This is a genomic window from Streptomyces sp. NBC_00503, from assembly GCF_036346895.1.
GTDB lineage: Bacteria > Actinomycetota > Actinomycetes > Streptomycetales > Streptomycetaceae > Streptomyces.
The window spans coordinates 4,075,368-4,188,199 of sequence record NZ_CP107855.1 but is presented as its reverse complement, the minus strand read 5'-3'; the positions used below and the strand labels follow the sequence as shown (position 1 = coordinate 4,188,199).

At 72.8% G+C, this 112,832-nt stretch carries 105 protein-coding genes and 1 pseudogene (2 of these 106 cut by a window edge); 59 read left to right on the top strand and 47 right to left on the bottom strand.

Annotated features, from left to right (window positions below; translation table 11 throughout):
* From OG490_RS19570 to OG490_RS19560, 3 genes are all read left to right on the top strand, one after another.
* Positions 1-2,204: the 3' portion of a TOMM precursor leader peptide-binding protein gene (locus tag OG490_RS19570; RefSeq protein ID WP_330297593.1), read on the top strand. Its footprint begins 79 nt before the window's first position; the window shows 2,204 of its 2,283 coding nt (coding positions 80-2,283); its start codon lies beyond the left edge, outside the window; its stop codon occupies positions 2,202-2,204.
* A 135-nt stretch (positions 2,205-2,339) separates the two neighbouring features.
* The gene (locus tag OG490_RS19565; RefSeq protein ID WP_330297592.1) at positions 2,340-3,569 is read left to right on the top strand and encodes a sensor histidine kinase; all 1,230 of its coding nucleotides are present in this window, start codon (positions 2,340-2,342) and stop codon (positions 3,567-3,569) included.
* The gene (locus OG490_RS19560) at positions 3,569-4,219 is read left to right on the top strand and encodes a response regulator transcription factor (RefSeq protein ID WP_330297591.1); all 651 of its coding nucleotides are present in this window, start codon (positions 3,569-3,571) and stop codon (positions 4,217-4,219) included. The genes OG490_RS19565 and OG490_RS19560 overlap by 1 nt, the downstream gene beginning before the upstream one ends.
* A 14-nt stretch (positions 4,220-4,233) precedes the next feature.
* Here OG490_RS19560 and OG490_RS19555 read toward each other — a convergent pair whose 3' ends face one another.
* The 4 genes from OG490_RS19555 to OG490_RS19540 all read right to left on the bottom strand — a co-directional run bounded on the left by OG490_RS19555 (position 4,234) and on the right by OG490_RS19540 (position 7,359).
* Positions 4,234-4,839, bottom strand: a complete 606-nt coding sequence (locus tag OG490_RS19555) for a response regulator transcription factor (protein ID WP_330297590.1) — start codon at positions 4,837-4,839, stop codon at positions 4,234-4,236.
* A complete protein-coding gene (locus OG490_RS19550) occupies positions 4,836-5,573 on the bottom strand; it encodes a sensor histidine kinase (protein ID WP_330297589.1) in 738 nt (245 codons plus the stop codon). The genes OG490_RS19555 and OG490_RS19550 overlap by 4 nt, the downstream gene beginning before the upstream one ends.
* Positions 5,574-5,575: 2 nt before the next feature.
* On the bottom strand, positions 5,576-6,313 hold the full coding sequence (locus tag OG490_RS19545; protein WP_330297588.1) for an ABC transporter permease: 738 nt from the start codon (positions 6,311-6,313) through the stop codon (positions 5,576-5,578).
* Between the two features lie 104 nt (positions 6,314-6,417).
* A complete protein-coding gene (locus tag OG490_RS19540; protein WP_330297587.1) occupies positions 6,418-7,359 on the bottom strand; it encodes an ABC transporter ATP-binding protein in 942 nt (313 codons plus the stop codon).
* Positions 7,360-7,779: 420 nt separating this feature from the next.
* On the opposite strand from OG490_RS19540, the gene OG490_RS19535 reads away from it, so the two are divergent.
* From OG490_RS19535 to OG490_RS19490, 10 genes are all read left to right on the top strand, one after another.
* Positions 7,780-7,956, top strand: coding sequence for a thiazolylpeptide-type bacteriocin (locus OG490_RS19535; RefSeq protein WP_330297586.1), 177 nt, complete (start codon positions 7,780-7,782; stop codon positions 7,954-7,956).
* A gap of 109 nt (positions 7,957-8,065) precedes the next feature.
* Complete coding sequence (locus OG490_RS19530) at positions 8,066-10,744, top strand: lantibiotic dehydratase (RefSeq protein ID WP_330297585.1); 2,679 nt, start codon at positions 8,066-8,068, stop codon at positions 10,742-10,744.
* A complete protein-coding gene (locus tag OG490_RS19525; protein WP_330297584.1) occupies positions 10,741-11,919 on the top strand; it encodes a hypothetical protein in 1,179 nt (392 codons plus the stop codon). The genes OG490_RS19530 and OG490_RS19525 overlap by 4 nt, the downstream gene beginning before the upstream one ends.
* On the top strand, positions 11,916-13,619 hold the full coding sequence (locus OG490_RS19520; RefSeq protein WP_330297583.1) for a hypothetical protein: 1,704 nt from the start codon (positions 11,916-11,918) through the stop codon (positions 13,617-13,619). The genes OG490_RS19525 and OG490_RS19520 overlap by 4 nt, the downstream gene beginning before the upstream one ends.
* Positions 13,616-15,634 (top strand): TOMM precursor leader peptide-binding protein, encoded by a 2,019-nt coding sequence (locus tag OG490_RS19515; RefSeq protein WP_330297582.1) that lies wholly within the window; start codon positions 13,616-13,618, stop codon positions 15,632-15,634. The genes OG490_RS19520 and OG490_RS19515 overlap by 4 nt, the downstream gene beginning before the upstream one ends.
* 27 nt (positions 15,635-15,661) lie before the next feature.
* Positions 15,662-17,461 carry a thiopeptide-type bacteriocin biosynthesis protein gene (locus OG490_RS19510; protein WP_330297581.1) on the top strand — a complete coding sequence of 600 codons (1,800 nt, stop codon included), beginning with the start codon at positions 15,662-15,664 and terminating at the stop codon, positions 17,459-17,461.
* Positions 17,458-17,907: a hypothetical protein gene (locus OG490_RS19505; RefSeq protein ID WP_330297580.1), complete on the top strand. Its 450-nt coding sequence runs from the start codon at positions 17,458-17,460 to the stop codon at positions 17,905-17,907. Before OG490_RS19510 ends, OG490_RS19505 begins: the two co-directional genes overlap by 4 nt.
* A complete protein-coding gene (locus OG490_RS19500; protein ID WP_330297579.1) occupies positions 17,888-20,122 on the top strand; it encodes a hypothetical protein in 2,235 nt (744 codons plus the stop codon). Before OG490_RS19505 ends, OG490_RS19500 begins: the two co-directional genes overlap by 20 nt.
* Positions 20,115-20,957, top strand: coding sequence for a hypothetical protein (locus OG490_RS19495; RefSeq protein ID WP_330297578.1), 843 nt, complete (start codon positions 20,115-20,117; stop codon positions 20,955-20,957). Before OG490_RS19500 ends, OG490_RS19495 begins: the two co-directional genes overlap by 8 nt.
* A gap of 263 nt (positions 20,958-21,220) precedes the next feature.
* Entirely contained in the window at positions 21,221-22,444 is a 1,224-nt protein-coding gene (locus OG490_RS19490; RefSeq protein ID WP_330297577.1) for a hypothetical protein, read from the top strand.
* A gap of 122 nt (positions 22,445-22,566) precedes the next feature.
* On the opposite strand, the gene OG490_RS19485 is transcribed toward OG490_RS19490, so the two are convergent.
* Positions 22,567-23,685, bottom strand: coding sequence for a Glu/Leu/Phe/Val dehydrogenase family protein (locus tag OG490_RS19485; protein ID WP_330297576.1), 1,119 nt, complete (start codon positions 23,683-23,685; stop codon positions 22,567-22,569).
* Positions 23,686-23,763: 78 nt separating this feature from the next.
* Between OG490_RS19485 and OG490_RS19480 the strand changes: the two genes are divergently transcribed.
* On the top strand, positions 23,764-24,222 hold the full coding sequence (locus OG490_RS19480; protein WP_330297575.1) for an Lrp/AsnC family transcriptional regulator: 459 nt from the start codon (positions 23,764-23,766) through the stop codon (positions 24,220-24,222).
* On the opposite strand, the gene OG490_RS19475 is transcribed toward OG490_RS19480, so the two are convergent.
* From OG490_RS19475 to OG490_RS19465, 3 genes are all read right to left on the bottom strand, one after another.
* Entirely contained in the window at positions 24,212-25,582 is a 1,371-nt protein-coding gene (locus tag OG490_RS19475) for an MFS transporter (RefSeq protein WP_330297574.1), read from the bottom strand. The genes OG490_RS19480 and OG490_RS19475 overlap by 11 nt on opposite strands.
* A gap of 105 nt (positions 25,583-25,687) precedes the next feature.
* Positions 25,688-26,038, bottom strand: a complete 351-nt coding sequence (locus OG490_RS19470; RefSeq protein WP_330297573.1) for an ArsR/SmtB family transcription factor — start codon at positions 26,036-26,038, stop codon at positions 25,688-25,690.
* 70 nt (positions 26,039-26,108) lie between these two features.
* Positions 26,109-27,479 (bottom strand): FAD-binding oxidoreductase, encoded by a 1,371-nt coding sequence (locus OG490_RS19465; protein WP_330297572.1) that lies wholly within the window; start codon positions 27,477-27,479, stop codon positions 26,109-26,111.
* A gap of 116 nt (positions 27,480-27,595) precedes the next feature.
* Between OG490_RS19465 and OG490_RS39215 the strand changes: the two are divergent.
* Together OG490_RS39215 and OG490_RS19460 are read left to right on the top strand one after the other, a co-directional pair.
* Positions 27,596-27,865: pseudogene (locus OG490_RS39215) on the top strand (pyridoxamine 5'-phosphate oxidase family protein); the annotation flags it as partial.
* Between the two features lie 79 nt (positions 27,866-27,944).
* Positions 27,945-28,202 (top strand): hypothetical protein, encoded by a 258-nt coding sequence (locus OG490_RS19460; protein ID WP_330297571.1) that lies wholly within the window; start codon positions 27,945-27,947, stop codon positions 28,200-28,202.
* Here the strand turns inward: OG490_RS19460 and OG490_RS19455 are convergent.
* Complete coding sequence (locus OG490_RS19455; RefSeq protein ID WP_330297570.1) at positions 28,178-28,651, bottom strand: carboxymuconolactone decarboxylase family protein; 474 nt, start codon at positions 28,649-28,651, stop codon at positions 28,178-28,180. The two genes, OG490_RS19460 and OG490_RS19455, sit on opposite strands and share 25 nt — an antisense overlap.
* A 205-nt stretch (positions 28,652-28,856) precedes the next feature.
* On the opposite strand from OG490_RS19455, the gene sigJ reads away from it, so the two are divergent.
* The 3 genes from sigJ to OG490_RS19440 all read left to right on the top strand — a co-directional run bounded on the left by sigJ (position 28,857) and on the right by OG490_RS19440 (position 31,538).
* Positions 28,857-29,777, top strand: coding sequence for an RNA polymerase sigma factor SigJ (sigJ, locus tag OG490_RS19450; protein WP_330300982.1), 921 nt, complete (start codon positions 28,857-28,859; stop codon positions 29,775-29,777).
* Positions 29,774-30,862 (top strand): sensor histidine kinase, encoded by a 1,089-nt coding sequence (locus OG490_RS19445; RefSeq protein WP_330297569.1) that lies wholly within the window; start codon positions 29,774-29,776, stop codon positions 30,860-30,862. The genes sigJ and OG490_RS19445 overlap by 4 nt, the downstream gene beginning before the upstream one ends.
* A gap of 67 nt (positions 30,863-30,929) precedes the next feature.
* Positions 30,930-31,538 carry a response regulator gene (locus OG490_RS19440; protein ID WP_443065962.1) on the top strand — a complete coding sequence of 203 codons (609 nt, stop codon included), beginning with the start codon at positions 30,930-30,932 and terminating at the stop codon, positions 31,536-31,538.
* Positions 31,539-31,555: 17 nt separating this feature from the next.
* On the opposite strand, the gene OG490_RS19435 is transcribed toward OG490_RS19440, so the two are convergent.
* Positions 31,556-32,509: an alpha/beta fold hydrolase gene (locus OG490_RS19435; RefSeq protein WP_330297567.1), complete on the bottom strand. Its 954-nt coding sequence runs from the start codon at positions 32,507-32,509 to the stop codon at positions 31,556-31,558.
* Positions 32,510-32,642: 133 nt separating this feature from the next.
* On the opposite strand from OG490_RS19435, the gene OG490_RS19430 reads away from it, so the two are divergent.
* The gene (locus OG490_RS19430; RefSeq protein ID WP_330297566.1) at positions 32,643-33,287 is read left to right on the top strand and encodes a TetR/AcrR family transcriptional regulator; all 645 of its coding nucleotides are present in this window, start codon (positions 32,643-32,645) and stop codon (positions 33,285-33,287) included.
* Between the two features lie 70 nt (positions 33,288-33,357).
* On the opposite strand, the gene OG490_RS19425 is transcribed toward OG490_RS19430, so the two are convergent.
* From OG490_RS19425 to OG490_RS19410, 4 genes are all read right to left on the bottom strand, one after another.
* Positions 33,358-34,878 (bottom strand): alpha/beta hydrolase, encoded by a 1,521-nt coding sequence (locus OG490_RS19425; protein WP_330297565.1) that lies wholly within the window; start codon positions 34,876-34,878, stop codon positions 33,358-33,360.
* Between the two features lie 105 nt (positions 34,879-34,983).
* Positions 34,984-35,274 carry a hypothetical protein gene (locus tag OG490_RS19420; protein ID WP_330297564.1) on the bottom strand — a complete coding sequence of 97 codons (291 nt, stop codon included), beginning with the start codon at positions 35,272-35,274 and terminating at the stop codon, positions 34,984-34,986.
* A 39-nt stretch (positions 35,275-35,313) separates the two neighbouring features.
* Positions 35,314-36,063: a CbtA family protein gene (locus OG490_RS19415; protein WP_330297563.1), complete on the bottom strand. Its 750-nt coding sequence runs from the start codon at positions 36,061-36,063 to the stop codon at positions 35,314-35,316.
* A 22-nt stretch (positions 36,064-36,085) separates the two neighbouring features.
* Entirely contained in the window at positions 36,086-36,304 is a 219-nt protein-coding gene (locus OG490_RS19410) for a CbtB domain-containing protein (protein ID WP_330297562.1), read from the bottom strand.
* 223 nt (positions 36,305-36,527) lie between these two features.
* Here OG490_RS19410 and OG490_RS19405 point away from each other — a divergent pair, with 223 nt between their 5' ends.
* On the top strand, positions 36,528-36,938 hold the full coding sequence (locus OG490_RS19405) for a histidine phosphatase family protein (RefSeq protein WP_330297561.1): 411 nt from the start codon (positions 36,528-36,530) through the stop codon (positions 36,936-36,938).
* A gap of 87 nt (positions 36,939-37,025) precedes the next feature.
* Here the strand turns inward: OG490_RS19405 and pucL are convergent, their stop codons facing one another.
* The 3 genes from pucL to OG490_RS19390 form a co-directional block, all read right to left on the bottom strand.
* Positions 37,026-37,943 (bottom strand): factor-independent urate hydroxylase, encoded by a 918-nt coding sequence (pucL, locus tag OG490_RS19400; RefSeq protein WP_330297560.1) that lies wholly within the window; start codon positions 37,941-37,943, stop codon positions 37,026-37,028.
* 266 nt (positions 37,944-38,209) lie between these two features.
* Entirely contained in the window at positions 38,210-39,571 is a 1,362-nt protein-coding gene (locus OG490_RS19395; protein ID WP_330297559.1) for an aspartate aminotransferase family protein, read from the bottom strand.
* Positions 39,572-39,715: 144 nt separating this feature from the next.
* Positions 39,716-40,522: an SDR family NAD(P)-dependent oxidoreductase gene (locus tag OG490_RS19390; protein WP_330297558.1), complete on the bottom strand. Its 807-nt coding sequence runs from the start codon at positions 40,520-40,522 to the stop codon at positions 39,716-39,718.
* Positions 40,523-40,804: 282 nt separating this feature from the next.
* Between OG490_RS19390 and OG490_RS19385 the strand changes: the two genes are divergently transcribed.
* From OG490_RS19385 to OG490_RS19350, 8 genes are all read left to right on the top strand, one after another.
* Complete coding sequence (locus OG490_RS19385; protein WP_330297557.1) at positions 40,805-40,948, top strand: hypothetical protein; 144 nt, start codon at positions 40,805-40,807, stop codon at positions 40,946-40,948.
* Positions 40,945-41,034: a K(+)-transporting ATPase subunit F gene (kdpF, locus tag OG490_RS19380; RefSeq protein ID WP_330297556.1), complete on the top strand. Its 90-nt coding sequence runs from the start codon at positions 40,945-40,947 to the stop codon at positions 41,032-41,034. The genes OG490_RS19385 and kdpF overlap by 4 nt, the downstream gene beginning before the upstream one ends.
* Positions 41,035-41,040: 6 nt before the next feature.
* Entirely contained in the window at positions 41,041-42,705 is a 1,665-nt protein-coding gene (gene kdpA / locus OG490_RS19375; RefSeq protein ID WP_330297555.1) for a potassium-transporting ATPase subunit KdpA, read from the top strand.
* The gene (kdpB, locus tag OG490_RS19370) at positions 42,702-44,801 is read left to right on the top strand and encodes a potassium-transporting ATPase subunit KdpB (protein ID WP_330297554.1); all 2,100 of its coding nucleotides are present in this window, start codon (positions 42,702-42,704) and stop codon (positions 44,799-44,801) included. The genes kdpA and kdpB overlap by 4 nt, the downstream gene beginning before the upstream one ends.
* A gap of 4 nt (positions 44,802-44,805) precedes the next feature.
* Positions 44,806-45,441 (top strand): potassium-transporting ATPase subunit KdpC, encoded by a 636-nt coding sequence (kdpC, locus tag OG490_RS19365; RefSeq protein WP_330297553.1) that lies wholly within the window; start codon positions 44,806-44,808, stop codon positions 45,439-45,441.
* A gap of 153 nt (positions 45,442-45,594) precedes the next feature.
* Positions 45,595-46,833, top strand: coding sequence for an MFS transporter (locus OG490_RS19360; RefSeq protein WP_330297552.1), 1,239 nt, complete (start codon positions 45,595-45,597; stop codon positions 46,831-46,833).
* 101 nt (positions 46,834-46,934) lie between these two features.
* The gene (locus OG490_RS19355; protein ID WP_330297551.1) at positions 46,935-47,471 is read left to right on the top strand and encodes a DUF6584 family protein; all 537 of its coding nucleotides are present in this window, start codon (positions 46,935-46,937) and stop codon (positions 47,469-47,471) included.
* 148 nt (positions 47,472-47,619) lie between these two features.
* Entirely contained in the window at positions 47,620-48,744 is a 1,125-nt protein-coding gene (locus tag OG490_RS19350; protein ID WP_443065840.1) for a PucR family transcriptional regulator, read from the top strand.
* 46 nt (positions 48,745-48,790) lie between these two features.
* Here OG490_RS19350 and OG490_RS19345 read toward each other — a convergent pair whose 3' ends face one another.
* Entirely contained in the window at positions 48,791-50,485 is a 1,695-nt protein-coding gene (locus OG490_RS19345) for a hypothetical protein (RefSeq protein ID WP_330297549.1), read from the bottom strand.
* A 116-nt stretch (positions 50,486-50,601) separates the two neighbouring features.
* Between OG490_RS19345 and OG490_RS19340 the strand changes: the two genes are divergently transcribed.
* The 6 genes from OG490_RS19340 to OG490_RS19315 all read left to right on the top strand — a co-directional run bounded on the left by OG490_RS19340 (position 50,602) and on the right by OG490_RS19315 (position 54,705).
* Positions 50,602-51,846, top strand: a complete 1,245-nt coding sequence (locus OG490_RS19340; RefSeq protein ID WP_330297548.1) for a 3-oxoacyl-[acyl-carrier-protein] synthase III C-terminal domain-containing protein — start codon at positions 50,602-50,604, stop codon at positions 51,844-51,846.
* 37 nt (positions 51,847-51,883) lie between these two features.
* The gene (locus tag OG490_RS19335) at positions 51,884-52,756 is read left to right on the top strand and encodes a hypothetical protein (protein WP_330297547.1); all 873 of its coding nucleotides are present in this window, start codon (positions 51,884-51,886) and stop codon (positions 52,754-52,756) included.
* Positions 52,753-52,929 (top strand): hypothetical protein, encoded by a 177-nt coding sequence (locus OG490_RS19330; RefSeq protein WP_330297546.1) that lies wholly within the window; start codon positions 52,753-52,755, stop codon positions 52,927-52,929. The genes OG490_RS19335 and OG490_RS19330 overlap by 4 nt, the downstream gene beginning before the upstream one ends.
* Before the next feature lie 375 nt (positions 52,930-53,304).
* A complete protein-coding gene (locus tag OG490_RS19325; protein ID WP_330297545.1) occupies positions 53,305-53,922 on the top strand; it encodes a class F sortase in 618 nt (205 codons plus the stop codon).
* Positions 53,923-54,118: 196 nt separating this feature from the next.
* Positions 54,119-54,469, top strand: a complete 351-nt coding sequence (locus OG490_RS19320; protein WP_330297544.1) for a hypothetical protein — start codon at positions 54,119-54,121, stop codon at positions 54,467-54,469.
* 62 nt (positions 54,470-54,531) lie between these two features.
* Positions 54,532-54,705: a hypothetical protein gene (locus OG490_RS19315; RefSeq protein ID WP_330297543.1), complete on the top strand. Its 174-nt coding sequence runs from the start codon at positions 54,532-54,534 to the stop codon at positions 54,703-54,705.
* Between the two features lie 221 nt (positions 54,706-54,926).
* Here OG490_RS19315 and OG490_RS19310 read toward each other — a convergent pair whose 3' ends face one another.
* A complete protein-coding gene (locus OG490_RS19310; protein WP_330297542.1) occupies positions 54,927-55,337 on the bottom strand; it encodes a hypothetical protein in 411 nt (136 codons plus the stop codon).
* Between the two features lie 160 nt (positions 55,338-55,497).
* On the opposite strand from OG490_RS19310, the gene OG490_RS19305 reads away from it, so the two are divergent.
* The 5 genes from OG490_RS19305 to OG490_RS19285 all read left to right on the top strand — a co-directional run bounded on the left by OG490_RS19305 (position 55,498) and on the right by OG490_RS19285 (position 62,448).
* Entirely contained in the window at positions 55,498-56,325 is an 828-nt protein-coding gene (locus OG490_RS19305) for a hypothetical protein (RefSeq protein ID WP_330297541.1), read from the top strand.
* 83 nt (positions 56,326-56,408) lie between these two features.
* Entirely contained in the window at positions 56,409-58,436 is a 2,028-nt protein-coding gene (locus OG490_RS19300; RefSeq protein WP_330297540.1) for an FUSC family protein, read from the top strand.
* Positions 58,437-58,646: 210 nt separating this feature from the next.
* Complete coding sequence (locus OG490_RS19295; RefSeq protein ID WP_330297539.1) at positions 58,647-59,354, top strand: hypothetical protein; 708 nt, start codon at positions 58,647-58,649, stop codon at positions 59,352-59,354.
* 23 nt (positions 59,355-59,377) lie between these two features.
* Complete coding sequence (locus tag OG490_RS19290; RefSeq protein ID WP_330297538.1) at positions 59,378-60,637, top strand: sensor histidine kinase; 1,260 nt, start codon at positions 59,378-59,380, stop codon at positions 60,635-60,637.
* 332 nt (positions 60,638-60,969) lie between these two features.
* A complete protein-coding gene (locus tag OG490_RS19285) occupies positions 60,970-62,448 on the top strand; it encodes a VWA domain-containing protein (RefSeq protein ID WP_330297537.1) in 1,479 nt (492 codons plus the stop codon).
* Positions 62,449-62,547: 99 nt separating this feature from the next.
* Here the strand turns inward: OG490_RS19285 and aspS are convergent, their stop codons facing one another.
* On the bottom strand, positions 62,548-64,353 hold the full coding sequence (gene aspS / locus OG490_RS19280; protein WP_330297536.1) for an aspartate--tRNA ligase: 1,806 nt from the start codon (positions 64,351-64,353) through the stop codon (positions 62,548-62,550).
* Between the two features lie 148 nt (positions 64,354-64,501).
* Here aspS and OG490_RS19275 point away from each other — a divergent pair, with 148 nt between their 5' ends.
* Both OG490_RS19275 and OG490_RS19270 read left to right on the top strand, forming a co-directional pair.
* On the top strand, positions 64,502-66,673 hold the full coding sequence (locus OG490_RS19275; protein WP_330297535.1) for a SpoIIE family protein phosphatase: 2,172 nt from the start codon (positions 64,502-64,504) through the stop codon (positions 66,671-66,673).
* Positions 66,674-66,758: 85 nt separating this feature from the next.
* Complete coding sequence (locus OG490_RS19270; protein WP_330297534.1) at positions 66,759-67,832, top strand: AI-2E family transporter; 1,074 nt, start codon at positions 66,759-66,761, stop codon at positions 67,830-67,832.
* Positions 67,833-67,853: 21 nt separating this feature from the next.
* On the opposite strand, the gene OG490_RS19265 is transcribed toward OG490_RS19270, so the two are convergent.
* From OG490_RS19265 to OG490_RS19245, 5 genes are all read right to left on the bottom strand, one after another.
* Complete coding sequence (locus OG490_RS19265; protein WP_330297533.1) at positions 67,854-68,819, bottom strand: pirin family protein; 966 nt, start codon at positions 68,817-68,819, stop codon at positions 67,854-67,856.
* A gap of 122 nt (positions 68,820-68,941) precedes the next feature.
* Positions 68,942-69,106 carry a hypothetical protein gene (locus OG490_RS19260; protein ID WP_330297532.1) on the bottom strand — a complete coding sequence of 55 codons (165 nt, stop codon included), beginning with the start codon at positions 69,104-69,106 and terminating at the stop codon, positions 68,942-68,944.
* A 55-nt stretch (positions 69,107-69,161) separates the two neighbouring features.
* The gene (locus OG490_RS19255) at positions 69,162-69,527 is read right to left on the bottom strand and encodes a hypothetical protein (RefSeq protein WP_330297531.1); all 366 of its coding nucleotides are present in this window, start codon (positions 69,525-69,527) and stop codon (positions 69,162-69,164) included.
* Positions 69,528-69,631: 104 nt separating this feature from the next.
* A complete protein-coding gene (locus tag OG490_RS19250) occupies positions 69,632-70,591 on the bottom strand; it encodes an ArsR/SmtB family transcription factor (protein WP_330297530.1) in 960 nt (319 codons plus the stop codon).
* Positions 70,592-70,614: 23 nt separating this feature from the next.
* Entirely contained in the window at positions 70,615-71,073 is a 459-nt protein-coding gene (locus OG490_RS19245) for an SseB family protein (protein WP_330297529.1), read from the bottom strand.
* Positions 71,074-71,336: 263 nt separating this feature from the next.
* Here OG490_RS19245 and OG490_RS19240 point away from each other — a divergent pair, with 263 nt between their 5' ends.
* The gene (locus tag OG490_RS19240; protein WP_330297528.1) at positions 71,337-73,163 is read left to right on the top strand and encodes an acyl-CoA dehydrogenase; all 1,827 of its coding nucleotides are present in this window, start codon (positions 71,337-71,339) and stop codon (positions 73,161-73,163) included.
* A 177-nt stretch (positions 73,164-73,340) separates the two neighbouring features.
* Positions 73,341-74,081 carry a hypothetical protein gene (locus OG490_RS19235; RefSeq protein ID WP_330297527.1) on the top strand — a complete coding sequence of 247 codons (741 nt, stop codon included), beginning with the start codon at positions 73,341-73,343 and terminating at the stop codon, positions 74,079-74,081.
* 129 nt (positions 74,082-74,210) lie between these two features.
* Here the strand turns inward: OG490_RS19235 and OG490_RS19230 are convergent, their stop codons facing one another.
* Positions 74,211-75,428 carry an RNA-guided endonuclease InsQ/TnpB family protein gene (locus tag OG490_RS19230; protein ID WP_330297526.1) on the bottom strand — a complete coding sequence of 406 codons (1,218 nt, stop codon included), beginning with the start codon at positions 75,426-75,428 and terminating at the stop codon, positions 74,211-74,213.
* A gap of 143 nt (positions 75,429-75,571) precedes the next feature.
* Here OG490_RS19230 and OG490_RS19225 point away from each other — a divergent pair, with 143 nt between their 5' ends.
* Entirely contained in the window at positions 75,572-76,867 is a 1,296-nt protein-coding gene (locus OG490_RS19225) for a M18 family aminopeptidase (protein ID WP_330297525.1), read from the top strand.
* An 81-nt stretch (positions 76,868-76,948) separates the two neighbouring features.
* Here the strand turns inward: OG490_RS19225 and OG490_RS19220 are convergent, their stop codons facing one another.
* Positions 76,949-78,799 carry an NHL domain-containing thioredoxin family protein gene (locus OG490_RS19220; protein ID WP_330297524.1) on the bottom strand — a complete coding sequence of 617 codons (1,851 nt, stop codon included), beginning with the start codon at positions 78,797-78,799 and terminating at the stop codon, positions 76,949-76,951.
* Positions 78,800-78,932: 133 nt separating this feature from the next.
* Here OG490_RS19220 and OG490_RS19215 point away from each other — a divergent pair, with 133 nt between their 5' ends.
* Positions 78,933-80,495 carry a hypothetical protein gene (locus OG490_RS19215; RefSeq protein WP_330297523.1) on the top strand — a complete coding sequence of 521 codons (1,563 nt, stop codon included), beginning with the start codon at positions 78,933-78,935 and terminating at the stop codon, positions 80,493-80,495.
* A gap of 31 nt (positions 80,496-80,526) precedes the next feature.
* Here OG490_RS19215 and OG490_RS19210 read toward each other — a convergent pair whose 3' ends face one another.
* Positions 80,527-81,333: a hypothetical protein gene (locus OG490_RS19210; RefSeq protein ID WP_330297522.1), complete on the bottom strand. Its 807-nt coding sequence runs from the start codon at positions 81,331-81,333 to the stop codon at positions 80,527-80,529.
* 32 nt (positions 81,334-81,365) lie between these two features.
* Here OG490_RS19210 and OG490_RS19205 point away from each other — a divergent pair, with 32 nt between their 5' ends.
* A complete protein-coding gene (locus OG490_RS19205) occupies positions 81,366-81,875 on the top strand; it encodes an LURP-one-related/scramblase family protein (protein ID WP_330297521.1) in 510 nt (169 codons plus the stop codon).
* Between the two features lie 13 nt (positions 81,876-81,888).
* Here the strand turns inward: OG490_RS19205 and OG490_RS19200 are convergent, their stop codons facing one another.
* Positions 81,889-82,668 (bottom strand): carbon-nitrogen family hydrolase, encoded by a 780-nt coding sequence (locus OG490_RS19200; protein WP_330297520.1) that lies wholly within the window; start codon positions 82,666-82,668, stop codon positions 81,889-81,891.
* A 155-nt stretch (positions 82,669-82,823) separates the two neighbouring features.
* Here OG490_RS19200 and OG490_RS19195 point away from each other — a divergent pair, with 155 nt between their 5' ends.
* The gene (locus OG490_RS19195) at positions 82,824-83,654 is read left to right on the top strand and encodes a maleylpyruvate isomerase family mycothiol-dependent enzyme (RefSeq protein WP_330297519.1); all 831 of its coding nucleotides are present in this window, start codon (positions 82,824-82,826) and stop codon (positions 83,652-83,654) included.
* 23 nt (positions 83,655-83,677) lie between these two features.
* Here the strand turns inward: OG490_RS19195 and OG490_RS19190 are convergent, their stop codons facing one another.
* The 6 genes from OG490_RS19190 to OG490_RS19165 all read right to left on the bottom strand — a co-directional run bounded on the left by OG490_RS19190 (position 83,678) and on the right by OG490_RS19165 (position 91,083).
* Positions 83,678-85,051: an MFS transporter gene (locus OG490_RS19190; protein ID WP_330297518.1), complete on the bottom strand. Its 1,374-nt coding sequence runs from the start codon at positions 85,049-85,051 to the stop codon at positions 83,678-83,680.
* The gene (locus OG490_RS19185; protein WP_330297517.1) at positions 85,048-85,740 is read right to left on the bottom strand and encodes a GntR family transcriptional regulator; all 693 of its coding nucleotides are present in this window, start codon (positions 85,738-85,740) and stop codon (positions 85,048-85,050) included. The genes OG490_RS19190 and OG490_RS19185 overlap by 4 nt, the downstream gene beginning before the upstream one ends.
* Positions 85,741-85,810: 70 nt before the next feature.
* Positions 85,811-86,122 (bottom strand): protease inhibitor I42 family protein, encoded by a 312-nt coding sequence (locus OG490_RS19180; protein ID WP_330297516.1) that lies wholly within the window; start codon positions 86,120-86,122, stop codon positions 85,811-85,813.
* 71 nt (positions 86,123-86,193) lie between these two features.
* A complete protein-coding gene (locus tag OG490_RS19175; protein ID WP_330297515.1) occupies positions 86,194-88,209 on the bottom strand; it encodes a C1 family peptidase in 2,016 nt (671 codons plus the stop codon).
* Between the two features lie 357 nt (positions 88,210-88,566).
* Positions 88,567-89,460, bottom strand: a complete 894-nt coding sequence (locus OG490_RS19170; RefSeq protein WP_330297514.1) for a hypothetical protein — start codon at positions 89,458-89,460, stop codon at positions 88,567-88,569.
* Positions 89,461-89,871: 411 nt separating this feature from the next.
* A complete protein-coding gene (locus tag OG490_RS19165; RefSeq protein WP_330297513.1) occupies positions 89,872-91,083 on the bottom strand; it encodes a monooxygenase in 1,212 nt (403 codons plus the stop codon).
* Positions 91,084-91,207: 124 nt separating this feature from the next.
* Here OG490_RS19165 and lepB point away from each other — a divergent pair, with 124 nt between their 5' ends.
* Positions 91,208-91,900: a signal peptidase I gene (gene lepB / locus OG490_RS19160; protein WP_330297512.1), complete on the top strand. Its 693-nt coding sequence runs from the start codon at positions 91,208-91,210 to the stop codon at positions 91,898-91,900.
* Here lepB and OG490_RS19155 read toward each other — a convergent pair.
* Genes OG490_RS19155 through OG490_RS19135 form a run of 5 tightly spaced genes read right to left on the bottom strand, consistent with a single transcriptional unit; the run spans position 91,875 to position 94,238 of the window.
* A complete protein-coding gene (locus OG490_RS19155) occupies positions 91,875-92,360 on the bottom strand; it encodes a GNAT family N-acetyltransferase (protein ID WP_330297511.1) in 486 nt (161 codons plus the stop codon). The genes lepB and OG490_RS19155 overlap by 26 nt on opposite strands.
* 26 nt (positions 92,361-92,386) lie before the next feature.
* Positions 92,387-92,929 carry a sugar O-acetyltransferase gene (locus OG490_RS19150; RefSeq protein ID WP_330297510.1) on the bottom strand — a complete coding sequence of 181 codons (543 nt, stop codon included), beginning with the start codon at positions 92,927-92,929 and terminating at the stop codon, positions 92,387-92,389.
* Positions 92,930-92,958: 29 nt separating this feature from the next.
* Positions 92,959-93,204, bottom strand: a complete 246-nt coding sequence (locus OG490_RS19145; RefSeq protein WP_330300981.1) for a glutaredoxin domain-containing protein — start codon at positions 93,202-93,204, stop codon at positions 92,959-92,961.
* The gene (locus tag OG490_RS19140) at positions 93,201-93,377 is read right to left on the bottom strand and encodes a DUF397 domain-containing protein (RefSeq protein ID WP_330297509.1); all 177 of its coding nucleotides are present in this window, start codon (positions 93,375-93,377) and stop codon (positions 93,201-93,203) included. The genes OG490_RS19145 and OG490_RS19140 overlap by 4 nt, the downstream gene beginning before the upstream one ends.
* 3 nt (positions 93,378-93,380) lie before the next feature.
* Positions 93,381-94,238, bottom strand: coding sequence for a helix-turn-helix domain-containing protein (locus OG490_RS19135; RefSeq protein ID WP_330300980.1), 858 nt, complete (start codon positions 94,236-94,238; stop codon positions 93,381-93,383).
* A 167-nt stretch (positions 94,239-94,405) separates the two neighbouring features.
* On the opposite strand from OG490_RS19135, the gene OG490_RS19130 reads away from it, so the two are divergent.
* From OG490_RS19130 to OG490_RS19120, 3 genes are read left to right on the top strand one after another with little or no spacing between them, the layout of a single operon-like run.
* Positions 94,406-94,810 carry an ATP-binding protein gene (locus OG490_RS19130; protein ID WP_330297508.1) on the top strand — a complete coding sequence of 135 codons (405 nt, stop codon included), beginning with the start codon at positions 94,406-94,408 and terminating at the stop codon, positions 94,808-94,810.
* 10 nt (positions 94,811-94,820) lie between these two features.
* The gene (locus OG490_RS19125) at positions 94,821-96,032 is read left to right on the top strand and encodes a DUF1266 domain-containing protein (RefSeq protein ID WP_330297507.1); all 1,212 of its coding nucleotides are present in this window, start codon (positions 94,821-94,823) and stop codon (positions 96,030-96,032) included.
* Between the two features lie 52 nt (positions 96,033-96,084).
* Complete coding sequence (locus OG490_RS19120) at positions 96,085-96,501, top strand: PPOX class F420-dependent oxidoreductase (RefSeq protein WP_330297506.1); 417 nt, start codon at positions 96,085-96,087, stop codon at positions 96,499-96,501.
* Positions 96,502-96,514: 13 nt separating this feature from the next.
* Here the strand turns inward: OG490_RS19120 and OG490_RS19115 are convergent, their stop codons facing one another.
* The 6 genes from OG490_RS19115 to pdhA all read right to left on the bottom strand — a co-directional run bounded on the left by OG490_RS19115 (position 96,515) and on the right by pdhA (position 102,451).
* Complete coding sequence (locus OG490_RS19115; protein ID WP_330297505.1) at positions 96,515-97,279, bottom strand: hypothetical protein; 765 nt, start codon at positions 97,277-97,279, stop codon at positions 96,515-96,517.
* A gap of 87 nt (positions 97,280-97,366) precedes the next feature.
* Positions 97,367-98,305, bottom strand: a complete 939-nt coding sequence (locus tag OG490_RS19110; protein ID WP_330297504.1) for a GNAT family N-acetyltransferase — start codon at positions 98,303-98,305, stop codon at positions 97,367-97,369.
* A gap of 72 nt (positions 98,306-98,377) precedes the next feature.
* Positions 98,378-98,758, bottom strand: coding sequence for a hypothetical protein (locus OG490_RS19105; RefSeq protein ID WP_330297503.1), 381 nt, complete (start codon positions 98,756-98,758; stop codon positions 98,378-98,380).
* 54 nt (positions 98,759-98,812) lie between these two features.
* On the bottom strand, positions 98,813-100,222 hold the full coding sequence (locus OG490_RS19100; protein WP_330300979.1) for a dihydrolipoamide acetyltransferase family protein: 1,410 nt from the start codon (positions 100,220-100,222) through the stop codon (positions 98,813-98,815).
* A 31-nt stretch (positions 100,223-100,253) separates the two neighbouring features.
* Positions 100,254-101,234 (bottom strand): alpha-ketoacid dehydrogenase subunit beta, encoded by a 981-nt coding sequence (locus tag OG490_RS19095; protein ID WP_330297502.1) that lies wholly within the window; start codon positions 101,232-101,234, stop codon positions 100,254-100,256.
* Between the two features lie 5 nt (positions 101,235-101,239).
* A complete protein-coding gene (pdhA, locus tag OG490_RS19090; RefSeq protein WP_330297501.1) occupies positions 101,240-102,451 on the bottom strand; it encodes a pyruvate dehydrogenase (acetyl-transferring) E1 component subunit alpha in 1,212 nt (403 codons plus the stop codon).
* A gap of 571 nt (positions 102,452-103,022) precedes the next feature.
* On the opposite strand from pdhA, the gene OG490_RS19085 reads away from it, so the two are divergent.
* Together OG490_RS19085 and OG490_RS19080 are read left to right on the top strand one after the other, a co-directional pair.
* Positions 103,023-103,694: a response regulator transcription factor gene (locus OG490_RS19085; protein ID WP_330297500.1), complete on the top strand. Its 672-nt coding sequence runs from the start codon at positions 103,023-103,025 to the stop codon at positions 103,692-103,694.
* Positions 103,695-103,881: 187 nt separating this feature from the next.
* Positions 103,882-104,298, top strand: coding sequence for a pyridoxamine 5'-phosphate oxidase family protein (locus OG490_RS19080; protein ID WP_330297499.1), 417 nt, complete (start codon positions 103,882-103,884; stop codon positions 104,296-104,298).
* A 115-nt stretch (positions 104,299-104,413) separates the two neighbouring features.
* Here the strand turns inward: OG490_RS19080 and OG490_RS19075 are convergent, their stop codons facing one another.
* Entirely contained in the window at positions 104,414-105,988 is a 1,575-nt protein-coding gene (locus tag OG490_RS19075) for a protein kinase domain-containing protein (RefSeq protein ID WP_330297498.1), read from the bottom strand.
* Positions 105,989-106,216: 228 nt separating this feature from the next.
* Between OG490_RS19075 and OG490_RS19070 the strand changes: the two genes are divergently transcribed.
* From OG490_RS19070 to OG490_RS19050, 5 genes are all read left to right on the top strand, one after another.
* Positions 106,217-107,893: a protein kinase domain-containing protein gene (locus tag OG490_RS19070; RefSeq protein ID WP_330297497.1), complete on the top strand. Its 1,677-nt coding sequence runs from the start codon at positions 106,217-106,219 to the stop codon at positions 107,891-107,893.
* A 114-nt stretch (positions 107,894-108,007) separates the two neighbouring features.
* Complete coding sequence (locus tag OG490_RS19065) at positions 108,008-108,586, top strand: hypothetical protein (RefSeq protein ID WP_330297496.1); 579 nt, start codon at positions 108,008-108,010, stop codon at positions 108,584-108,586.
* Positions 108,587-108,681: 95 nt separating this feature from the next.
* Positions 108,682-109,398, top strand: coding sequence for a PadR family transcriptional regulator (locus OG490_RS19060; protein WP_330297495.1), 717 nt, complete (start codon positions 108,682-108,684; stop codon positions 109,396-109,398).
* Positions 109,399-109,428: 30 nt separating this feature from the next.
* Positions 109,429-110,160, top strand: a complete 732-nt coding sequence (locus OG490_RS19055; protein ID WP_330297494.1) for an ABC transporter ATP-binding protein — start codon at positions 109,429-109,431, stop codon at positions 110,158-110,160.
* Positions 110,157-112,832, top strand: the 5' portion of a protein-coding gene (locus OG490_RS19050) for an ABC transporter permease (RefSeq protein WP_330297493.1). Its footprint extends 171 nt past the window's final position; 2,676 of the gene's 2,847 nt are visible here — the first part of the coding sequence; its start codon is at positions 110,157-110,159; the stop codon falls past the right edge of the window. Before OG490_RS19055 ends, OG490_RS19050 begins: the two co-directional genes overlap by 4 nt.

The window sequence follows — 112,832 nt, the reverse complement described above, 5'->3', positions numbered from 1 at the left end:
CGGCCTACCTGGTCTCGCCCCGGGCGGTGACCGCCCTGCGCGGCAGGCCGGCCGAGGTACTGGCCCCGCTGCTCGACGGGGACCGGACCTGCGCGCAGATCCTCGCCGAAGCGGCGGCGGAACTGCCCGCCGAGCAGGCGGTGGCGGCCCTGCGCAGCCTCGTAGCGGGGGGTCTCGTACGCCCCTTCGCCGCTTCACCGACCGCTGATCCGGCCGCCGAGGCGTACTGGGACCTCGCCGGACTCGACGGCGGCGCGGCGGGCGAGGAGCTGGCCAACGGCCGCGTGCGGGTGGTCGCCCTGGCCGGAACGGACGCCGCGGACGCCGAAGAGGCCTGCCGCCGCTCGGGGATCGAGGTGGCGGGCGACGGCGAGACGGCGGCGCTCACGCTGGTCCTGTGCGCCGACTACCTCGACCCGGAACTCGCCGAGGTGGACGCCCGGCACCGGGCGGCCGGCCGGCCCTGGCTGCTGGCCCGGCCGGTCGGCGCCGAACCGTGGACGGGGCCGGTCTTCCGGCCGGGGCAGGGGGCCTGCTGGCACTGCCTGCGTACCCGGCTGCGCGGGCACCGGCGTTCCGAGCTGCCGTTGCAGCAGGCGCTCGGGGTGACGGGACCGCTCGCCCGCGCCGAGGCCTCGCTGGACGCCGGACGCGCCATCGGCCTGCACACCGCCGTCCTGGAGGCCGCCAAATGGCTGGCCGGCCTGCGGCACGAGGGACAGGACGCCGTCCACACCCTGGACACGCTCACCCTGCGCGGCGGCCTGCACCCGGTGACGCGCAGGCCGCAGTGCCCGGAGTGCGGTGACGGAGGGCTGGTGGCGACCCGGGTGCGCCGCCCGGTCGAACTGTCCTCGCAGCCGAAGAACCCGGCGGCGGGCAACGGTCACCGGGTGCTGACCCCGGACCAGATGCTCGCCCGGTACGGGCACCTGATCGACCCGGTGACGGGCATCGTCAAGGACGTACGCCGTGACCCGCGCGGCCCCGCGTTCGTGCACAGCTACGTGTCGGGGCACAACCTGGCGCTCGCCCCCGAAACCCTCGGCGGTCTGCGGGCTGGGCTGCGCGCCCTGTCGGGCGGCAAGGGCCTGACCGCCGAGGAGGCGCGGGTCGGCGCCCTGTGCGAGGCCGTGGAGCGGTACTCCGGTTCCTGGCAGGGCGACGAGCCCTCGCTGCGCGCCCGCTACCGCGAGCTGGGCCCCGTAGCCGTGCACCCCTCCGAGATCCAGCTGTACGACGAACGGCAGTACCGGGACCGGGAGGTGTGGAACTCCGCGCACTCCGCCTTCCACCACGTCCCGGCCAGGTTCGACGAGGACGAGCTGGTGGACTGGACCCCCGTCTGGTCCCTGACCGCGGGCCGCCAGCGCCTGGTGCCGACCTCCCTGCTGTACTTCTCGGCCGGCGCGGGCCTGCCGGGGGCGCCACGGGCCGACTCGAACGGCAACGCGGCGGGCGGCACCCTGGAGGACGCGGTCCTCCAGGGGTTCCTGGAACTGGTGGAACGCGACGCGGTCGCGCTCTGGTGGTACAACCGCACCCGGCAGCCCGCCGTCGACCTGGACGCCTTCGGCGCACACGAGCCCTGGCTGGGCCCGCTGCGCGAGGAGTACCGCTCCATCGGGCGCGAGGTCTGGGTCCTGGACCTCACGGCCGACCTGGGCATCCCCGTGATGGCGGCGCTGTCGCGACGGACCGACAAGCCGGCCGAGGACGTGCTCTTCGGGTTCGGCGCGCACCTGGACCCGGCCGTGGCCCTGCGCAGGGCGATGACGGAGATGGGCCAGCTGCTGCCCGCCGTCGCGGACGCCGCGGCGGACGGCAGCGGGTACGCCCTCAAGGACGAGGAGCCGTACACCTGGTGGACCACCGAGACCGTGGCCCGCCAGCCGTACCTGCTGCCGGACGGGGCGCAGCCCGCCCGGGGACCCGGCAGCTGGGAGTACCTGCCGCGGACGGACCTCGCGGAGGACCTCGACGCCATGGTCGAACTGACCCGTCGCCACGGCCTGGAGATGCTGGTCCTCGACCAGACGCGGCCCGACATCGGCTTGCCTGTGGCCAAGGTGATCGTGCCGGGCCTGCGGCACTTCTGGGCCCGGTTCGGCCCCGGGCGGCTGTACGAGGTGCCGGTGGCGCTGGGGCGGCTGGAGAAGCCGACCGGCTTCGCGGACCTGAATCCGATTCCGCTGTTCGTCTAGTCCGGTTCCTCGAGGAGCCGCTGGTCAGATCGGGTGGACCACGGTCTGACAGCTGCGTTCCGTTTCTTTCCGCGGACGGTACTCATATCGTATGCTCCGGTCCGGAATGCGGACATGGGAGCCAGGGGGGCCGGAATGAACGACGACCACAGCGCCGCCCGGACACCGCAGAGGCTGGCCGACGCCGCCGAGAGCATGGCGCCCAGACTCGCCCGCGCCATGCTCTACGCGATCCTCGCGTCCTACCTGCTGATCACCCTGCTCAACATCCTCAGCGAGAGCCTCAGCCTCCTCGCCGTGCTCGCCAGCATGGCCGGGGTGCTCGGAGTCTTCGCCCTCCAACTCCTGCACTCCTCACCGGACACCCGCCGCGCCCCGCTGCGCCGCAGGATCGTTCCGCTCGCCGTACAGGCAGCCCTGACCTTCCTGCCGCTCATGGTCCTGCACTGGCAGTGGGGCAGCATGGGCGGCTTCTTCGCGGCCTCCTGCCTGCTGCTGCTCCCCCGGCGGACCGGCTGGGCGTTGTACGGCCTGACCGGCGTGCTGATGATGCTCTACGCCGGCTTCGCCGGACTGCCGGTCGCCGACATCTTCTACATGGGCCAGTCCACCTGGCTCACCGGCATCGTCGTGTACGGCATCTCCCGGCTGACCGAGCTCGTCGTCGTGGTCCACGAGACCCGCAGCGAACTGGCCCGGCTCGCCGTCACCAACGAACGGCTGCGCTTCGCCCGCGACCTGCACGACCTCCTCGGATACAGCCTCTCCGCGATCTCGCTGCGCAGCGAACTGATCCGCCGCCTGCTCCCGGCCAGCCCGGAGCGCGCCCGCGAGGAGGTCTCCGAGGTGCTCGACATCTCCCGTCAGGCGCTGGCCGACGTCCGGCTGGTGGCGAGCGGCTACCGCGACATGTCCCTGGTCCAGGAGTGCGCATCCGCCCGGGAGGTGCTGCGGGCCGCCGAGGTCGACGCCGGCCTCAGCGTCTGCGTCGGCGAGCTGTCGCCCGCGGTGGACACCGTACTGGCCACCGTGCTGCGGGAGGGGATGACCAACCTGCTCCGGCACAGCCGGGTCCGCAGCTGCGTCATCGAGGCGGTCCAGGAGGACGGCTCCGTCCGACTGTCGGTGGTCAACGACGGCGTCGAGGCCGGCGTCCGCGAGGTCGATCCGCACGGCGGCAGCGGGCTGGGCAACCTGGGACAGCGGGTCCGCGCGATGGGGGGCGAGCTCACCTTCGGCCTGCGCCCCGACGGCCGCTTCCAGCTGACCGCCACCGTGCCCTCCGAGTCGGCCCCGGCCTCCCCCGGGCCGGAACTCCAGCCCCTGAAGGTGCTGCGCAGACTGTCGCGAAGAATGGCCGCCTGATGTCCGCACCCGCCGCAACCGCCACGCCCCCCGAGACACCCGTGGTGCGGATCCTGCTCGCCGAGGACGTGCACATCGTCCGCGGCGCACTGGTCGCGCTGCTCGGACTGGAACCCGACTTCGAGGTGGTCGCGGACGTCGCCCGGGGCGATGCGATCCTGCCCGCCGCCCTGCTGCACAAGCCCGACGTGGCCCTGCTCGACGTCGACCTGCCCGGCATCGACGGACTGGCCGCCGCCGCACAGCTCGCCGTACAGCTGCCGTCCTGCCGGACCCTGATGCTCACCAGTCTCGGGCAGCCCGGCACCCTGCGCCGGGCACTGGACGCCCAGGTCGCGGGCTACATGCTCAAGGACGCCCGGCCGGAGCAACTGGCCGCCGCAGTCCGGTCGGTGGCGGCCGGGCAGCGGGTGATCGACCCGCAGCTGGCGATGTCGGTCTGGGAGAGCCTGGAGTGCCCGCTCACCGCGCGCGAGACCGAGGTGCTGCAACTGGCCTCGCCGGGCGCACGGGTCACCGAGATCGCGCGGGCCCTGCACCTGTCGGAGGGCACCGTGCGCAACTACCTCACGTCGATCGTGGTCAAGGTCGGCGGCCGCAACCGCATAGACGCCATCCGGATCTCGCGCGAGGCGGGCTGGATCTCCTGAGGCGGTACGCGGTACTAGAGCCAGCCGCGCTCGCGGGCCGCTCTGGCGGCCTGGACGCGGGTCCGGCTGCCGGTCTTCGCGATCGCCGCGGAGAGGTGGTTGCGGACCGTGCCGTGCGCCACGTGGAGCCGGGCGGCGACCTCGGAGAGCGGGGCACCCGACTCGGCGGCCTCCAGCACCTCCCGTTCGCGGGGAGTCAGCGGGTTGGGTACGGCGGTCAGGGCCGTCAGGGCCACCGTGGCATCGATGACCCGCTGTCCGGCCGCCACCTGGCGGATGGTCTTCACGATCTCCTGGACCTCGGTGTCCTTGGCCAGGAATCCGTCGGCCTGGACGGCCAGGGCGCGGGTGAGGTACCCGGGCTGTCCGAAGGAGGTCAGGAGGATCACCCGGCACTGCGGGAGGTTCTGCTTGACCCAAGCGGTCACCGCGAGGCCGTCCTGGCCCGGCATGTCGATGTCCAGCAGGGCCACATCGGGCCGGTGCCGCTGGATGGCGGCGACCGCCTTGTCCCCGTCGCGGGCCAGGGCCAGGACGGATATGTCCTCCTCCTGGTCGAGCAGCTGGCCGAGGGCATCGGCGATGACCCGCTGATCGTCAGCGAGCACGACGGTGATCACCGAATGTCTTCCTCTCGTCGGGGCGTCCCGGAGACCGGGACGAAGCCGGAAGCCGGGGCGGAGCCGGTGGTTCCGCGGCCGGTGGGCCCGGAGCCGGTGGGCGCCTCGGCGACGACCTCGAAGTCCGTGCCGGAGCACTCGGTCCGGAGCGTCCCGCCCAGCACCGACACCTGGGCCAGCATACTGGGCAGTCCGCTGCCGGGGCCGTGGCCGACCGGTGCCTCCGGGCGGGCCCGCGGAGCCCCGTTGTTGGCGATCGCCAGCCGGACGGCGCCGGGGGTGAGGCCCACCGCGATCCGCACCCGGTCGGCCGTGCTGTGCCGCAGGATGTTGGCGGTGCACTCGCGCAGCACCCACCCCAGCGCGTCGGACACGCGGGGCGCCAGGGCGTCCAGGAGGACCCGTACGGCCACCCCGTCGGCCGACTCCGGCTCCGGCTCCGGCTCCGGCTCCCTGTGGACGTCGACCTCGATCCCCACCGCGCGCAGGGTGGCGACGGTGCGGTCGAGCTCCGCCCCGAGGCGGACCCGGCGGTAGCCGGGGGCCTCGAAGCGGACCTCGTGCAGGATCAGCCGCAACTCCCGCTCCAGCCCCGCTAACTCCGCGCCGCGGTCCGGGTCCGCGGCGGACCGCTCCCGGGCGGGTCCGAGTCGGCCCGCCAGGGCGGCGAGCCGGTCCCCCACCGGGTCGGCCGCCGGGACGGGCCGGCGGCGCCACGGGGCGTACCAGGACACCGTTACCGCTTCCGGGCGGCCCGGCGGAACGCTGCCAGCGCGAGTGCCCCGAACGCCGCGGTCCAGGCGGCGAAGACGATCGGGGTCTGCCAGCCGGGCATTCCGCCGGCGATCAGGGTCCGCCCCGAGTCGGCGATCTGGAAGGAGGGCGTGAGCGTGGTCAGCTTCGCGACCCAGGCGGGCAGGATCTCCGTGGGCAGCCACAGGCCGCCGAGCAGGGCGAAGAACATCAGCGCGATCATGCTGGCCGCGTACGAGGTCTCACCGCTGGTCAGCAGTCCGATCACCACGCCCAGGGCGCTGAAGGCGAAGGACCCGACGGCCACGACGGCGAGCGCCAGCGCCCAGCGGGCCGGCGGCAGGTCCACTCCGTTGACCAGTGCGCTGGTCACGAACACCGCGATGACGGCCGGGACGCCGACCGAGACCGCCGAGAGCAGCTTGCCGAGCACCACTTGCGCGGAGGTCAGCGGGGTGAGCGTCAGCTGCTGGAACCAGCCGCTGCCGCGCTCCTGGGAGAGCCGGTGGCCGGCGGTCGAGAGGCAGGCGGAGACGGTCGCGAAGGCCGCCATGTTCATCATGTAGTTCGAGGCGAACTCGGCGGCCGACCCGTCGCCGATCCGGCCCTTGTTGAGCTGGACGAAGACGATGTTCATCATGACCGGCATCAGCAGGGTCATCACGAGGAACCGGGGGTTGCGCAGGGTGCGGCGCACCTCGAAGAGCAGGTAGGAAACCATGGGGGCTGAGCCTCCGTGAGGGGTGGGGACCGGGGGACCGGGGAACGGCGGGGCCGGAAAGTCGGTGTGGGGGGAGGGGGGAAGGGCGGTCGGCGGGCGGGCGGTCAGAGACCGGCCGAGGCCACCACCGACAGGTAGGCCTCCTCCAGGTCCACCGCCTGGACCTGGAGATCGGAGGCGTCCGGCACCTGGGCCACCAGGGCGCGGACCGTCGCGTCGGGATCGACGGTGGTCAGCTTCAGGGCGTCGGCCTCCTCGCTGCACCCGGTCACGCCGGGCAGGGCGAGCAGTTCGGCGGTCGGGACCGGGCGGGCGGAGCGGAACCGGACGGTCGATCCGCCGGAGCGGCGGCGCAGTTCCTGCGGGGTCTCGTCGGCGATCGTGCGGCCACCGGCGATGACGACGACGCGGTCCGCCGCCTGTTCCACCTCGGTCATGTGGTGGGTGGAGAAGAGGACGGAGCGGCCGTCCGCGGCCGCGGCCCGTACCTGCGCCCAGAACGACTGCCGGGACGCCACGTCCATCTCGTTGGTGGGCTCGTCCAGGATCAGCAGCTGCGGCCGGCCGACCAGGGTCAGCCCGAACCGCACCCGCTGGCGCTGGCCACCGGACAGCTTCTCCACCCGGCGGCCCGCGATGTCCTCGAGCGAAGCGGCCGCGAGCACCTGCTCCAGCGGCATCGGGTCGCGGTGCAGCGAGGCGACGAAGGAGATCAGCTCCTTCACCGACACCTGCTCGGCGAGTCCCGCGGTCTGCAGCATCGCGCCGACGCGGCCCGCCTCCAGCGCGCCGCGGGGCGTGGAGCCGAACACCCGGACCGAGCCGGCGGTCGGCTCGATCAGGTCGAGCAGGGTGCCGATCAGGGTGGACTTTCCCGCGCCGTTCGGGCCGAGCAACGCGACGATCTCGCCGGGGCGCACCTGGAAATCGACACCGTCCACGGCCTTGGTGTCCGCACCCGGATAACGGACCTCCAGACCGCGTACGTCCACCGCGAGAATTCCCGCGTTTTCGTCCGGTGTCGTACTCCTGCGTTCCGTTTCCATCAATGTCACTCTCCTGCTCCGTTCTGCGCGTGGGGGCGAATCCGAGCCTATTCCGGTTGAAGTCGGGTTGCCCAGGGTCGGTTGTGACGACTGCCCCATGACAGTTGTCATGGCTCGGCAGACAATGGCCGGAGAGTCGACCGGAGAGGTGGCCGGAAACCCCCCGAGCACAGGTGTCCTGGCCGTTCGGGCCGTCCAGGTGAGGCCTTTCCATGACAGCTGTCATACCGCGGGGGTGATTTCTGGATGGCCTGTCACCGGACACCTCTGACAGTTGTCACCGGAATTCGAAGATCCATTGACTGGTCATCGTCAGGGGTGCGAGAAATGTGTCACCGGCCGAACGGGACGAACGAAACCCGGAAAAGCCGGCCCCTGCGCCGAGAAACATCTCGGCGAATTACCGAAAGAGGAAACACCATGTCGAACAACATCAACGCGGCCGCCGGCATCGACTTCGACGGTCTGGACCTCGAGGTCCTGGAGGTCGGCGAGGTCCGCGACGCCGTGCAGCTCCCGGAGACCGGCGCCTCCTCCGGCAGCAGCAGCTGCGACTCGCACTCCACCTGCGGCTCCACCTCCACCTGCTGCGTCTGATCCTCCTCGCGGACGAACGACAGCGGATGACCTCACTCGGGGGGCGGCGCAGCACCTGCCGCCCCCCGAGGGGGCGCCCTCGACAGACCTGACGCCAAGGAGACCCCGTATGCCGCGTGCAGCGACCACCCACCCGGCGGGGCCCGACGCGGCCACTGCCGGGGCAGCCCGGACCGGGGCGGCGCCCTGGGTCCTGGTGCGTGCCAATCTCGTGACCGCCCCGCCCCGCCCCCGACTCCACCACCACGAACTCGAGAACCTCCACCTGCTCCGCGGCGAACGGCACCGGGACGCCCGCGCACTGCTGACCGCGCTGTACCCCCTGGGCAGCCGCGACCAGCAGCCCGAACTGCGCCGCGCCGCAGTGGCATTGGCCCGGCGCATCCAGCGCGACCTGGACTCCGCCGCGGCCCTGCCCGCCGTACCGCCTGCGCCCGGGGACGAACTCCCCGAGGACATCCGCGCTTTGGCTGAGCAGTGGCGCACGGCGCTCGGCGTCGAACGCGAGGCCCTGGCCCGCCTCTCCACCCTCGTCGGGGAACAACTCGCGGGCGAACGCGCCTGGTTGTCGCAGACCCTGGCCGACCCGGCGCTCCAGCTCGCGGCCACGATGTCCAGCGCCTCGCTGGCGGCCACCGCCCGCCGCTACGCCGCCGCCGAAGGACGCCCCGACAAGCAGTTGCGCAAGCGCGAACCCCGGCTGCTGCGCACCGCCGCACGCGCCCTGCACCGCACCAGCCCCTTCTCCCACTACACCGCCGTCGGCCTGGCCTGGGACGAGAGCCGACGCGGCGAACTGCCCCTGGCCGAAGGCCCCCTCGACCTCGACCCCGCCACCGGCCTGGGCATCCGGCTGACCACCGACCTCGCCGCACTGCACCGCCTGGTCCGCGCACGCCTGGCCGCGCTGGGCGGGGCCGAACCGCTCACCGCCGCCTCCCTCACCGCCGACGACGGCACGACCGTCGCCTTCCAGCAGCCCGTGGACGACGCCGGCGGCCAGTCCCGGATCGTGGACGGCCGCAGCCGGACCGTCACCCTGCGCGCCACCCTCGCCGTCCGTGCCGTGCTCGGCGCGCTCACCGCCGGCCCCCGCACGCGCGGGGAGCTGGCCGCACTGCTCAGCGGCAGCGACCCCGAGCGGACCCCGCGCGCGGCCGCCCTGGTCGACCAGCTCCTGGCCGCGGGCGCACTGCGCCGGTGGGACCCGGTGGACCCCGACGAAGCCGACCCCGTACGGGCCGCCGCCGAGCGGCTGCGCGCCCTGGCGATCCCCGGCGGCGACGCACTGGCCGACGACCTGGCCGCCATCGCCGACGCCACCGACGCCGTGCACCCGCACCACGGCTCCGGCGACCGGGCCGCCGCCGTCGAAGCCCTCGCGCAGGCGTGGAGCGCCGCCGGGGCGACCCCCGCCCGGCCCGCCTACGAGGACGTGTCGGCCGCCCGCCCGGTGGCCTTCCCCACCGCGGCATGGACCGAGGTCCAAGGCGATCTGGCCGCGCTCACGGCCGTGGCCGACATCTTCGACAACACCCACATCGGACACGCGATCCTGCACCGCTCCCTCGCCGCCGAGGTCGGCGTCGGAGGCCTCATCCCCTTCGCCGAACTCGCCCGGCGGCTCCCCGAGTTCCTGGCCGGGCAGTCGCTCGACCGGGACCGGCTCGTGACCGAGGTCTGCGCCGGCTACCCCGCCGTCGCGAAGCTCGTGGAACTGCGCGCGCAGGCCGCCGCCGAACTCGCCGCCGCGGGCCGGGCCGGACAGCGCGAGGTCGTCTGGACTCCGGCCAGGCTGCGCCGCTGGGCCGAGTCCGTACCGCGCGAACTGCGGCGCGAGCGCCAGGCGCTGGCCTACTTCGTCCAGCCCACCGGACGGAGCGCCCGGCCCGACGGGACGCCCCGGATCGACGGGGCCGTGCTCAACGCCGTGCACGACGGCTACGCCCAGATGACCTCCCGCTTCCTCAGCGGATGGGGCGACGGGGTGGTCGCGGAGGTCCGGGCCCGGCTCGCCGAACTGCTGGGACCGGACGCCGTCGAGCTGCGCCCCGTGCACGGCTTCAACGCCAACGTCCACCCGCCGCTGCTGGACCGCTCCTTCACCACCACCGACCGGCCCCGCCCGGACCTGCCCGGCGGGTCCGTACTCGATCCGGCGACCCTGTCCATCCGGGTCGGCGCCGACACCCTGAGCGCCGAGGACCCCGCCGGACGCCCCGTGCACCCCGCCTACTTCGGCTTCCTCGTGCCCTTCCTGCTGCCCGCGCGGGACGCCGCCCTCTACATGCTCGGGCGCGGCCCGCTGGTCCGGATGGACCTCGGCGCGGACGTCGAGCGGGAGAGCGACCCCGCGGCGATCGTGCACCACCCCCGGGTGACGGCCGGCCGGGTCGTGGTGACCCGCCGGGCCTGGACCATGCCGGCCGGGGCGTTCCCCGTACGCGGTCCCGGCGACGACGACACCACCGCCCTGCTCGCCATGGAGGCCTTCCGACTGCGCCACGGCATCCCCGCCCGGGTCTTCGTCCGGGCCGAACCGCAGGCCGAGGGCGCCTGGCAGCAGTTCGTGGCCATGCGCACCAAACCCGTACCGGTGGACCTCCGCTCGATGCTCGACCTGCGCTCGCTGCCCGCCTGGACGGCGGGAGCGGCCCGGATCCGGGTCACCGAGGCGCTGCCCGACACCGAGGACCGCCCCACCGACCTGCTGACCGGCGACCGCTGCACCGAGTACGTCCTGGAGACCGTCGTGGCCCCCGGACCAGCCCCCCGTGAGGACTCATGACGAACGACCACAGCGCCGGGCTCCCCGTCCTGGTGATCTCCCACCACGCCGAGACCAAGCTGGACCTCAGCACCGACCTCGCCGCCGCACTGCTGGCGGACGGCCCCGGCCTCGGGCCCGGCCCCGGCCTCGGCCCCGGCCTCGGCCCCGGCCTCGGCCTCGGCCTCGAACGGCACTGGCTGCGCGGCCCGCACATCCGCATCTGGGGCGCCGAGGACCACTTCGAAGCCGTGGCCGCACGCGCCGGGGCGGTCCTCGCCCGGCACCGCTCGCCGCAGCCGCTGGACGAGCCCACCCACCTGGCCCGGTCGCAGGCCCTCGGCCGCGCCGAGCTCGTGCCCGGCCCCTACGGGCCGCTGCGCCCCGACAACACCGTCGCCGTCGAGGAACTGGCCGCCGAGCAGATCACCGGGCTCATCGGCGCCGCCGGACTCCGCCTGAAACAGCGGGTGATGGCCGAATTCCTGCCCGCCCTCGCGGTGTCCCGAAGCCTGGGCGAGCTGCCCGGCGCCATCCGGGCCATCGCGCCGATGGTGGCGCTGGCCGCCACCTGGCCCGTCGGCGGAGTCCGCTCCGGGCACCTCACCTACCGCTCCCACCTGGAGGAGTACCTCCACCTCAACGACCCCGACGGGCTGCTGCGGACCCGCTTCACCGAACAGCACGCGCGGGTTTCGGTCTCCGTCGACCGGATCGTGGCGGACGTCCTCGACTCCATCGACGACGACCACCCGGACGGCGCCCGGCGCGGCCCGTACACCGGCGCCGACGAGGCGACCGCCGCCTGGTCCGCGGCCTTCGGCCGCGCCCTCGTGCACGCGAGCGCCGCCGCCGCACGCGGCGAACTGGGCGAGGACCTCGGCTCCGGTTACGCCGCCCGCGCGGCCGAGCACTGGCCCGCGGAGCGGACCCGCTGGGAGTTCGGCGCCGACCGCGGCTACAGCGAGTTCCACCGCACCCTGCGCGGCCTCGACCACCTGCCCGAGCGCGTCCACGTCACCGAGTTCGCCGCCTACCGCTTCGTCGTCAACCAGTTCCTGCGCACCGTCCCGCTGCTCGACGTCTCCCCGGTGGAGCGCTACTTCGCCGCGTTCGCACTGTGCGACTCCGTCGAGCGGCTGCTCGGCGTCGACTGGCGCGCACTCCTCGCCACCGGGGCGGAGGCCCGCTCATGAGCACACGGATCGACGTACCGCTCGACGCACCGCTCGACGTACCGCCCTCCGTGCCGTCCGACGCCCCGCGGCTGCGGCCCGGGGCGCGGGTCCGGGCCGTCGAGGACGGGCTGGTCCTCCACCGCGCGGGTGGCACCGTACGGCTGCGTACCGCCGCCGGGCTGCCCGCTCTTTGGCGGGCCGCCGGAATCGAGCTGGTCAGCGGCGCGGAGCCGGCGCAGGACGGTGCCCGGCGGGCGCGGTCCGTGCTCACCGGGCTGCTCGACGAGCACGGCCTGCTGGTCCGCCGGGAGGTCACCCCGACGGCGGCCCAGACCGCCGCCCTCGCCACGGACGACGCCTGGCACGATCCCGCCTCCCTGCACTGGCAGTTGAGCGGTACACCGCAGTGGACCGACGCCGCCCGCACCGGCCTCGGCGGCCAGGCCGACCCGGCCCGGATCACCGCGGCCGCCCCCGAACCGGGCCTGGTCCTACGGGTGACCGCGCGCGACCGGGCGGACCGGCCGGTCGCCGAAGCGGCCGTACTGGCCCACGGCGACGGCTTCGCCGTCGTCGACGGAGCGGGCGCCGACACCTTCGCGCGCTGGACCCGCGGCCGGGGCGACGCCGCCGCCCCGCAGGCACCGGGGCCGCTCTCCCCCGCCCTGGTGGCCGCCGTCGCCGTCCACCGAATGCTGCGCGCCCTCTCCGGCCCGGCCCTGCCCCACCTGTGGCACAGCGTCACCCGCGAAGGCGTCCAGTTGCGGGCCCTGCCGGAACCCGCCGACCTCACCCCCCGGACGCCGCGCCCCCTCGGGACGTCCCCGCGCACCGCCCCGGACGACTTCGGCCCGGTCATCGACGCCCTGTCCAGCGACTGGGACCCCGAACTCGGCCCCTGGCGCGAGCCGCACCCCGGCCGGCTCCTCCAGATGCCCACCGCCATGACCTCCTGCACCCTGCCCGCCACCGGCCCGTTCCCGCCCGGCGGGCGGTCGGTGGTCGGCCTCGGCGACACCCACGACGCCGCCTGGGTGGCGGCCGCCCTCGGCGCGGCCCGGCTGGCCGCGGCCGCCGTCGCCCCGCCCGGCGCCCACGCGGTGGCCGGGCTCGGGGACCTCGGCCTGGTCGCCGACCTCGCCGCCCGCTCCGCCGTGGCCCTCGCACCCCCGGTCGCCGAGGCGCCGGAGCAGTGGCAGCCCGTCGAACCCCTTCCGGAGGCGGCCCGGATCCGGTGGGCGGAGGGCATGGCCGTACTGGCCCGCTCCGCGCCCGCCGCGGCCCCGCCCCGCCTCGGCCCGGTCCGGCTGCACCGGGGTGGTCCGCTGCCCGTGGCCGAGGCCGAGCTGTGGCTGCCGCACGCGACCGAGCCGGTCCTCCACCGGGCCGCGGGCCCAGACGAGGACACCGCCGTGGCGGAGGCGCTGCGCCTGGCCGCCGCCCGGACCCAGCTGCTGGCCGGGGGCGGGGACGCCGACGCCCAGCTCTCCGACGCCCAGCTCTCCGCGGAGGTCGTCGATCCGCGCGCCACCGCGCTCGCGGCACTGGCCGGGGACGCGGACCTGGTGGCACGCCTGGAGGCCGGAGAGCCCGAAGCGCACCGGCAGGCCCTGGACCGCCTCACCGCCGCGGTCCCGGGAACGTCCGTACGCCAGCTGCTGGTCGGGCCGCGGTGGCAGGAAGCCGCCGTTCACGTGGGATGGGTAGGGAGATCATGAGTCCTCTGACAACCGGGGCGCCGACAAGCGCTCCCCCGGCAAGCGCTCCCCCGGCGACCGGGCCGTCGCCGACCGGGACCCCGTACACCGGGACCTCGGCCACCGGGACCCCGGCCACCGAGCCGCCCGCAACCGGCCCCCGCTCCACCGCCGCGCCCGCCCGCCAGCGGCTCCTGGACGAGCTGCGCGCCTGGGCGGCAGGGCAGACCCCGGCGCCGGAGGTCGTCGGCTTCGACGGATCCCCGGCCGAGCGGGCGAGCGCGCTCGACAACTCCGCCCGGGAGCAGGGCCGTACGACCCTGGCGGCCCGCCTGATCGGCGACGTACTCCAACTCGGCCCGCTCCTGCCCCCGGACGGCGTGGCCTGCCTGCTCTGCGCGAACAGCCGGCACCGGGCCGTGCTCGACGACACCGGGCTCAACCCCTCCGAGACCGGGGCGGGTCCGGAGGTCGCCGACGACCTCGGCCGCGCCCTGCCCGGGGCGCACTGGCTGCCCGCCCTGCCCGCCCTGCTGGACGAGCTCCGCGGGCGCACCCTGGACTGCGACGAGGCCACCGGCCGGCCGGTGCTCTGCCTCGACCTGGTCACCGGGACGCTGACCTGGCACCGGCTCACCCCGGTGGTCGGCTGCCGGGGCTGCGACCGGGGCGAGGAGGACCCGCAGCCCGGCCCCTTCGTGGAGCGGACCATGAGCGGCCCCGGTTCGCTGCGCTGCCAGGACGTACCCGACGGGGAACGGCTGGAACGCCTGCTGGTCGACCACCGCTTCGGCCCCATGCGCCGCGCCTACCGGGACGCCTTCGCCCCCGGCGCGCTGGTCGGCGTAGAAGTCGCCCTGCCGAACGTGCACCGGCGGCTGTGGGGATACGGGCGCGGCGACGACCACGCCGGTGCCCGGACCGTGGGGCTCCTGGAGGCCGTCGAGCGCGAGAGCGGCTGCCGCCCGCAGCGCAGGCACCGGCGGGTCACCGCGAGCTACCGGGACCTCGGCGCCACGGCCCTCGATCCGGCCGTCCTCGGACTGCCCGCGGCCGGGTACGAGGACCACCCGGCCACGATCCTCGACCCGTACCGGCCCGACACCGTCACCACCTGGGTGCCGGCCTGGTCCCACGCGGAGCAGCGGGAGGTCCTGGTACCGGAGCACGTGGCGCACTACGGGGTGCCCTCGCGACCGGACCAGGCGATGTTCCTCTACGAGTGCTCCAACGGCTGCGCCGTGGGCTCCAACCGTGAGGAAGCCACCCTGCACGCGGCGCTGGAGGTCCTCGAACGGGACGCCTTCCTGCTGCGCTGGTACGCCCGCGAGGCGGCGCCGCCGATCGTCCCCGAAGCACTCACCGACCCGACCGCGCTGCTCTTCCGGCAGCGGGCCCGGGCCGAGGGGTACGAGGTCCACCTCTTCGACGCGACCACGGACACCGGCGTTCCGGTGGTCCAGGCCCTGGCCGTCGCCGCGGACCGTCCGGACGCCGCCAGCTTCTCGGCCGCCGGCGCCCACTTCGATCCGCAGCGCGCCGCCCGAGCCGCGTTGCTGGAGGTGGTCGTCATGATCCTGCTCCAGGGCAGGCGCCCCACCGTGGACCGGGAGCAGCGGCTGCGGATGCTGGAAGACCCCACGCTGGTACGGGACATGGAGGACCACGTCGCGCTGTACACCCTCCCGGAGTCGCTGCACCGCTTCGACTACCTGCTGGATTCCGGCCTGCCCGCAACGGACCTCGGCGAGCGCCAGGAGGCCTGGGAGCGGACCCGGCGCAGCGACGACCTGACCGGCCTGCTCACCCGGGTGCTGGACGAGATGACGGCGGCGGGGATGCCGCCGGTGGTCGTCGACCTGACGAGCCGGCGCGACGCCGCCCTCGGTCTGAGCACCGTCAAGCTCATCGCCCCCGGCGCGGTGCCGGTGACCTTCGGGCACGTCCACCACCGCACCACCGGCCTGCCCCGGCTGGACCGGGCCCGGGCCCGCACCGGACACCGCGGCGCACCGCTGCCGCACCCGTTCCCGTAGGCCGGTCTCTTTCTCCAGAGGAATCCCATGCCCACCACCACGGCCACCACCCCGGCCACCAATACGGCCACCAATACGGCCACCAATACGGCCACGACCGCGTGGCAGTCCCTGCACGTCTTCGCGCACGGCGACCGCGCCACCGCCGACCACCTGTACCTCGCCGCCGCGGCCGAGGGCCGCCGCGCCGTCGAAGGCGGCCTGGCCACCGGCTGGTTCGCCCTGCGGTACTGGGAGGGCGGACCCCACGTCCGGCTCCGGCTGCGCGACGCCCGGCCGGGCACGGCCGACGCCGTCGCCGACCGTCTCGCGGCCACCACCGGCACCCTTCCGGGTGCCGCGCCGCTCGACCCGGGCGCCTTCTACGCCCACACCGCCGACCCGGACGGGGCCCGCAACCTCGGCTGGCAGCCGTCCGGCACGGTCCTGCGGCCCGCGTACCAGCCGGAGACCGGGCGCTACGGCGGCCCCCGCGCCATGCCGCTCGGCGAGGAACTGTTCCAGCGCTCCAGCGAGGTGGCCGCCGCCGCCCTCCCCGCGGTCCTGGCGGGCACCTCCCGGACCGGCGCCGCCCTCGGGCTGCTCGCCGGGCACGTCGCCGGTCTGCTGGACGCGGGCTTCGACGAGCTCACCGTCGCCGCCGTGCTGCGCCGGTACGCGCTGTCCTGGGCCGCCCTGCCCGGCGCACCCCGGGTGGACGTCGCGGCCGCCCGCTCCCGCGCCGAAGCGGAACACGACCGGCGGCCCGAGCAGTTCCGCACGGCGGTGTCGCGGCTGCGCGGACGGTTCACCGACGAGGCCGGAGCCGGGGCCGGAGCCGGGCTGCCCGGCCGCTGGGCCGCCGCCGTGGCCACGTACGCCAATGACCTGCAGAACCTCGGCGACGACCTGCGCCACGGTCCGTGGCCCGCGCTGACCAGCCAGTGGCACATGCTGGCCAACCGGCTCGGCGTACCGGTCGCCGACGAGGCCTTCCTCGCCTGGCTGGCGAGCCTCGCGCTCGCCGGCGCGGACGGCCCGGACGCCCTGCACGCGACCGGCCGCACGGCGGCCACGGACTTCCTCCAGGCGGCCAAGTTCCGGCGCGGCGCGATGGGCCGCCAGGCCCCCCGCAAGGAGACGGACCGCCCCGACCCGGCCGCGGCCCGCGACCTGCTGCCCGGCGCCCCCGTCCCGCTGCCGCCCGCCGACCCGGCCCGGCTCACCGCTCCCGACCTCGCGGACGCCCTCGGCCTGCGCCGCAGCGCCTACGGCCGCTTCGCAGGCGAACTGGACGCCGCCGACCTGGGCACCCTGCTCGGCCTCGCCGCCGGGGTCACCGCCACCGTCGACGTGGAGGAAGCCGGTCGGCCGGTCCGGCTCGACCTGTACGCCCACCCCTCCGCGGGCGCCGTCCGCCCGGTCCTGCTCGACGTCATCGTGCAGCGGGTCACCGGAATCGCCCCGGGCGCCTACCGCTACCTGCCCGGCTCGCACTCCCTCGCCCCCCGTACCGCCGTGGACACCACCGCCCTGCTCGCCGCCTCCCCGTACACCGAGCCGCGCGAGGGCGGACCGCGCCCGGTGGCCGCCGACGAAGCCCCCGTCCTCCTGCTCCTCGGCATCGCCCCCGCCGCCATCACCCCCCGGTACGGGCAGCGCGGGATCCGCTTCGCCCTGCTCGAAGCGGGCCACCTCGCCCAGAACCTGCTGCTCACCGCCACCGCCCTCGACCTCAAGACCCTCCCGATCGGCGGCTTCTACGACGACGAACTCGCCACCGCCGCCGGCTGGGACGGCCTCTTCACCCAGCCGCTCTACCTGGTCCCGGTGGGGGCGAAGCCGTGACCCGGGCGGGGGCCCGCGGCTTGGACCGGGCCGGGGCCGGGGACCAGGCCGGAGCCGGGGACCGGGCCGGAGCCGGGGCCGGGGACCAGGCCGGAGCCGGGGCCGGGGACCAGGCCGCGGCCGGGGGCCGGGCCGTCGTCGCCGTGCCCAATCCCGACCTCCGCCGCCTGCTCGCGGCGCGCGGGCGGGAGCACCGGTTCGTCGGCGCCGAGCACCGTGCGCGGGCCCGACTGGCCGTGGTGGAGCGGTCGGGCTGGCTGGTCGTCGGCGACGCCGCGCTCGCCGACGCCCACCAGCCCGTACCGACCGGCGCCCTCCCGCACCACGCGGCCGTCGCGGCCGGGCTGCTGCGGCAACTCGCCGGAGCCCGCCCCGGGGACTGGTACGCGCTCGACCTCGACGGACAGCGGATGCGGGGAGGCAACGGTGCCCCGGATCTCGGCTGACCAGCGCATCCCCGCGCTGATGGAGGCGGTACGCAGCGGCCGGCTGCCACCGCGCCCCGTGCCCGGCCGCCCGCCCACCGGCCTCGGGGCCGAACTCGGCCCCACCGGGCTCCTGGTGACCGGCGGCCCCCGGACCTGGCGGCTCGGCGGCGCAGCGGGCACCCGGCTCGGCGAGGTCCTGGCGGGCCGGCCGGCCGAAGCCCGCGAGGCCGAGCTGCTGCACGCCCTCGGCCTCTGGGAGCAGGACGACGCCCTGCCGGCCGGGGCCGCGTACGGGTCCTCCGACGCGGCGGCGCAAGACGCGAGGCCGCTCACCGCAGCGGCGCACGGCGCGGCAGCGCAGGACGCGATGGCGCTCGGCTCAGCAGCACAGGACGCGACGGCGCTCGGCTCAGCAGCACAGGACGCGACGGCGCTCAACGCGGCAACGCAAGGCGCGGCAGCGCTCGACTCAGCGGCGCAGGACGCGGCAACCCTCGACTCAGCAGCACAGGACGCGGCAACGCTCGGCGCGACGGCGCGCGACGCAGCGGCGCAGGACGCGACAGCGCAGGGCGCGGCAACGCTCGGCTCCGCCCTGCGGTTCTGCGGCCGCTGGGCCGCGACCACCCGTCGGCACTCCGGCGGGGCCGCCGTGGTCGCGGCGTGGCGGCGGGTTCGGCCGGTCGTGGTCGGGGACTCCGCGCTGGCCCGGGAGTTGGCCCGGGAACTGGCGTGGAGCTGGCCCGCCACGGCGGGGGCCCGCGAGCTGCTGCTGGTCGTCGACCGCGCTCCGGATCCGGCCGAGACCAGGCCGCAGCTCCCGGTGTGCGCCCGGGGCGGGACCGTCACGGTCGGGCCCTGGACCGAGCCCGGCGAAACACCCTGCCCGGCCTGCGTCGCCCAACGTCCGCCCGCCACGGGGCCGGTGACGGGAGACCTCGGCCTGCTGGCCGCCCTCGCGGTCGCCGAGGCCGTCCACACCGTCGCCGGGATCGGCCGCGGCGCCCGGCCCGGCCTGGTGGTCGAGCACTCCCCCGCCTCCGGCACCACCCGGGCCCACGGCCTCGGGCCCGCCCCCGACTGCACCCGTTGCGCGGGCCGGCCCGCCCGGCCGGACCGGGCCCGTACCGCCGCCGAGTCCCTCCCGGCCGTGCTGCTCGCGGCCGCGCCGCCCCGCCGCTGGCGCGCACCGGCCGCGGAGGAGGTCCACTTCACGCAGGCCGCCATCGGCCTCCAGCACGCGGTGCTTCCGGGCGAGCCGCTCACCGCGGACCTGGCGGGCTTCCCTGCGGAGCCCCGTTGGACGGAGTTCCTCGTCAGGGTCGCGGGCCGCCGGTCCGCCGACTCCGCGGTCGACCGCTGGGCCCCCTCGGCGGGCAACCTCGGCGCGGGCACGCTGATCGCCCCCGGCCGCGACGGGGCCCTGCTCCTCCAGCCCCGGCACGCCTCGGACGATCCGGCCGCCCTCCAGGCGGTGCACCTCACCGGCGGGCCGCCCGCCGGGGGCTTCGGCCTGGCGGTGGACGTGGCCCGACTGGTGGGCAAGTACGGGGACTCCGGGCGGCGGATCGCCGCCGCCGAAGCGGGTGCGCTGCTCGCGCAGACCGTCACGGCGGCTGCGGCGGCCGGTCTGCGGGCCCGACTGTCCGACGCCGGGCTGTCCGATGCCCGGCTGCCCGACGGGCGGCTGCCCGACGGGCGGCTGCCCGACGGGCGGCTGCCGGAACTGCCCCCGGGGTTCGTGCCGTTCGGCTCCATCGAAGTCACGCCGGGGCATCGGCGGAGCCTCCTGGCCGAGGCCGGGCTCCGGGCCCGCCGCAGCCGGCGCGACCTGGGCTGGCAGCCCGCCGGCCGGGGTTCCCTCACGCTCGCCCTGCGTCGGGCCCGCGGCCGCGCCCGCGCCGCCGGAATCGACACCTCCGGCATCCGCCTGACGCTGCTCGCGCCCGGAACCGCGGGCGACGTCCTCATGCAGCCCGGCCTGCCCGGACGGGCCGCGCTGCTCCTGGCCCACACGGACCTCACGCTGCGCGGCGACCCCGGCGCCCTGCGGGACGCGGCCGCGCTGCTGGCCCTCGTCGCCCTCGCGGGCGGCGCGGCCGGCCTGCACTCCTGCCTGGTCCACGGCATCGTCCCGGTCGCCGCCGCGGCCCGGCTCGGCGGGGGCCTGATCGACCGTGCGGCACTGATCGGCCTCCTGGTGGGGCATGAGACCGGAGAAGGACATGCCTGACCGCGACCCCGACCACGGGCCCGACCACGGGCCCCTGACGACACCGGCGACACCGACGACACCGACGGACACGCGCCCCGGCCCCGTGCCTTCCGCCCGGGGGGAGCGGCTGCTGGTGCTGCGGCCCGCCACGGTGGCGGTGGCGACCCCCGACGGGCTGTTCGTCCGCACCCTCCGGGGGGAGCACACCCTCCGCGCACCCGCCCTCGGCCGCACCTGGCCGCAGCTGGCGGGCCACCTCGAAACCGGCATCGGCCCCGAGCGGCTGCCCCGTTCGCTCCTCGACGCCCTGCTCTCCACCGGGGCGGCCGTCCTGGTGCCCGCCGCCGTCGCCTCCTCGGAACTGCCCTGGCACCGGTACGCCCTCTCCTGGGCCGCCGACCCGACGGCCGCGATCGACCGCATCGCGGCGACGGTCTGGGAGCCGGTCGGCGACGGGGTGGAGACCGGCGCACTGCGGGCCGCCGCCCACGACTGGGGCCTCGACAGGCAGCTCCTCCCCACCCGTCCGGGCACCGGACTGAGGCTGTACGCGCGCAGGGCCGGAGCCTCCACCGGATTCCGACTGGCCGCGGGGGGCGGCGACCTCGTGGCCGAGCGGCTCGCTACGGACACTGCGGCGGACCCTGCGGCGGATGCGGCAGCGGATGCGGCGGCCGACCGGCTGACGCCCGCCTTCGCCCCGCCGGTCCGCGCGGTGGCCGCCGCGGCAGTACTCCACGCCGCGCTCGCCGACGCCTCCGGTCCCGACGGCTGGCACTGGCCCGAACTGCCGCTGTCCATCGATCCGCTGACCCTCACCCTCACCGACGCCGATGGCTCGTCCAGCCGCTAGGCCGTCTCTTCCGGATCTTGCCGGGCCCGCGCCGCCCGGCACGGCACCGGACGACGCGGACCTGACCGACAAGATCCGAAAGAGACGACCTGGTGCTGTGACCGGAAAGGTTCACCGGGTCGCGGCGCCCGGCACGGCACCTCGCCGCGTTGTCGGACCGCGGCGGTACGTCCAGTACGAGCCGCGGTCCTCCGCCTTGCGATGCACCGCACCGAACGCCCCGCCCCGGCAAACCTTTCCGGCCACAGCACTAGGGAGCCCCGTTGACCCTCACCACCGAGCACGACCACAGCCCGGCCGCCGCCGGACGGCAGCTGTGGGACCTCGTCGCGACCGGCCGCCCGCAGGGCCGCCCCGTCTACCACCGGCCCGCCCCGGAGCCCGGTCCCGCGCTCGGACTGCCGTACCCCGGGACGGACCCGCTGGTCGGCACCGAGGCCCAAGTAGCCTCGGAAGCACCCCGATTGGCCCCACTCGCGGCCCTCACCGCGGTCGCCGACGGCACCATCGGGCTGCGCCGGGTCGAACCCCGGGACCTGGTCGGACCGCACGCCGCCACCGCCTCCATCCGGGGCGTCCGCGTCGCCCGGCTCACCCTCGCCTCCGACGGACACGAAGCCGAGTACGACCCCGTGCGCCATGCCCTGGTGCCCGCGCAGGCGCCCTTCGTGCCCACGGGGCTGCGCCTCGAAGCGGACCTCGACCGCGTCCCGGAGGGCTACGCTCCCGTGCGCGAGGTCGTCGGGCTCCTGGAAGCCGGGATGCACCACGCCACCGCGGCCTGGCTCACCGGTCTGCTGCTTCCCGAGTGGCCCCGCACCGAAGCCGAGCCCGCGCCCGGCCGCTCCCCGGTATCCGCCTGGCACGCCCCCGGCGCTCCGCGCACCACCCGGCCGGACCCGCCCGCAGCGCCCGCAGGCCCCGCACCGGCCTGGCCGCTCGACCCCGACTCCTTCGCCCGCCCCTTCGGCGACCTGCTCGCCGGTCTCGGGGTGCTGGACGTGCTCCGCCGCCGCAGCGCCGGCCGGGGTCCGCTGGGTCTGGTCCCCAGCCGCCGACCCGACCCCCGGGGAACGGAGGCGCTCCCCGCCCTGCTGCGGGCGGCCGCGGCGGACATCGGGCTTCCGGAGTCGAAGGGTGCGCCGCTGCGGCTGGTGCCGGTCTCCCCGGACGCGGTCGCCTCGGCCTTCACCTATCCCGCGCACCGGGTGGACGCGGCCGCCTGCGACACCGGATTCCTGCTGGTCGCCCGCCAGGACCCCGCCGCCGGGCCCGAGGCCGTACGCGGCTGCCTGCTGGCGGCCGGCGCCTGTTACCAGCGGCTCGCTCTGGCGGCCGGCGCCCACGGCTGGTTCCTCCGGCCCGTCCGCAGCGTCCGCGCGCCCGAACTCGCGGCCGCCGCGCGGCTGGAGCCCGAAGAGACCATCCTGCTGACCCTCCTCGGAGGGCGCGGCAGGTACACCGAACTCTCCCTCCCGACCGGCTGAGGGAGGCGGGCCCTACAGCGCCGCCGTGCTGGAGGTCCTGACGGGAGCCGCGGTGGCCCCACAGCCCTCCCGCAGCGCTCCCACAGCCCTCCCGCAGTGCTCGCAGCGCTCCCGCAGCGCCGTCAGCGCTCTGTCTCCGCCCCCGGGGACGCCGGCGCCCCGGACCGCGAGCGCCCCTCGCGGATCCGTTGTCCGGCGAGGGTTCCGGCGGCGGTCGCGGGTGTGGTGCCGTGGGTCCGGGCCGTGTGGAAGACCTGGCGCAGCGTGTCGGCGATCCCCTCGATGCGCTCGGTCAGCCGCTCCTCGGACTCCCGGCGCAGTTCTACGCCGGTGGCGTGGATGACTCCTCCGGAGCTGACGACCGTGTCCGGCGCCCAGAGGACGCCCCGGGCCGCGAGCAGGTCGGCGGTGGCCGGTTCGTCGAGCTGGTTGTTGGCGGGGCCGGCGACGGCGGCGCAGCGCAGCAGCCCCGCCGTGCGGGCGGTGAGCAGACCGCCGAGGGCGGCCGGTACGAGGACGTCGACCTCGGCGGCCAGGGCGCCGTCCGGGTCCGCCCAGGTCGCACCGAGCTCCTCGGCGAGGCGGCGTGCGGCCGGGTCGATGTCGCTCACCACGAGCCGGGCCCCGGCGCGCTCCAGGAGCCGTGCGACGTGGGCGCCGACCGCGCCGAGGCCGATCACTCCGAAGGTCCGGCCTGCGAGTTCCGGTGAGCCGAAGGCCTCTTCGGCCACCGCGCCCAGGGCCGCGAGGGTGCCGCGTGCGGTGTGGAGGGAGGAGTCGCCGCTGCCGCCGTCCTCGACGGGGCGGCAGCACACGTGCGCGGTGCGTTCGCCGATCACGGACATGTCGGCCGGGCCGCTGCCCACGTCCGGGCCGGCGATGTAGCGGCCGCCGAGCGATTCGATCGCGTCGCCGATGTCGTGGAGCAGGGCCGTGCGCTCGGCTCCGGCCGGGCGGTCCGCGGTCGGGAGGGCTACGACCGCCTTGGCGCCGCCGTGTTCCAGACCGGCCAGCGCGTTCTTCCCGGTCATCGCCTCCGCGAGCCGCAGGGCGTCCGCGACCGGGGCGGCCGGGTCGGCGTAATGGGCGATCCGGCATCCGCCCGCTGCCGGGCCGAGGGCGGTCGAGTGGATGGCGACGGTGATCCCGAGGCCGCTGCGGCGGCCCCGTACGACCTGCACCAACTCATGGGTGGGATACGGCAATTGAAGGGTCAGAGGGTGCTCAAGTGCGGCTGCCATGGCGCGAAGCTAGCCGCCCTGACAGCCCAAGTGGCCGGTGGCCGAACGGAATTCGGGGCGGGCAGCCATAATCTCCGCATGGACGAACTTGATTCGGCGATCGTCCGGCATCTGCAGCGCGATGCGCGGCAGACCAACCGCGATCTCGCCCGCGCCCTCGGCATCGCCCCGTCGACCTGCCTGGAACGGGTCCGGGCCCTGCGCGCCCGCGGGGTCGTCACCGGCTTCCACGCGGCGGTCGACCCGGCCGCCCTGAACCGTCACGTCCAGGCGCTGATCCACTTCCAGATCCGGCCCCTCAGCCGGGCGGTCATCGAGGCGTTCAAGACGTACGCGGCCGGGCTGCCCGAGGTCAGCACGGTCTACGTGGTCACCGGAGGCGACGACATGATCGTGCACGTCTCCGTGCCCAGCGTGGACTACCTCCACGGCTTCCTCATGGACAAGTTCACCGAACGCCGCGAGGTCGTCGGGTTCCGCACGTCCGTGATCTACCAGCACACCCACAACCAGGTGCTCGCGCCCCTCACGCCCTGACGCGCCCGGGGCGGGGCCGGGAGCGGGGCCAGTGGTGGTGGTACCGGTCGATGACGTAGTGGTGGTCGTGGACCCAGCCGTCCCGGACGGGGCGGGCCCCGGCGAGATGGGGGTGGCCCGGGGGCAGTTCGGGGTGGACGTGCTCGATCTGCGACGGGTCGCGGGCGGGCCAGAGCGCCTTCGCGGCAACGGCGGCCGCCAGCGCGATGACGCCCAGGACGGCGGCCGCGGCGGGAAGTCCTGCGGCTGCGGCGAGCCAGCCCGCGAGCGGGTAGGTGAGCAGCCAGCAGCCGTGGGAGAGGGAGAACTGGGCGGCGAAGGCGGCGGGCAGGTCCGCGTCGGCGGTGGAGCGGCGGATCACCCGGCCGCCGGGGGTCATGACGGCGGAGCAGGCGGCGCCGATGGCGGCCCACGCGGCCAGGGCGGCGCACCAGGTTCCGGCGCCGGGGCCCGTCGCGGTGAGTGCGGCCACGCCCGCGAGGACCACCGGGAGGCAGAAAGCGGCGGGGAGCATGACGGCGCGGTCGGTGAACCGGCCCAGCAGGCGCGGCAGCAGCAGCGCGGTCAGCATGGACCCGGCCCCGTACGCGCCGAGGGCGAACGAGACGGCGGCGGCGGGGCGGCCGAAGTGCTCCCGGACCAGGACGACGGTGTTGACGAAGACGACGGCCCCCGCGGCGGCGACCGCGAGGTCGAGCGCGAGCAGGGCCCGCAGCCGGGGCGTGGCCCGGAACAGGCGCGTCCCGAACGCGGCCTTGGCGTACGCGCCGCCGCCGCGCTCGACCGGCGCGGGCTTGGGCAGGGCGGTGGCGGCGACGAGGACCGCGGAGGCGGCGAACCCCACGGTCGTGCCGATGAACAGCCGGCCGTAGGAGACCAGGGCCAGCAGGGCGGCGGCCAGTGCCGGGCTGAACAGGCTCTCCAGGTCGTAGGCCAGCCTCGACATCGACAGGGCCTGCGTGTAGTCGCGTTCGGCGGGCAGCACGGCGGGGATGGTCGCCTGGAAGGTGGGCGTGAAGGCCGCCGACGCGGCCTGGAGCAGGAAGATCAGTACGTAGATCTGCCAGATCTGGGTGACGAAGGGCAGGGCGAGCGCGACGGCGGCGCGGGTGAGGTCCATGGCCACCATCAGCGTGCGGCGCGGTATCCGGTCCGCGACCGCACCGGCCAGCGGGGCGATGGCGACGTAGGCGGTCATCTTGATGGCGAGCGCCGTGCCCAGCACCGCCGAGGCGTTCGCCCCCGCGAGGTCGTACGCGAGCAGGCTCAGCGCGACCGTCGCCAGCCCGGTGCCGACCAGGGCGATGACCTGGGCCGTGAACAGACGGCGGTAGGTGCGGTTGCTCAGTACGGACAGCATCGGACCCCGTCCCGGTCGGAGGTCTCCATCGTAGCCAATATGTGCGTACGCGTGCACATGACGGGGACGAGACGTCCGACCGGACGGGAGTGGGGCGAGGTGGGGTCAGTCGTGGGGCGGAAGGGAGCCGATCTGGTGGTCCGCGACGTTCAGGGCCTCGTCCACCAGCCGGCGCAGGTGCCCGTGCCGCAGGGCGTAGACCACGCGGCGGCCGTCCTTGCGGGTGGTGACCAGGCCGGCCAGGCGCAGCTTGGCCAGGTGCTGGCTGACCGACGGGCGGGCGGCCCCGCACGCCCGCGTGAGCGTGGTGACGTCCGCCTCGCCCCGGCCGAGCTCGTCCAGCAGCGCCAGCCGGGTGGCATCGGCGAGGAGCGCCAGGACCGATACGGCAGCCGCCAGCCGCTCACCCTGCTCCTGCGAAGGGTGCGCACCTGCCGGTTCCGCGCTCGCGCTCATCCGCACATCGTAGGGCGGCGGGCACGGACCCTCAGCAGCCGCCCGCGGAGGCGGAAGCCGCAGAGACGACCTAAGGCTTGATGTTCTGGTTGAGGTGGAAGAGGTTCCCCGGGTCGTACTTCCGCTTGACCTCCACCAACCGGTCGTAGTTTCCCTTGTAGTTGGCCCTGATCCGGTCCTGGTCGTCGTCGGCCATGAAGTTAACGTACCCGCCCTCCTCCGAGTGCGGGGCGGTGGCCTCGTAGTAGTCGCGCACCCACGCCGTGCCGGCCTCGTTGTCGGCGGGGTCCGGCCACATGCCGGCGATGACGGTGGCGAACGAGGCGTCCCGGTAGGCGAAGGCCGTCGCCTCCGGCGCGACGCGGTGGCAGGCCCCGTTGATGGGGTAGATGTGGCACGTCGAGTTCACGGCCGGCAGCCGTGGCCCGTGCTCCACGTGCGCCGCGATCGCGGCGTCGCTGAGCTCGGTGACGAAGTTGGCCTTCCAGTAGTGCTGGAGGCCGGGCGGTACGAGGGCGTCGAAGGCGCTGTTGAGCGCGGGATACGGCATGGGCCCGACGTGCTCGGCGACCACCGGCGCGAACTCGTGGAAGGCGCGCAGGGCGCGCTCCCCCTCGTCCAGCGGACCCGCCCAGCACGACACGATCAGGGCGAAGGGGTCGCCGTGCCGGTCCTCCGGGATGAACGGGAGCGGCGGGGCCAGCTGGAAGGCCGGGAAGGCGCCGAGTTCCTCCGGTGCGTCGGCGATGTACTCGGCGTAGGAGCGCAGCACGGTGGCGGCGTCCGCCAGCTCGAAGAGCATCGGCCCGCCGTAGATGTCCTTGACGGGGCTGAGCCGGAACTCGAAGGAGGTCACCGCGCCGAAGTTCCCGCCGCCGCCGCGAAGGGCCCAGAAGAGATCGTCGTTCTCCTCCTCGCTCGCGACGAGGAGACGGCCGTCGGCGGTCACCACGTCGGCCGAGATGAGGTTGTCGCAGCTCAGCCCCAGTCCGCGGGAGAGATAGCCGATGCCACCGCCCAGGGTGAGCCCGCCGACGCCGGTGGTCGAGATGATCCCCCCGGTCGTCGCCAGGCCGAAGGCGTACGTGGCCGCGTTGAAGTCGCCCCAGGTCGCACCGCCGTCGGCACGCGCAGTCCGCCGCCCGGGATCGACGCGCACGCCGCGCATCGCGGACAGATCGGCCACGACCCCGCCGTCGCAGGTGCCGAAGCCGGGCACGCTGTGGCCGCCGCCGCGTACCGCCAGGTCGAGCCCGTTCTCGCGCGCGAAGTCGACCGCGGCCATGACGTCGCCCGCGTTGGCGCAGCGGACGACGGCCGCCGGGCGCCTGTCGATCATGGCGTTGTAGACCTTGCGCGCCTCGTCGTAGGCGTCGTCGTCAGGGGTGACGACCACCCCGCGGACACGTTCACGCAACTGCTCGATCGAGAGCTTGCCCATAGCGATCGCTCCTCGCGCCACTACCGCGCCACGCGCCCTGCTACTGAGCCCGGTCCCTCTTCACGCTACGCCGATGGCGCGGGTCCTCAACCCGAGGACCGAGGACCACCGACGACGGCCCGATGGTCCTGCCCACCCTGCACATGCGCGAGGGCGACCGGCTCCTCCTGCACGGGTCGGCCCACGGCCGCTTCATGACCACCGCCGCGGTCGGCGCCCCGGTCTGCGTCACAGCCACCCTGATCGACGGCCTCCTCCTCGGCCGGGCGGCCTCCCACCACTCGGCCGCCTACCGCTCCGTCATGGTCTTCGGGCGGGCCACCGCGATCGAGGACGCCGAGGAGCGCGCCGACGCCCTCGGCCGCATCGTGGAAGCCGTCGTCCCGAGCCGTTTCTCCGGACCGCCCGCCGCCCGCCGCCCGCCACCCCAGCGTCGAAGAGGCCCGCTACACCGCGGTCCTGACGATGCCCATCGAGGGATTCTCGATCAAGACGCGCGGCGGCTTCGCCCGGGCCGAGCCCAAGGACGACGCGGTCGAAGCCTGGGCCGGCTTCATCCCTTACGCCACCACCACCGGCACCCCCGTACCGGACGCCGTCACCGGCACCCGGTTCCCGGCACCCGGTTCCCGGCCCCCTGGACCGCACCCGACCGCACGGATGAGTACGGAGCCCGCCGGCCGGCCGGTGAAGGACGGTCAGCCGTGCTGGCCGGGCTTGTAGTCGCCGGCCGGCTGCTGGGTCATGACGTTCGCGCGGTTGAAGGCGTTGATGATGGCGATCTGGGTCACCAGCTCGGCGAGCTGGTCGTCGTCGTAGTACTTGGCTGCGTTCGCCCAGACCGCGTCCGGGACGCCGCCGGCCGCGTCGGCGATGCGGGTGCCCTCTTCGGCCAGCTCCAGGGCGGCGCGCTCGGCGTCGGTGAACACCGTGGCGTCCCGCCAGGCCACGACCAGGTGGAGGCGTACGTCGCTCTCCCCGGCGGCCGCGGCCTCCTTGGTGTGCATGTCGATACAGCCCGAGCAGCCGTTGATCTGGCTTGCGCGGAGCATCACCAGTTCCCGGGTCGAGGCCGGCACGCTCGAGCCGGCGAGCGCCTGGGTCGCCGCGACGATGTGCTTCATGGCCTTCAGCGCGACCGGGCTGGCCATGAAGTTCAGACGAGCGTTCATCGTGTACTCCTCGGTTGTCTTTCGCTGTTGCCCTCTAAGACAAGGCACCCCGGCGGTCTGTGACAGGGGCGGCTGTGACCTGCGTCTCCCCGCTCGGATAGCCTGCTGGGCGTTCTGTGGATCCCGAATCGGGCCGGGGGGAACTGGCCCGACCGGGCTCCGCCGTCGGCGAGTTGGGGGAGGGTCCGTGTCGGGATCGGCGAGCATGGTGGAAGAGGCCGCGTACCGGCCGCTGATGTTCTCCATCGCCTACGGGATGACCGGATCGGTGGGCGACGCCGAGGACATCGTCCAGGACGCCTTCCTCGGCCTGACCCGGGCGCACCAGGCCGGCACCGAGATCGCCACGCCCAAGGCGTACCTGACCACCGCGGTGACGCGGCTGGGCATCAACCACCTGACCTCGGCGCGGGTGCGGCGCGAGACCTACGTGGGGAACTGGCTGCCCGAGCCCGTCGTCGTCAGCGACGAACAGCCCGGTCCCGTCGAGCACGCCGAGCTGGCCGACTCGCTGTCCATGGCGTTCCTCGTCCTGCTGGAGGCCCTCTCCCCGATGGAGCGTGCGGTGTTCATGCTGCGCGAGGTGTTCGGGTACGACTACGCGGACGTGGCGCGGACCACAGGCAAGTCCGAGGCGAACTGCCGCCAGATCTTCGCCCGCGCCAGGAAGCACATCGCCGCGGCGGGCCCGGACGCCGACAAGGCCCCCGCACCGGCCCCGGCCCAGCGGGCGGAGGGCAAGGAGCTCGCCCGGAAGTTCTTCGAGGCCGCCGGGGGCGGCGACCTGGACGCGCTGCTCGGCATGCTGGCGCCCGACGTGGTGTTCCAGGGCGACGGCGGCGGCAAGGCGCGGGCGGCCAGGAAGCCGGTGGTCGAAGCGCAGGCCGTGGGACAGCTGCTCATCGGCGGGATCCGCCGGATCCGCACGTTCGGCGCCGACTTCCGGCCGGCCTGGATCAACGGCCGTCCGGGCGCCGTGTGGTACGACGCCGAGGGCCGCGTGATCAACGTCCTCGAACTCGACATCGCCGACGGCGTGATCCGGGCCGTCCACGCCGTGTCCAACCCCGACAAGCTCGGCCACCTCGGCCCGGTGTCCGACTGGGCGCTGCTGAAGCAGCGATGACGGTCCCTCAGGATCCGGGGCCGGGGCCGGGGCCGGGGCCGGGGCCGGGGCCGGCCCGGCCGTGGAGCCGCCCCTTCTGCGCCCCGGTGCTGGCGGGCGCCGCCGCACTGTCCCTCGTCGGCTCGTTCGCCCGGGTGCCCGCCGTGTGGTCCATGGCGGGCCTGGCGCTGCTGCTGCCGCTGCTGGGGCTGGTGACGCGGTGGTCGCGGGCCCGGTCCGGGTACCTCGCGGGTTCCCTGGGAGTCGCGGCGGTGGCGCTGTGGCCGGCCCCGCTGGTGTGGGACGAGGGGGGTTCGTGGCTGGAGGCCTGCGGGGTGGTCGCCTTCTGGACCCTGCCCGCCCTGGGGGCGGTCGCCGTCGGGGCCCACTTGCGCCGCCAGGCGTCCCGGACCCGGCGGGCCGTACGGGACGCGCGGCGCGACCAGCAGCTGGAACTGGCCCGGGACCTCCACGACTTCGTCGCGCACGACGTCAGCGCCATCGTGGTGCAGGCGCAGGCGGCCCGGTTCGTCGCCGGCACCGATCCGGGTCAGGCCGTGCGCGCCCTGGAACGCATCGAGGCGGCGGGGCTGAGCGCCCTGGCCTCGATGGACCGCACGGTGCACGCCCTCCGGGAAGCCGGCGGCTCGCTCGCAGCCCCGGCCTCCACCCCCGGACTCACCGAACTGGCAGACCTCGTAGGCCGGTTCGAGGGCGGAGTGCTGGAGGTCGAGGACGAGGCGGCGTCGGCCGGCCTGTCCCGGGAGGCGGACACCGCCGCGTACCGGGTGGCGGTGGAGGCACTGACGAACGTACGGCGCCACGCGCCCGGTGCGCACACCGTACGGGTGACCCTGCGCCGGATCCCCACCGGAATCGAGCTCGCCGTGGCCAACTCGGCGCCCCCGCGCGGCCCGTGGACCCATTCGGCCCGGCGGCGTCGCACGGGCGGCGGCACGGGACTGGCGGGGCTGCGCGAGCGGGTGGAGGCCGCCGGAGGCACGCTGGCGGCGGGCCCGGCCGAGGCTGCCGGCTGGCGGGTTTCGGCGGTCTTCCCTGCGGACTTCCCTTCGGACTTCCCTGCGGACGGGACCACCCAGGGGTGATCATGGTCCGGTGACCACGAGGATCCTGATAGCCGACGATCAGGAGGACGTCCGCAGCGGGTTCCGGATGATCCTCGACTCGCAACCGGACATGACGGTGGTGGGCGAAGCCGCCGACGGCGAGAGCGCGGTGTCGCTGGCCCGCGAGCTGCGCCCGGACCTCGTGCTCACCGACATCCGCATGCCCCGCCTGGACGGGCTGGAGGTGACCCGGCTGCTGTCCCCGCAGACCCGGGTCGTGGTGGTGACCACCTTCGACCTGGACGAGTACGTGCACACGGCGCTGCGCGCCGGTGCCTGCGGTTTCCTGCTCAAGCGCTCCGGACCCGCGCTGCTGATCGAAGGGGTCCGGGCGGCGATGGCCGGGGACACCCTGATCAGCCCCCAGATCACGGTGCGGCTGCTGAGCCGCCTCTCGGGCCCCGGGGCGAAGGCTCCCGCGAAGACGCCCGGCAAGGCCCCCACGACCGCCGCGCGGGTCCTGACGGGGCGGGAGGTCGAGATCGTGCGGCTGGTGGCGCGGGGGCACACGAACGCGGAGATCGGCGCGGAGCTGTTCATCAGCGCGGGGACCGCGAAGACCCACATCGCGAACGTGCAGGCCAAACTCGGGGCCCGCAACCGGGTGGGCATCGCGTCCTGGGCCTGGGAACACGGCGTGGTGGGCCCGGAGTAGGGCCTCGCAACGGGGAGTTACGCGTCCACGGCGCCCCGGCGCCCCGCGGCAGGGTCGAGGGAGTCGACGTCCTCCATGAAGGACAGCATCCGGGCGTTGACCACGTCGGGGTGGTCGATCTGCGGTCCGTGCCCGGTCGCCGCGACGATCTCGGCGCGGGCTCCGGGAACAAGGCGCGGAACGCGTTCCAGCTGCCGCTTGGGGTGCAGGAGCAGGCTGTGCTTGCCCATGATGACGTAGAGCGGGGTCCGGATGGATCGCAGCGCATCCTCGGCCAGCGGCAGCGGTGCGGGGCGGCGGATCCGGTACGCGCGGGCGCCGAGCTGGATCCACTCACGCATCTCGGGGATGGCGAGGACCGGTTGGTCCAGCCAGGCGGCGAGGCGCGGGCGCAAGGCCTTGGGGGCGAAGGTGGCGAACAGGCTGATGAAGATCCAGACGAAGAAGCGCAGTCCCACCTTCTCCAGGCCGCCGGGATCGAGGGCGGTGACCGAGGCGAGCCGCTCCGGGCGCCGGTGGGCCTGGTTGAGCACGAGCCAGCCGCCGTAGGAGGAGCCGACGAGGTGGACCCGGTCCAGGCCGAGCGCGTCGAGGGCCTCGTCCATCCACTGCGCGGCGCGCTCGGGCTGCCACATGGGCTCACGGTGGATGCTGCGGCCCGCGTCGCCGGGGGTGTCGAGGGCGTAGACCGGGCGGTCGAGGCTGAGTGCGGAGGTGTTGGGGAACCACATGGCGGAGGAGTAGGCCGCGCCGTGGATCAGGACGATCGGCGTACGGGAGTCGGCGGCGGGGTCCGTGGGCCCGTAGCGGTAGACGTGCGTAGTACCGAAGCTCGTCTCGACGTCCCTCTCGGAGCGGATGGGCGCCCCCATCGCGTAGAGCACGTCGGCGGCGGCGAAGTAGCGGTCGCGCAGGGCGTCGTTCACGTAGCGGCCGACGTCACGGCGGACACGGGTCGTGTTCTCGGGCACGGCAGGCACCTCCGGGGGGATCCGTTCTTCGTGATACGACCGTACCATGATGTTGATACGGCGGTACCATGAAGACGCCCCACGAAGAGAACACGAAGACATACGCCCCCACCCACGGCCGGAGACCCCACGGATGCCCAAGCGCGTGGACCACGAAGAACGGCGCACACAGATCGCCGAGGCGCTCATCAGGGTCGCCGGACGGCGCGGCCTGCACGCGGTCGGCATGCGCGACGTGGCGGCCGAGGCGGGAGTCTCCCTGCGCCTCGTCCAGTACTACTTCCAGACCAAGGAGAAGCTGCTCTTCTACGGGCTCCAGCACCTGACCGACCGCTTCACCGCCCGGGTGGGCGCCCGGCTCGCCGCCGCCGGCCCGGCCCCCGGCCCGCGCGCGACGATCGAGGCGCTGCTGCTGGCCTCCCTGCCGACCGATGAGGAGAGCCGCACCTTCCACCTGCTCTACAGCTCGTACGCGATCCTGTCCGTGACCGACGAGGCGCTCGCCGCCCAGCCCTTCATCGACAACCCCGACGCCGCGGAGAACGCCCTGACCGGCCTGATCGAAGGCGCCCAGTCCGCGGGCCTGGCCGATCCCGGCGCCGACGCGCGCACGGAGGCGATCAGCCTGCTCGCCATGGCCGGGGCCATGGGCACCAGCATCCTGGTGGGCCAGCGCGGACCGGAGTCGGCCGTCGCCGTCCTCCGCCACCACCTGGACCGGATCTTCCGACTCCCCGCGGAACCCCGAGCGGAAGAGTCCCCCGGGTCACAGGCCTAGGTCGTCTCTTTCGGATCTTGCGGTCAGGTCCGCGTCGGCGGACGCCCCGTCCCGGCGGTTCGGCTGATCCTCAGCCGTCCGTGCAGGTGGTGTCGCGGCTCGGACGCCGGCCCGTCGTCAGGTAGGTGGTCACCGTGCGGTCGGAGCAGGCGTTGCCGTTGCCGAGGTAGACGCCGTGGCCGCCGTGGTCGACCGTGAGCAGGCGGGCGCGGGAGCCGAGGGCGGTGCGCATCTCCAGGGCCCCCGAGTACGGGGTGGCCGGGTCGCGGAGGTTCTGGACCATCAGGATGTTCGACGGGCCCTCGTCGGTGATGCGGGCGGGGCGTTCGGCCGGGGCGTCCTTCCAGAAGGCGCAGGGGGTGATGTTCGCGGGCATCCCGCCCGTCAGGGGGTGCGCCGCCCGGTCCGCGGCCACCGCACGCTCGTAGCCGGAGACGTCCTTCGGCCAGGCCACGTCATTGCAGATGACCCCGACCATCAGCGCCGCGTCCTCGTCGGGCAGCGCCTGCGCGAGCTCCCTGGGCAGGACCGGCACGGCCGCCGGATCGCGGGCCTCGCCGATCAGCCGGGCGACCCCGGGGAAGAGCGCGTCACCGTAGAGGGAGTTCTGCAGGGCCTGGCGCAGCATGTTGCCCGTCAGGGGTACGCCGGGCACGTTCGAGGGCTTGGGCTCGCGGTCCAGCCGCTCCGCGAGGGAGAGGAACAACGGGCGTACGTCTTCCGGGCGTTCGGCGAGCCGCAGCCCCTCGGCCCGGCGCGCCGGGTCCGCCGCCCAGGCCGCGAAGTCGGGGAACCGGTCGTCGGCTCCCCGGGCCATGTTGGCGAGCCAGCCGCGTGCGACCCGCGTCGGATCCGGGTCCGCGGTGCTGTCGAGCACCAGGCGGTCGGTGCGCTGCGGGAACTTCTGCGCGTAGGCGGCGCCCACGTAGCTCCCGTAGGAGACACCCCACGCCGACAGCTTCCGCTCGCCGAGGGCCTCGCGGAGCCGGTCGATGTCGCGCACCTGGTTGGCGGTGGTGAAACTGCGCAGTTCCGCGCCGCCGTTCGCGGCGCAGGCGTCGGCCACCCGGCGGGAGCGCTCGACGTTCTCGCCGATCCCGCCGTCCGGGCCGGCCCAGGAGCGCAGGGTCACCAGGCGCCGGTCCGCCTCGTCCAGTCCGCACCGGGCCCTGACGCTGCCGCCGACCCCGCGGGGATCGAGCGCGACGAGGTCGTAGGCCCCGGCCGTCTCCCGGGCCAGCGAGGCCCCCTTCTGCGACAGCCGCTGGACGCCGGAGCCGCCCGGCCCGCCGGGGATCACCATGAGCGTGCCGCGGCGGGCGGCCGGCCGGTCGCTGGGCAGCCGGGACACGGCGAGGTCCACGTGGGGGCCCCGCGGGTCGGCGTAGTCGAGGGGGACGGACAGCTTCGCGCACTGCTGGCCGGGCAGGTGGCCCTCGTGGGTGCACTCCGCCCAGGCGAGGGGGGCGGCGGTCGGACCCGCGGACGAGGTCGCTGCCGTGGCGGTGGCGGTCGTGGCACCCGCCAGGGTCGCGGCGACAGTGGTGGCGCAGAGGGCGATGAGCGCGGCCTTGCGGCGGTAACTGGTCATGGAACGAGCATGGTTGAGCGCTCGCGCCCCTCCCATCCGGCAGCCGGGAAGGCCGCCCGGGGGGCTAACCCCCGGCCCCGGCCCCGGCCCCGGCCCCGCCCCCGCTCACGACACCACGAACGCCACCGCCGCCGCACCCATGAGCGCAGCGGCGGTGTGGATGGCCGGGTGGCCGTAGTCACCCGACCAGAGATGGCGGGCCAGACCGCCGACGGCGGCCAGGGCGACGATGATGCCGACCTGGGCGAACAGCGTGACGGAGGTGAAGGGGGCCAGGGGCAGCAGCAGCGAATTCAGCCAGAACGGGGCTGCCCCCGTCCAGCCGCGCCACTCCCGGAGTTCCCTGAGTCCGTGCAGGTCCCGCAATGCCCGGAACTCCCGGATCACCGTCGTCATCGTGCCGCCACCAGCCCCTTCGATCAACCTCGCGAGACGTCAACTCGCAGGCTGTACAGCCTCCTTGGGTGCGACGGCCGGGACAAGGGCCCGTTCGGCAAGAAATCCGAAAGCCAGGCCGAAAGTGGTCCACATCGCGATCTGGATGCCCAGCGCGGAAAGCCGGAACTGCCAGATGAGCGCAGCCGGGAAGTCCGCCGGGACCTCGTTGACGCCGGGCAGCGTCGCGTACGCGACGCCGATGGCCACCGCGAAGCCGAGCCCCGCGACGATCGAGGCGTTCCAGTTGCCCATGCGCGGCGCCAGGCGCCGGCCCAGGATCAGCGCGACCGAGGCCAGCAGCACGCTGAGCGCGATCATCAGGACGAACAGGGTGGTCCGCCGGACCACGGTGTCGGGGTCCCCGACGGCCGGCGGGTTGGCGGGGTACTTGAGGAACGGCACCAGGTTGACGGTGACGAACAGGCCGCCCGCGACCAGCGCCGCCGTGGACCGGGGTCCGAAGCGGCCGATGCGGCCCAGCGCGTAGCAGAAGACGAGCGCGGCGATGCCGCCGAGCGCGACCCCGTAGAGCAGGGTTCCGGTGCCCAGGCCGGCCGTGGCCTGGAGGGCACGGCTGACCGGGGCGGACTCGTCGCCGTGGTCGTGGGCGCCGGCTTCCTCGATGGCGATCGCCGCGTCCACCTTGGATTCACCGAGGAGGTACGCGACGAGGAACGCCGCGACTCCGGCCAGCAGGCCGGCCAGCATGCCCCTGATCAGGAGCACGCGGGGAGAGATGCTGTTCATGAGCGTGCTTGCCCCTCGCTGGTCAGTGGCAGGGGAAGCCGAGCAGGTGGCGGCCGTCGTGCATCCACTCGTGGATGGTGTCGCCCTGGAACACCGCGGTGGCGCCCTGTTCGGCGCCGACGAGGTAGAGCAGGACCAGCATGAGGACGCCGACGAACAGGGCCCAAGGGGCCAGGGCGGAGACGGAGATGGGGGCGATACCGACAGGTGCGGCAGTCGTGGGCACGGCAGAGTGGGCCATGGCAGGAACCTCCAAGGGAACACGCGTCCCGGTCATTGGTGCTCGCGACGACGGTGGCGGGTCTGACTTCCCTCCCCCTCCGGGAGGATTCACAGTGGCGCGACCGTGCCGGATTCTCACCGGTGCTTCCGTCATACCGTCGTCTTGTCGTCAGTGACCGTACCGCGCTTACGCTCGCCTTATGAAGAGCGCATTGGTTCGAGTCCAGCTCGTGAGACCTCCGATGAGCGAAGCCGAGCGGCTGCACCGGTTCCCGTACGGGGATCCGTGCCCCGGGTACGAGGGGCTGCGTGGGCAGGATCACGGCGTCTGGGCCGGGCGGACCATGGACGAGGTGGCCGCCGGGGAGCCGGACGCGCTGCGGCTCTGGATGACCGACACCGCCTACGCGCCCCCGGGCGGCGGGGAGTCGGTGGACGCGCTGGTCGCGCGGGTCGGCGCGGCGCTGGCCGGGCTGGCGCCGGGGACGCACCGGCCGGTGGTCGGGCAGGGCGTCGTACGGGCGGCCGTCGTACGGGCGCTGGGGCTGCCCGCGGCGGCCTTCTGGCGCCTCGACGTCAGGCCGGACTCCGTGACCACCCTGACGGGCCGTTCCGGGCGCTGGAACCTGCTCGTGGGGCAGCCGCAGGAGTAGCGAGCGAACCCCCGAACGCCGGTTCGGCCCGGCCCCCTTGGCGGGGCCGGGCCGAACCGGTCGGAACAGGTGGGAACAAGTGGGGCGTTACGCCACGATCCAGTCGCTGGTCGCGATGACCGGCTGGACGCCGTCGCGGTGGATGGTGCCCTCGATCAGACCGTACGGGCGGTCCGCCGCGAAGTAGACCTCGTTGTCGTTCTTGAGGCCGAAGGGCTCCAGGTCGACGAGGAAGTGGTGCTTGTTGGGGAGGTTGAGGCGGACCTCGTTGACCTTGGGGCAGTTGTCGAGCACGCGCTCGGCCATCTGGTTCAGGGTCTGCTGGAGCGAGTACGAGTAGGTCTCCGCGAACGCCTCGAGCATGTTCTTGCGGACCTTCTTGTACGACTGGTCCCAGTCGAACTCCGGGTCGTCGGCGGCCAGCGCCGAGTGCGCCCAGCGCGCGGTGACCTTGGTCGCCAGGATGCGGTCGTACGCTTCCTTCAGAGTCGTGTACTTGTCCTTGATGTAGCCGTGGAATTCGGAGTTGGTCGAGTTCATCACGGTCAGGTCCTTCAGACCCGAGATGACCTGGAGACCGGTCGTCTCGCTGTACGTGACCTGCGTGGTGCGCACCTCGCTGCCCTTGAGCGAGAACGAGTGCTGCTCCTTGCGCGACGGGACCGGGATCCGCTCCCAGGCGAACTCCTCGATCCGGATCTGCGCCTCGCGGATCGGCTCCTGGGAGGAGACGAAGTGCTTGGCGAGCAGGATGCCGAAGGCCTCCGGGGAGTCGACGCCGTGCTCCTTGCCGAAGGCGTACACCGTGTTCTTGGTGGTGTCGGTCGGCAGGCAGTTGGCGTTGTCGCCGGTCAGGTGGACATCGCGGAACTCACCGCGGAGGGCGACCGAGACGTTCAGGTCGCGGATCTCGTGCCAGGAACCGTCGTTGCCCTTGCGGGTGACCTTGACGATGCGGTTCTCGGCCTTGCCGTACTGGTTCTGGGCGAGGACGTGCTTGCTCATGCGCTGTCTTCCTTCGGTACTCGGGAACACGGAGTCCGGTCATCTGGATCCCGTACGCCCGGCGTCCGGCGGACGCGCAGCCCGCCCCCCGCCGTTCGATCACGTACTCGGAGAAGACTCAGGAGGACGTGGACCGCCCCGGGACTGACGTGCATCCCGGTCCGTAGGTGCCTGTTGATTCCAGCACGTTCACATGCCGTTCGTAAGGGAGCGAATCCTCCGAGAACAGGCACCCACGACTTGGGCAACCGTACGATCTGCGCAGGTCAGACCGTGTGTGCGTCGGCGACGGTCAGGGCTTCGTCGATGATCCGCAGCCCCTTCGCCACGTCCTCGGCCGACACGTTGCACGGCGGCGCGACGTGGAGGCGGTTCCCCGCGATCAGCGGCCACAGCCCGGCCTTCTTCAGGGCCGCGCCGAATTCCGCCATGGGGGCGTTGTCGGCCCCGGCCGCGTTGTACGGGACCAGGGGCTCGCGCGTCTCCTTGTTCCGTACGAGCTCCAGGGCCCAGAAGGTGCCCATGCCCCGGACCTCCCCGACGGACGGGTGCCTCTCGGCGATCGCGGCGAGCCCCGGACCCAGCAGCTCCGTGCCCGTGCGGGCGGACTGCTCGACGATGCCCTCCTCCTCCATGACGTTCACGGTGGCCACGGCCGCGGCGCAGGCCAGCACGTGCCCGGAGTACGTCAGCCCGCCCGGGTAGGGGCGGCGGGCGAAGGTCTCGGCGATGGCGGCCGAGATGGCCACGCCGCCGAGGGGGACGTAGCCGCTGGTGATGCCCTTGGCGAAGCAGATCAGGTCGGGGGTGACGTCCCAGTGCTCGGAGGCGAACCACTTACCGGTCCGGCCGAAGCCGACCATGATCTCGTCGAGGATGAAGACGATGCCGAAGCGGTCGCAGAGCTCGCGCACGCCCGCCAGGTAGCCCTCGGGGTGCACGAGGACGCCGGGGGCGCCGCCGACGGTCTCCAGGATGATTCCGGCGATGGACTGCGGGCCCTCGAAGACGATGGTGTCCTCGAGGTGGCGCAGGGCGCGCGCGCACTCCTCGGCCGCGTCGGCGGAGTAGAAGGGTGAGCGGTAGGCGAACGGCCCCCAGAAGTGCACGACCCCGGCGGTCGCGGTGTCGTTGCCGAAGCGGCGCGCGTCGCCCGTGAGGTTGATCGCGGTGGAGGTGGCGCCGTGGTACGAGCGGTACGCGGAGAGGATCTTGGGGCGGCCGGTGTGCAGCCGGGCCATGCGGACGGCGTTCTCGACGGCCTCGGCACCCGCGTTGGTGAAGAAGATCTTGTCGAGGTCGCCGGGGGTGCGCTCGGCGATCAGCCGGGCGGCCTCGGAGCGCACGTCCACGGCGAATCCGGGCGCGACGGTGCAGAGCTTCGCCGCCTGCTCGGCGATGGCGGCGGCGACCTTCGGGTGCTGGTAGCCGATGTTCGTGTAGACGAGCGCGCTGGAGAAGTCGAGGTAGCGGTTGCCGTCGTAGTCCCAGAAGTACGAGCCCTCGGCGCCGGCGACGGCGAGCGGGTCGATGAGCTCCTGGGCCGACCACGAGTGGAAGACGTGCTTGCGGTCGGCATCTTTCACTGCGGCTTTGGCGGCGGCGAGGGCGTCGGCTTCTGCGTTCATGGATCGAGCGTAGTTGTCCGGCATGTGGATACCTCTCCGTGTACGGATCTGCGTGCGGGGGCCGAGGTCAACGGGGCTGCGGGCGGGTCGGCGGCCGGTCGGACGGCGCGGCGGAGGCCGGTCAGACGACGTGCCGGCCGCCGGTCAGACGATGTGTCGACCGCCGTCGACCGTGAGGACGTCGCCCGTCGTGTAGGCCGCGTCGACCAGGTAGAGCGCGGCCTCGGCCACGTCCTGCGGCGTGCCCACCCGGCGCAGCGGGGTGTTCTCGGTGATCCACTCGCGCGAGCTCTCCCAGACCTCGTCCGCGCCCTCGTACCAGGGGGTGTCGATGAGCCCGGGCGCGATCGCGTTCACCCGGACGGCCGGTCCGAGCTGGGAGGCCAGCAGCCGGGTCATGTGGTTGACCGCCGCCTTGCTGACCGCATACGGGATGGAGCTGCCGAGCGCGCGGGTGGCGGAGACGGAGGAGATGTTGATGATCGAGGCGCCACCGGGCTTCGCGTCGGAATCGGGAGCAGCGGCGGCGCGTTCCGCGGATTCCCGCAGGTGGGGGGTGGCGGCGGTGATCATCTGCCAGGTGCCCACGACGTTGACCTCGAAGATCTCGCGCCAGGCGTCGGCATCGGCCGCGTCCAGATCGCCCAGGGGGATGAACCGGGTGACGCCCGCGTTGTTGACCAGGATGTCCAGGCGCCCGTACGCGTCGATCGCCGTCTGCACGATCCGCCGCGCGTCGGCGGCGTCGGCGACGTCTCCCCGTACGTAGACCGCGTCCGGCAGCTCGGCGGCGAGCGCCTTGCCCGCGTCCTCGCTGCGCGCCGAGTTCAGGACGACCCGGATGCCGGCCGCGGCCAGTCTGCGGGCGATCCCGGCGCCGATGCCGGAGGACGACCCGGTGATGAGGGCGACGCGGGTCTCGGCCGGGGCTGCGGGGGTCTGCTCGGGCATTGCGTTCCTCCTGGCAGGGGGATTTCCGTGTGCGGGACGGCCGGAGCATAGCGCGGATCCCGTATGTCGGAAGTGAGTTTCCGCTATCCGGAATCCAAACCTTCGAAGCGGGCCTTCACATCGCCCACCATCGGGCGAATCGGTACATACCTGCCTACCCTGAGCGAACGGCACGCATCGGCACCATCCACGGTGTTAGGGACCCGTAAAAGCCGCACCTCCGGGCGTATGGGCCCCGTCAAGGGTGTCCGTGCGACCCCCTGACAGGCGTTCCACTCAGAGATGTCCGACAAGAGGTGTCCTGAAAAGCACCCCCGCCCTCGAAATCCCCGGGAGCTCACGATGGCCGATCTGGCCTTCGTCGTCACCACGATCGCGGTCTTCGCACTGGTGGTACTCGTCGCCAAGGGGGTGGCCAAGCTGTGAACGCCGAAAACATCATCGGCCTGCTGGTGGCCGTGGCGCTGCTGGGCTACCTCGTCATCGCCCTCGTGTTCCCGGAGAGGTTCTGAGCCCCGATGAGTCCCGTTCTTGCCGGGGTGCTCCAGCTGCTCGCGCTCATCGCGGCCCTGGCCCTCTCCTACCGCCCGCTGGGCGACTACATGGCCCGCGTCTACTCCTCGGAGAAGCACTGGGCCCCCGAGAAGTGGATCTACAAGGCCATCGGCGCCAACCCGTCGGCCGAAATGCGCTGGCCCGCCTATCTGCGCGGGGTCCTCGCCTTCTCGGCGATGGGCGTCCTCTTCCTCTACCTCCTCCAGCGCGTCCAGGGCGGCCTGCCCGGCTCGCTGGGCTTCGCCTCCATCAAGCCGGACCAGGCCTTCAACACGGCCGCCTCCTTCGTGTCGAACACGAACTGGCAGTCGTACGCCGGCGAGCAGGCCATGGGCCCGCTCGTCCAGACCGGCGGCCTGGCCGTACAGAACTTCCTCTCCGCCGCGGTCGGCATGGCGGTGGCCGTGGCCCTCGTACGGGGCTTCGCGCGCTCCCGTACCGGCGAGCTCGGCAACTTCTGGTCGGACCTGGTCCGCGGCACCGTCCGCATCCTGCTGCCCCTGTCGGTGATCGCCGCGGTGGTGCTGGTGGCCTGCGGGGTCATCCAGAACTTCTCCGGGATCCACGAGGTCGGCCAGTTCATGGGCGGCACCCAGCAGTGGAACGGCGGGGCCGTCGCCTCGCAGGAGGCCATCAAGGAGCTGGGCACCAACGGCGGCGGCTACTTCAACGCCAACTCCGCCCACCCCTTCGAGAACCCGAGCCCCTTCTCGAACCTCTTCGAGATCTTCCTGATCCTCCTCATCCCCTTCGCCCTGACCCGCACCTTCGGCCGCATGGTCGGCTCCGTCCGCCAGGGCTACGCGATCCTCGCCACGATGGTGACCATCTGGCTCGGCTTCACCGCCCTGATGATGTGGACGGAATTCAGCCACCACGGCCCGGCGCTCCAGGCGGCCGGCGGGGCGATGGAGGGCAAGGAGACCCGCTTCGGGATCGGAGCCTCCGCGATCTTCTCGGTCGCCACGACGCTGACCTCGACCGGCTCGGTCAACTCCTTCCACTCCTCCTACACGGGACTGGGCGGCGGAATCCAGCTGTTGGGCATGCAGCTCGGCGAGATCGCCCCCGGCGGCGTCGGCTCCGGGCTCTACGGCATGCTGATCATGGCGATCATCGCGGTGTTCATCGCGGGCCTGATGGTCGGCCGGACCCCCGAGTACCTGGGCAAGAAGATCGGCACCCGCGAGATCAAGTTCGCGGCCTGCTACATCCTGATCACCCCGACGCTGGTCCTCGGCTTCACGGCCCTGGCGATGGCCCTGCCCACGCCCGTGCACTCGATGTCCAACGGCGGCGCGCACGGCTTCTCCGAGGTCCTCTACGCCTACACCTCGGCCGGCAACAACAACGGCTCGGCCTTCGCGGGCCTGAACGCCGACACCCAGTGGTTCAACACGACCACCGGACTGGCGATGCTGCTCGGCCGCTTCCTGCCCATGGTCTTCGTCCTCGCGCTGGCCGGCTCGCTCGCCGAACAGCAGCCGGTCCCCGCGACCGCGGGCACCCTGCGCACCGAGAAGCCGCTGTTCACCTTCCTCCTCGTCGGCACGATCATCATCGTCACCGGCCTCACCTACTTCCCGGCGCTGGCGCTGGGCCCGCTCGCCGAAGGGCTCGCCTCATGAGCACCATCACCCCCACCCGTGCCCCGCACGGGGACCTGCCCAGCGGTCACAAGCCCGAGAAGGCCCGGATCGGCGGCGGGATCTTCGACCCGAAGCAGCTGCTGAAGTCCTTCCCGGACGCGGTGAAGAAGCTCGACCCGCGCGTGATGGTCAAGTCCCCGGTCATGTTCGTGGTGCTGATCGGCTCCGTACTGACCACCGCCCTGGCCATATCCGACCCGGGCAACCTCTTCGGCTGGGCGATCACCGGCTGGCTCTGGCTGACCACGATCTTCGCCAACCTCGCGGAGGCCGTGGCCGAGGGCCGCGGCAAGGCCCAGGCCGACACCCTGCGCAAGGCCAAGACGGACACCGTCGCGCGCCGCCTGAACGGCGCCGTCGAGGAGACCGTGCCCGGCACGGAGCTCCGTATCGGCGACCTCGTGGTCTGCGAGGCCGGAGACATCATTCCCGGCGACGGAGACGTAGTCGAAGGCGTCGCATCCGTCGACGAATCCGCCATCACCGGCGAATCGGCCCCCGTCATCCGCGAGTCCGGCGGAGACCGCAGCGCCGTCACCGGCGGCACCAAGGTCCTCTCCGACCGCATCGTCATCAAGATCACGACGAAGCCCGGCGAGACGTTCATCGACCGCATGATCGCCCTCGTCGAAGGCGCGGCCCGCCAGAAGACGCCCAACGAGATCGCGCTCAACATCCTGCTCGCGTCCCTCACGATCGTCTTCCTGCTGGCCGTCGTCACCCTCCAGCCCTTCGCGATGTACGCGCACGCCAAGCAGTCGATGATCGTGCTCACCGCCCTGCTGGTCTGCCTCATCCCCACCACCATCGGCGCGCTGCTCTCCGCCATCGGCATCGCCGGCATGGACCGCCTGGTCCAGCGCAACGTCCTGGCCATGTCGGGGCGCGCGGTGGAAGCCGCCGGTGACGTCTCCACCCTCCTCCTCGACAAGACCGGCACCATCACCCTCGGCAACCGCCAGGCCTCCGAATTCGTCCCGGTCAAGGGCACGACGGAAGCCGAACTCGCCGACGCCGCCCAGCTGTCCTCCCTCGCCGACGAGACCCCCGAGGGCCGCTCGATCGTGGTGCTCGCGAAGGAGAAGTACGGTCTGCGCGAACGCCACCAGGGCGAGCTCGCGCACGCCACCTGGATCGAGTTCACCGCCCAGACCCGCATGTCGGGCGTGGACGTGGACGGCAAGCAGACCCGCAAGGGGGCGACCGGCTCGGTCGTCGCCTGGGTCAAGGAGCAGGGCGGCACGGTCGCCGAGGACGCCCAAGCGCTCACGGACCGGATCTCCGAGGCCGGCGGCACCCCGCTGCTGGTCGCCGTCAAGGACGACAAGGGCGCCCGCGTCCTGGGTGTCATCCACCTCAAGGACGTGGTCAAGGAGGGCATGCGCGAACGCTTCGACGAGCTGCGGCGCATGGGCATCAAGACCATCATGATCACCGGCGACAACCCGCTGACCGCGAAGGCCATCGCCGAAGAAGCGGGCGTGGACGACTTCCTCGCGGAAGCCACTCCCGAGGACAAGATGGCCCTCATCAAGCGGGAGCAGGCCGGCGGCAAGCTCGTGGCCATGACGGGCGACGGCACGAACGACGCCCCGGCCCTCGCCCAGGCGGACGTCGGCGTAGCCATGAACACCGGCACCTCGGCCGCCAAAGAGGCCGGGAACATGGTGGACCTGGACTCCAACCCCACCAAACTCATCGAAATCGTGGAGATCGGCAAGCAGTTGCTGATCACCCGAGGCGCACTGACCACCTTCTCCATCGCCAACGACGTGGCGAAGTACTTCGCGATCATCCCGGCCATGTTCGCGGTGGTCTACCCGGGCCTCGACAAGCTCAACGTCATGGGCCTGTCCTCGCCGAACTCCGCGATCCTGTCGGCCGTCATCTTCAACGCGCTGGTGATCATCGCCCTGGTCCCGCTCGCCCTCAAGGGCGTCCAGTACCGGCCGACCAGCGCCGACAAGATGCTCCGCCGCAACCTCACCCTTTACGGACTCGGCGGCCTCATCGCCCCGTTCATCGGCATCAAGCTCATCGACATGATCGTCTCCCTCATCCCCGGGATCGGCTAAGGCTATGAACAACTCTGTAGGCAACACCGCACGGTTGATCGGCGCCGGCCTGCGAGCCCTGCTCGTCCTCACGGTCCTCTGCGGGGTCCTCTACCCCCTGGCCATCACCGGCATCGCCCAGGCCGCCTTCCCCACCAAGGCCAACGGCTCCGAGATCAAGGACGCGACCGGCAAGACCGTCGGCTCCTCCCTGATCGGCCAGTCGTACGGGGACGACCTGCGCTGGTTCCAGGGCCGCCCGGCGGCGGGCCTGGGGAAGAACACCCTCAACACGCAGTACGAACTGCTGGTCTCCGGAGCCACCAACAAGGCGGCGGACAGCCCGGAGCTCCTGAAGTCGGTGCAGGAGGCCAAGGCCAAGGCCCTGCTCGACAACACCGTCCCCGGCTGGACCCCGCGCCTCTCCGACATCCCGGCGGACGCGGTCACCTCCTCCGGCTCCGGCCTGGACCCCAACATCTCCCCGGCCTACGCGGACCTCCAGATCCACCGCGTCGCACAGCGCAACGGCCTCCCGGTGGCGGCGGTCGAGAAGCTGGTCGCGGACCACACCGAGGGCCGCACGCTCGGCTTCATGGGAGAGCCCCGCGTCAACGTCCTGGAGCTGAACACGGCGCTGAAGGCCATCGCCCAGAAGTAGCCAACTCCCGGTTCCGGCCGGGAGACCGGATGTTCTACTGACGCTCATGGGGAGCTCATACACGGACTGCGGACTGTCGCGGGTGCGAATTCTGGTCGGGCGGCGTCCGGGCGGACCGGTCATGACCCGGGTGCGCTGATCCGGCGGCCGGAGATGCCCGGACCGCCCTCGTCACCTCCCACCCGCCTCCCCGCACTGCTTCGGGCCAATCCCGACTTCCGGCGGCTGCTCTGCGCCTCGGCGTTCAGCCTGACCGGGGACTGGTTCACCCTGGTCGCGCTGAGCGGGTTCGTGTACCGGCAGACCGGGTCGGCCGCGTTGACCGCGGTGCTGTTCGCCGTCAACTCCCTGCCCCGGGTGGCCCTGGTCCCGCTCATCGGCCCGCTGACCGACGGCTTCGACCGGCGGCGGCTGCGGATCGCCTGCGATCTCGGCGCGGTGGTGCCGGTCTTCGGGCTGCTGGCCGCCCTGCGGCTGGGGTCGGTGCCGCTCGCGTTCTGCTGTCTGGCCCTGCTGTCGGCGTTCGCCGCCGTGTCCAGCCCGCTCCCCGAGACCGTGCTGCCCAACCTGGTGGCCGACCAGGACCTGCCGGCGGCCCAGGCCGCGCTCGGCGCCGTGTACTCCGGCGGGCTGCTGGTCGGCGCCGGGCTCGGCGGGCTGGTCGCCGCGGTGGGCGGCGCCTCCGTCACGCTGCTCGTGGACGCGGCCTCGTTCGCCGTCTCCGCCCTCCTCGTCGCCAGGATCCGCAGCCCGTTCGCGACGGATGCCCCCGACCACCGGATGCGGGTCCGCGCCGATACCGCGGAGCTGGGCCGCTTCGTACGGGCCACGCCCGCCGTGGTCGCGTACCTGTGGCTGACCGCCGGACTGCGGCTCTCCTACGGAATGGTCGGACTGCTGCCCGTCTACGCCCTGGCCCGCTTCCACGTCGGGGAGTCCGGGGTCGGCGCCCTGTACCTGGCCCAGGGCGTCGGAGCCGTCCTCGGCCCCTTCGTCGGCCGACGGCTCGCCGGTGGTTCGCAGCACCGGCGGTTCTACGTGACCTCGGGCGGCCTGGCCGTCTTCGGGGCCGGATACCTGGCCCTGGCCCAGGCCGACCACCTGGCCCTGGGCATGGCCGCCGCCGCGGTGGGCCACGTAGGAGTGGGGGCCTGCGGGATCCTTTCGCTCAACGGCCTACAGGTGGCCAGCCCCGACCACATCCGGGGGCGGATCATGGTCCTGGCCTTCGGACTCGCCGCCGGTCTGCAGGGCATTTCCGCCCTCGCCATCGGCCCGCTGGCCGCCGCCTTCGGCATGGCGGCCGCCACCCGCGTGCTGGCCGTCTTCGCCCTGGTCTGGGCCACGGTCTGGATGATGCGCCTGGAGCGCACGCTCCGGAAGGGGGCCTAGGCCGTCTCTTTCGGATCATGCCGGGACTCGTCCCCGTAGCCAGTGGTGACTGAGCGCGAACGAGGTCGACGCGGGTCAGTGCGGTACCCAATCATGTGTTCATGCCCCTGAGAGAGACCCTTGCCCGAGTCGATGCGGACCTGGCCGCCGGCCGGATTCCCGTCGCGCGCCAGCGTTTGCGCGGTCTCGTCTCGTCCTTCCCCCACGACCTGACGCTCCGGCGGCGCCTGGCCGAGGTGTACCGGCTCTACGGCGAATCCGCCGAGGCCGGACGCTGGATGTACCTCGAAGAGGACCGCGACCCCGACGAGACCGCCGCCTTCGAGGCGAGGTACGGGTTTCTCGGACGGCACATGAAGGCCCTCGCCTGGCGCGGCCCCGAGGCGATGGCCGCCACCTCCTTCGCGATGGGGCAGCTGGTCGCGGTGCGGACCGCCCGCGCCGAGGAGCTGGGGCACCCCGTCGACTGGGACGACCCCGCCTCCTACCTGGACGGCCCGGAGGGGCAGCAGGAGGCGTCCTCCGCGCCGTGGACGGTCGTCGGTGTGCTGGCGTGCGTCGGCGGCCTGGTGGGGGTTCTTGCGTTCCTCGCGGTCTGGGTGAACGGATTGATTGCGCTCTGGGCCGACAAGTCCTGAGTCCTGACGTCCGTCTTCCTCGGGCTCGCCTACGGAATTCCTCCCCGGCTCTAGCCGGAAACCGCCTGCGACCAGCAAGAATGGACCCCTTGGTCGACGCGCGGGGGATGGTGTGACGGAAGGTCGGGAGATATCCCGGATATCTCGTATGCCCGGGATGGCCAGAACCTGCGGGGTCCCCGGGACCGCCAGGGCTGCCGGGGCCGCGGGGACCACGAAGAGCACGGAGGTCCCCCAGGAGTACCTCGACGGCTACGTCCGGATCCTCGGGCACGCCGCGGACACCGGCCGCCGCCCCGGCCGCGACGAGCTCGATGCCCGGCGCGCGGAGGGCGAACGGGCCGCCGAGGCCGGGTACGGGCTGCGCACGCTGATCGGCGCACACCTGGCCGTGACCCGGCAGGCACTGGCCGGCCGGATCGCCGCGCACCACGTGCTCGCGGCGGTGGAACAGGCCGTCGACGCCTTCGCCGAGGGCTACGAGCGGTCCCAGCGGCTCGCGGTCCGCCAAGAGGAAGCGGCCCGCCGGGAGTTCATCGACGACCTGCTCCTCGGGCGCAGCGACCTGGGCCGGCTGAGCGCGCGGGCCGACCGTTTCGGCCTGCACCTGGCACAGGCGCACTCGGTGGCGGTGGCGCGCGGACCCGAGTCGTACGAGGACACGGGCGCGGCGATCCGGCAGGTGGAACTGGCCCTCGCCGGGCGGTTCGGCCACCGTACGTTCCTGCTCGCCACCAAGGACGGCCAGCTGATCTGCGTGGCGCCGGGCGACCAGGACGACCTCCTCACACACTTCGCCAAGTACGCGTACGCCGCCGTGGCCGAACGGGGCCTCGTCGCGATCGGCCGACCCCATCCGGGCGCGGGCGGGGTCGTGACCTCGTACGAGGAGGCCCTGAACGCCCTCGACCTCGCCGACCGCCTCCTCCTCGAGGGCCCGGTGCTGCGCTCCGCCGACCTGCTGGTCTTTCCGGTACTGGCGCGGGACCGGGCGGCCATGACCGACCTGGTGGCGACCGTCCTGGGCCCCCTGCAAGCGGGCCGCGGCGGAGCCGGTCCGCTGCTGGACACGCTGACCGCGTACTTCGACTCCGGCTGCGTGGGCGCGGCGGCGGCCCGGCGGCTGAACCTGAGCGTGCGCGCACTGACGTACCGCCTGGAACGCATCCACCGGCTGACGGGAACGGACCCCGGCGACCCGGTGCAGCGCTACACCCTCCAGACGGCGGTGATCGGGGCCCGGCTGCTGAACTGGCCGGAGCGGCCGCTGTAGCCGCTCCACGCCCGTTCCCCGGCCGTTCTTCAGCGCTCCTCGGCCGCTACAGCCTCTCGGCGAGCGCCCTCGCCATCGCGACGGTCGGGACCGCCTCCCTCATCCGCCGGTACGGGGTCAGGTCCCGCAGGAGCCGTCCGAGCGCCTCGTGCACCGCGCGGGACTGCACGGCCGGGACGGCCGTGAGGAACGCCCGCCAGTGTTCGCACGCCCGGGTGAGGTGACCGAGGCGCAGCAGCGTCTCCGCGAGGGCGGCGTTCGTGAGCGCGGTGGCCCGGTGCTGCCCGACCGCACGGCCGCGCAGGGAACGCTCCAGCGCCTCCACCGCGGCCAGGAACTCGCCGAGCGCGAGGTGCGTCCGGGCCCGGGCGAAGTCGAAGTCGGCGCGGGCGTACGTGTCGAAGGGACCGGCGGGTTTCTCCGCGGTGTGCCGTGCGTGCACCAGGTCGGCGGCGGCCAGATCCGCGGCGGCCGCCGCCCGCTCCCCCACGTGCGCGTGCGCCGCGGCGCGCTGGACCAGCAGGAACGCCAGCGTCCCGGGCTCCCCGTCGGCGGGGGCGGTGTCCACCGCCATCCGGGCCAGGCGCACCGCGTACCCGGGCTGCCCCAGCCGCCCGGCGTGCGCGCTCATCGCGCGGAGCGTGATGGCGTACATCCGGCGGTCCCCCGCCTGCCGGGCCAGCCCGAGGGCGATGGCGTGGTACTCCTGCGCGAGCCCGTGGTACCCGGCGTCCACGGTCATGTCTCCGAGCAGGTGCGTGAGTTGCGCGTACCCGCGGAGCACGTCCTCCTCCACCGCCGTCGGGTGTTCCGCGCAGACCCGCGTCCGCGCGAGCACGCCGCCCGGGGCGGCTCCGTTCCCCGCCCCTGTTCCCGCCTGGCCCGCCGTCCCCGCCCCACCCGCCCCGCCCGTCCGGCCCGCCCTGCCCGTCCAGGAGCGGCGTGCGGCGAAGGCCCCCGCGTCCTGGGCCAGCCAGGCGGCCAGGGCCGCGCGGGTGCGGGTACCGCCATGGGCGAGGTAGAGCCCCGAGAAGCTCCCGGCCAGGGCCCGCAACTGCTCCGCGTGCGTGGCGAGATGGCGCCGCGCGGCCAGCTCCGCGACACGGGGGGCGGCGGAACCGGGCCGGGGCGCGGGGGCCGCCTGGTTCTGCTCCCCGGCCCGGCTCGGTTCCCATTCCTCGATCGGGACCGGCTGGTACGGACTGCGGAGCAGGGGCGGGCGGGTGTGCGGGTCCGCGTCCGCCCGGGCCTGGAGGGCGAGGCGGCGCAGCCCCTCCGCCGTCGGCCCCGCGCCGGAGGCGGCAGCGCCGGATGCAGCGGTGGCCGGACGGGCATCCCCGGCGGGGTCGGGGCCGGGTTCCGCAGCGCCACCGAGTCCGGAAGCGGAACCCGAACCGGAACCGGAGGTCGGCCCGGAACCGGAACCGGAACCCGAGCCCGAGCCCGAGCCCGAGCCCGAGCCCGAGGCAGCGCCCCGGAGGCCCGGGGCGGGGTCGAAGCCCGCCTCCTCCACCGTCACGAAGCGCCCGCAGCGGTCGGTCAGCGCCGCCGCTATCAGCTCGGGCACGGGCCGCCGAGGCCTCGTACCCGACAGCCAGTGCGCCACCGCGGTCCGGTCGTACCGCAGGGCCAGCCCGTGCAGCGTCCCCAGCGCGTTGACCCCGCGCGCCAGCTCCGCGCCGTTCCACCCGGCCTCGGCCAGCAGCTCCGCCAGCCGTTCGTTGGCCCGTCTGCGGGTCACGGCAGCCACCCCGCATTCAACGCTTTCACCACTGCGCCCCCCGCATTCCCTTCTTCCGCCGCGCCCCCTGGTGTTCGCTGGAGCCGTTCCCATCGGATTCCACGGACCGGAGACCCATGTCTGCCTCGGAAACGGCCACCGCCACCGCCGCGCACGCGTACTCGTTCCCCTATCGGATTTCCGGAGTCGGAGCCCAGATCGGCGACATCATCTCCGTCGAGGACTGGGCCGGGCTCGCGCACATACCGCACCGCAAACGCGCCGGAGAGGAAGTGTCCGGCGCCGATATCGAGCGCATCCTCGGGGTCGCTTCCAAGAGCTGGGACCGCGAGCGGTTCGGTTCGCTCGACAGCGTCGTCGACGTCGCCCGCCAGGCCCTGCGCTCGGCCCGCGCGGAGCCCGGCGACATCGATGCGGTCTTCGTCGCCACGTGCACCCCGTACGAGATCATGCTCGACCAGGACGCCTTCAACCTGCTGCGGCGCCTGCGCATCCCCGACAGCGTGCCCCCCTTCCAGCTGGGCGCAGGCTGCGGCGGGCTCTCCCGCGTCGCCGCCCATCTCGCCCGGACGCGGGCCGAACGCGCGCTGGTGATCTCGTACAACGCCGCCAGTCCCATCGGGATCGACGACAACGGCGTGATTTCCCAGTACCGCGGCGAGGGCGAAGACGGTTCCGGCGGCGGGCATCCCTTCGCGCACACCCTGTGGTGTTCCGGCGCGCTGTTCTCCGATGCCGCCACCGCGCTCGTATTCGAGCGGGACGAAAACTTCGACGGCGTCGGCTTCTATTCGCGCGATTCCCTCGATTTCGGAGGCGAACCCGGATTCAGTGATCCGCTCATCCATTACCCGGGTGGCGGCGCTCTTCACCCGCCGGGTTTCCCCGGTTCCACCGAGCTCTCCGCATTCGGACTCAACGGCCCGGAACTGGCCCGCTATTACTCGCGCGGCATGATGCTGAACCAGGAGACCATGGACGCGCACCGGCCCGGTTTCGTGGACGAGGTCCAGCGCATCTACACCCACCAGGCCGGGCCGGCGCTGGTCGAGGACTACCACCGGCTCGCCGGGCTGGACGCGCGCAAGGCCCCCGCGCACGCCCGTGAACTCGGCAATCTGGTCACCTCCGCGACCCCGGTGCTCTTCTACACCGATGTCGTCAACGGCCTGGTCGACGGGGGCGACACCGTCTGCTTCTCGGTCATCGGCGCGGGTCCCGAGCGCGGGGCCTTCCTCGTACGGGTCTCGATCCCGGGCGAGGTCACCGTCACCGCGCCCCTGCCGCCGGTCCCGGCCGCCGCCCGGGCCGACGGACCCGACCTGGCCTCCCGAGCCGCGAGAACCACCGCCACCGCGTAGGAGCACGTGCCCCCACCTCCTCCGAAACGAGTCCGCCGTGTACATCGCCCTCGCCGGTGCCGCAGGCCCCACCGGTATCCGGCTCGCCGCCGAACTGCTCGGCCGCGGTCACCACCTGACCCTGCTCACCGCCACCGACGTACGGCAGAGCAGGCTCCTGCTGGCCCGTCAGCTCGCGCTGATCGGGCTGTATCCCGAGTACGTCGACCTCCTCGCGGCCCGCCTCGACGCACGCCGGGCCTCCGAAGTCCTGGCCGGGGAGGCCGCCGGCGGCTTCGATGCCGTCTGGTGCGTGGAGCAGCCCGCCGCCACCGTGGCCGCGCTGCTGCCCCTCGCCTCCGCGGGCCCGCGGCCCACCGCGTTCCACCTGGTCACCACCGGGGACACGGGTCCGGCCGGGCGGACCGTGGCCGCCGCGGCCGTGCGGGAGGGGTTCCCGGCCGGGGTGCACTGCCTGGCTCCGACCGTGAGCGACCTGCCCGACCATCCGGAGCTGCCACGGCCGGTGTTCACCCGGCTCGCGGTCGCCGAGGCCACCCGGCCGAGCCCCCTGCCGGTGCTCGGCGCCCCGGAGGCCCCGCAGGCTCCGGCGGCCGTCAGCCTGCTGCCGCTGACCGCCACGGCCGCCGCCCTGGCGGACGCCGCCGGGGCGGCGGGCTGGTCGGGGCTGCGCCACATCGGCTGGGTGCACGCGCACCCCGTCGAGGCCGCGGCCCTGGCCCGGGCGCTCGGCCCCCAGCTGGCCGTACGGGTACTGCGGCGCCTGTCGGCGCTCCAGCCGACGGCGGCGACCACCGAGCTGGCCCTCCCTCCGCTCGGCGCCGGCTACCTCACCCGGGCCGCGGCGCCCGCACGGCCCCTCGCCCGAGCTCCGGAGCGGGCGCCGGACCGGACCCCGGAGCGGGTGTGAGCACAGCCGCGCCCACCGGCGGGAACCCGGCCGAACGCCCCTGGCGGGAGCGGCACGTGGTGGACGGCCTGGCGGACGCCCTGCGCGAGGCGGCCGCGGAGCGGGTTCTGGGCAGCGCTCTGACGGTGACGAAGCCACCGCTCCCGGAGCGGGGCCCGGCGGCCGGGGCGTAGCGGGGGCCCATGGCCAGGGCGTATGCGTAAGGATCATTCATGGCTCAAGGACAAGCGGCCCGGTCCACCCCCGCAACTCGCGCCGACACTCCGTCGCCCCGTCCCGCTTGACAGGTTTTCGCATGTGGCAGAACGTGCCGCCGACCCGACACGCCCGAGGCCCCGCCTTGACGTTCTCACCCGTTCGGGCGCACGCCTTCCACATCCTGGTCACCGCCCGGCCCACCGGCCGCCATCTGCGAAGACGGTCCCACCTCGGGGTGACATGACGGTGACGCGCCGTCAGTTATTCGTGTTACACGAGGAGCCCGGGCGCGGAGAGGAGTCCACTGCTCTCAGGACCCGGCCGCCCGAGCCGGACCAGGAGGGATTCTCATGCCCCGCGCCCAGTGGATGGTCGGCGTGCTGACGGTGACTCTGCTGATCGTCGGGATAGGGGTGTTGCACTCCACCGAGGGAGCCCGGCCCGCCTCGCCCACCGCCGGTGACGCGCTGCCGTCGCGGGTGCTGGGGCTGTCGGGCCCGCGGCGGCTGGCCCGGCAGCTGGATCATTCGGACGGGCACACCACCGGCAAGGGCACCCGGCGGCCCCTGCGCGCGGGGGTGGCGCCCCTGCCGGCGGCACGACCGCTGCGGCTGGTCATCCGGAGCCTGCGGGTCGACGTGCCGCTGACGGGCGGGACCCCGGTGGGCGGGGCGGGCGGGCCGGACCTGGTGGACGGGGCCGTCTGGAACTCCGCGGGTCCCGCCCCGGGCGCGGCCGGCACCGCCGAGGTCTCCGGGGAATCCCTCCGTCTCGCCGGGCTCCGGCGCGGGCAGACGGTCGAGATCCCCCGCGCCGACCGGCGCACGGCCGTTTTCACCGTGTACCGGGTCTCGCCCGCCGGGGTCTCCGAGCACGAGGGGGCATCCGGCAAGGCCCAACTCCGGCTGATCAGCGGCGAGACCGCCGTCCTGGCCCGCCTCACCGGACACCGCCGCACACCTCGCTGACGAACCCCGGGACGATCCCGGGACCGCCCCCGGGAGCGGATGCGTCCCGGACCCGTTCAGCAGTCACCCCCCTCGGCCATCTGTCAGCCGTGGGGGGTGTCTTCGTCCCCCGGTCGGGGGGATCTCGAGTCCGGGCGGGGAGTTGGTCCGCCTACCGGGGCAGACCCTCCGCATGAGCGGGACGCGGCATGCGCCGATGGCACTGAGCAGGGCCCTGAGGGTGCCCCTGACCGTGCTCTGCGTGGTGCTGCTGTGCGTGTTCGGCACCGGCAGGGGCCTGTCCCCCGCATCGGCCGAAGGCCCCCGTTCCACCTCCTCGGCCCCCGCCGAGCCCACCGAGAGCCCTGCCGACCCGGCAGGGGATCCCGAGGTACGGCTGGCGGCACGGGTGAGCGAGCGCGACATCCCGGGCGTACGGGGGCTGCAGCGGCCAGTGTTTCACGTGAAACACGCCGTGGGGTCCGCGGATGCCGCCTCGCACCGGACGGGGACGGCCGCGCCGACGGCTTCCCTCCTGCCGGTCCGGAGTGTGGTCCTGCGCTGCTGAGCGGTCCGAGAGGTCACGCCACAGCACGCATCCCCCCACTCCGAGCAACGCGAGGTTCCGTCATGCCCATCGACCCGTACCTGGCCCTGAACGCCATGCTCCGCGCCGAGGCCGCCCGCTTCTCCCCGTCCGCCCCGCAGGCGACCCAGCCCGGCCAGGCCGGACAGCTGCGCCGCTCCGAATCCGAGACGGCCGCGACCTCCGAAGCCCCGGGCCCGGACACCGCGGCCGAGTAGCCCGGTCCGTCCGCGTCGTCCGCGAGCGGACATGAGGCGGCACCGGTTCCCGCGCCCTCGGCAACGGAGAGTGGTCACGTGAGGTTCGACCACGGGGCACGGGAACCGGCGCCATCGATCAGTCTCCGCCGGGAGGGCGTCCGCCCGCCTCGGCCGTTCGTCCGCAGTGTCCCGGCCGAAAGTACCGACCGCGACGGCTTGCTCCTGACGCGGTCCTCGGGCTAGTCCTCCCGCGTGTAGTAGCGGTAGAAGGCCGCCGCGGCGACGCCCGCGCCGACCAGCAGGGAGATGCCCGAGGACTTGAAGATGCTCTCGCCCGCCAGGCTGTACAGGTAGCCGAAGGAGATGCCCGCGAAGGCTCCGTACGCCGCCGCGTGCAGCTCCCGCTTCAGCCGGGGCCCGATCCGGGCCAGGGCGAACAGGCAGGCGGCGAAGATCGCGCCGCACAGGATCCCGTAGAAGACGTTGCCCGCGTCCACGGGCCCCATCTGGCGCTTCATGAAGGCGGCGTAGACGCCGTAGACGAGTCCCATCAGCAGGGGACGGGTCAGGGCGGACCTGCTCAGGTGGGTCGTGCCTCCGGCGGCCGTCTGCCGGTGCCGCCCGGGGGCGGTGGGTGCCGCATGTGCCATGACGGGCTCCTCTCTCCCATCATCCAGGGCACACCCGCCGCCCCGGACCGGCAACTGGATCACTCGTACGGACCCCTGCGGAGGGCCTGCGCCGACCGGCCGCCACCCGCCCGCAGTACCCCCGGTCGCGCCGGGCGGCCGCCCGTCTTTCCCTGGTGACGTGCGGACCATTCTCTCGGCGGTACTCATCGCGCTCGTGGCCCTCCTGGTGCCCGCGAGCGCCGTCGCGTACTGGGCCGACCACGAGCTCGGCAACGCCGACCGGTACACCGAGGCCATGTCCCCGCTCGCCTCGGATCCCGCCGTGCAGAACCTCGTCGTCACCCAGGCCGGGCGCGCCCTGTCCGGGCAGATCGACGCGGGCCCCTTCCAGGGCGGGGTCGACGCCCTGCTCGGGGAGGCGCTGCGCTCCTTCGTGGGAACCCCCGCCTACCGCACCGCCTGGGACGCCGCCAACCGGGCCGCCCACACCGCCTTCCTCGAAGCGCTCAACAGCGGTCACGGCGACGCCCTCACCATCGATCTCGCCCCCGTGATCGCACAGGTCAAGGGCGATCTCGTCAACAACGGGGTGCCGCTCGCCGACCGCATCCCGGTGACCCACCTGTCGGTGAAGGTCATGGAGTACGACAACCTCGGCGCGCTCCGGAAGGGCTTCCACATGCTGCAGATCGCCGGGGTCTGGCTCCCCGTGCTGACCGTGGTGCTGGCCGCGACGGCCGTCGCCGTGGCCGTCCGCCGCCGGCGCGCGGTGCTGGCCACCGGGCTGGGGCTCGCGGTCGGGGCCGTCCTGCTGTGGGTGGCCGTGGTGCTGTGCCGCCGCCTCACCCTGGACGACCTCCCGGCCGATGTGGACCGGGCGGCCGCCGAGGCCGTGTACGACGCGCTCACCGCGTTCCTGCGGACCACCGCCTGGGTGGTGCTGGCCGTCGGACTCGCCGCGGCCCTGGCCGCCTGGCTGATGGGCCGACTGCGCCGCACCCCATAAGCTCGGAAGGGTACGGATTACCACGTAAATCCGCGCAACAGCGCAGAAGAACCGATTCGCGAGCGGCGGAACCGGAAGCGGGAATGAGCACCGAACGCACCGAAGAGATACCGTCCGGGCGGGCCCGGCACAGACCGGGACGGTCCCTCCCGCTGTCTCCGCCCGCCTGGCTCCTGAAGGGGCTGCGGCCGTCTTCCGCGCCGATCCCCTGGGCCGCCGTGCTGCGCGCCGGGATCGCCATGGCCGCCCCGCTGGCCGTGGGCTTCGCCCTCGACGAGCCCGAGTACGGTGCGCTCGTCTCGATGGGCGCCCTGTCCGGGGTCATCGGCGACATCGCCGACGCCTACCGGATGCGCATCCTGAACATCGCCGTGCCCCAGCTCTTCGGCGCCGTCGGCGTCGCGCTCGGCACCCTCGTCTTCGGCCACGGCTGGGTCGCCGTCGGCATGCTCACCCTGATCGCCCTGGTCTCCGGGATGATCTCCTCGATCGGTACGGTCGCCTCCGTCTCCGGGCTGATGCTCCTGCTGAACGCCGTGGTCGGCGCCGGTCTGCCGATGCCGCAGCCCTGGTGGACGGCCCCGCTGCTGCTGAGCGCGGGCGGGCTGTTCGTCCTCGCACTGACCCTGCTGGGCTGGCCGCTGCGCGGCCGGCAGCCGGAGCGGGCGGCCGTGGCCGCCACCTACCGGGCGCTGGCCGACGCGCTGGAGGCCGCCGGCGGTCCCTCTGCCCGCTACGACGAGCGCCGCCAGCAGGTCACCCAGGCCCTGAACCAGGCCTACGACCTCGTGCTCGGCCGCCGGGCCCGGGTGCACGGCCGCAGCCCCGCGCTGGTGCGGATGCTGGCCCAGCTGAACGTGCTGATCCCGCTGGTCGAGGCAGCGCCCGCCGCGCACCTGCGGCGCAGGCCCCTGGCCCCAGAGATCCCTGCGGCCGTACGGGAGCTGGCCGCGGCCGTCGAGGAGGGCCGCACCGGAACCCCCGTACTGGACCTGCCCGCGCCGGACAGCCAGTCCGAGCGGGCCATCGACGCGGCCCTGCGCCACGCGGCGAACATCGTGCTGACGCCCGATCCGGACATGCGCAACGTCGACGACCGGCTCGGCCGGCCCGCCGCCCTGCGGGTCCGGGCCGTGCGGGCGGTGCGCGACATGATGTTCTCCGAGGCCTCCTGGCGGTACGGGCTGCGGCTCGCGCTGTGCATCGGACTGGCCCAGGCGCTGGTGTCGGTGGTGGAGATCGAGCGGTCCTACTGGGTCGCGCTGACCGTCACCTTCGTCCTCAAGCCCGACTTCGGCTCGGTGTTCTCCCGCGCCGTCCTGCGCGCGCTGGGCACCGCCGCCGGGCTGGTCATCGCGGCCGCCGTGCTCTCGGAGGTGCCGCGCGGCTGGTGGGACGTGCCGGTGATGATGGTCCTCGCCGCGCTGATCCCGGCCTTCTCCGTCAAGGGGTACGCCTTCCAGACCGCCGCGATCACCCCGGTGATCCTGCTGCTCTCCGACCTGCTCAACCACCAGGGCTTCGATCTGATCCGGCCCCGGCTGCTGGACAGCCTGATCGGCTGCGCCATCACCCTGGTCGCGGGCTACCTGCTGTGGCCCGAGAGCTGGCACACCCGGATCGGGGACCGGCTCGCCGACACGGTGGACGACGCGGCGCGGTACGTGGAACGCGCGTTCGGCAGCCACCCCGACACCGAAGCGGGGCTGCGGGCGGCGCGGACCGCCCGGCTCCAGGCCCGGCGGCGGATCTACCGGGAGCTGTCCGGAGTCCGCAGCGAGTTCCAGCGGGCGCTGACCGAACCGCCGCCGACCGGGGCCCGGGCGGCCGCCTGGTGGCCGCTGGTCGTGGCCGTGGAGCGGATCGTCGACGCGACCACCGCGGCCAGGGTCCGGGTCAACCACGGCGCGGAGCCCCCTCTCCCCTCGGAGGCCGAAGCCATCGCCGAGGACCTGCGCGGCCTGGCCCGCGGCGTCCGCAGGGTCCAGAGCCCGGAGCTGATGGATCCCCCGGTCGCCCCTTCGGTGGACGAGGACTCGGTACTGGCCCCCGTCCGGCAGGAGCTGGCGGCGGCCCGCGCCATCGCCGACCCGAAGCGCGAAGCCCCGTAGGCCGCAGGCCGGGGCCGCAGGCCCGGTCAGGGGCGGGGCCGCAGGCCGGGGCCGCAGGCCGGGGCCGCAGGCCCGGTCAGGGGCGGGGCCGCAGGCCCGACGGCCGTGGGCCCGGGGCCAGGGCCCGGCGCCACCGCCTGGGTTCCGCCGGGTACCCCCAATGGCCCAGCGTCCCGGGCCGCCACGGCCCCGGCGGGGGAGCATCGGGGCATGAGGCCCATCCTTCGACGCGCGCTCTCCCTGGTGGCCCTGGCCGCCCTCGCGGGCTGCGCCGATGTCGAAGGCCTGCAGAGCAACGGCGACCTGGGCACGGTCCGCGCACCCAAGAGCCTGTGGAAGAACATCCGCCCCGAACCCCCCGACCCCGGCCAGAAACCGGGGACGGCCGCCGTGATCCCGGGGCTTCCCAAGGTCGGCAAGCAGTCCATGCGCGGGGTGAACCCGCTGGAGGTCATCCGCGCGGACATCACCGCGGCCACCGCCGGCGACGGCGGGACCGGCCGCCTCGTCGACCCGCGCGCGATCCAGCGGCTCGCGCTCTGTACACAGGCTGTGGACGGCGGTCCGGACTGCCCGGTCCGGCCGGGCGTGCTCCACGATCTGACCGGCGACGGCCGGGAGGACCTGATCACCGCCCTGGACCTCGACGGCAGACTCAGCGAGCTGCGCGTCTACACCGTCCAGGACGACGGGCGCATCGCCCGGATCCTGTCCCGGCGCGGGGTGCTGGAGGGCGTGGAGGTGGCCGCCGAGCACCTCGCGGTGCGCGAGCCGACCTCGAACCCGGCCTACATCTCCATCTCCGACTACGTGTGGGACGAGAAGGCCGGGATCATGAACCTCTCCCAGCTCACCCTCGACACCTGCCCCGACGCCAATGACCCCTCCGGCGCCTGCGGCCCGGCGGGCGCGGCCTGAGCACGGGCCGGGGCGGGCGGACGATGCGGGTACCGAGCGGGCTGCGCTGGAAGATCGCCATGACCACCACCGCGGTGTGCTGCATGGTCGCCGCCGCGCTCGGGATCCTCGTCCACAACGTCGTCTCCCGGCAGATCTCCGGCGAGGTCCGCAAGGACGTGATCCGCAACCTGGAGCACGCCCTGGACCACTACCAGTACGGCACCACACACGGTGACGCGAACGTGGACCTGAATCCGCCCGGCCTGCCGGAGCCGCTGCGGAAGCTGGTCGCGCGCGGGCAGACCGGCAGCATGGTCGGCGAGTACGGCCACAAGCCGGTGATGTGGGCGGCCGGCCCCGCCGACCAGCAGGCGCTCGCGGTCTGGCTCCCGTACGAGGACACCCGCTCCCGGCTCCGGGACATCGACACCGCCATCCTGGCCTCCGCCGGTCTCGCCGCCGGGGTGGTGGCCCTCGCGGGCCTCTTCCTCGCCAACCGGATCAGCCGCCGGCTCGCCACCACCGCCGCCGTGGCCCGCCGGATCAGCGCCGGGGACCTGGACGCCCGGGTCGGCTTCCCCGCCGACGCGGAGGAACCGGCCCGGTTCCGGTCCCGCGACGAGGTACGGGACGTGGCCCAGGCCCTGGACTCGATGGCGGGCTCGCTCCAGGACCGGCTGGAGGCGGAGAAGCGGTTCACGGCCGATGTGGCGCACGAACTGCGCACCCCGCTCACGGGTTCACTGGCCGCGGCGGAGCTGCTGCCCGAGGGACGGCCCAAGGAGATGATCAACGACCGGCTCAAGGCCCTGCACCTGCTCACCGAAGACCTGCTGGAGATCTCCCGGCTGGACTCGGGCGTCGAACAGGCCGACCTGGCCCGGATGGAGCTCGGCCGGGCGGTGGAACGGGCCGTGGCCTCCACCCGGCTGGCCGTCTCCGTACGGATCCTGCGGGACACGGTGGTGCTCACCGACCGGCGCCGCCTGGACCGGATCCTGGCCAACCTGCTGGTCAACGCCGCCAAGCACGGGCAGCCGCCGATCGAGGTGAGCGTCGAGGGTCCGATCGTGACCATCCGCGACCACGGGCCGGGGTACCCGGCCGAGCTGATCGAGCAGGGCCCGCAGCGCTTCCGCACCGGCGACCCCGGGCGGGGTCGCGGCCACGGTCTGGGCCTGACCATCGTGATGGGCCAGGCCGCGGTGCTGGAGATCGCGCTGCGGTTCTCCAACGCCCCGGACGGGGGCGCGGTGACCACCCTCCAGCTGCCCGTGGGGCGTCTGCCGGAGGGAAGTTGATCGTGCGGAGTGAATGTTTCACGTGAAACAGGCGTGCGGGGTGGGTGTTTCACGTGAAACACCCACCCCGGGACGTTCCGCTCCGGCAGCGGTTGAGCCGAAGCGGCGGCGGGCTGATGAACGGCTGGTGAATCCGGCCCGTCGGAGCGGCAGTTCAGGGCCCTGACCGGTGTGTTTGGACCGTGGGCGCCACGAATGGTGCCCCTGCCGAAGTTCCAGCCAAGGGGCCGATAACCTTACGTGTCCACTCTGGGCAGGGATCTACCGCGCAGCACGGACAAATGACGCACGCACTCATGCGAAAGGCCTGGCCCATGGGTATTCGGAGCTTGTTGCGCAAGGTATTCGGAAGGCCAACGGAGCCGGTTCCGGAGACGACCGACGCCACTTCGGCGGCCCTCCCGAGCCAGACCGAACGCACTCCACTGGACGCGGCGGCCGAACTGGTCGCGGCCTCCTTCGACAACCCCACCGTCCCCCCGCAGTCCGCTCCGCGCGACCGCGAACCGGGAACCGTCCTGACGGCCCCGGCCCCGGACCCGACCGTCCCGGAGGCACGCCGTCACGCCTCCGGCCCGTCGGCCTCCCCGACGCCCACCCCGCCCGCCCCGGAGCCGGTAGCGGCCGGGGCCGAACCGGAGCCGGCCGCACAGCCCGAACCGGAACCGGTCGCGGCCGAGCCGGAGCCGATCTCGGCCGAGGCAGAGCCCGCAGCGCAGGCCGAGCCGGAGCCCGTAGCGGCCGAGGCCGTCACCGCTGCCGAGCCGGAGGCCGAACCGGCCGCCGCCGCAACGCCGGAGGCCGAAGCCGAACCGGTCGAGCCGGAGGCACAGCCGAAGGAGGAAGCAGCCGCAGAGGCCGCCCCCCTGGCCGCAGCCGCCGAACCCGAGCCCGTCGCCGTCGAGGCAGAGGCCGAGCCGGAGGCAGAGGCAGAGGCAGAGGCAGAGGCAGAGCCCCTGGCCGCCGAGGCCGAGCCGGTCGCCGTCGAAGCAGTCGCGGCAGAGGCTGAAGCCGAGGCCGTCGCAGCCGAAGCAGAGCCCGAGCCGGAGGCAGCCGCGGAGCCCGAAGCCGCGATCGTCGAACCGCAGACCGCCGAGGTCGAGGCCGCCGAGGTCGTCGCAGTCGAGGCCGAAACCGTCCCCGCCCCCAAGCCGGAGGCAGGGGCCCACGCCCTCGCGGCGGTCAAGCGCCAGGCTCCCACCCTGGCCGGGGCCTACAAGGCCGCCGGGCAGGTCCTGCGGAGCAAGGGCAAGGCCGGGGCGCGGGCGACCGTGTACCTCGTGCTCGACCGGTCCGGGTCGATGCGGCCCTTCTACAAGGACGGCAGCGCGCAGTACCTCGCCGACCACGCGCTCGCCCTCGCCGCGCACCTCGACGAGAACGCCACCGTCCACACCGTGTTCTTCTCCACGGACGTGGACGGCACCGCCGACCTCACCCTCGAAGGCCACGACGAGGCCTGGGTCGAGACCCGCCACGCGGAGCTCGGGCACATGGGGCGCACCAGCTACCACCGGGCGGTCGAGGAAGTCCTCACCCGCTACCAGAAGGACGGCGGGGAGGGCCGCGCCCTCGTCGTCTTCCAGACGGACGGCGCTCCGGACAACCGTCAGCCCGCCCGCCAGGCGATCGCCGACGCGGCCGCGCACGACATCCACTGGCAGTTCGTGGCCTTCGGCGACCCCGAGGCCAAGGCCTTCGACTTCCTGCGCAAGCTGGACGCCGAGAACGCCGGCTTCTTCCACGCCGGGTCCGCGCCGGGCGAGCTGACCTCGGCCGCGCTCCTCAAGGGCATCCTCGACGGGTTCTAGCCCGACCCTGACGCACCCGCACACGCAGAAGGGCCCGGGATCCCCAAGGATCCCGGGCCCTTCCCGCGTGCACGGACGGCCCGGCCGGGCCGGGCCGGCCTACTGGTGCGGCTTGACCGACTTCTCGACCGGCTCGGTGGTCTTGGTCTCCACCGGCTTGCGCAGGGCGATGTTCAGCTCGCGCAGGCGGGACTCCTCCAGGATGGTGGGGGCACCCATCATCAGGTCCTGGGCGTTGCCGTTGAGCGGGAAGGCGATGGTCTCGCGGATGTTGGGCTCGTCGGCCAGCAGCATCACGATGCGGTCCACGCCCGGGGCGATGCCACCGTGCGGCGGGGCGCCGAGGCGGAAGGCGCGGAGCATGCCCGCGAACTCGCGCTCGACGGTCTCGGCCTCGTAACCGGCGATCTCGAAGGCCTTCAGCATGACCTCGGGCTCGTGGTTGCGGATGGCGCCGGAGGACAGCTCGATGCCGTTGCAGACGATGTCGTACTGCCACGCCAGGATGTCGAGCGGGTCCTTCTCCTCCAGGTCCTTCATGCCGCCCTGCGGCATGGAGAACGGGTTGTGGGAGAAGTCGATCTTGCCGGTCTCCTCGTCCGCCTCGTACATCGGGAAGTCGACGATCCAGCAGAACCGGAAGACGTTCTCCTCGAACTGGCCGGCGCGCTTGGCGGCCTCGACGCGCACGCCCGACATGATCTTGGAGACCTCGGCGAACTCGCCCGCGCCGAAGAACACCGCGTGACCGGCCGCGAGGCCCAGACGCTCGGTGAGGACCTTGACGTTCTCCTCGGTGAGGAACTTGGCGATCGGGCCGGTCAGGCCGCCGTCCTCGCCCACGCGGACCCAGGCCAGGCCCTTGGCGCCCAGCGAGATCGCGTACTCGCCGAGGCCGTCGAAGAACTTGCGGGGCTGCGCGGCGGTGTCCGGGACGGCCAGGGCGCGCACGTGCTTGCCGGCGAACGCCTTGAACTCCGAGCCCTCGAACACGTCGGTGATGTCGACGAGCTCCAGCTTGGAGCGCAGGTCGGGCTTGTCGTTGCCGTACTTCAGCATCGACTCGCGGAACGGGATCCGCGGGAAGGGGGAGGTGACCTCGCGGCCGTTGCCGAACTCGGTGAAGATCTCCGTCATCAGCCGCTCGATGGGCTGGAAGACGTCCTCCTGCTCGACGAAGGACATCTCGACGTCGAGCTGGTAGAACTCGCCCGGCGAGCGGTCCGCGCGGGCGTCCTCGTCGCGGAAGCAGGGCGCGATCTGGAAGTACCGGTCGAAGCCGGAGATCATCAGCAGCTGCTTGAACTGCTGCGGCGCCTGCGGCAGCGCGTAGAACTTGCCCGGGTTCAGGCGGGACGGGACCACGAAGTCACGGGCGCCCTCGGGGGAGGTCGCGGTGAGGATCGGGGTCGCCATCTCGTTGAAGCCGAGGGCCACCATCTTGGAGCGGATCGACGCGATGACGGCCGAGCGCAGCATGATGTTGCGGTGCATGCGCTCGCGGCGCAGGTCGAGGAAGCGGTACTCCAGGCGCCGCTCCTCGTTCACACCGTCGTCGGTGTTGATGGTGAAGGGCAGCGGGGCCGAAGCGCCGAGGATCTCGACGTCGGTGACCTCGATCTCGATCTCGCCGGTGGACAGCTCCGGGTTGACGTTGTCCGCGCCGCGGGAGACGACCTTGCCGTCGATGCGGACGACGGTCTCCTTGGTGACCGTGCTCAGCGCCTCGTTCGCGGCGGTGCCGGGACGGGCCACGAGCTGCGTGATGCCGTAGTGGTCACGCAGATCGATGAAGAGGATGCCGCCCAGGTCTCGACGGTTGTGCAGCCAGCCGCTCAGCCGGACGTCGGAAGCGACGTCGGAGGCACGGAGCTCGCCGCACGTGTGGGACCTGTACCGATGCATCAGTCATCCAGTTCTACGCGATACCAGGGTGGATTCAACCGTCCCAAGGTTACCGTCCGGGCCGGGTGCCGTGCGGGCGCGCCCGAGAGGACGCCGGACACGGGCGGTGAACAGGCACGTCAGGCGTACGACCTGTAAAGATGACCACGTGCGCACAGAGGACGTCCTGGCCGCCATCGCGACCGGTTTGTGGCGATGGGACAACGCCTCCGGGACGGTCACCCTCGACAGCGAGGCCGCCCGGCTGCTCGGGCTGCCCGCCGAGCCGGTGGACCTGCCCGAGGTCGCCGTGCGCTCCCGCTTCCACCCGGTGGACTGGAACGAGATCAACGGCATCGTGAACCTGGCGGTCGCCGAAGGCACCCTCGCCGAGGCCCGGTTGCGGATCATGGACGAGGACGGGCGCGTGCTGCGCACCGTGCGCAGCCGCTCGAAGCCGCTGGAGAACCGGACCGCGGACGGCCGGCTCGACTACGAGCTGATCGGCACCATCCAGGAGATCGCCGAGGCGCAGCCCGGCACCACCGCCGTGCACACCCCGATCACCGGGGACTGGCGCCGCTCGCGCGAGGCCTTCCTGCTGGACGCGGGGCGGGCGCTGGCGGAGGCCCGTTCCACCGCCGAGGTGCTGCGGGTGGCGGCCTCGCTCTCGATGCCCGGATTCATACCCGACGGGCTGGCCGTCTTCGGCGTGGCCGGCAGCCGGCTGTCGATCATCGGCCACCACGGGCACGATCCCGGGGACGAGAGCCCCTTCGCGGACATGCCGGTGGACACCGACTACCCGGCCGCGGAGGTGGTCCGTACCGGGCGGGCGATCTACCTGCCCAGCTCCGAGGACTACAAGCGGCGCTTCCCGGCCACCTGGCCGCTCGCGCAGCGCTTCGGCCGGATCTCCTGGGCGTTCCTGCCGCTGGTGGTGGCCGGCCGGACCATGGGCGCCTGGATGGCCGCCTTCAAGCACCCGGTGTCCTTCTCCCCCGATGAGCGCTCCGTCCTGACCACCGTGGCCCGGATGCTCGCGCAGGCGCTCCAGCGCGCCGGAGTCGCCGAGTCCGAGCGGGAGCTCACCACCGGCCTGCAGCGGTCGATGATGCCCCAGCTCGGCCCCGAGATCCCCGGCATGGCCATCGCCGCGCGCTATGTGCCGACCGGCGGCGGGCTCCAGGTCGGCGGCGACTGGTACGACATGATCCCGCTGCCCTCGGGACGGTTCGCGCTGGTCATCGGCGATGTCCAGGGCCACGACGTACGGGCGGCCGGGCTGATGGGCCAGCTGCGGATCGCGGTGCGCGCGTACGCCTCCGAGGGCCACCGGCCCGACGCGGTGCTCTCGCGGGCCTCGCGGTTCCTGGCGGGGCTGTGCTCCTCGCAGGAGCGGGAGGGCGAGTCCGAGGAGGACCCCGACTTCCAGAGCCCGCGCTTCGCGACCTGCCTGTACGTGGAGTGCGATCCGCAGACCGGCCTGCTGGAGGTGGCCCGCGCCGGGCACCCCGACCCGGCGATCCGGATGACCGACGGCACGGTCCTGATGCGGCCCACGGCGGGCGGGCTGCCGCTCGGCATCGTCCCGGACACCGACTACCCGACGACCCGGTTCACCCTGGAACCCGGCGAGACGATGATGCTGTGCACCGACGGGCTCATCGAAACGGGCGGGCACGACCTCGACACGGGCTGGGCGCGGCTGCGGGCCATCCTGGAGTCGGAGACCCACGACGCGCAGAGCCTGGAGCCCCGGCACCTGGAGCGCATGGCGGACCTGCTGGTCCAGGCCGTGCACGGACCCTCCTCGCACCACACCACGGGCCCCCTGGCGGACCGGCGCGAGGACGACATCGCCGTGGTCCTGCTCTGCCGCGAGGGCGCGGGCTGCGGCTGCGACACGCCGCTGCTGCACCCGGGCCGCCCGGCCCGGCGCACGATGCTGACGGTCGCCCAGGCCGAGCCGGAGCGGGTCTCCGGGGTCCGCCGCCAGATCCGGGAGCTGCTGCACGACTGGGCGGACGCGGAGCAGGTGGACTCGGCGGTGCTGATGGTCTCCGAGATGGTGACGAACGTACTGGTCCACACGGACGGGGACGCGCTGCTGATGGCCGAGGCGGTGGGCGAGCTGGGCGCGCGCCGGCTGCGGATCGAGGTGGCGGACGCCTCCGACGAACTGCCGCACAAGCGCCAGCCCGGGGAGATGGCCTCGAGCGGGCGCGGGGTCCTGCTGATGGAGATGCTGGCGGACGTCTGGGGCGTGGACCCGCGCGGCGAGGGCAAGTCCACCTGGTTCGAGCTCCACGAACGGTCGAAGCCGGACCCGCTCTCCTAGTCCGCGCCGCCCGGCACCGCCCCGGACGGCATGGCGTACGGGGCCTGCGTGCCGCGGCTGCTTGGATGCGGAGGTGGTGACCCAAATGCTCCCCCAGCCCGCCCGGCGGCTCCTCGCGTGGTGCGTGTTCACGCTCGCCGTCGCGGGTGTGGCCGCCCTCGGTGTATGGCTGTGCATCGTCCTCAAGACGGCCGTGACGCCCGTACTGCTCGCCCTGCTCGGGACGGCCCTGCTGGGGCCCCTGCACCAGCGGCTCACCCGGATCGGGGTCAACCGCTCGCTGGCCGCCGGGATCACCTGCCTCGCCGTGATCGGCGTGGTCGGCGGGGCCATGTACGTGGTCGTGCTCGCGCTCATCGAGACCGGCGACCAGATCATCGCCTCCCTCAAGCAGGCCGGCGCGGACCTCGCCAAGCACTTCGGCGCCGCCGGGACCTCGCTGGAGGACCTCGCGATCAACGCCAAGGACCTGCTGGCGAAGTTCGGCGGCACGGCCGCCTCCGGGGTGATCACCGGGATCAGCGTGGTCGGCGAGATGATCGCCACCGCGATCCTGGCGCTGCTGCTGATCTTCTTCTTCCTCCGCGACTCCGACCGCGCGGTCGGCACCCTGCGCTCGCTGGCGCCCGGCGCCCGCGCCGACACCCTGGAGGCGATGGCCCGCCGCGCCTTCCAGGCCGTCGAAGGGTTCATGCGCGGGACCACCTTCATCGCCGCGATCGACGCCGTCTGCATCACCATCGGCCTGCTGGTGCTGCGCGTGCCCGGCGCGGTGGGGCTCGGCGCCCTGGTCTTCGTCGGCGCCTACATCCCGTACCTCGGTGCCTTCATCTCCGGCGCCGTGGCGGTGCTCGTCGCCTTCGCCGACCGGGGCTGGGTGATCGGGCTGTGGGCGCTGGGTGTGGTGCTGGCCGTACAGGTGCTGGAGGGGCACGTGCTCCAGCCCATGATCCAGAGCCGGACCGTGCAGATGCACCCGGCGGTGGTCATGCTGGCGATCACCGCCGGCGCCAGCGTCGCGGGCATCCTCGGCATGCTGCTCGCCGTCCCCCTGACGGCCGCCGCGTTCGGAGTCTTCTCGGAACTGCGGTCCCGTTACGGGGCCCCGCGCGCGGACCACGCTGCGCAGCCCCCCGCGGAAGGTTCCACGGGGGGCTAGGTCGAGTTCCGCGGCGGACGCCTAGCGGGTGCGGGCCGTGGTCGGGATGCGGCCCAGCCGGCCGGCCTGGAAGTCGTCGAAGGCCTGCTGGAGTTCGTGCTGGCTGTTCATGACGAACGGGCCGTAGTGCGCCATCGGTTCCCGGATCGGCCGGCCGCCGAGGAGGACGATCTCCAGGGCCGGGGCGTTGGAGTCCTGGGCCTCGTCCGCCCGTACGGTGATCGAGCCGCCCTCGCCGAAGACCGCGGTCTGCCCGGTGTGGACGGGCCGCCGCTCTTCGCCGACCGAGCCGCGCCCGGCCATGACGTAGGCCAGGGCGTTGAAGTCCTCGCGCCAGGGGAGGGTGATCTGCGCGCCCGGGGTCACCGTCGCGTGGATCATCGTGATCGGGGTGTGGGTGATGCCCGGGCCCTCGTGGCCGTCCAGGTCCCCGGCGATCACGCGGAGCAGGGCGCCGCCGTCGGGGGTGGAGAGCAGCTGGACCTGGCCGCCGCCGATGTCCTGGTAGCGCGGGGGCATCATCTTGTCGGAGGCCGGGAGGTTCACCCACAGCTGGAGGCCGTGGAAGAGCCCGCCGCTGACGACCAGGGACTCCGGCGGGGCCTCGATGTGCAGGAGGCCGCTGCCGGCGGTCATCCACTGGGTGTCGCCGCCGTTGATGATTCCGCCGCCGCCGTTGCTGTCCTGGTGGACGAAGGTTCCGTCGATCAGGTACGTGACGGTCTCGAAGCCGCGGTGGGGGTGCCACGGGGTGCCCTTGGGCTCGCCCGGCGCGTACTCCACCTCGCCCATCTGGTCCATCATGATGAACGGGTCGAGGTACTGGTAGTTGATCCCGGCGAACGCGCGACGTACCGGGAACCCCTCACCCTCGAAGCCACCAGGGGCCGTCGTGACGGCCAGCACCTTGCGGGCGGTCGTCGTCTCCTGGGCGGGCTCCGCGACGCGCGGGAGCGTCAACGGGTTCTCCACAGTCACTGCAGGCATGGTCAGGACCTCCTTCTGTCGCCGAGTTTAGTTGAAACTCGAACTTTCTGCCACACCCGACAGAACAGAAGGAACCCCGGGGTAATTCCCCCGGGGTCCCGATTCCTTGATACCTCTGGATGTCAGCCGTTGCACGCCGGGTCGGCGTACCGGCACAGCGAGGCCGGAGCGGCCTGCGCCGGGGCCGCGGCCAGGGCGCCGACGCCCACGGCCAGAGCCACCGTGGCCAGCACCGCGGCCGCCTTCACGCGAAGCCGCGTACGCGTGGTGGAAGTGGTACGAGTCATTGCTTCCTCCTTGTGTCGGAACCGATCACGGGGGACCCCCCGCTCGTTCACGTGGTCAGGGCTCGATCGAGACCGAGTTGAACGGGGTCATGTCGATCACCGCCGTGTGGTCCTGATACACCGCGTAGTCACAGTTGGTGCCGTTGTTGTTCCGGCACAGCCAGATCTTCCACCCGTCGGTCTGGTTGTTGTCGACCAGGTGCCTGCCGCTGTAGAAGTAGAGCTTGTGGGCGCCGTAGGTCGCCCACATGTTCCGGATCCCGCTGTCCGCGGTGGTGCCCCAGTAGATGCAGGCGTACCCGTCCGGGCACTGGGTCGAGTCCGCCTGCGCGGGCGTCGCCGCCAGGACCCCCGTACCCAGCACCATCACCCCCGTGGCCACAACTGACGCGAGCTTCGTGCGCAAGGACATACGTGCCATCACGGTCCCCCTGTGAATAGGAGCGGGATTCCCCCCGCAGCACTGATGTTCGGGACTCGCGAGCGACTCCGCGATCCTTTCGGGCAGCGCCGAAAGGAAGCCCGTCAGCCGCCGCTGTGAAGGAGGTCCACGCCCAGCGCGGTCGTCGAGTGGAGGACCGCCTTGCCGTCGCGTTCCGTGGTGATCAGGCCCGCCGCGCGCAGGGTACGGGTGTGCTCGGACGCCGAAGGCAGGGAAATGCCCAGGTCACGGGCGAGCTCGCTGGTCGTGCGCTGCTGGACCAGCGACTGGAGCACCGCCGCCCGGGTCCGCCCGAGCAGCGCGTCCAGCGCCCCGGCCGCCGGGCCCGGCACGGACAGCGGGAGCGGGGTCAGCGCCGGGTACAGCAGCAGGTGCGCCCCGGACGGGTGCCCGGCGAGCAGCGGGCGCCCCGTCCAGAACGGCGAGGGCATCAGGATCAGGCCGCGTCCGCCCAGGTGGACCTCGTAGTCCGGCGGGCGGCCCACCTCGAAGGCCGTGCCCGACCAGTCGGCGGCCGGGTGCGTACTGGCCAGGCAGGCCTTGATCCCGTGGGCGGCGAGCAGCCGGGTCCGCCAGGCGACGTCCGCCTGGAAGGACTGCCGGATCCGCGCCCAGTGCGGGGCGACGAGCACCTCGTACGAGACCCGCAGCGCCGAATCCAGCTGGTCCCACGCCTCCCGGTCCAGGTCCCACAGCGCGCGCAGCCAGCTCGCGGAGCCGGGGGCACGGGCGGCGGCCCGGTGGAACATGTCGGGGGTCAGCAGCGGCGCGGACCCGCGTATGTCGGCCAGCCCTTCCTCCAGGCTCCGCGAGCAGGGCTCGACGAACTCCGGATTGTCGCCGTCGGGGCGCAGCAGGTCGAACAACGGCAGCGCCCGGCCGGGGAGCTCTCGGGCCACGAGGCTGCGCCAGCGGCCGAAAACCGCCTGCTCATCGGTGCGCTGGGCGGCGACGAGCGCCATGCACAACTCCACCAGGGGCATCGGTTCGCTCGCGAAGGTGACGTTGAAGAGGTCCTCGGCCGTGAAGTGCACCCGCAGCATGTCCGCCCCCCGGCCCGAGGCCTCTAGCCGTACATGCGGCGCATCGCGAAGTCGACCATCTGCTCGACGGCCTTCGCGTCGAAGACCATCCGGTGGTCGCCCTCCATGTCGAGGACGAAGCCGTAGCCGGTGGGCAGCAGGTCGATCACCTCGGCGCCGGTGATCACGAAGTACTTGGACTCCTTGCCGGCGTACCGGCGGAGCTCCTTGAGCGTGGTGAACATGGGGATGACCGGCTGCTGCGTGTTGTGCAGCGCCAGGAATCCCGGGGTGTCGCCGCGCGGGCAGTAGACCTTCGAGGTGGCGAAGATCTGCTGGAAGTCCTCGGCGGAGAGCGAACCGGTCGTGAAGGCGCGCACCGCGTCCGCGAGGGAGGGTGGAGACGGCTCCGGGTACAGCGGCGGCTGCTGCGCGTAGCCCTGCTGGGGCTGCTGCGGGGCGTACTGCTGCTGGGCGCCCGGGTTCTGGTCGTAGCCGTACATGGGCCGAAGCCTACCGAGGCGGTGGCCCGCCCGGACGTCGAGTTCCGGTCAGCGGGACTTCAGCCCGTCGACGGGGCCTCGATCCGGCGTCCGGCCCGGAGGATCCGGCAGAACCGTGTGGTGCGGGCTACCGGTACTCCAGAGAGAGTCGTCACAGTCGAGCTGCTAGGGGTTGCGCGTTATTACCGACGGGTAGCATCATTACGTTACCGATTGGTATGTACGAGGAACCCGTCTCACCGAGCCTTAACGGAGCCGTCGCCATGGGGCACTACAAGTCGAATCTCCGCGACATCGAGTTCAACCTCTTCGAGGTGCTCGGACGCGACAAGCTGTACGGCACCGGCCCGTTCGGCGAGATGGACACCGACACCGCCAAGACCATCCTCAGCGAGATGACCAAGCTCTCGGAGAACGAGCTGGCCGCCTCCTTCGAGGACGCCGACCGCAACCCGCCGGTCTTCGACCCGGCCACCAACACCGCGCCCGTCCCGGCGTCCTTCAAGAAGAGCTACCAGGCCTTCATGGACTCCGAGTACTGGCGCCTGGGCCTGCCCGAGGAGATCGGCGGCACCACCTCGCCGCGCTCCCTCATCTGGGCCTTCGCCGAGACCATCCTGGGCGCGAACCCGGCCGTCTGGATGTACTCCTCCGGCCCGGCGTTCGCCGGCATCCTCTTCGAAGAGGGCAACGAGGCGCAGAAGAAGGTCGCACAGATCGCCGTCGAGAAGCGCTGGGGCTCCACGATGGTGCTGACCGAGCCCGACGCGGGCTCCGACGTCGGCGCCGGCCGCACCAAGGCGATCGAGCAGGCCGACGGCTCCTGGCACATCGAGGGCGTCAAGCGCTTCATCACCTCCGGCGAGCACGACATGGAGGAGAACATCCTCCACTACGTCCTCGCGCGCCCCGAGGGCCACGGCCCGGGCACGAAGGGGCTCTCGCTCTTCCTGGTGCCCAAGTTCGAGTTCGACTGGGAGACCGGCGAGCTGGGCGAGCGCAACGGCGTCTACGCGACGAACGTCGAGCACAAGATGGGCCTCAAGGCCTCCAACACGTGCGAGATGACCTTCGGCGACCAGCACCCCGCCAAGGGCTGGCTGATCGGTGACAAGCACGACGGCATCCGCCAGATGTTCATGATCATCGAGTTCGCCCGGATGATGGTCGGCACGAAGGCCATCGCCACGCTCTCGACGGGCTACCTGAACGCGCTGGAGTACGCCAAGGAGCGCGTGCAGGGCCCCGACCTGGCCGAGTTCATGGACAAGGCGGCCCCCAAGGTCACCATCACCCACCACCCCGACGTGCGCCGCTCGCTGATGACGCAGAAGGCGTACGCCGAGGGCATGCGCGCCCTGGTCCTGTACACCGCCTCGATCCAGGACGAGATCCAGATCAAGCAGGCCGCGGGCGAGGACGCCTCCTCCCTGATCGGCCTCAACGACCTGCTGCTGCCGATCGTGAAGGGCTACGGCTCGGAGAAGTCCTACGAGCAGCTCGCCCAGTCCCTGCAGACCTTCGGCGGCTCCGGCTACCTGCAGGAGTACCCGATCGAGCAGTACATCCGCGACGCCAAGATCGACACCCTCTACGAGGGCACCACGGCCATCCAGGGCCAGGACTTCTTCTTCCGGAAGATCGTCCGCGACCAGGGTGCTTCGCTGAACGTCCTCTCCGAGACGATCAAGAAGTTCCTCGCCGAGGGCGTGGGCGGCGAGGAGCTGGCCCCGGCCCGCGACGCGCTCGCCAAGGCCGCCGTCGACCTGGAGGCCATCGTCGGCCAGATGATCGTCGACCTCACCGCCACCGGCGAGGACGTCAAGAACATCTACAAGGTCGGCCAGAACACCACCCGCCTGCTGATGGCCTCGGGCGACGTGGTCGTCGGCTACCTGCTGCTCAAGGGCGCGGCCGTGGCCGCCGAGAAGCTGCCGGCCGCCTCCGCGAAGGACGTGGCGTTCTACACCGGCAAGATCGCGGCGGCGAAGTTCTTCGCCTCCCAGATCCTGCCCGGCGTCTCGGTCGCCCGCGCGCTCGCCGAGTCCGTCGACAACACCCTGATGGAGCTCGACGAGGCCGCTTTCTAGTCTCACCGGACCCTCCCCACCCCTGCCCGTACGCGGTGTACGGACACACCGACGGCCGGACCCTCCCGCACGGGGGCCCGGCCGTCGGCGCACGCTCGGCCCCGCACCTCCCCCTCCACCCCCGGCGGGACCTGCGGGGTTCCCGGGATGTCGGTGCTTCGTGGGACGCTCGTAGGTATGAGCCCACAGGAGCAGCAGCGCGGCAGCAGGGGGTACTCCGTCCCGACCGGGCGGCCGTACGCCCTCAAGGAGCTGCAGGCGGCCGTGGGCAGCCTCGGCGACCACCTCCGGGAGCTCTACGACGGCGCCCACCCCACCGAGTACGAAACCGTCGCCGACGCCCTCTACACCGCCTTCCAGACCGCCGCCGGGCTGGCCCCCGCCAAGAGCTACACGGGCTGCCCCGAACACCCCAACGGCGCCCTCGACCCCGAGGCGCCCGACGGCTGGGGCCGCTGCCTGATCTGCAACGACCGGCGGCGCCTCGGACTGCGCGCCCAGGGGGCCCGCGCGGCCTCCGCCGCCCCGCCCGTCGGGGAACAGCGCCGGCTGGGCTACCCCGTGCCCGAGCCCCCGTACAACATGGACGCCCTGCTCGGCGCTCTGCGCACGGTCGAGGAGCGGCGGTTCCACCTGAGCCTGTCCTCGCCCCCCGAGGACTTCGTCGCGATGGCCGACGACCTGCACCGCGCCTTCATCGTGGCCCGCGAACTCTCCCGCCCCCGCAACGCCTCCGGGTGCTCCGAACACCCCGGAGCACCCATCGACCCCGACGCGCCTCCCGGAGAGGCCTGTATCTTCTGCGCCGGACGCAAAAGACGCGCACAGCGCTCCGCGCAGACCCCGGAGATGCTCCCGCGCATCCGCCGGGGCGAGCGCAGACAGCTGCAGCGCCGCTTCGAGCGTCCGCCGGGCTGAAAAGGCAACGGAACCGCACAATAAACCCGTTACACCCCCTGCGGCCCCAGAGCTTCCAACTGTCCACCGCGGTCCGTGCATGGCAAACACAACCGTCGTTAAGGTGAACCACTTGGCTTCCTCTCCTCCCTAGCGGGAGGAGAATCCCACCCTCACAGGTGGGTTTTCCTGCTTCACCACGGACCGCCCCGACCGAGAGGAGGACTCCCGATGAGGTCTGACACCCGCTCCACAGGCAGTAACCGCCAGCCCGGCGGCCAGAAGATTCATCGCGGCGTTCCCATCCCGGTCATGGGCCATCCCGCACTTTTCACACGTCCACTCACGGACGTCCAGAGGCAGCACTTCGGCGATGGCCCCGCAGGCCGAGCACAGCTTGGTGCTGGGGAACCACCGGTCCACCGTGATCAGCTGACGCCCGTACCAGGCCGTCTTGTACTCCAGCATCGACCGCAGTTCGCGCCAGGCGGCGTCGCTGATCGCGCGGGCCAGCTTGTGGTTCCTGAGCATGTTGGTGACGGTCAGGTCCTCGATCACGAGCGTTTGGTTTTCGCGCACGAGTCGAGTCGTCAGTTTGTGCAAATGATCGCGGCGCTGGTCGGCGATCCTGGCATGAATCCGAGCTACCCGGGTGCGGGCCTTGGCCCGGTTCTTGCTGCCCTTCTCCTTCCGCGACAGCGCGCGCTGCGCGCGGGCCAGATGCTCGCGGGACTTCCGTTCGTGGCGGAGGTTGGGGATCTTCTCGCCGGTGGACAGCGTGAGCAGGGCCGTCAGTCCGGCGTCGATACCGAGGGCGTTCGTGGTGGCGGGCAAGGGGGCCGGAGTGTCCTCGCACAGCAGCGAGACATACCAGCGCCCGGCAGAGTCGCACGAGACCGTGACCGTGGACGGATCCATCCCCTTCGGCAGGGGACGAGACCACACGATGTCCAAGGGCTCGATCATCTTCGCCAGCGTCAACCGGCCCTCCACGTAGCGGAACCCGGTACGGGTGTACTCGGCCGACGCCCGCGACTTCCGCTTCGACTTGAAGCGCGGGTACTGCGATCGCTTTCCCCAGAACGCCACGAACGCCGACTGCAGGTGCCGCAATACCTGCTGCAACGGGACCGAGGACACCTCTGCCAAGAAGGCCAGCTCCTCGGTTTTCTTCCACGCCGTGAGCATGGCCGAAGTCTGCCCGTAGCCCACCCGCTCCCGGCTCACGGTCCAGGCCTCGGAGCGAGCTGCGAGCGCAAGGTTGTAGACCTTCCGCACACACCCGAACGTCCGCGACAGCTCCCCAGCCTGCGCGGTCGTCGGATAGAAGCGGTACTTGAACGACCGCTTCACGGAAGGAATCTCCACGCCCCGGACGCTAGGGGCACTCACGATCCGAACACAAGCACAGGTCACAGCCTCACGCAGCGGCACTCCGCCGCAGCGAGGCTCCGAGTCGGGGTAACTCCTCCCCCGGCTGAAGCCGGGGCCTTCCACACAAGGGAAAAAAGATGAGCTCTCCCGCCGCCCGCTTCGACCGCGGCCACACCGACGACCTGATGACCTTCTTGACGGCCAGTCCGTCGCAGTACCACGCCGTGGCCAACGCGGCGGAGCGACTGGAGAAGGCCGGATTCAGGCAGTTGGCGGAAACGGACGCATGGGACGCGAGCACGGGAGGCAAGTTCGTGACCCGCGGGGGCGCGATCATCGCCTGGTACGTGCCCGAAGGCGCGGCCGCGCACACGCCGTTCCGCATCGTCGGCGCCCACACCGACTCCCCCAACCTCCGCGTCAAGCCGCTGCCCGACACCGGCTCGCAGGGCTGGCGGCAGATCGCCGTGGAGATCTACGGCGGCACCCTCCTCAACACCTGGCTCGACCGCGACCTGGGCCTGGCCGGCCGGCTGACCCTGCGCGACGGCACCGAACGGCTCGTCAACATCGACCGCGCGCTGATGCGCGTACCGCAACTCGCCGTCCACCTCGACCGGTCGGTGAACACCGACGGCCTCAAGCTCGACAAGCAGCGGCACATGCAGCCGATCTGGGGTCTGGGCGAGGTCCACGAGGGCGACCTGATCGCCTTCCTCGAAGAGGAAGAGGACCTGCCCCGCGGCTCCGTGGCGGGCTGGGACCTGATGGTCCATTCGATCGAGCCGCCCGCCTACCTGGGCCGCGACCGCGAGCTGCTGGCCGGCCCGCGCATGGACAACCTGCTCTCCGTGCACGCGGGCGTCGCGGCACTGGCCGCGGCCTCCACGGCGGAGAACCTCGCGTACATCCCCGTACTGGCCGCCTTCGACCACGAGGAGAACGGCTCGCAGTCGGACACCGGCGCGGACGGACCGCTGCTGGGCAACGTGCTGGAACGTTCAGTCTTCTCGCGCGGCGGCTCCTACGAGGACCGCGCGCGGGCCTTCGCCGGCAGCATCTGCCTCTCCTCCGACACCGGCCACGCCGTGCACCCCAACTACGCGGAGCGGCACGACCCCTCGCACCACCCGCGCGCCAACGGCGGCCCGATCCTCAAGGTCAACGTCAACCAGCGCTACGCGACCGACGGCAGCGGGCGCGCGGTGTTCGTGGCCGCCTGCGAGCGGGCCGGCGTGCCGTGGCAGACCTTCGTCTCCAACAACTCGATGCCCTGCGGCACGACGATCGGCCCGATCACGGCCGCCCGCCACGGCATCCACACCGTCGACATCGGCGTGGCCATCCTCTCGATGCACAGCGCCCGCGAACTGTGCGGCGCGGACGACCCGTACCTCCTGGCGAACACCCTCGTGGCGTTCCTCGAGAGCTGAGGCCTACCGGTCGGACGGCCGAAAGCCCGCACCGTCTGCCGCAATGCGGCGGGAGGTGCGGGCTTTCGGCCGTTCCCCGCCCTACGACGCGTCTTCGTCCATCCCCGCCAGGACCAGGGGCAGACGGCTCGTGCCCCCGGCGGTGACGCGGAGCGGTACCCCCCAGTCCTGCTGGTGGACGTGGCAGGCCGGGTATTCGTTGGCCGGGTCGTCGTCGCAGGAGGCGGCCATCGCCGAGACGTGCAGGACGCCTTCGGTGAGCTCCGGGTTGAGCCCGAGCTCCCGGAACAGGTCGGTCCCGGCCCCGTCCCCGGACACCAGCAGCTCGGGCGGGGTCGAGGAGACCAGCAGGCGGGTGGAGGGCCCGTAGCGGGTGTCGAGCTTCTGGCCGGCCGGGGCCTGGAAGACGACGTCGAGGCGGAGCGTGCCGGGGGCCACCTCGGTCGCGGCCCGCTGCGTACGGTGGGCGACCGCGTCCACCCGTACCGCCTCCTCCGGGAGCCGAAGCCGGGTCAGCCGGTGCCGGGCGGACTCGACGACCACGATGTCCTCGCCGACGAGCACGGCGTCGCTGGGCTCGCGCAGATCGGTGGCGAGGGTGGTGACCTGGCCGGTGGCGGGGTCGTAGCGCCGCAGGGCGTGGTTGTACGTGTCGCACACCGCGACCGAGCCGTCGGGCAGGGCGGTGACGCCGAGCGGGTGCTGGAGCAGCGCCTGGGCGGCGTCGCCGTCGCGGTGCCCGAAGTCGAAGAGTCCGGTGCCGACGGCGGTGGTGATCGCGTAGCCCTCGTCCCCCTCACCCTCCTGGTGCACGTACCGCAGGGCGCTGGTCTCGGAGTCGGCGATCCACAGCCGGTCCTCGGTGGCCGCGAGGCCGGAGGGCTGGGCGAACCAGGCCTCGGCGGCCGGCCCGTCGTGCAGGCCCTCGTTGGTGGTCCCGGCGGCCAGGGCGACGGTGCCGCTCTCCGGGTCCCAGGTCCACAGCTGGTGGACGCCGGCCATGGCGATCCACACCCGCCCCCGCCACCAGGCCACGTCCCACGGCGACGACAGGTCCACCTCCAGGGCCGGCCCGGAGGTCGGGGACCCCTGCCACCACTGGCGGCCGGTCCCGGCGACGGTCTCGACGGCGCCGGTGGCGGGGTCGAACCGGCGCAGGGCGTGGTTCACGGTGTCGGCGACGACCACGGACCCGTCGGGCAGCAGCGCCAGCCCCTGGGGCTCGCTGAAGCTCCCATCCGTGGCGCTCCCGTCGGTAAAGCCGCGCTGCCCGCTGCCGATGCGCCGTACGACGCTCTCCCCGTCGGCGGCCAGCTCCACCAGCTGGTGCCGCGTCGAGTCGGAGACCAGGAGGTTCCCGGAGGGCAGCACGAGCGCCTTCCCGGGGAACCGCAGATCGCCCGCCACCGGCTCGGGAGCCACGTACGGCCCGTCACCGCGCCGCAGGGTCCCCTTGGCCTCGTGCTCCGCCTCCAGCTCCTCGACGAGCCGCTCGATGGCGTGCGCGTGCCCCTCACCGGCGTGCTGCGCGACGACGTACCCCTCGGGGTCGATCACGACGAGCGTGGGCCACGCGCGGACGGCGTACTGCTTCCAGGTCGCCAGCTCGGGGTCGTCGAGCACGGGGTGGTGCACCTCGTACCGCTCGACGGCATCGACGACGGCGGCGTGCTCGGCCTCGTGGACGAACTTCGGCGAGTGCACACCGATGATCACGACGGTGTCGCGGTGCTTCTCCTCGAGCTCGCGCAACTCGTCGAGGACGTGCAGGCAATTCACACAGCAGAAGGTCCAAAAATCGAGAATGACGATCCGTCCTCGCAGGTCGGCGAGGGTATACGGCTTACCGCCGGTGTTGAGCCAGCCGCCCTTGCCGATCAGCTCGGGGGCACGGACTCGGGCGCGACGGGGTGCGGACGCGGCAGAATTCATGCACCAAGGGTGCCACCCCGCCTCCGCCGCTCCGCCGGGGACCGAGCCGCCCCGGGACTGAGCCGCCCCGGCTCGGGGTACACCTCGGGCAGGCCGGCGCCGGGGGCGCCTGGGCGTTGGGGGCGGGGGACCTATGGGGCAGAAGCTGCGGGCGGCATTACCGGCGGTGCTGGCGGCGGCGGTGCTGGGGCTGGCGCTCTGGTACGGGTCGTACTACACCACCATCCTGGTGTGGGAGCTGCGCAAGCTCGTGGCCTGGCTGGCGGCGCCCCTGCTGCTCGCGGCGGCCATCGGGGTGCCGTGGGCACTGGTGAAGGCGGTCCGGCGGTGGCGCACACGCGATGCGAAGCCGGGCGGGGGCTCGGAGGTCGCGGACTGGGTGGCGGGGCTCGGATGCGTGGTCGGAGTGGCCGGGCTGGCGCTCGCGATCTGGTGGCTGGTGTACGGCTCGTACCTCCAGGACCGCGCGTACATGCACGGCGTGCAGGTGGTGACCGAGGCCGTGCCCGAGATGACGCCCCGGGCCCCGTACCTGGTCGGCAAGGCGCAGTCCGCGCCCCACCTGGGCGATGTCACCGGGGAGATCTCCGACGTGACGTACCTGCCCGACTCGGACCGGTTCGCGACGCTGGTCGAGCGGCGCGGGTGGCTGTCCGGGTACGAGACCGCGCTCGTCCAGTACGTCCCGCTGGGCACCAACAGCCGGACCCAGCAGCGGTGTTCCTTCGACACCGAGCAGGCGGACGCGCGGATCAGCGGCTGGTTCTCGCACAACCTGGGCCGCAAGATCTCGGCCAAGCAGCGCGGGGTGCGCTTCTCCGCCGGGGACGTCTACGTGGTCTGCGACGGCGAGACCCCGACCGTGGTCGTCCCCCTCAAGCGGCAGACCGGGTTCCTGGTGGTGACCGAACGGCCCGCCGGGGTCGCGCTCTACAACGGGCGGACCGGCGAGGTAAAGATCGCCACCAACACCGCCGGCGTGCCCGGCCCGACCTATCCGCTGAGCCTCGCGAGCCGCCAGCGCGAGGCGACCACCGCGGTCGGCAGCTTCGCGGACTGGTGGGCCGACCGCGGCGGCTGGGACGCCTCCGAGGACGGCACCAACGCGGGCAACGAGGCCGATTTCACCCTCCAGTACCGCGACGGCAGCGGGCGCAGCGCGTACGTGACCCCGCTGACCCCGCAGGGGGAGGCCAGCTCGGTCGTGGCCGTGTCGACCGTGCCGGCCCGCCAGAGCGGCGGCGGCCTCGCCCCGATGACCATCCACCGGCTCGATCCGGTGTGGTCCTCGCCGAAGGCGCTCGTCGCGCTGATCAAGGCCGAGTACCGGGACGTCTGCTGCTACAACGACGACCAGGTCTTCGAGGTCATACCCACCGGCGGCAGCAACTGGACCTCCACCATCGGCAGCGAACAGAACGTCCGCTACCGGGTGGAGGGCCGCGGCCAGGTGGACGGCCGCGACGCGACCTGCCTCAAGGACGCCAACGGCGAGCTCATCCGCTGCGCCTACGCGGCTCCCGGCTCACCGGAGGAGAAGGAACTCCAGCGCAGGGAGCAGGAGAAACAGAAACAGAAGGACCAGAACCCGGGCGGCCCCGCCGCCGGAGACCTCACCGGCTACACCCCCGACCAACTGGCCGAGCTGCAAAAACGGCTCTCCGAAGAAATCACCCGGCGCCTGAAGGGCGGCTAGACCGTCTCTTCCGGATCCTGCCGGGCCCGCGTCAGCCGTGGACGAAGGATTTCAGGGAGGCCACCAGGGCCGTCACGAAGGATTCGCGGACCGGGGGCGGGAGGAGGTCCAAGGAGAGGTACGGGTTGAGGTCCTCCAGCTCCACCAGGAGGAGCTCGCCCGAGGGGGCGCGGCAGGCGTCCACGCGCTGGATGCCGTGGTCGAGGGTGTTCCAGTCGATGAAGCCGCGGGCGAAGGCCAGGTCCGCGGGGGTGGGCTCGTAGGGGACGAGCTCCCAGCGGCGGGCCGGGTCGGGGGCGTACAGGGCGTACTGGAAGGAGTCGTCGACGAAGTAGAAGGACACCTCGTACGCGAAGTCGATGCGCGGCTGGATCAGGAACTCCCCCGGTGCGCAGTCCGGGTGCGGGGTGAAGGTGAGGCCTATCGAGTCGGCGCCCTGCTTCGGCTTCACCGCGTACGAGGCCGCGGGCGGGAGCAGGGCGAGGTCCGCCGGGTCGTCGACGGTCGGGATGACGGGGTGGCCGGACGCCGTGAGGTCCAGGAGGTACTGCTTGCCCGCCATGTCGCCCCGGCCGGTGAGGGGGTTGTAGACGGGGGTGCCGGCGGCGAGGGCGGCCGCGCGGAAGGAATCGTAGGCCTGCTGGTAGTGCAGGACCGGGCCGCTGTTGCGGATCACGACGGCGTCGAAGCCCGCCGGCATCAAGGCCTGCGCGTCCAGCGGATGGCACAGGGCCAGCGGGAAGTGCTCGCGCAGCCGCGAGGTGAGGAAGACGTCCTCGTCGCCGTAGCGGCGGCCGCGCGCCGGGTACGCCAGATCGGTCACGTAGAGGAGAGGCATGACGGGAACCTATCGCGGGCAGCGATGAGCGCATGAAATACCTCGTACGGGACAAAGTGTTGGCCCTCGGCGACGACTACTGGATCGAGGACGAGGACGGCCGCCACGCCTTCCTCGTCGACGGCAAGGCCCTGCGGCTGCGCGACACCCTGGAGCTGAAGGACCCCGACGGGCAGACCCTGATCACGCTGCGGGAGAAGTGGTTCTCCTTCCGCGACGCGATGACCCTGGAGAGGGACGACCGGCGGCTCGCGGTGATTCGCCGGAAGCGGTTCTCGCTGCTGCGCAACCACTACCTCGTGACCCTCAACGAGGGCACCGAGCTGGACATCAGCGGCCGGATCCTGGACCGGGAGTTCAAGGTCGAGTACGAGGGGGAGCTGCTCGCCCTGATCTCCCGCCAGTGGTACCGGGTCCGCGAGACCTACGCGGTCGACGTGATCCGGGAGGACGCGGACGCGGCCCTGCTGATCGCCGTCGCCGTGTGCGTGATCCGGATGGCCGAAAAGGAGCGCGAGGGCGACGGCGGCGGCGAAGACTGAGGGGCGGCGGCCGCTAGCGGCCCAGTCGGCGGTCCTTGAGGGCCGGGAACTGCTCGCGGGTCAGGGCGACCTTCGCCGGGTCGAGGTCCACGGTCAGGACGTCCTCCCCCGGGCCCGCCTCGGCGAGGACCTCGCCCCACGGGTCGACGACCAGGCTGTGCCCGGCCTGCTCCACGCCCGCGTGGGTGCCCGCCAGCCCGCAGGCGAGTACGTACGACTGGTCCTCGACGGCCCGCGCGCGGTTCAGGAGGGTCCAGTGGGCGCGGCGGCGGGCCGGCCAGCCCGCGGCGACGACCATCGTGGTCGCCCCGGCGTCGACCAGTCCGCGGAACAGCTCGGGGAAGCGCAGGTCGTAGCAGGTGGCGAGGCCCAGCGTCTGCTCCGGCAGCTCCACGGTGGTCAGGGAGTCGCCGGGGGACATCAGGACGGCCTCGCCCTGGTCGAAGCCGAAGCGGTGGATCTTGCGGTACGTGGCCGCGAGCTCGCCCGTCGGGGAGAGGACGAGCGCGGTGTTGTAGAGCGAGCCGTCGCCCGCCCGCTCCACGACGGAACCGGCGTGCAGCCAGACCCCGGCATCGCGGGCCGCCTTGGACATGGCCTCGTAGGTGGGGCCGTCCAGGGGCTCCGCCTCTGTCTCGAACTGCTCGTAGGAGAAGGCCCCGACGGTCCACAGTTCGGGCAGGACGACGAGATCCGAGGAGGACTGGTCGCGGACGAGGTCGGCGGCGCGGGAGCGGCGGGAAGCCACCGACTCCCCTTCGTTCACCGCGATTTGGATCAGGGAAGCGCGCACAGTACCACCGTCCTGGCATTCAAGCCGTCAACTCGGGCCTACGATCGTCACACGAAAGCACTGCCGGGGTGCTCACCGGCAGCGTAGTTTTGAAGCCATTGCACTAGCTTCCAGAACGCGCCAACGCGCCAATGAACAGCACGCGAGGGGTCCCGTTGACCGTCCATCCGCATCCCAGTCTTCAGCCCTATGCCGACGCGTGGACCCACTCCATCGAGGCGATATCCGAGCTGGTCCTCCCGCTGACGGAGGGCGAGTGGAGCCGGGCGACGCCGTGCCCCAACTGGTCCGTGCGCGATGTGGTCTCGCACATCATCGGCATCGAGTGCGAGCAGCTCGGCGACCCGCGGCCGATCCACACCCTGCCGCGGGACCTGCGGCACGTGGTGGACGAGTTCAGCCGCTACATGGAGGTCCAGGTCGACGTACGGCGCCACCACACGGCGCCGGAGATGACCTCGGAGCTGGAGTACACGATCATTCGCCGCTCGCGGCAGCTGCGCAACGAGAAGCGGGATCCGGACACCATGGTCCGCGGTCCGCTGGGCGAGCCGGCGACGCTGGAGCACTCGCTGAGGCTGCGCGCCTTCGACGTGTGGATGCACGAGCAGGACCTGCGGGCGGCGCTGGGGGTGCCGGGGAACTGGGACTCGCCCGGCGCGTACGTGGCGCGCGACATCCTCCTGTCCGGGCTGCCGAAGGTGGTCGCCAAGAAGGCGGGCGCGCCCGCGAACTCGGCCGTGGTCATCGATGTGCACGGGCCCCTGGAGTTCATGCGGACCGTACGGGTGGACGCGGAGGGCCGGGGCACGATCGACAAGGCCCCGTCGCTCGGCCCGGCGGTGACGCTGACCCTGGACTGGGAGACGTACGTACGGCTCGCGGGCGGGCGGGTGCGGCCGCACACCGTCGCCGACCGCGTGAAGGTGGAGGGCGACCCGGCGCTGGCCGAGGCGATCCTGGCCCACTTCTCCGTGACGCCGTAGCCGGGGCGCCGTAGCAAAACCGTTCAGGGGCGTGCCGGGCTGACTTCGGAAGGCGCGATGTCGGCCGCGGCCCCTGCGGTGACCACGGCGCCGGCCACGGCGGTGGTCGCGCGGTCCCGTTCCCGGGACAGCGCCCGGCCGCGCAGGCGCAGGATCTGGCTGATGCCCAGCAGTTCCAGGACGAAGACCGAGGAGAAGGCGATCCGGTAGTCGTCCCCGGTGGCGTCGAGCAGCAGCCCCACCACCAGCAGGGTGGTCATCGAGGCGATGAAACCGCCCATGTTGGTGATCCCGGAGGCGGTGCCCTGACGCTCGGCCGGATTGGCCGGGCGGGCGAAGTCGAAGCCGATCATCGAGGCCGGACCGCACATGCCGAGCACCAGGCAGAGGCAGACCAGCAGCCACATCGGCGCGTGGTCCCCCGGGTAGGCCAGGACCGAGCCCCACATCAGCGCGGTCACGGCGACCGTGCCCAGGGCCAGGGGGATCCGCGAGGACTGCCTGCGGCCCACGATCTGCCCGTAGACCAGCCCGAGCGCCATGTTCGAGGCGACGATCAGCGTGAGCAGCCCGCCCGCCGTGGTCCGCGACAGCCCCTGCGCCTCGACCAGGAACGGCATGCCCCACAGCAGCAGGAACACCATCGCCGGGAACTGCGTCGTGAAGTGCACCCACAGACCGAGCTTGGTGCCCGGCTCCTTCCAGGAGTCGGAGATCTGCCGCCGTACGAAGCCACCTGCGCCCGCGGTGGCCGCGGGCTCGCGCGGCGGCGGCTCGTGGCCCTCGGGGTGGTCGCGCAGGAACAGCACCAGCGGAACGAGGACGACCAGCCCGGCCACCGCGCTGCCCGCGAACGCCGGCACCCAGCCGATCCCGTGCAGGACGGGCGCCAGCACCAGGGTGGAGACCAGGTTGCCCGCCATCCCGACCAGCCCGGCCAGCTGCGCCATCAGCGGTGCTCGGCGGGCCGGGAACCAGCGGGTGCCGAGCCGCAGCACGGAGATGAAGGTCATGGCGTCCCCGCAGCCCAGCAGGGCGCGGGCGGCCAGGGCCATCCCGTAGGACGGGGAGAGCGCGAAGCCGATCTGTCCGGCGGTGAAGAGCACGGCGCCGAGGGTGAGCACCTTTTTCGTGCCGAGCCGGTCCACCATCAGGCCGACGGGTATCTGCATGCCCGCGTAGACCAGGAGCTGGAGGAGGGAGAACGTGGACAGCGCGGAGGCGTTCACGTGGAAGCGGTCGGCGGCCTCCAGGCCGGCGACGCCGAGGCTGGTGCGGAAGATGACGGCGACGAAGTAGACGGCCACGCCGATCGACCAGACGAGCACCGCCTTGCGGCCGCCGGGAGGGTCCTTGGGCAACGACGCCGGGGCGGCCGGGGCGGTCGCGGAGCTCATCGGGAGGACCCCCGGACCAGTTCCGCCACCCGGCCCACGTGGGCCCGTACCGCCGCGGCGGCCGTGTCGCCGTCGCCCGCGCGCAGGGCGTCGAGGATCTCCGTGTGCTCGGCGAGCGTGCGCTCCACCCGGTCGGGGTGCGCGTGCAGCAGGGCGACGCCCATGCGCAGCTGGCGGTCGCGCAGCTGGTCGTAGAGGCGGCACAGGATCTGGTTGCCGGCGTTGCGCACGATCTCGGCGTGGAAGGCCCGGTCGGCGGCCATCATCGCCGGGAGTTCGCCCGCGGCGCCGTGGCGGCGCTGCTCCTCGATCAGTTCCGCGAGCCGGTCCAGCAGCCCGGGCGGGGCGGGCACGGCCCTGCGGACGGTGAACTCCTCGACCAGCAGCCGGGTTTCGATCACGTCGGCGATCTCCTGCGCGGAGACCGGCAGGACGAGGGCGCCCTTCTTCGGGTACAGCTTCAGCAGCCCCTCGGTCTCGAGGCGCAGCAGCGCCTCGCGGACCGGGGTGCGCGAGACGCCGACGGCGAGGGCGAGCTCGCCCTCCGTGAGCAGGACCCCGCCCTCGTAGCGCCGGTCGAGCACGCCTTCTTTGACGTACTGGTAGACGCGCTCGGCGGCGGTCACGGCAGGGGTCGGGGTGGTGGTCGCGGTAGTGGTGGTGGTCGCGGTGCTGGTCCCGGATGGCATGCGCACAGCATAGATACAACAGGGGTGCAAGCTGGGCGCCGTCCACGATGTGGACCCTGTGAACCTGCGCTCACGCCACCACGACGTCCAGGACGAACTCGGCCAGCGGGGCCTCGTCGGGATACGGCGGCCGCACCTGCGCGAAGCGGATCCTGGCCCTGCCCGCCACCCGCCCCCGTACGACGTATACGCGCTCCACGGTCGCGCCCGGGGGCAGCGCCCCCTCCGGCTCGGGCGGCTGCGGGCCCGGGCCCTCGGAGACCGAGACGGCGTCCGCGTCGCCCGTCACCCGCCAGGTCCAGACGTAGCCGCGCGCACCGCGACCGGTGAGCCGCAGCTCGTACGGTTCACCGGGCGCGAGCGCCACCTCACGGACCTCCACACGGGCTCCTCTCCGGGTCTCCGGGTCCCCGGGTCCCCGGGTCCCCGGCAAGGCGTCAGGCCGGGCCGGGGTCAGGCCGGGCCGATGACGGCCCCCTCGTGCCAGCCCGCGCCGTCGCGCCAGTAGTGCTGGAGCAGGCGGTCGGTGCGCAGGACGATCACCTCCAGGTTGAACCCGAAACTGCCCTGGAGCATCCCGGTGACCGCGAGCACGTCGTGGCCGAAGACCGCGCCGCGCTGCCAGGAGGCGCCGGAGGCGTTGCCGCGCCACCAGTGCTCGACGCGGCCGTCCCCGCCGGTCACGCACAGCTCGTAGTTCCCGGCGGTGTCCTCGTCGGCCGCCCCGTACTGCCCTTCGACCAGGCAGGGCGCGGAGGTGATCCCGCTGCCGAAGATCTCGCCGGGGCGCCAGACGAACCCGTTCGGGTCGTCGCGCCACCACAGCTGCATCCGGCCGTCCGTACGGGTGGCGACCAGGTCGAGGTGGCGGGAGCGGGTCTGGACCAGGGCCGGGCCGTAGTGGGCGATACCGGAGGCGAAGCGGCCGCCGTCGTTCCAGGTCCAGGGCGCGCCGTTGATCCGCCACCAGTGGTTGAGCCGGCCGTCCGCGGTGCGGACCACCACCTCGAAGTTGCCCGGGGCGCCGTAGTCGCTCTGGATGAACGCCGGGGTCGAGCCGACCGCCGCGTCCCCCGGGCCGAAGGCGCCGCCGTCGCGCCAGGCGCCGCCGGACTGCTCGTAGTACCAGTGGCGCAGCCGGCCGCCGGTGGTGACGTGCAGGGACTCCATGTTCCGGTTGTAGGTGGTCCCCGTGAAGGCGGGCTGGCCGGAGGCGTCGGAGCCGAAGGCCCGGGCGCGGGCCCAGGGATACGGGGCGTCGCCCTCGCGCCACCAGTGCTGGAGTCCTCCGCTGTCCCTCCCCGCCAGGGCCGCCATCTCGAAGTTGCGGTGGGCGCGGCCGTTGCCGCTCTCGTAGACGTTGCCGGTGTGCAGGCGGCGCTTGCTCCAGGGATCGATGTTGGTGCCCTGCAGACCGCACTTGGCCCAGTGGTCGATCTTCACCTCGCCGTACGCGATGCGGCCGTAGCCGCCGACGTGGAAGCCCGGGCCCCAGGAGTTCTTGAACAGCCAGCAGCCGGCCGCGTCGTCGTAGCCGACGATCAGGACGCAGTGGCCGCCCGCCAGACGGTCGCTGGTGCGGTGGTAGACGCCGGAGCCGAGGCCGAAGAAATCGTCGTACACGTCGAAACAGGCGGTCAGCGGACCGACCGTGTCGAGCCACACCTTCTGCTGCTCCACGTCGCCGAGCCGCACGTGCTCGGGGATCCGGACGGTGCGGCCCGACCGGTCCCAGCTCGGGGTGTACTCCGCCCGCCAGGCGTCGAGCCGGTCGGGCGGGGTGCCGGGCGGGGGCGGGGAGTAGGGCCAGCAGTCCGGGTCGGCGAGCCCGCCGTTGGTCCTGACCCAGTCGAGCGCGGACTCGGGACTGCCCGTCTGCCCGCAAGGCGCCCGCAGCCCGTCGTGCACGTCCCCCTCGGACCGCTCGGCCCACACGTGGTGCTCGATCCGCGCCATCGACTCCACCAGCCCGGCCGCCCCGAACGCCCAGCAGGAACTGCACGGATTCTGGTCCTTGACCTTGGTGATCCAGGACCACCCCCACCGCTGCCGCCAGTCGACGGCAGCGGGCCGAGCGGGGGCGGCGGGGCCGCCGGGGGCGATGGGGGAGGTGGAGCTGCCTGCGGCTACGGGGCCTACGGGACTTACGGAGCCGCCGGGACCGCCAAGGTGGGCCGCCCCCGCCGCCGGGTCGTCCTGGGGACCCGGGGCCGTCAGCAGGCCGTGCGCCGCCCTGCGCCGGGTGAGGTGCGGATTGCCGCTCGGCCGCCCGACGAGCTCCCGCAGATCCACCGGCGGCGCGGCCGCGGCGGGCGTGAGGCCGGCCCCCGGCCCCAGTCCCAGCGAGGGCCTCGGGACCGGATCCCCGTCGGCGAGATGTTCGCTGACGGACCACCGCGCCCCGTGGGCCACGAGCTGCGCGCGCAACTCCCCCGCCGTCTGGACGTGCTGCCCCGACTGCTCCGGCATTCCGGCCCCCAAGCCACCCCGTACGGATCCGAGCCCCGGGAGCGTCCACCTGCCCGGAGGGCGCGTCAAGGGGGTCCGTACGGTCGCGCGGCGGCACGGCGGTCGCACGCGGTCGTACGCGGTCGCGCGCGGTGGCGCCGGGGGCGCCGGAGGTCCGGGACCGTGGCGGCAGGGGCCGGGGCCGTGAGCCGTGGCGCCAGGGCCGGGGGCGCCGGAGGTCCGGGGACCGGGAACCGGAGGGCGGCCGGGGGCGCCGGGGGGCTGCCAGGCCCGGTCAAAGCCCGGCGCGGTCGCGCCCGGCCGGGTCAAGGCCCGGCCGGGCGGGCCCGGCCGTCGCCGCCGGGGTGCGCGCCGGGTCTACTCGACGGGCAGGGCGGGGGCCGGTACCGGGAGGGCGGGGACCGGCAGGGCGGGGGCCGGGACCGGGAGCGACGGGAGACCGGGCAGGCCGGGGAGGCCGGCGCCGGTGAGCAGGGCGACCACGGCGGCGACCAGGTCGGTCACGACGTCGGTGGCCTTGGCCTTGGCGTCGGTGGAACAGCCGCACGGACCGGCGGCCTTGGTGAGACCGTCCACGGAGGCCTTGAGCTTGTCGATCGCACCGGTGGCGAGGTCCAGCGGCCCGTCGGCCTTGGCCTTCGCCCTGACCGGGGCGGAGACGGGCAGCGCCACGGGAGGCGCGGCGGGCAGCGCGACGGGGAGCTTCGGGGCGTCCACGGGCAGCTTCGGCGCGTCGACCGGAAGCTTCGGCGCATCGACGGGGAGCTTCGGCGCGTCGACCGGAAGCTTCGGCGCGTCCACGGGCAGCTTCGGCGCATCCACCGGAAGCTTCGGCGCATCGACGGGCAGCTTCGGCGGATCCACCGGGAGCTTCGGCACGTCCACCGGCGGTACCGGCACCGGCAGGGCCGGAGCGGCGGGCAGGGTCTTCTTCAGCTCCGCGACCGCCGCGTCGATCTTCTCCTTGAAGGCGGCGAGGTCCGCCTCCGGGAGCTTGCCGTCGGGGGACTTGAGGATCGCGGCCAGCAAGTCCGTGACGGGTTTGAGCAGTCCGGCGACGCCGCCCAGCGACTGCACCTGCGCGAGCAGGGCCTCGGTGCCGGGAATGGCCTTCTCCGCGGTCACGGACGAGGCTGCGGCCGCGGCCACCGGCTTCCCGGGAGCGGAGGCGGCGCCCGCGAGGCCGGGGGACGCGGCCAGCAGGGTCAGGCAGAGGGCGGCGGGGACGGTGTAGCGCGTGATGCGGAGCAAGGTGTCTCTCCTGTCGGGAACGAGCGGTCGGGCACGTGGGTGTGCCCCGGGACCAGACCAGACCTGGTGACGTCGGTCGTGACGTGAGTCGTGACGTCGGTCGTGGCATGGGTCGTGACGTGAGTCGTGACGTGAGTCGTGACATGGGACGTGTCACCGTCCACTCACCGACACCCCGTCAGCTCCCGCAACCGCAGCCCCGGCCCCGCCCTCGGCGACACGCCGCGCAACCGGCGTACGGGGACCGCCTGACCAGCCGCTATCCCTTCACCCACCGGCCATGCCCCGTCAGGAACCTCCCCGACCCGCCCCCCGACCGGGTCGCGGCAGCTCCCGTAAGACGCCCGCCGCAGGGTCGCCCGGCCGCCGGACGGAGCCATCACCCAGCCCCGGAGCCCGCTCGGCCGGCCCCTACGGGGTCAGCGCCTGGCCCCCGATGTCGGCCGCCCCCGCGAGCTGGCCCTGCCACCACGCCTGGGCCTCGGCGTGCCCCATGGCCGCCCAGTCCGGGGTCCGCTCCACCTGGGCCCGGCCCAGCCGGCGGGCCAGCGCGACCAGTTCCCGGCCCGCCGCGCCCCGGGCCTCCTGGTAGCCGCGCAGCAGTTGCTCCCACGAGTCCGCCGCGCGCCACGCCTCCTCGAAGGCGCTGGCGTCCTGGAGGGCCTTGGCCGCGCCGCTGGTGTTGTGCGGGCGCACCACCGACGCGGCGTCCCCGGAGAGCAGGAGCCGGCCCGCCGTGATGGCGGTCGCCTCCAGGTCGTAGATGGGCTGGACGTACACGTCCGCCGGGTCCGTCAGCCCGAGCGCCCGACCCCAGTACGGCGGGAACCGCTCCTCCAGCAACTCCGCCAGGTGCACCGCCAGTTCCCCCGTCACCGTGCCCGGCGGGAAGCTGGTCGGATCGTCCAGCCGCAGCCCGGCCGCGGGCGGCGGGGTCGCGTACAGCACCCAGTTGACGCGGAGCCCGGCCGGACCGGGGATCCGGTAGATCACGCAGGTCCCGCCCGGCCAGCAGACGGTGGTCACCGCCCCGGGGTACGAGTCCTCGTGCCCTCCGAGCGAATCCAGCAGCCGGGCCTCGAAGTTCCCGCGCCAGCACACGTATCCTGCGTAGTGCGGCCGCGAGTCCGGGCAGACGGCCTCGCGCACCACCGATCGGTAGCCGTCGGCGCCGACCACGAGGTCGTACCGCTCCACCGACCCGCCGGCCAGCCGCACTTCGCCCTCCGCGCTCACCCCGGCGACGCTCTCGCCCTGCCGGTACACCACCGAATCGGGGGTGGCCTCCCGCAGCCCGCGCCACAGCAGGCCCCAGTGGTACGAGTGGAACGGGAACGGCTGCTCCCAGATCACCCGCCCGCCCGGTCCGGCCTGCGGATCCCGGACCACCCAGCGACGCCGTGCCAACGGGTGCGCGGGGATCCCGGCGGGCAGCGCCCCGGCCGCGGCGAGTTCGGCGGCCCGGTCGTCGTGGACGCACAGCCCGACCCCCCGGTCCGCGAGTCGCCCGCCCGTGCGCTCCAGCACCACCACCTCGTCCGCCCCGGCCCGCGCGGCCGCCGAAGCGAACGCGCACCCCGCGATCGAACCTCCCACCACCGCGACCGTTCCGCTGCCCCGCATAGCCGTTCCCTCCGCCGCGACGAGTCCCCCGGGGCCCGACACCCTACTGGCGTCGGGGGCACGGGTGGACCGTACGATTCCGGACAGATGGACGATGGACGATGGACGACAACGGGGAGAGCACGTGACCTGGAACGAACAGCCGGGGCGCAAACGCGGGACCGCGGCCATCGTGCTGCTGTCGCTCGGAGCGGTCCTGGTAGCGGGGGCGGCCCTCTGGGCCGCATTCGGCGCACCGCAGGGCCATCAATCGATCGTCGTGCGCGGGGACGGCATGATGCCCACCCACGCACGCGGTGACCAGGTCCCCTTCTTCATCCCCCCGGCCGGGGACGTCGAGCGCGGCGAGGTCGTCTTCGCCAACGTGCCCTGGGGGAACGGTGGGGACGCACCGTTCCGCGTGGTGGCCGTCGGCGGGGACCACCTCGTGTTCACCCCCGGGACCTCCCGGCTGGTGCTCAACGAGCGGCCGCTCGACGAGCCGTACCTCATGGACCGCGCGGTGCCGGCGACCCTCCCGTTCGACGTGGTCGTACCGGAGGGCCGGATCTTCCTGATGGGCGACAACCGCGCCGACTCGGACGACTCCTCCCACCACGTCACCGGAACGACGGAGGGCATGGTGCCGCTCTCGGCGGTACACGCCAAGCCCGTCACGGACCCCGACGCAGCCGTCGACATCCGCCCGGTCCTGCTGTTCGCCGCACTGCCGCTCCTGGCCGGGGCCGCGCTCGGGACCTCAGCCCTGCTGGCCCGCAGGCGGGCCCCGAAGACGGCCGCGGCCGTCGCGGTCACGAAGTCGTCGACTGCCACCTGAGCTCGCCGTCGTGCCACTGGTCGGTGGGCGCGAGCCCGGCGGCTCCGGCGACGGCGGCGGACGCCGCGTGGTCGGGGTGGACGTGGGCGACGACCGTACGCACGCCTTCCGCCCGGAGCCAGCCGACCAGCCCCCGGGCCGCCTCGGTGGCGATCCCGCGCCGCTGCCAGGCGGTCCCCACCACCCAGGCGATCTCGGCGACCCCACCGGACACGGTGGCCTGAACCGTGCCGGTCAGGCAGCCCGCATCATCCAGCCGGATCACCCAGTTGCACCAGGAGACGGCCGGATCCGGCGAACCGGCGACCAGCCGCACGTACCGCGTGCGCAGCTCCTCCGGGCTGTACGGGGCCCCGCCGATGAAGCCGTGCAGCGCGGGATCGGACAGCACCGCGGCCATCTCCTCGGCATGCGAGACCTGCAGCGGCAGCAGCGTGAGCCGCACGGTGCGGAGGGTCACGGGTACGAGGTGCGCGGAGGGAGTCGTTACCACCGTCGGTGCACCGTTGCCTTGCTACCGGTCACGAGGCTTGCTGGCGGAACGTCATCAGCCACGACAGCGCCGGCGGCGATCACGGCATCACGGCCGATGCTGACGCCGGGCAGGATCGTGGCACCAGCACCGATCCACACGTTCTCCGCCACGTCGATGGGTGCGCCCGTGAGGTACAGCCGCCGCTCCTCGGGGTCGACCGGGTGGCCGCTGGTGATGAACGTGACCTTCGGGCCGACCATCACGCGGTTGCCCAGCCGGATGCCGGCGTAGTCGAGGAACGTGCAGTTCTGGTTGATGAACACGCGCTCGCCGAGGTCGAGGTGGAGGCCGTGGTCCGTGTAAAAGGGCGGATAGATCGTGACCTTGGGCGGCAGCGGTTTGCCGAGGATCTGCTCGAAGAGTTCCGCCTTGCCCGCTTCGTCCTCGAAAGGCAGGACGTTCAGGCGAGAGGTGAGCTCGGTGACCCGCAGGACCCTCTCGGCCATGGCCTGGAACTCAGCGCTGCGGATGAGCATGAGGCGGTCGCTGGACATGCCACGATCCTTTCTGATGTACCGGTGCCTTACCTGCCCGCCCCCGCCGCCGCGCGGAGCTCACGCAGCGAGGGATTGACCACGGCGGGCCCGTCGCCGACGACGACGGTCGGCACGGTCTCGTTGCCGTCCGCGACGGAGCGGACGAAGGCCGCCGCGTCGGGGTCCTTCCAGATGTTGACCTTGTCGTATGGGGTCCGCGTCAGCCAGAGCCCCAGCCGCAGCTTCATGCAGTAGGTGCAACCGGGCCGCCAGTAGACGGTTATCCCCTTCACCGCGCCGCCGCGAAGGCCGCCCACGCGGTGTCGGTGACCTGGATGACCGGCCCGTCCACGTCCTTGCTGTCCCGGACCGCGACCGTGCCGGCCACGTTGGTGGCCACCTCCACGCACTCCGAATCGGCCTGGTCGTCGCTGTAGCTGGACTTCACGAACTCGAACTGGTTCACGGGCTACATACCTTTACTGATGGCGTCGATCAGGTTCACGGAGTCGTGCGGCGAGAGACTCAGCCGGGACACTCGGTCGAAGGCCCGGCTGAACGCCTCGTTGCCTTCGGACCCCTCGACCCACACCTTAGCCGCGACGGTCTCGGCGTAGGCCACGTCCAGGGCCCCTGGCTCCGCGAACGAGACGATGTTGAACGCGCCCGATGCGCCATGGTGTCCACCCGCCCTGAAGGGCAGCACCTGCACGTGGACGTGGGGCTGCCTGGCCATCTCGACCAGGTGGTTGAGCTGCCCCCGCATCACTTCGGGGCTACCGATCTGCTGGCGCAAGGCGGCCTCCCACAGCACCGCGTGGAACTCCAGCGGCCGCTCGCCCCAGAGTCGCGCCTGTCGCTTCACGCGTGAAGTGACCAGAACCTCGATCTCGTCGGGGTGCGACCAGTTCGACGTCACCCCCAACGCCCGGATGTACTCGGGAGTCTGGAGCAGCCCGGGAACGAGCGCGAGCTGCCACGTACGGATCCGCGTGGCGACTTCTTCCATCGCGATGTACTCGCCCAGGTTCCCGACGAGGTGCATCTGCTGCCACCAGCCCTTGGCTTTGCGGCGCTCCCGGTCCAGCTTGGCCAGGGACAGGAGATCTGCGACGGCAGACTCATCCGTCTGCCCGTAGAGCTTGCACAGGGCCACGACGTCCGGATCCCGGAACGGAACCCAGCCGCGCTCCATCTTGGCGACCTTCGCCGCGGTCGCGCTGAGCACCTGCGCCGCCTGCGGCTGCGTCAGGCCCGCCGCGTCGCGCAAGCGCAGCAGCTCCCCTCCCAGCCTGCGCGCCAAAACCGTGGATACCCGGTTGTCCATGGGCACTTGATCCACCTCCTAGTACCCGAAGCAGTCTTCCGCGCCCGCCCCGTACCGCACAACTACCCCCTGGGGATAGATTTCCCCGCTTTAGCTTGCACACCAACCCGGCCCCGCCCTACCGTCAGCGACGAACCACTCACCGGCCGTACCGGAGGTGCACGGACATGGACGTACTCACCCGACGCGACGTACGGAACTACCCGCCCCGCCAGGACTCCGTGCCCGAGGCCCGGCGGCGGGCCGCGTGGCTGGCGGTGGCGTGGGGGCAGCCCGAGCTGGCTTCGGACGTGGCGTTGCTGACCAGCGAACTCGTCACGAACGCGCTGCTGCACGGCTCCGTGTGGGACCGGTACCTGCGGGTCGAGGTCAAGCTCACTGGAGCAGTGCTCCGCATCGAGGTCACCGATCCGAAAGGAGAGCGGCGACCCGAACCGCGAGCGGCGGCCGACGACGATCAGTTCGGGCGGGGACTGCACATCGTGAGCGCGCTCTCGGAGCGCTGGGGCGCCTCCGACCGGGTCGTCGGGAAGACGGTATGGGCCGAGATCGGCCAGCAGGGGCCCCGTTAGGCTGACCCGTATGGATGGGTGGACGGCGCCGAGTTCCATCGAGCGCGAGCTGTACGGGGCCAAGGCGCGCGGGGACTGGTCGGGGTACCTCGACGCCCTCGCCCGCAGCGAGCTGTTCCTGCCGCAGGCCCGCGCGCATGTCGACGCCGAGCCGTCCCTGGCCCGGTTCCACCCCACCCCCGACGGCCGCAGCCTCGCCGTCTACACGCGCGGCATGCTGCCCGCCCCCGATCCGCACACCGTGTACACCCGCCAGTCCCTGGCCTGGTTCGCGAAGGCCTGGGACCACCGGGACCCGCCCCACCTCGCCGTGAACCCCGGCTCCCCCGCCGAGGCCTACCTCACCACCACCCCGGCCGACCGGGCCCGCTGGCAGGCCCACTGGGACGCCGTCGCCCCCGTCTGGGGCCTGGCCCCCGGAGCCGTGCACGCGCTGCACGCCGGCGGCCCGCTGCACGGGCCCGTCGCGCACGGACTGGCCGTCGGCGCCCATCTCGCCGTTGCCAACGGGGAGTTCTGGAACGCCCTGGCCCACCACGGCAACGGCTACCTCCGCGAACGCGAACGGCTCCGCAAGGCCTGGGGCATCACCACCCCGGAGGGCTGGCACGAGATCCTGCACTCCATGCTCGGTGCCGAGATCGTCAGCCCCGTCTGGGAGTTCGCGCTGCGCGTGCGCCGCGTCCTGGCCTCCGACTTCGCCGGTCCCGTGGACGTGGAGCACTGGCGGCACGCGGCCGCCGCCGCCCTGCGCCGCAGCGCCGAGCGGGCCACCGAACCGCAGCTCACCCCCGACGGGGTCACGGTGGCGCAGCCCCGGCCGACCGCCGAGGTGGAGGGCGAGGTGGCGGGCGTACAGCGGCTCATCGGCCGGATCGCCCGCTACGAGCAGCGCTTCCGAGCCGACGGGCTGCTCCCCGAGGACGGCTGGGTCCGCTCCGTCGAGGGCTGGGACCACGGCCGGGCCTCGCAGATGGCCCGCTGGGGCCTGGCCACCCGCTACGGCACGCTCGACGATGCCGAACGCGGCGTACTGCGCGCCGGGGAGGCGGCGCGCGGGACGTACCGCTCGTGGGAGGAGTTCTCCGCGGGGTACTCGCTGGGGCGCTGCCTGCACTTCGACGAGGAGGAGTTCGGCGACTGGTACACGAGCTCGCTGGCCACGCACCTCACCCTGACCACCGACCCGGCGAGCCCCTGGCTCAACATTCCCTGGAAGTGAAGCGGCCGGAAACCGGCGGCGCCGGGACTGGTGCCGAACTAGCCTGAGCTGCATGACTGTTGAACTGAATGAAACCGTGAAGCAGCTGCTCGACGCACCGCACCCGGTGGTGCTGTCGACCATCAACCCCGATGGCAGCCCGCAGAGTTCCGTGGTGTGGGTGACCCGGGAAGGCGGCGATCTGCTGATCTCCACCGAGCGGGGCCGCCGCAAGGAGCGGAACATGCTCCGGGACGCCCGGGTCGGCCTGACCGTCTTCGACCTCGCCAACCCCTTCCTCTACGCCGAGATCCGCGGCACCGCCACCGTCACCGAGGACATCGGCCGCGCGGTCGCCCTGCGCATCGCCGAGGAGTACGTCGGCCCGGAGGCCGCCAAGGAGTACGGGACCGCGCCCGCCGAGAGGGTACGGGTCGTCGTCCGCGTCACCCCGACCAAGGTCCTCGGCAACGCCGCTCAGAAGGGCTAGGCCGGAGCGGTCCCTACGGCAGCCGGGTACGGACCTGCGACCAGGCATCGAGCTCCTCCGCCAAGGGGCCGCCGTCCGCGAGATGCGGCCGGGCGTCGTCCGTCCACCGCAGCAGGTTCTTGATCTGGCGCAGGTGCAGGATCCGGGCCCGGGGCAGGTCGCGCCAGCAGCGGGCCTGCGCGGCCGCCTCGGCCGGGGTGAGGTCGATCAGCGCGAGCACCTCCCGGCACAGGGCCGCCGGGTCCCCGCCCGGGCCGGGCCCGAACTCCCCGATCAGGTAGCCCCGTACGAAGGCCAGCTCGATCCCCCGCACCAGGTCGGACGCGCCTTCCGCCACCGCGCAGCGGTACGCCGCCGCCACCGCGAGCCGCCCCCAGCGCAGCCTCATCCCATCCGGCAGCTCGGCGTCCTGCATCCCCCCGACGGCCAGGCTCCGCAGGGTCCGCGGATGGGGCTCGTCGGACAGCGGCGGCCCGGTCGCCAGCCAGGCCTCGACCTCCGCCAGCGCGTGCCCGCCGGGCGGTACGTACGTCAGCACCTGCCCGCGGGCGAGCAGCGCGACCACGGGTCCCGAGAGGTGCACCTTCGCCACGTGTCCCGCGTCGAAGGAGTCCACCGCGCGCCCGTACCGCTCGATCCTGCGCAGTCCGGTCCGCTCGTCCCCGACCGCGTAGACCTGCCCGGCCCGCGCGACGCCGCCCACGCAGCGCACCACGCACACGCCGCCCGTGACGTCGGCCGCCTCGACGGCGTACACCTGCAATTCGGCGATGGACACCCGGCCCCACCCTTCTCCAGGCGGGGAGGCTACCGGGCACGGGCGGTCAGGTCACGCGGGTCGCCCGGGTCACGCGGTTCGCCCAGGTCACTGCGAGGAGGGCTCGAACACCAGGCGGATCTCGGTGACTTCGTAGCCGGCGCGGGTGAAGGCGGCGGCCATCGGCGCGTTCACGGTGTCGGTGGTGGCGGTGATGCGCTCGGCGCCCTCGGAGGCGTGGAAACGGGTGATCTCGGCGAGGACCTCGTCGATCAGGCCGCGGCCGCGCTGCTCCGGTACGACGCCCAGGTAGCCGACGTTGCGGTGGTACGGGGTCGCGGAGGGGATCGCCAGGCCGGCGAGGGTGCCGTCCGGGAGGTGCGCGAGGCGCCACCAGGAGCGCTCACCGGGGCAGTCGGTGTAGAACTCGATGTCGTCGCGGGCCAGTTCCTCCGCGTCGATCGTGCGCAGCTCGTTCTGCGTGTGCAGGTCCAGGCTGCCGGCCGCGATGCGGGTGAAGGCCTCGAGGAACTCCTCGTCGGTGCCCTCGCGGAAGACCAGCCGCCCGGTGGGCTCGGACGTCCCTGCGGCCGGGGTCCACTCGAAGCGCAGGCGCTCGATCTCGCGGGTCAGACCGGCCTTGTACGCGGCCTCCTGCCGCCACGCGACCGCCTCGGCGAGGCCGCCGGGGGCGGTGCGCCAGTCGCGCGGCAGCGAGATGTTGTAGTCGGGGGCCTTCCCGAAAGCGGCGTGCCCGGCGGCGAGCAGCCCGGCGGCGACGGAGGCCGGGTCGGCCACGGAGGCCCGTACCTGGAGGCAGTCGAGGGCGTTCGGGCGCTCGCTGTCGGCGCGGCCCCACCACAGGGCGCGGGCCAGGATCTCGCCGTCCTCGTCCTCGGCGGTCCAGATCCACTCGGAACGCATCTGGTTCGAGGCGAGCTCTTCGCGGACCCTCTCGGCGGTGAAGGCGGGGACGGGGCCGTCGGCCGGGTAGGCGAGGGCGCGGTCCAGGCGGGCGGGGTCTGCTGTGGCGGAGCGGAATTCCATTGACCGATGATCACACCGTCGGCGCCCCTCTCCCAAGGGATTTCCTCGGGGTTTCCACAGGATCTCCGCAGGTCAGCGCCAGGTGACGAGGGAACGAAGGGTTCCGGTTTCGAGGTCGAGGGTGCCCTGGAAATCGCCCGAGGAGCGGGTGGCCAGGACCAGCACGGGGCGGCCGTCGGGTCCGGGGAAGGAGTGGAAGAAGCCGAGCACGGCGGCCGGGTTGCTCATCAGCTCGCGCGGCGGGCGCACGCGGCAGCGCCGCGAGCCGTCGGAGCGGTAGACGACGGCGTTGTCGGCGCGGGTGAAGGGGCGGGTGTCCAGGGGCTCGATGACGAGAGTGAACGTTTCGCCGTCCTGGGTCCACGTCAGGGGTTCGCTCACGGGCGGACCGACGGGCAGATCGACGGACTGCCCTGCCGGCTGCTTCGCGGGCTGGTCTTGGGGAACTGGCATGTGGATTCCCTGGGGAACCGGCCTCCGGGGTCAACCGGAGGCCGGAGCGGGCCGCTAGGACCAGGTGATCAGGCGGCGGGGGTGTTCGAGTACGGCGGCGATGTCCGCGAGGAAGCGGGAGCCGAGTTCGCCGTCGATCAGGCGGTGGTCGAAGGACAGCGCCAGGGTGGTGACCTGACGGGCCTTGACCTTGCCCTTGTGCACCCACGGCTGGAGCTTGATCGCTCCGACCGCCAGGATCGCGGACTCGCCCGGGTTCAGGATGGGCGTGCCCGTGTCGACGCCGAAGACGCCGACGTTGGTGATGGTGATCGTGCCGTTCTGCATGTCCGCCGGGGAGGTCTTGCCCTCACGGGCCGTGGCGACCAGCGAGGACAGCGCCCCGGACAGCTCGGGCAGCGTCTTGGCGTGCGCGTCCTTGATGTTCGGGACGATCAGGCCGCGCGGGGTGGCCGCGGCGATGCCCAGGTTGACGTAGTGCTTGAGCACGATCTCCTGGGCCGCCTCGTCCCAGGACGCGTTGACGTCCGGGTTGCGGCGGATGGCCACCAGGACGGCCTTGGCGATCAGGAGCAGCGGGTTGATCCGGAGCCCCGCGAGGTCCGGGTCCTCCTTGAGCTCCTGGACCAGCTTCATCGTGCGGGTCACGTCGAAGGTGATGAACTCGGTGACGTGCGGAGCGGTGAACGCCGACCCCACCATCGCCTGGGCGGTGACCTTGCGGACGCCCTTGACCGGGATACGGGTCTCCCGCGCCAGTCCCTCGGCCGGGGCCTGAACGGGGGCCGACGCCGGGGCGAGCACCTCGACCGGAGCCACCGGGGCCGGAGCCACCGCCTGCGGAGCGATGGCCGCCGCTGCGGCCGCGTGGACGTCCTCGCGGGTCACGATCCCGCCGTCGCCGGTCGGGATCACGGCCGCCAGGTCGATGCCGAGGTCCTTGGCCAGCTTGCGCACCGGCGGCTTCGCCAGTGCCTTGGCTCCGGAGGCCGCCGAGCCGTTCTGCGCGGGGACCACGGGGACCACCACGGTCGCCGGCCGGGCGGGAGCCGCCTGGGCCACGCCTGTGCCGTTCTGCGCGGCCACGGCCGGCTCCGGCGCCGCCTTGCGCGGGCGACGCTTCGTAGAGGCCGTGGAGACCCCGTAGCCGACCAGGACGGCCTGGCGGGCCGGCGGGGCCTCGGGAGTCGCCTCGGCGACCACCGGGGCCGCGGCGGCGGGAGCGGCCGGGGCCTCGTCCGCCTCGGCGGTCTGCACCGAGATGATGACCTGGCCCACGTCGACCGTCACGCCCTCCTCGAAGAGGAGCGCGTGCACGACCCCGTCGAAGGGGATCGGCAGCTCGACGGCGGCCTTGGCGGTTTCGACCTCGCAGACGACCTGGCCGTCGGTGACGGTGTCACCGGGCTGGACAAACCACTTGAGGATCTCGGCCTCGGTGAGGCCCTCGCCCACATCGGGCATCTTGAATTCGCGGATCGTCACAGGGCTCTCCTCAGTACGCCAGCGAGCGGTCGACTGCGTCGAGCACCCTGTCCAGGCCCGGCAGGTACTCGTCCTCCAGGCGGGCCGGCGGATACGGGGCGTGGTAGCCGCCCACGCGCAGCACGGGCGCCTCCAGGTGGTAGAAGCACCGCTCCGTGATGCGAGCGGCGATCTCCGAACCCACACCGAGGAACACCGGGGCCTCGTGCACGACGACCAGCCGACGGGTGCGCTCCACCGAGGCCTGCAGACCGTCGAAGTCGATCGGGGACATCGAGCGCAGGTCCACGACCTCCACCGACTTGCCCTCCTCGGCCGCCGCGGCCGCCGCCTCCAGGCAGACCTTCACCATCGGCCCGTAGGCCGCCAGGGTCAGGTCGGTGCCCGCGCGGGCCACCCGGGAGCCGTGCAGGGAGTCGGGGATCGCCTCGAAGTCGACCTCGCCCTTGTCCCAGTAGCGGCGCTTCGGCTCGAAGAAGATCACCGGGTCGTCGCTGAGGATGGCCTGCTGGAGCATCCAGTAGGCGTCGCTCGCGTTGGACGGCGAAACCACCTTGAGGCCCGCGACGTGCGCGAACAGCGTCTCCGGGGACTCCGAGTGGTGCTCGACCGCGCCGATGCCGCCCGCGTAGGGAATGCGGATGACGACCGGCATCTTGATCTTGCCGAGCGAGCGCGCGTGCATCTTCGCGAGCTGCGTGACGATCTGGTCGTAGGCGGGGAACACGAAACCGTCGAACTGGATCTCCACGACCGGCCGGTACCCGCGCAGGGCCAGTCCGATCGCGGTGCCGACGATGCCCGACTCGGCGAGCGGGGTGTCGATGACCCGCTCCTCGCCGAAGTCCTTCTGCAGTCCGTCGGTGATCCGGAAGACGCCGCCGAGCTTGCCGACGTCCTCACCCATGATCAGGACCTTCGGGTCCGTCTCCAGGGCCTTGCGCAGCGAGTCGTTGAGCGCCTTGGCAATGGTCAGCTTCTGTACGGCCATGACTCTCACTCCCCGCCTTCGAAGGACGCGAGGTAGGCGGCGAACTGCGCGCGCTCCTCGTCGACGAGCGCGTGCCCGTCCGCGTAGACATTCTCGAAGATCGCCATGGTGTCCGGGTCGGGCATCGAGCGAACGACCTCGCGCACCCGCTTGCCCAGGGTCTCGCTCTCGGCCTCCAGCTCCTCGAAGTACGCCTCGTCGGCGGCTCCGGTCGCCAGCAGGTGGGCCTTGAGGCGCAGGATCGGGTCCTTGGCCTCCCAGGCCGCCGTCTCCTCGTCGCGCCGGTACTTCGTCGGGTCGTCCGAGGTGGTGTGCGCGCCCATGCGGTACGTGAAGGCCTCGACCAGCGTCGGGCCCTCGCCGCGGCGGGCCCGCTCCAGCGCCCAGCGGGTCACCGCGAGGCAGGCCAGGACGTCGTTGCCGTCCACGCGGACGCCCGGGAAGCCGAAGCCCTTGGCGCGCTGGTAGAGCGGCACGCGCATCTGGCGCTCGGTCGGCTCGGAGATCGCCCACTGGTTGTTCTGGCAGAAGAACACCACGGGGGAGTTGTAGACGGCGGCGAAGGTGAAGGCCTCCGCCACGTCGCCCTGGCTGGACGCGCCGTCGCCGAAGTAGGCGACGACCGCCGAGTCGGCGCCGTCCTTGGCCACGCCCATCGCGTACCCGGTCGCGTGCAGCGTCTGGGAGCCGATGACGATCGTGTACAGGTGGAAGTTGTTGGTGGTCGGGTCCCAGCCACCGTGGTTCACACCGCGGAACATGCCGAGCAGGTTGGTCGGGTCGACCCCGCGGCACCAGGCCACGCCGTGCTCGCGGTAGGTCGGGAAGACGTAGTCGTCGTCCCGCAGCGCCCGGCCGGAGCCGATCTGCGCGGCTTCCTGGCCGAGCAGCGAGGCCCACAGGCCCAGCTCGCCCTGGCGCTGGAGCGCCGTGGCCTCGCCGTCGAAGCGGCGGGTCATGACCATGTCGCGGTAGAGGCCGCGCAGGTCTTCGGTGGTGATGTCGGCGACGAAGGGGGCGAATTCCGCGATGTCGGGATGATCCGCGACCTCGACCCGTTCCCCTTCCGGCGTCAGCAGCTGTACGAGCTGGGGTGCGGCGTCATCATGCGTCTGCGCGGTGGCGGCGGCGGCCTTGGCGGCGCTTGCCGCGCCTGCCTGCCGCTTGGTGCCGCTGCTGCGGCGCGGCTTGCGCGCGGCAGTGCTCTCCACGGTCACGATTGCTCCTCCGTCGGTCCGGCACCCGGGTTCTCCGGGGACCAGTGCGGCTCACCTGCATCCCTGCCCGCGCACGGGGTGGGTGCGCTTCGGGTCTGGGATTCAGGCGTGACAGGTGCCCCGGCGAGTGCCCTGCGCAATGCACGTTACCCAGTGCGTCGCATAACTGCGAAACCCCGTTTGACCTGCGATTTTGCTTGGATTTCCAAGTAAATCGGCGGAAGCGGGAACAACCACTGGTCACAGCCTTGCAGGAGGCCGGAACAACGGCACGTTATCCCGGCCTTCATCTTCATGGAAGGGCTTGAATCCTGGGGCTTCCGGCGGTAACAGAGACCCCTCGCAGGCCCCTCGCACGCCCCTGTACCCACCCCGGGACCTGCTGCGACATCCACAACGCGCCAGCTTGCTCCGATTGCACCCGGTCCGCCCTCAAAAGCGCCTCTTGGGTCAGTTCGAGGCTAGGATGGAGCCGGATAAGGGGCCATCCCATTGCCGTAACCGGCTCTTTTCTGCTGAGTCGCCCGTCGGCACGTGCCCGGGGGCGCACAACCACTCGGACGGGTAGTCGATGAGCGCACAAGACGGTCAGGCCAAGATCAAGGTTTTCCTTCTGGACGACCACGAAGTCGTGCGTCGAGGTGTTCACGAGCTGCTGTCGATGGAGGACGACATCGACATCGTCGGTGAGGCCGGTACGGCCGCCGACGCGCTGGTCCGCATTCCCGCCACCCGCCCCGACGTGGCCGTGCTCGACGTCCGGCTCCCCGACGGGAGCGGCGTGGAGGTCTGCCGCGAGGTGCGCTCGCAGAACGAGGACATCAAGTGCCTGATGCTCACCTCGTTCGCCGATGACGAAGCACTGTTCGACGCGATCATGGCCGGTGCCTCGGGCTACGTCCTGAAGGCGATCCGCGGCAACGAACTGCTCAACGCGGTACGGGACGTCGCGGCCGGCAAGTCCCTGCTGGACCCCGTCGCCACGGCCCGGGTGCTGGAGCGGCTGCGCGACGGCAAGAACGGCAAGGGCGACGACCGGCTCTCCAACCTCACCGAGCAGGAGCGCAAGATCCTCGACCTGATCGGCGAGGGCCTGACCAACCGCGTGATCGGCGAGCGGCTGCACCTGGCCGAGAAGACGATCAAGAACTACGTCTCCAGCCTGCTCTCCAAGCTGGGCATGGAGCGCCGCTCCCAGGCCGCCGCGTACGTGGCCCGCCTGCAGGCCGAGCAGCGCAGGTAGGCCCGTAACCCCTCGGCTTCCGCCGGCCCTTTCCGGGCCCATTCCGGGCCCTTTCCGGTGACTGAACGTAACGCCCCGTGGATGCACGATTCCACGGGGCGTTCTGTTTAATTCGGGACCAACGTCCTCGATGTGCGGGGCGGGCTCCTCTTTTCCGGCACGGTGTCGGTACCGGAAAGTGGGTGACATGTCCCCAGAGGAACTCCACGCCATCGAACTGCTGCGCCGGGTGCCGTACGGCCGAGTCGCCACCAGCATGCGCGCGCTGCCCTTCCTCGCCCTCGCCCGCCACATCGTGGTGAACGGCAAGGTCGTCCTGAGAATGCACGCCGGATTCGGATACCACCAAGCCTGCAACGGCAGCGTGGTCTCCTACGGCGCCGACAATTTCAACTCCCCGGACCCCCAGCTCTGGTCGGTGCAGTTCACCGGCACGGCGAACATCGTCGAACCCACCAACGCCGAACTGGAACTCTTCGGTCCGGGTCCGCACTTCGTCGACGGGGCCGTCTTCGACCCGGTCTACATGCGCATCGAACCCCAGCTCGTCACGGTCCACACCCTCGCGGGCAATCTGGACCGGCAGTACCAGCACGCACTCTGAGAGACCCGCGGGGAGTTCGGTCGGGGACTTTGGTCCCGACGGCGAACGGCCCGGCGGCCGGTTGGATCCAACCGGCCGCCGGGCCGTTCGCGTTGCTCAGGGTGACCGGTCCGGATTACTGCTCCGGTTCCGGGTTCGGGGGCTCCGGCGTCGACTTCGACGGCGTGGGGATCGGCGGCTTCGACGGCGTCCTGGAAGGCGAGGGCGTCGGAGTCGGCGTCGGGGTGGGCGTCGGAGTCGGCGTCGGGGTGGGCGACGGCGTGAACTTGCTGCGGCTCGGCGTCGGCGTGTTGTCGTACGAGCGCGAGCTCTCCTGCGACGGCCTGGAGGGGGTGATCTCCTGGGACGGCGTGGTGCCCGGCGAACTGCTGGAGCTGCTCGACGTGAGCGGCGTGGTCGGGGTCTCGCCCTTGTCCTTGTTGCCGACGCCGTTCATCGCGTACGCCACGCCCGCCGCGACCGCGACCACGGCGAGGACGGCGAACAGCCACAGCTTCCAGCGGCCGCTGCCGGACCGGTCGTCGTAGCCGTCGTACCCGTCGTAGCCGCCGTGCCCGCCCGGACCGCCCTGGCCGCCGCCGCCCGGGAAGGCCGAGCCGTCGTCCGGGTTGAGCGGGGGCACCATCGGCTGCTGGAACTGCGAGGTCGAGGAGTGCGAGTTGTACCGGGGCTGACCGCCGCTGCCCGGCATCGGCATCGCGGTGGTCTGCGAGGGGCCGCGGCCGTGCGGCAGCGACATGGTGACCGGGCCGGTGTTCCAGGTGCCGGTGTTCGGCCCCTGGTCGTGCAGCATCTGCAGGGAGTACTGGACCAGCCCGCGCATCTCCTCGGCGCTCTGGAACCGGTCGTCCGGGTCCTTGGCGAGGGAACGCATGACGAGCCCGTCGAGCTCGTGCGGGATGTGGTGGCCCTCGGGCAGCTGGGACGGCGGGATCGGCGCGTCCTGCACGTGCTGGTAGACCACCGACAGCGGGGTCTCCCCGGTGAAGGGGGGCCGCAGCGCGAGGAGTTCGTAGAGCAGGCAGCCCGTCGCGTACAGGTCGGAGCGGTGGTCCACGGCCTTGCCCAGGGCCTGTTCGGGCGACAGGTACTGCGGCGTGCCCATGACCATGCCGGTCTGGGTCATCGTCGACTGCGCGCCGTGCAGGGCGCGCGCGATGCCGAAGTCCATCACCTTGACCGCGCCGGCGTCCGTGATGATCACGTTGGCGGGCTTGATGTCACGGTGCACGATGCCGTGCTGGTGCGAGTACGCGAGCGCTTCGAGCACGCCGGAGGTGATGATGAGCGCCTGCTCGGGGCCCGGGGCCTCGGCGCTGATCAGCAGCTCGCGGATGGTGCGGCCCTCGACCAGTTCCATGACGATGTAGGGGACGACGCTCGGGCCGACCCGGTCCTCGCCCGAGTCGTACACGGCGACGACGGCATGGTGGTTGAGGCCCGCGACCGACTGCGCCTCGCGCGTGAACCGGGCCTTGGACACCGGGTCCTCGGCGAGGTCGGGGCGCAGCAGTTTGACGGCCACGGTCCGGCCGAGCCGGACGTCCTCGGCGGCGAAGACCTCGGCCATGCCGCCGCGTCCCAGACGGTGGGTCAGCCGGTAACGGCCGTCTCCCACCAGCCCGCCCGCGCCCCAGTGCTCAGGACCGTCGGCCATCCCGGCGCCGCTTCCCTCGGGTTCGGGTGCCATCAGTCCTCGCCGTCGTCTGTCTCGGCCGCCGCTCAGCGGTAGGTCCTCATCGTCTGCTCCGATGAACGCTACAGCCTCGGAACCGGTCACCGTTCGGACAGGACACCGGGTGGCCTTGTGGTCACGGAACGGGAACCTGGCTTGACGTGTGCTTGCCCTCCGGCAGACTGAGGCCGACATGCGCTCAGCCAGAGGCGTAGGGACACATCCCGAGGGGAAGCAACAGTCATGAGCCAGGACGGCACTCAGGGCCAGTACGCGGGCGGCTCTTTGGCCGGTGGCCGTTACCAGCTACGGGATTTGCTCGGTGAGGGCGGCATGGCGTCCGTCTACCTCGCCTACGACTCCGCGCTCGACCGGCAGGTCGCCATCAAGACCCTGCACAGCGAGCTCGGTCGGGAGGCGTCCTTCCGCGAGCGCTTCCGCCGCGAGGCCCAGGCTGTAGCCAAACTGTCGCACACCAACATCGTCTCGGTATTCGACACCGGCGAGGGCGTCGTCTCCTTCGCGGACCCCTCCGCGGCCGACGGCGGCGTGATGCCGTACATCGTCATGGAGTACGTGGAGGGGCAGCCGCTCGGCTCGGTCCTCGACGCGGACGTCAGGCAGTACGGGGCCATGCCGGCCGACAAGGCGCTGAAGGTGACGGCCGACGTGCTGGCGGCTCTGGAGAGCAGCCACGAGATGGGCCTGGTCCACCGCGACATCAAGCCGGGCAACGTCATGATGACGCGCCGCGGCGTGGTCAAGGTGATGGACTTCGGCATCGCGCGGGCCATGCAGTCGGGGGTCACCTCGATGACGCAGACCGGCATGGTCGTCGGCACCCCGCAGTACCTCTCCCCCGAGCAGGCGCTCGGCCGGGCCGTGGACGCCCGCTCCGACCTCTACTCGGTCGGCATCATGCTCTTCGAGCTGCTGACCGGGCGGGTCCCCTTCGTCGCGGACTCGGCGCTGGGCATGGCGTACGCGCACGTGCAGGAGGAGCCGGTCGCGCCCTCCTCCATCAACCGCTCGGTCACCCCGGCGATGGACGCGCTGGTGGCGCGGGCCTTGAAGAAGAACCCGAACGAGCGCTTCCCCACCGCCGCGGCCATGCTCGACGAGGTCGCGCGGGTGGCGGGCGCCGGGCACACCGGGGCCCCGGCCATCGTTCCCGGCTCGCACCCGACCAACAGCGGCGCCGGGCTCGGCTCGGCCGTGTTCCCGCCGGTGGACTCCGGTCTCCAGGCGCCGCCGCAGTCGGTGCAGCAGCCGTACCAGGTCCCGCAGACGCCGTCCCCCTACGCTCCGACCCCGGCACCGGCCGCGGGCGCGTACGGGTACCCGCAGCAGCACGCCCCGCAGCAGTACCAGACCCCGGCACCGGCCCAGCAGGCGTTCGGGGCGCCGACCCCGGCGCCGTACCCGGCCGCGTCCCAGAGCGCGCAGACCTCCGTCGGCGGCAGCCCGGCGAACAAGAAGAACCTCCCGGTGATGTGGGGCGCCATCGCGGTGGCGCTGCTGGCCGTGGGCGGACTGGTCTACGGACTGCTCCCGACCGGCAAGGACGACAAGGCCGACCCGCCGGCCGGGCCCTCCTCCTCGGCCTCCGCCTCCGGCTCGGCGAAGGCCGGGCACAAGGGGCCCGACACGTCGCGCGTGATCGACGAGAAGAAGTGCAAGGAGCCCCAGAAGGACTTCAACGACGCGACCAAGGTGCAGGCCCCGGACTTCCGGTACATCAACGCCGTCTCGGTGAAGGCCTGCATCCGGGCCGCGGGCTGGAAGTACGAGGAGAAGCCCCGCGACGAGGCGGTCTACGGCGAGGGGACGGTCGTCGAGCAGTCGCCGGCCGGCGGAGCCAAGATCGACCCGAAGGACACCACCTTCACGCTGTACGTGTCCACGGGCAACCCGGAGTAGGACGCCCGGCCGCGGCCGCCGGCTCCGCCGCGGCGGAGGTGGCGGCCGCCGACGCGGCATCCCGTACGGCCCGTACGGGATGCCCCTTTTGTCCGTTTATGTAAATCTGAGTGCGTGACATACGCCCGCGCGCTGCGCTGGACCGCCGGGGCAGCGCTGGCGTCCGCCGCGCTGCTGGTCACGGCGGACGCGAATGCCGGGCCCCCGCCCGCCGCGACCTCCCACGCCCGGAAGCCCGCGGGCGTGGGCGCGCCCGCTTTGCTCGCCGCGCCGCTCGCCTCACCGAGCACGCCGCCGTCGTCCGCCGTGCCCGTCGTCGCGTCGTCCGCGGTGCCCGTCGTCGCGTCGTCCGCGAGCGCCGTCGGCGTGGCCGAGGTGCCGGACCAGGCCTTCGAGGAGCTCGCCGGAAGCGCCGCCGGGTCCGGGCGGGAGCGGCCGGGGCTGCCGGTCACCGAGCCCGCCAATCCCGAGACCGTGCTGGCCGCGCGGCCCGTCCCGGCCCGCCCGCGCACCGAGCCCGTCCGCACGGCCCCCGAGGTTTCTTCCACCCCGGCCCCGGTCAGCGCGCTCGGGACCGAGCCGAACGAGCGGGCCGCCGATCTGGCCGCGCACATACTGCCCCTCGGAACCGGATTCGCCCTGATGGGACTGGGTTTCGGCTTCATGGGAATGCGGCTGCGCCGGGGGCGCTGACTCCCCCTCGAGACCCACGGATCCCCGCCCTCCGCCTTGCGACGTAGCCCTCAGGGTGGTTGCGGTGATCGACATACTCGGTATACATACTGAGTATGTCGATCCGCCACGGCCTTCTCGCCCTGCTGGAACGGGGCCCTCGGTACGGCTCCCAGCTGCGCACCGAATTCGAGTCCCGCACCGGTTCCACCTGGCCCCTCAACGTCGGGCAGGTGTACACCACGCTCGCCCGCCTGGAGCGCGACGGCCTCGTCGCACCCGGCGGCGAGGACACCGCCGGGCACACCCTCTACGCCATCACCGACACCGGACGCGCCGAACTGCGCGAGTGGTACGAACGCCCCGTGGACCGGGCCAACCCGCCCCGCGACGAGCTCGCCATCAAGCTCGCCATGGCCGTCGGCGCGCCCCACGTGGACATCCGCGCCGTCATCCAGTCCCAGCGGCACGCCACCGTCCAGGCCATGCAGGACTACACCCGGCTCAAGGCCCAGGCCCTGACCGCCATCGAGAGCGGGCGGACCGGCGAACGCGACGACATCGCCTGGCTGCTGGTACTGGAACAGCTGATCTTCCAGACCGAGGCCGAGGCCCGCTGGCTCGACCACTGCGAGACCAGGCTCGTACGGCTCTGGGCGAGCGGGGAGCTCGCGCAGGCCGACCGGCCGACGGCCGATCCGCGGACCGCCGATCCGCGGACGGCCGTCGCGGAGCCGCCCGGGGAGACCACCGCCGGGACCGCCGGCACGGCCGGCCCGACCATCCCGACCACCGACCGGATGCCCCGTACCGCCCGCACGCGGCGGGGCTGACCACCGCTCATGTTCCAGGGGGGACCCTTCATGTCCGACCAGCCCGTACTGCAGCTGGACCAGCTCGTCCGCACGCACGGCAGCGGCGCCACCGAGGTGCACGCCCTGCGCGGAATCAACCTCTCCGTGCACCCCGGCGAACTCGTCGCCGTCATGGGACCCTCCGGGTCCGGCAAGTCCACGCTGCTCACCCTCGCCGGGGGCCTCGACACCCCCAGCAGCGGCCGGGTGATCGTCGAAGGCACCGACATCACCACCGTCGGCCGCAAGCAGCTGGCCGCGCTGCGCCGCCGCAGCATCGGGTACGTCTTCCAGGACTACAACCTGATCCCGGCCCTCACCGCGGCCGAGAACGTCGCGCTGCCGCGCGAGCTCGACGGGGTCTCCGCCCGCAAGGCCCGCGTCTCCGCGCTGGCCGCCCTGGAGGAGATGGGCCTGTCCCACCTCGCGGACCGGTTCCCCGACGAGATGTCCGGCGGCCAGCAGCAGCGCGTGGCCATCGCCCGCGCCCTCGTGGGCGACCGCCGCCTCGTCCTCGCCGATGAGCCGACCGGCGCCCTGGACTCGGAGACCGGGGAGTCCGTACTCGCCCTGCTGCGCTCCCGCTGCGACGCCGGCGCGGCCGGGGTCCTGGTGACGCACGAGCCGCGGTTCGCCGCGTGGGCCGACCGCGTGGTGTTCCTGCGCGACGGCAGCGTCGTCGACGAGACCCTGCGCAGCCACGCCGACTCCCTGCTCACCGGGCGGGCGGCCAACCAGTGATCTCCTCGTACCACTCCTGGATCGCGGCGATCCGGATAGCCCGCCGCGACGCCTGGCGCTCCAAGGGCCGCAGCGCCCTCGTCCTCGCCATGATCGCCCTGCCGATCGTCGGCGTCAGCGCCGCCGACCTCACCGTGCGCAGCTCCCAGCTCACCGCCGAGCAGCGCGTGGACCGGCTGCTCGGCGCGGCCGACGCGAGGGTCAGCGACACACACATGAACGGCATTCCCCTCTACCAGTCGCCCGACGGGCAGAACTACGCCCCGGTCGGCGGGTACGACAAGCTCAACCAGAGCGGTGGCGTCAAGGAGACCGGGGAGACCCCGCCCGCGCCCCCGCTGCCGCCCGGCGCCGAGTCCACCCGCGACAGCACCGCCTACGCCAAGGTCCGCACCCGGTACGGGATCCTCTTCACCGAGATGCGGGAGGTGGACACGGCCAGCCCGCTGACGAAGGGCCTGTGGACGCTGGACCGCGGCCGGCTGCCACGGGCGGCGGGCGAGATCATGGCCACCAACGCCTTCCTGAAGGAGTCCGGTTACTTCGTCGGCTCCACCGTGACCCCGCGCGATTCGGCGACCTCCTACAAGATCGTGGGAGCCTACGAGCTGCCCGACGCGCTGAAGCAGGCGCAGCTCATCGCGCCGCCCGGCAGCCTGTTCGCCCCGCTGGAGAAGGCCGGAGAAGCCTCCGGAAGCAGCGAACTGCGTACCCGGCACTCCTACCTGGTCAAGGTCGGCGGCGATGGTTTCACGTGGAACATCGTCAAGCAGGCCAACACCAAGGGCGTCCTCGTCGAGTCCCGCGCCGTCCTGCTCGACCCGCCGGCCGATGCCGACGTGCCGCTCTACCAGCAGGAACCCAAGAACAACTGGAACGGCGACGCGCTCCTCGGCAAGACCGAGCTCGCCATCCTGTCCACCGTCGTCGGCCTCGCCATGCTCGAGATCTGCCTGCTGGCCGGACCCGCCTTCGCGGTCGGTGCCCGGCGCTCGCGCCGCCAGCTCGGCCTCGTCGGCGCCAACGGCGGCGACCGGCGGCACATCCGGGCCATCGTGCTCTCCGGCGGCCTCGTCATCGGAGCCGCGGCCGCCGTCATCGGCACCGCCATCGGCCTGAGCCTGACCTTCGGGCTCCGGCCCGTCCTGGAACAGCAGATCGGCAAGCGCTTCGGCGGCTTCGAGATCCGCCCGCTGGAGCTCCTCGCCATCGGCCTGCTCGCCGTCCTGACCGGGCTGCTGGCCGCCATCGTCCCGGCCGTCACCGCCTCCCGGCAGACCGTGCTCGCCTCCCTCACCGGCCGCCGCGGCGTGCGCCGGTCCAACCGGGTCCTGCCCGTCCTCGGCCTGATCGCCGTCGCGGGCGGCGCCGCCATCGCCCTGTACGGCACGGTCTCCGGGATGGGCTCCGTGGTCGTCGCGGGCGGCAGCGCCCTCGCCGAACTCGGCATCGTCGCCCTCACCCCCGCCCTCGTCGGCCTGTTCGGGCGGGCCGGCCGGTGGCTGCCGCTGTCGCCCCGGCTCGCACTGCGCGACTCCGTCCGCAACCGGGGGCGCACGGCACCGGCCGTGGCCGCCGTACTGGCCGCCGTCGCCGGCACCGTCGCCGTGGCCACCTACCAGCACAGCCACGAGCTCCAGGCACGGTCCGAGTACGTCGCCCAACTGCCCTTCGGGACCGGCTTCCTGGAGACCCATGACACCTCCGCCTACCGGGACGTCCCCGCCGTGCGCCTCGTGCTGGAGAAGGAACTCCGGCTGGGCGTACGGGCCGACGTGGACAGGATCGCCATCGGCAAGCCCGGCTGCTCCCCGTACTCCTCCAACCGGGGCTGCGGACGGGCCGAGATCATCATCCCGAAGGACCAGCGCTGCCCCCTCTACGCGACCAAGGAAGGCCCCGATGCCTTCACCGTGGAACAGCGCAAGGAGCTCAGCGCCGACTGGCGCTGCGCCCGGGAGACCATGGGCGTGCAGTACCCCCTGGTCGTCGCGGACGAGAAGCTGCTCTCGGTCCTGGCAGTCACCGACCCCGGCGCGGTGTCCGCGCTGAAGGCGGGCAAGGCCGTCTCCTTCTCCCGGCAGAACGTGAAGGACGGCAAGGCCACCGTGCGGGTGATCACCTCCAACGAGACCCCCGACGGCGGCCTGGAGCCCGGTGAGGAACCGCCGGGCGAGGACAAGGTGTTCGCCGCCTACACGCTGCCCGATTCGGTGAAGGGCTACGGCCTGAAGCTGGTGCTGCCGCCTTCGGCGGCGAAGAGCGCGGGCCTGGCCACCGCCCCCTTCGGTTCGTACTTCACCCTCGACGGCGGAGCCGGCTCCGAGCAGCTGCAGCGGGTGGACGGAGCCATCGACAAGATCGGCGTGGACGCCTCGGTACGCGTCGAGAAGGGCTACCAGGGCAACGACAGCCTGGTCATGCTCGCCCTGACCGTCTTCGCGGGTCTGGTCACCATCGGCGCGGCCGGCATCGCCACCGGGCTGGCCCAGGCGGACGCCGAGGCCGACCTCAAGACCCTGGCGGCGGTCGGTGCCCCGCCGAGGGTGCGCCGCACGCTCAGCGGTTTCCAGTGCGGGGTGGTCGCCCTGATGGGCGTGGTCCTCGGCTCGGCGGCCGGGATCCTGCCGGCGGTGGGCCTGCGGCTCACCGAGCGGCGGGCCGCGGCCGAC

What these genes read in the sequence shown, in the direction of transcription:
- OG490_RS19565 (WP_330297592.1), top strand. Translation starts at nt 2,340, where the DNA reads ATGAACGACGACCACAGCGCCGCCCGGACACCGCAGAGGCTGGCCGAC.
- OG490_RS19560 (WP_330297591.1), top strand. Translation starts at nt 3,569, where the DNA reads ATGTCCGCACCCGCCGCAACCGCCACGCCCCCCGAGACACCCGTGGTG.
- OG490_RS19545 (WP_330297588.1), bottom strand. Translation starts at nt 6,313, where the DNA reads ATGGTTTCCTACCTGCTCTTCGAGGTGCGCCGCACCCTGCGCAACCCC.
- OG490_RS19540 (WP_330297587.1), bottom strand. Translation starts at nt 7,359, where the DNA reads ATGGAAACGGAACGCAGGAGTACGACACCGGACGAAAACGCGGGAATT.
- OG490_RS19535 (WP_330297586.1), top strand. Translation starts at nt 7,780, where the DNA reads ATGTCGAACAACATCAACGCGGCCGCCGGCATCGACTTCGACGGTCTG.
- OG490_RS19530 (WP_330297585.1), top strand. Translation starts at nt 8,066, where the DNA reads ATGCCGCGTGCAGCGACCACCCACCCGGCGGGGCCCGACGCGGCCACT.
- OG490_RS19525 (WP_330297584.1), top strand. Translation starts at nt 10,741, where the DNA reads ATGACGAACGACCACAGCGCCGGGCTCCCCGTCCTGGTGATCTCCCAC.
- OG490_RS19520 (WP_330297583.1), top strand. Translation starts at nt 11,916, where the DNA reads ATGAGCACACGGATCGACGTACCGCTCGACGCACCGCTCGACGTACCG.
- OG490_RS19515 (WP_330297582.1), top strand. Translation starts at nt 13,616, where the DNA reads ATGAGTCCTCTGACAACCGGGGCGCCGACAAGCGCTCCCCCGGCAAGC.
- OG490_RS19510 (WP_330297581.1), top strand. Translation starts at nt 15,662, where the DNA reads ATGCCCACCACCACGGCCACCACCCCGGCCACCAATACGGCCACCAAT.
- OG490_RS19495 (WP_330297578.1), top strand. Translation starts at nt 20,115, where the DNA reads ATGCCTGACCGCGACCCCGACCACGGGCCCGACCACGGGCCCCTGACG.
- OG490_RS19485 (WP_330297576.1), bottom strand. Translation starts at nt 23,685, where the DNA reads ATGGCAGCCGCACTTGAGCACCCTCTGACCCTTCAATTGCCGTATCCC.
- OG490_RS19480 (WP_330297575.1), top strand. Translation starts at nt 23,764, where the DNA reads ATGGACGAACTTGATTCGGCGATCGTCCGGCATCTGCAGCGCGATGCG.
- OG490_RS19475 (WP_330297574.1), bottom strand. Translation starts at nt 25,582, where the DNA reads ATGCTGTCCGTACTGAGCAACCGCACCTACCGCCGTCTGTTCACGGCC.
- OG490_RS19470 (WP_330297573.1), bottom strand. Translation starts at nt 26,038, where the DNA reads ATGAGCGCGAGCGCGGAACCGGCAGGTGCGCACCCTTCGCAGGAGCAG.
- OG490_RS19465 (WP_330297572.1), bottom strand. Translation starts at nt 27,479, where the DNA reads ATGGGCAAGCTCTCGATCGAGCAGTTGCGTGAACGTGTCCGCGGGGTG.
- OG490_RS19460 (WP_330297571.1), top strand. Translation starts at nt 27,945, where the DNA reads ATGCCCATCGAGGGATTCTCGATCAAGACGCGCGGCGGCTTCGCCCGG.
- OG490_RS19455 (WP_330297570.1), bottom strand. Translation starts at nt 28,651, where the DNA reads ATGAACGCTCGTCTGAACTTCATGGCCAGCCCGGTCGCGCTGAAGGCC.
- sigJ (WP_330300982.1), top strand. Translation starts at nt 28,857, where the DNA reads ATGGTGGAAGAGGCCGCGTACCGGCCGCTGATGTTCTCCATCGCCTAC.
- OG490_RS19445 (WP_330297569.1), top strand. Translation starts at nt 29,774, where the DNA reads ATGACGGTCCCTCAGGATCCGGGGCCGGGGCCGGGGCCGGGGCCGGGG.
- OG490_RS19440 (WP_443065962.1), top strand. Translation starts at nt 30,930, where the DNA reads ATGATCCTCGACTCGCAACCGGACATGACGGTGGTGGGCGAAGCCGCC.
- OG490_RS19430 (WP_330297566.1), top strand. Translation starts at nt 32,643, where the DNA reads ATGCCCAAGCGCGTGGACCACGAAGAACGGCGCACACAGATCGCCGAG.
- OG490_RS19425 (WP_330297565.1), bottom strand. Translation starts at nt 34,878, where the DNA reads ATGACCAGTTACCGCCGCAAGGCCGCGCTCATCGCCCTCTGCGCCACC.
- OG490_RS19420 (WP_330297564.1), bottom strand. Translation starts at nt 35,274, where the DNA reads ATGACGACGGTGATCCGGGAGTTCCGGGCATTGCGGGACCTGCACGGA.
- OG490_RS19415 (WP_330297563.1), bottom strand. Translation starts at nt 36,063, where the DNA reads ATGAACAGCATCTCTCCCCGCGTGCTCCTGATCAGGGGCATGCTGGCC.
- OG490_RS19410 (WP_330297562.1), bottom strand. Translation starts at nt 36,304, where the DNA reads ATGGCCCACTCTGCCGTGCCCACGACTGCCGCACCTGTCGGTATCGCC.
- OG490_RS19405 (WP_330297561.1), top strand. Translation starts at nt 36,528, where the DNA reads ATGAGCGAAGCCGAGCGGCTGCACCGGTTCCCGTACGGGGATCCGTGC.
- pucL (WP_330297560.1), bottom strand. Translation starts at nt 37,943, where the DNA reads ATGAGCAAGCACGTCCTCGCCCAGAACCAGTACGGCAAGGCCGAGAAC.
- OG490_RS19395 (WP_330297559.1), bottom strand. Translation starts at nt 39,571, where the DNA reads ATGAACGCAGAAGCCGACGCCCTCGCCGCCGCCAAAGCCGCAGTGAAA.
- OG490_RS19390 (WP_330297558.1), bottom strand. Translation starts at nt 40,522, where the DNA reads ATGCCCGAGCAGACCCCCGCAGCCCCGGCCGAGACCCGCGTCGCCCTC.
- OG490_RS19385 (WP_330297557.1), top strand. Translation starts at nt 40,805, where the DNA reads ATGTCCGACAAGAGGTGTCCTGAAAAGCACCCCCGCCCTCGAAATCCC.
- kdpA (WP_330297555.1), top strand. Translation starts at nt 41,041, where the DNA reads ATGAGTCCCGTTCTTGCCGGGGTGCTCCAGCTGCTCGCGCTCATCGCG.
- kdpB (WP_330297554.1), top strand. Translation starts at nt 42,702, where the DNA reads ATGAGCACCATCACCCCCACCCGTGCCCCGCACGGGGACCTGCCCAGC.
- kdpC (WP_330297553.1), top strand. Translation starts at nt 44,806, where the DNA reads ATGAACAACTCTGTAGGCAACACCGCACGGTTGATCGGCGCCGGCCTG.
- OG490_RS19360 (WP_330297552.1), top strand. Translation starts at nt 45,595, where the DNA reads ATGCCCGGACCGCCCTCGTCACCTCCCACCCGCCTCCCCGCACTGCTT.
- OG490_RS19355 (WP_330297551.1), top strand. Translation starts at nt 46,935, where the DNA reads ATGCCCCTGAGAGAGACCCTTGCCCGAGTCGATGCGGACCTGGCCGCC.
- OG490_RS19350 (WP_443065840.1), top strand. Translation starts at nt 47,620, where the DNA reads ATGCCCGGGATGGCCAGAACCTGCGGGGTCCCCGGGACCGCCAGGGCT.
- OG490_RS19340 (WP_330297548.1), top strand. Translation starts at nt 50,602, where the DNA reads ATGTCTGCCTCGGAAACGGCCACCGCCACCGCCGCGCACGCGTACTCG.
- OG490_RS19325 (WP_330297545.1), top strand. Translation starts at nt 53,305, where the DNA reads ATGCCCCGCGCCCAGTGGATGGTCGGCGTGCTGACGGTGACTCTGCTG.
- OG490_RS19320 (WP_330297544.1), top strand. Translation starts at nt 54,119, where the DNA reads ATGGCACTGAGCAGGGCCCTGAGGGTGCCCCTGACCGTGCTCTGCGTG.
- OG490_RS19315 (WP_330297543.1), top strand. Translation starts at nt 54,532, where the DNA reads ATGCCCATCGACCCGTACCTGGCCCTGAACGCCATGCTCCGCGCCGAG.
- OG490_RS19310 (WP_330297542.1), bottom strand. Translation starts at nt 55,337, where the DNA reads ATGGCACATGCGGCACCCACCGCCCCCGGGCGGCACCGGCAGACGGCC.
- OG490_RS19300 (WP_330297540.1), top strand. Translation starts at nt 56,409, where the DNA reads ATGAGCACCGAACGCACCGAAGAGATACCGTCCGGGCGGGCCCGGCAC.
- OG490_RS19295 (WP_330297539.1), top strand. Translation starts at nt 58,647, where the DNA reads ATGAGGCCCATCCTTCGACGCGCGCTCTCCCTGGTGGCCCTGGCCGCC.
- OG490_RS19290 (WP_330297538.1), top strand. Translation starts at nt 59,378, where the DNA reads ATGCGGGTACCGAGCGGGCTGCGCTGGAAGATCGCCATGACCACCACC.
- aspS (WP_330297536.1), bottom strand. Translation starts at nt 64,353, where the DNA reads ATGCATCGGTACAGGTCCCACACGTGCGGCGAGCTCCGTGCCTCCGAC.
- OG490_RS19270 (WP_330297534.1), top strand. Translation starts at nt 66,759, where the DNA reads ATGCTCCCCCAGCCCGCCCGGCGGCTCCTCGCGTGGTGCGTGTTCACG.
- OG490_RS19265 (WP_330297533.1), bottom strand. Translation starts at nt 68,819, where the DNA reads ATGCCTGCAGTGACTGTGGAGAACCCGTTGACGCTCCCGCGCGTCGCG.
- OG490_RS19260 (WP_330297532.1), bottom strand. Translation starts at nt 69,106, where the DNA reads ATGACTCGTACCACTTCCACCACGCGTACGCGGCTTCGCGTGAAGGCG.
- OG490_RS19255 (WP_330297531.1), bottom strand. Translation starts at nt 69,527, where the DNA reads ATGGCACGTATGTCCTTGCGCACGAAGCTCGCGTCAGTTGTGGCCACG.
- OG490_RS19250 (WP_330297530.1), bottom strand. Translation starts at nt 70,591, where the DNA reads ATGCTGCGGGTGCACTTCACGGCCGAGGACCTCTTCAACGTCACCTTC.
- OG490_RS19245 (WP_330297529.1), bottom strand. Translation starts at nt 71,073, where the DNA reads ATGTACGGCTACGACCAGAACCCGGGCGCCCAGCAGCAGTACGCCCCG.
- OG490_RS19240 (WP_330297528.1), top strand. Translation starts at nt 71,337, where the DNA reads ATGGGGCACTACAAGTCGAATCTCCGCGACATCGAGTTCAACCTCTTC.
- OG490_RS19235 (WP_330297527.1), top strand. Translation starts at nt 73,341, where the DNA reads ATGAGCCCACAGGAGCAGCAGCGCGGCAGCAGGGGGTACTCCGTCCCG.
- OG490_RS19225 (WP_330297525.1), top strand. Translation starts at nt 75,572, where the DNA reads ATGAGCTCTCCCGCCGCCCGCTTCGACCGCGGCCACACCGACGACCTG.
- OG490_RS19220 (WP_330297524.1), bottom strand. Translation starts at nt 78,799, where the DNA reads ATGAATTCTGCCGCGTCCGCACCCCGTCGCGCCCGAGTCCGTGCCCCC.
- OG490_RS19215 (WP_330297523.1), top strand. Translation starts at nt 78,933, where the DNA reads ATGGGGCAGAAGCTGCGGGCGGCATTACCGGCGGTGCTGGCGGCGGCG.
- OG490_RS19210 (WP_330297522.1), bottom strand. Translation starts at nt 81,333, where the DNA reads ATGCCTCTCCTCTACGTGACCGATCTGGCGTACCCGGCGCGCGGCCGC.
- OG490_RS19205 (WP_330297521.1), top strand. Translation starts at nt 81,366, where the DNA reads ATGAAATACCTCGTACGGGACAAAGTGTTGGCCCTCGGCGACGACTAC.
- OG490_RS19190 (WP_330297518.1), bottom strand. Translation starts at nt 85,051, where the DNA reads ATGAGCTCCGCGACCGCCCCGGCCGCCCCGGCGTCGTTGCCCAAGGAC.
- OG490_RS19185 (WP_330297517.1), bottom strand. Translation starts at nt 85,740, where the DNA reads ATGCCATCCGGGACCAGCACCGCGACCACCACCACTACCGCGACCACC.
- OG490_RS19175 (WP_330297515.1), bottom strand. Translation starts at nt 88,209, where the DNA reads ATGCCGGAGCAGTCGGGGCAGCACGTCCAGACGGCGGGGGAGTTGCGC.
- OG490_RS19165 (WP_330297513.1), bottom strand. Translation starts at nt 91,083, where the DNA reads ATGCGGGGCAGCGGAACGGTCGCGGTGGTGGGAGGTTCGATCGCGGGG.
- OG490_RS19150 (WP_330297510.1), bottom strand. Translation starts at nt 92,929, where the DNA reads ATGTCCAGCGACCGCCTCATGCTCATCCGCAGCGCTGAGTTCCAGGCC.
- OG490_RS19135 (WP_330300980.1), bottom strand. Translation starts at nt 94,238, where the DNA reads ATGGACAACCGGGTATCCACGGTTTTGGCGCGCAGGCTGGGAGGGGAG.
- OG490_RS19130 (WP_330297508.1), top strand. Translation starts at nt 94,406, where the DNA reads ATGGACGTACTCACCCGACGCGACGTACGGAACTACCCGCCCCGCCAG.
- OG490_RS19125 (WP_330297507.1), top strand. Translation starts at nt 94,821, where the DNA reads ATGGATGGGTGGACGGCGCCGAGTTCCATCGAGCGCGAGCTGTACGGG.
- OG490_RS19120 (WP_330297506.1), top strand. Translation starts at nt 96,085, where the DNA reads ATGACTGTTGAACTGAATGAAACCGTGAAGCAGCTGCTCGACGCACCG.
- OG490_RS19110 (WP_330297504.1), bottom strand. Translation starts at nt 98,305, where the DNA reads ATGGAATTCCGCTCCGCCACAGCAGACCCCGCCCGCCTGGACCGCGCC.
- OG490_RS19105 (WP_330297503.1), bottom strand. Translation starts at nt 98,758, where the DNA reads ATGCCAGTTCCCCAAGACCAGCCCGCGAAGCAGCCGGCAGGGCAGTCC.
- OG490_RS19100 (WP_330300979.1), bottom strand. Translation starts at nt 100,222, where the DNA reads ATGCCCGATGTGGGCGAGGGCCTCACCGAGGCCGAGATCCTCAAGTGG.
- OG490_RS19095 (WP_330297502.1), bottom strand. Translation starts at nt 101,234, where the DNA reads ATGGCCGTACAGAAGCTGACCATTGCCAAGGCGCTCAACGACTCGCTG.
- OG490_RS19085 (WP_330297500.1), top strand. Translation starts at nt 103,023, where the DNA reads ATGAGCGCACAAGACGGTCAGGCCAAGATCAAGGTTTTCCTTCTGGAC.
- OG490_RS19080 (WP_330297499.1), top strand. Translation starts at nt 103,882, where the DNA reads ATGTCCCCAGAGGAACTCCACGCCATCGAACTGCTGCGCCGGGTGCCG.
- OG490_RS19075 (WP_330297498.1), bottom strand. Translation starts at nt 105,988, where the DNA reads ATGGCACCCGAACCCGAGGGAAGCGGCGCCGGGATGGCCGACGGTCCT.
- OG490_RS19070 (WP_330297497.1), top strand. Translation starts at nt 106,217, where the DNA reads ATGAGCCAGGACGGCACTCAGGGCCAGTACGCGGGCGGCTCTTTGGCC.
- OG490_RS19060 (WP_330297495.1), top strand. Translation starts at nt 108,682, where the DNA reads ATGTCGATCCGCCACGGCCTTCTCGCCCTGCTGGAACGGGGCCCTCGG.
- OG490_RS19055 (WP_330297494.1), top strand. Translation starts at nt 109,429, where the DNA reads ATGTCCGACCAGCCCGTACTGCAGCTGGACCAGCTCGTCCGCACGCAC.